At 53.8% G+C, this 112,292-nt stretch carries 118 protein-coding genes (1 of these 118 running past the window's edge); 71 read left to right on the forward strand and 47 right to left on the reverse strand.

Features of this window, described 5'->3' with window-relative positions:
* Positions 1 to 567: 567 nt before the first annotated feature.
* A complete protein-coding gene (locus ACPGUT_RS01065; protein ID WP_423988387.1) occupies positions 568 to 1,029 on the reverse strand; it encodes a hypothetical protein in 462 nt (153 codons plus the stop codon).
* Positions 1,030 to 1,439: 410 nt separating this feature from the next.
* On the opposite strand from ACPGUT_RS01065, the gene ACPGUT_RS01070 reads away from it, so the two are divergent.
* From ACPGUT_RS01070 to ACPGUT_RS01090, 5 genes are all read left to right on the forward strand, one after another.
* On the forward strand, positions 1,440 to 2,021 hold the full coding sequence (locus ACPGUT_RS01070; RefSeq protein ID WP_423988388.1) for a thymidine kinase: 582 nt from the start codon (positions 1,440 to 1,442) through the stop codon (positions 2,019 to 2,021).
* 234 nt (positions 2,022 to 2,255) lie between these two features.
* Positions 2,256 to 3,110 (forward strand): metallophosphoesterase, encoded by an 855-nt coding sequence (locus ACPGUT_RS01075; RefSeq protein WP_423988389.1) that lies wholly within the window; start codon positions 2,256 to 2,258, stop codon positions 3,108 to 3,110.
* 134 nt (positions 3,111 to 3,244) lie between these two features.
* Complete coding sequence (locus tag ACPGUT_RS01080; RefSeq protein WP_423988390.1) at positions 3,245 to 4,411, forward strand: serine hydrolase domain-containing protein; 1,167 nt, start codon at positions 3,245 to 3,247, stop codon at positions 4,409 to 4,411.
* Positions 4,412 to 4,421: 10 nt separating this feature from the next.
* The gene (locus tag ACPGUT_RS01085) at positions 4,422 to 5,612 is read left to right on the forward strand and encodes a CaiB/BaiF CoA transferase family protein (RefSeq protein ID WP_423988391.1); all 1,191 of its coding nucleotides are present in this window, start codon (positions 4,422 to 4,424) and stop codon (positions 5,610 to 5,612) included.
* A gap of 32 nt (positions 5,613 to 5,644) precedes the next feature.
* Positions 5,645 to 6,496: a 3-keto-5-aminohexanoate cleavage protein gene (locus ACPGUT_RS01090; RefSeq protein WP_423988392.1), complete on the forward strand. Its 852-nt coding sequence runs from the start codon at positions 5,645 to 5,647 to the stop codon at positions 6,494 to 6,496.
* Positions 6,497 to 6,595: 99 nt separating this feature from the next.
* On the opposite strand, the gene ACPGUT_RS01095 is transcribed toward ACPGUT_RS01090, so the two are convergent.
* The 6 genes from ACPGUT_RS01095 to ACPGUT_RS01120 all read right to left on the reverse strand — a co-directional run bounded on the left by ACPGUT_RS01095 (position 6,596) and on the right by ACPGUT_RS01120 (position 10,320).
* Positions 6,596 to 6,814, reverse strand: coding sequence for a hypothetical protein (locus tag ACPGUT_RS01095; protein WP_423988393.1), 219 nt, complete (start codon positions 6,812 to 6,814; stop codon positions 6,596 to 6,598).
* A 133-nt stretch (positions 6,815 to 6,947) separates the two neighbouring features.
* On the reverse strand, positions 6,948 to 7,904 hold the full coding sequence (locus tag ACPGUT_RS01100) for a 2-hydroxyacid dehydrogenase (RefSeq protein ID WP_423988394.1): 957 nt from the start codon (positions 7,902 to 7,904) through the stop codon (positions 6,948 to 6,950).
* Positions 7,904 to 8,245, reverse strand: a complete 342-nt coding sequence (locus ACPGUT_RS01105) for a tRNA-binding protein (RefSeq protein WP_423988395.1) — start codon at positions 8,243 to 8,245, stop codon at positions 7,904 to 7,906. Before ACPGUT_RS01105 ends, ACPGUT_RS01100 begins: the two co-directional genes overlap by 1 nt.
* Complete coding sequence (gene proC / locus ACPGUT_RS01110; RefSeq protein ID WP_423988396.1) at positions 8,242 to 9,051, reverse strand: pyrroline-5-carboxylate reductase; 810 nt, start codon at positions 9,049 to 9,051, stop codon at positions 8,242 to 8,244. The genes ACPGUT_RS01105 and proC overlap by 4 nt, the downstream gene beginning before the upstream one ends.
* A gap of 48 nt (positions 9,052 to 9,099) precedes the next feature.
* The gene (locus tag ACPGUT_RS01115) at positions 9,100 to 9,600 is read right to left on the reverse strand and encodes a YbjN domain-containing protein (RefSeq protein WP_423988397.1); all 501 of its coding nucleotides are present in this window, start codon (positions 9,598 to 9,600) and stop codon (positions 9,100 to 9,102) included.
* Between the two features lie 312 nt (positions 9,601 to 9,912).
* Complete coding sequence (locus ACPGUT_RS01120; protein WP_423988398.1) at positions 9,913 to 10,320, reverse strand: universal stress protein; 408 nt, start codon at positions 10,318 to 10,320, stop codon at positions 9,913 to 9,915.
* A gap of 238 nt (positions 10,321 to 10,558) precedes the next feature.
* Here ACPGUT_RS01120 and ACPGUT_RS01125 point away from each other — a divergent pair, with 238 nt between their 5' ends.
* Positions 10,559 to 11,074 (forward strand): hypothetical protein, encoded by a 516-nt coding sequence (locus ACPGUT_RS01125; RefSeq protein WP_423988399.1) that lies wholly within the window; start codon positions 10,559 to 10,561, stop codon positions 11,072 to 11,074.
* Positions 11,075 to 11,669: 595 nt separating this feature from the next.
* Here the strand turns inward: ACPGUT_RS01125 and ACPGUT_RS01130 are convergent.
* Positions 11,670 to 11,909, reverse strand: a complete 240-nt coding sequence (locus ACPGUT_RS01130) for an accessory factor UbiK family protein (RefSeq protein ID WP_423988535.1) — start codon at positions 11,907 to 11,909, stop codon at positions 11,670 to 11,672.
* A gap of 171 nt (positions 11,910 to 12,080) precedes the next feature.
* Between ACPGUT_RS01130 and lgt the strand changes: the two genes are divergently transcribed.
* The 4 genes from lgt to ACPGUT_RS01150 all read left to right on the forward strand — a co-directional run bounded on the left by lgt (position 12,081) and on the right by ACPGUT_RS01150 (position 15,127).
* Positions 12,081 to 12,983, forward strand: a complete 903-nt coding sequence (lgt, locus tag ACPGUT_RS01135) for a prolipoprotein diacylglyceryl transferase (RefSeq protein ID WP_423988400.1) — start codon at positions 12,081 to 12,083, stop codon at positions 12,981 to 12,983.
* Positions 12,983 to 14,074 (forward strand): class I SAM-dependent methyltransferase, encoded by a 1,092-nt coding sequence (locus ACPGUT_RS01140; RefSeq protein ID WP_423988401.1) that lies wholly within the window; start codon positions 12,983 to 12,985, stop codon positions 14,072 to 14,074. Before lgt ends, ACPGUT_RS01140 begins: the two co-directional genes overlap by 1 nt.
* A gap of 23 nt (positions 14,075 to 14,097) precedes the next feature.
* The gene (gene pgeF, locus ACPGUT_RS01145; RefSeq protein ID WP_423988402.1) at positions 14,098 to 14,856 is read left to right on the forward strand and encodes a peptidoglycan editing factor PgeF; all 759 of its coding nucleotides are present in this window, start codon (positions 14,098 to 14,100) and stop codon (positions 14,854 to 14,856) included.
* Between the two features lie 121 nt (positions 14,857 to 14,977).
* The gene (locus ACPGUT_RS01150) at positions 14,978 to 15,127 is read left to right on the forward strand and encodes a hypothetical protein (protein WP_423988403.1); all 150 of its coding nucleotides are present in this window, start codon (positions 14,978 to 14,980) and stop codon (positions 15,125 to 15,127) included.
* Positions 15,128 to 15,164: 37 nt separating this feature from the next.
* Here the strand turns inward: ACPGUT_RS01150 and ACPGUT_RS01155 are convergent, their stop codons facing one another.
* A complete protein-coding gene (locus tag ACPGUT_RS01155; RefSeq protein WP_423988404.1) occupies positions 15,165 to 15,674 on the reverse strand; it encodes an Lrp/AsnC family transcriptional regulator in 510 nt (169 codons plus the stop codon).
* A 260-nt stretch (positions 15,675 to 15,934) separates the two neighbouring features.
* Between ACPGUT_RS01155 and trxB the strand changes: the two genes are divergently transcribed.
* Both trxB and ACPGUT_RS01165 read left to right on the forward strand, forming a co-directional pair.
* A complete protein-coding gene (gene trxB, locus ACPGUT_RS01160) occupies positions 15,935 to 16,888 on the forward strand; it encodes a thioredoxin-disulfide reductase (RefSeq protein ID WP_423988405.1) in 954 nt (317 codons plus the stop codon).
* Positions 16,889 to 17,078: 190 nt separating this feature from the next.
* Positions 17,079 to 19,148, forward strand: a complete 2,070-nt coding sequence (locus ACPGUT_RS01165) for a bifunctional sulfate adenylyltransferase/adenylylsulfate kinase (protein WP_423988406.1) — start codon at positions 17,079 to 17,081, stop codon at positions 19,146 to 19,148.
* Between the two features lie 63 nt (positions 19,149 to 19,211).
* Here the strand turns inward: ACPGUT_RS01165 and ACPGUT_RS01170 are convergent, their stop codons facing one another.
* The 5 genes from ACPGUT_RS01170 to ACPGUT_RS01190 all read right to left on the reverse strand — a co-directional run bounded on the left by ACPGUT_RS01170 (position 19,212) and on the right by ACPGUT_RS01190 (position 24,425).
* A complete protein-coding gene (locus ACPGUT_RS01170; protein ID WP_423988407.1) occupies positions 19,212 to 20,000 on the reverse strand; it encodes a hypothetical protein in 789 nt (262 codons plus the stop codon).
* Positions 20,001 to 20,060: 60 nt separating this feature from the next.
* Positions 20,061 to 20,951, reverse strand: a complete 891-nt coding sequence (locus tag ACPGUT_RS01175) for a PhzF family phenazine biosynthesis protein (RefSeq protein ID WP_423988408.1) — start codon at positions 20,949 to 20,951, stop codon at positions 20,061 to 20,063.
* 16 nt (positions 20,952 to 20,967) lie between these two features.
* Positions 20,968 to 22,557: a peptidoglycan -binding protein gene (locus tag ACPGUT_RS01180; protein ID WP_423988409.1), complete on the reverse strand. Its 1,590-nt coding sequence runs from the start codon at positions 22,555 to 22,557 to the stop codon at positions 20,968 to 20,970.
* 2 nt (positions 22,558 to 22,559) lie between these two features.
* On the reverse strand, positions 22,560 to 23,762 hold the full coding sequence (locus ACPGUT_RS01185; protein ID WP_423988410.1) for a biopolymer transporter ExbB: 1,203 nt from the start codon (positions 23,760 to 23,762) through the stop codon (positions 22,560 to 22,562).
* Positions 23,763 to 23,867: 105 nt separating this feature from the next.
* The gene (locus ACPGUT_RS01190; RefSeq protein WP_423988411.1) at positions 23,868 to 24,425 is read right to left on the reverse strand and encodes a gamma-glutamylcyclotransferase; all 558 of its coding nucleotides are present in this window, start codon (positions 24,423 to 24,425) and stop codon (positions 23,868 to 23,870) included.
* Positions 24,426 to 24,520: 95 nt separating this feature from the next.
* Here ACPGUT_RS01190 and ACPGUT_RS01195 point away from each other — a divergent pair, with 95 nt between their 5' ends.
* On the forward strand, positions 24,521 to 25,501 hold the full coding sequence (locus ACPGUT_RS01195; protein WP_423988412.1) for a DUF2125 domain-containing protein: 981 nt from the start codon (positions 24,521 to 24,523) through the stop codon (positions 25,499 to 25,501).
* Here the strand turns inward: ACPGUT_RS01195 and ACPGUT_RS01200 are convergent.
* The 5 genes from ACPGUT_RS01200 to rpsD all read right to left on the reverse strand — a co-directional run bounded on the left by ACPGUT_RS01200 (position 25,498) and on the right by rpsD (position 30,282).
* Positions 25,498 to 26,454 carry an extensin family protein gene (locus tag ACPGUT_RS01200; protein WP_423988413.1) on the reverse strand — a complete coding sequence of 319 codons (957 nt, stop codon included), beginning with the start codon at positions 26,452 to 26,454 and terminating at the stop codon, positions 25,498 to 25,500. The genes ACPGUT_RS01195 and ACPGUT_RS01200 overlap by 4 nt on opposite strands.
* Positions 26,451 to 27,380, reverse strand: a complete 930-nt coding sequence (locus ACPGUT_RS01205; RefSeq protein ID WP_423988414.1) for a prephenate/arogenate dehydrogenase family protein — start codon at positions 27,378 to 27,380, stop codon at positions 26,451 to 26,453. The genes ACPGUT_RS01200 and ACPGUT_RS01205 overlap by 4 nt, the downstream gene beginning before the upstream one ends.
* A complete protein-coding gene (gene hisC / locus ACPGUT_RS01210) occupies positions 27,377 to 28,495 on the reverse strand; it encodes a histidinol-phosphate transaminase (protein WP_423988415.1) in 1,119 nt (372 codons plus the stop codon). The genes ACPGUT_RS01205 and hisC overlap by 4 nt, the downstream gene beginning before the upstream one ends.
* A gap of 189 nt (positions 28,496 to 28,684) precedes the next feature.
* Positions 28,685 to 29,554, reverse strand: a complete 870-nt coding sequence (locus ACPGUT_RS01215; protein WP_423988416.1) for an alpha/beta fold hydrolase — start codon at positions 29,552 to 29,554, stop codon at positions 28,685 to 28,687.
* Between the two features lie 107 nt (positions 29,555 to 29,661).
* A complete protein-coding gene (gene rpsD / locus ACPGUT_RS01220) occupies positions 29,662 to 30,282 on the reverse strand; it encodes a 30S ribosomal protein S4 (RefSeq protein ID WP_423988417.1) in 621 nt (206 codons plus the stop codon).
* 344 nt (positions 30,283 to 30,626) lie between these two features.
* Between rpsD and ACPGUT_RS01225 the strand changes: the two genes are divergently transcribed.
* The 17 genes from ACPGUT_RS01225 (at position 30,627) to ACPGUT_RS01305 (ending at position 46,309) form a co-directional block, all read left to right on the forward strand.
* A complete protein-coding gene (locus ACPGUT_RS01225; RefSeq protein ID WP_423988418.1) occupies positions 30,627 to 32,921 on the forward strand; it encodes a bifunctional salicylyl-CoA 5-hydroxylase/oxidoreductase in 2,295 nt (764 codons plus the stop codon).
* Positions 32,921 to 33,682 (forward strand): SDR family NAD(P)-dependent oxidoreductase, encoded by a 762-nt coding sequence (locus ACPGUT_RS01230; protein ID WP_423988419.1) that lies wholly within the window; start codon positions 32,921 to 32,923, stop codon positions 33,680 to 33,682. Before ACPGUT_RS01225 ends, ACPGUT_RS01230 begins: the two co-directional genes overlap by 1 nt.
* A 10-nt stretch (positions 33,683 to 33,692) precedes the next feature.
* Entirely contained in the window at positions 33,693 to 34,142 is a 450-nt protein-coding gene (locus ACPGUT_RS01235; RefSeq protein WP_423988420.1) for a MarR family winged helix-turn-helix transcriptional regulator, read from the forward strand.
* Positions 34,135 to 34,944 carry an enoyl-CoA hydratase family protein gene (locus ACPGUT_RS01240; RefSeq protein ID WP_423988421.1) on the forward strand — a complete coding sequence of 270 codons (810 nt, stop codon included), beginning with the start codon at positions 34,135 to 34,137 and terminating at the stop codon, positions 34,942 to 34,944. The genes ACPGUT_RS01235 and ACPGUT_RS01240 overlap by 8 nt, the downstream gene beginning before the upstream one ends.
* Before the next feature lie 85 nt (positions 34,945 to 35,029).
* On the forward strand, positions 35,030 to 36,184 hold the full coding sequence (locus ACPGUT_RS01245; RefSeq protein ID WP_423988422.1) for an acyl-CoA dehydrogenase family protein: 1,155 nt from the start codon (positions 35,030 to 35,032) through the stop codon (positions 36,182 to 36,184).
* Positions 36,185 to 36,226: 42 nt separating this feature from the next.
* Positions 36,227 to 37,852: an AMP-binding protein gene (locus ACPGUT_RS01250; RefSeq protein WP_423988423.1), complete on the forward strand. Its 1,626-nt coding sequence runs from the start codon at positions 36,227 to 36,229 to the stop codon at positions 37,850 to 37,852.
* A 51-nt stretch (positions 37,853 to 37,903) separates the two neighbouring features.
* Positions 37,904 to 39,040: an ABC transporter substrate-binding protein gene (locus ACPGUT_RS01255; protein ID WP_423988424.1), complete on the forward strand. Its 1,137-nt coding sequence runs from the start codon at positions 37,904 to 37,906 to the stop codon at positions 39,038 to 39,040.
* Positions 39,041 to 39,105: 65 nt separating this feature from the next.
* Positions 39,106 to 40,026 (forward strand): branched-chain amino acid ABC transporter permease, encoded by a 921-nt coding sequence (locus tag ACPGUT_RS01260; RefSeq protein WP_423988425.1) that lies wholly within the window; start codon positions 39,106 to 39,108, stop codon positions 40,024 to 40,026.
* Positions 40,023 to 41,006 (forward strand): branched-chain amino acid ABC transporter permease, encoded by a 984-nt coding sequence (locus tag ACPGUT_RS01265; RefSeq protein WP_423988426.1) that lies wholly within the window; start codon positions 40,023 to 40,025, stop codon positions 41,004 to 41,006. The genes ACPGUT_RS01260 and ACPGUT_RS01265 overlap by 4 nt, the downstream gene beginning before the upstream one ends.
* Complete coding sequence (locus ACPGUT_RS01270; RefSeq protein ID WP_423988427.1) at positions 40,999 to 41,754, forward strand: ABC transporter ATP-binding protein; 756 nt, start codon at positions 40,999 to 41,001, stop codon at positions 41,752 to 41,754. Before ACPGUT_RS01265 ends, ACPGUT_RS01270 begins: the two co-directional genes overlap by 8 nt.
* Complete coding sequence (locus tag ACPGUT_RS01275; protein WP_423988428.1) at positions 41,751 to 42,440, forward strand: ABC transporter ATP-binding protein; 690 nt, start codon at positions 41,751 to 41,753, stop codon at positions 42,438 to 42,440. The genes ACPGUT_RS01270 and ACPGUT_RS01275 overlap by 4 nt, the downstream gene beginning before the upstream one ends.
* Position 42,441: 1 nt before the next feature.
* Positions 42,442 to 42,849: an acyl-CoA thioesterase gene (locus ACPGUT_RS01280; RefSeq protein ID WP_423988429.1), complete on the forward strand. Its 408-nt coding sequence runs from the start codon at positions 42,442 to 42,444 to the stop codon at positions 42,847 to 42,849.
* A complete protein-coding gene (locus ACPGUT_RS01285) occupies positions 42,846 to 43,247 on the forward strand; it encodes a RidA family protein (protein WP_423988430.1) in 402 nt (133 codons plus the stop codon). The genes ACPGUT_RS01280 and ACPGUT_RS01285 overlap by 4 nt, the downstream gene beginning before the upstream one ends.
* An 82-nt stretch (positions 43,248 to 43,329) precedes the next feature.
* Entirely contained in the window at positions 43,330 to 44,061 is a 732-nt protein-coding gene (locus tag ACPGUT_RS01290) for a competence/damage-inducible protein A (RefSeq protein ID WP_423988431.1), read from the forward strand.
* Positions 44,058 to 44,786, forward strand: coding sequence for a GNAT family N-acetyltransferase (locus ACPGUT_RS01295; protein WP_423988432.1), 729 nt, complete (start codon positions 44,058 to 44,060; stop codon positions 44,784 to 44,786). The genes ACPGUT_RS01290 and ACPGUT_RS01295 overlap by 4 nt, the downstream gene beginning before the upstream one ends.
* A gap of 9 nt (positions 44,787 to 44,795) precedes the next feature.
* A complete protein-coding gene (locus ACPGUT_RS01300; RefSeq protein WP_423988433.1) occupies positions 44,796 to 45,365 on the forward strand; it encodes a peroxidase-related enzyme in 570 nt (189 codons plus the stop codon).
* Positions 45,362 to 46,309 (forward strand): OmpA family protein, encoded by a 948-nt coding sequence (locus ACPGUT_RS01305; protein WP_423988434.1) that lies wholly within the window; start codon positions 45,362 to 45,364, stop codon positions 46,307 to 46,309. Before ACPGUT_RS01300 ends, ACPGUT_RS01305 begins: the two co-directional genes overlap by 4 nt.
* A gap of 3 nt (positions 46,310 to 46,312) precedes the next feature.
* Here ACPGUT_RS01305 and ACPGUT_RS01310 read toward each other — a convergent pair whose 3' ends face one another.
* From ACPGUT_RS01310 to ACPGUT_RS01325, 4 genes are all read right to left on the reverse strand, one after another.
* Positions 46,313 to 47,218 (reverse strand): LysR family transcriptional regulator, encoded by a 906-nt coding sequence (locus ACPGUT_RS01310; protein WP_423988435.1) that lies wholly within the window; start codon positions 47,216 to 47,218, stop codon positions 46,313 to 46,315.
* A gap of 155 nt (positions 47,219 to 47,373) precedes the next feature.
* Positions 47,374 to 49,398, reverse strand: a complete 2,025-nt coding sequence (locus tag ACPGUT_RS01315; protein WP_423988436.1) for an FAD-dependent oxidoreductase — start codon at positions 49,396 to 49,398, stop codon at positions 47,374 to 47,376.
* Positions 49,399 to 49,531: 133 nt separating this feature from the next.
* Positions 49,532 to 50,182 (reverse strand): DUF6478 family protein, encoded by a 651-nt coding sequence (locus ACPGUT_RS01320; protein WP_423988437.1) that lies wholly within the window; start codon positions 50,180 to 50,182, stop codon positions 49,532 to 49,534.
* A 246-nt stretch (positions 50,183 to 50,428) separates the two neighbouring features.
* A complete protein-coding gene (locus tag ACPGUT_RS01325) occupies positions 50,429 to 50,968 on the reverse strand; it encodes a hypothetical protein (protein ID WP_423988438.1) in 540 nt (179 codons plus the stop codon).
* A 241-nt stretch (positions 50,969 to 51,209) separates the two neighbouring features.
* On the opposite strand from ACPGUT_RS01325, the gene ACPGUT_RS01330 reads away from it, so the two are divergent.
* The 3 genes from ACPGUT_RS01330 (at position 51,210) to accD (ending at position 53,106) form a co-directional block, all read left to right on the forward strand.
* The gene (locus ACPGUT_RS01330) at positions 51,210 to 51,641 is read left to right on the forward strand and encodes a hypothetical protein (protein ID WP_423988439.1); all 432 of its coding nucleotides are present in this window, start codon (positions 51,210 to 51,212) and stop codon (positions 51,639 to 51,641) included.
* Positions 51,642 to 51,644: 3 nt separating this feature from the next.
* The gene (locus ACPGUT_RS01335) at positions 51,645 to 52,100 is read left to right on the forward strand and encodes a lysostaphin resistance A-like protein (RefSeq protein ID WP_423988440.1); all 456 of its coding nucleotides are present in this window, start codon (positions 51,645 to 51,647) and stop codon (positions 52,098 to 52,100) included.
* 76 nt (positions 52,101 to 52,176) lie between these two features.
* A complete protein-coding gene (gene accD, locus ACPGUT_RS01340; protein ID WP_423988441.1) occupies positions 52,177 to 53,106 on the forward strand; it encodes an acetyl-CoA carboxylase, carboxyltransferase subunit beta in 930 nt (309 codons plus the stop codon).
* Between the two features lie 53 nt (positions 53,107 to 53,159).
* Here accD and ACPGUT_RS01345 read toward each other — a convergent pair whose 3' ends face one another.
* Entirely contained in the window at positions 53,160 to 54,035 is an 876-nt protein-coding gene (locus ACPGUT_RS01345) for an MBL fold metallo-hydrolase (RefSeq protein WP_423988442.1), read from the reverse strand.
* 120 nt (positions 54,036 to 54,155) lie between these two features.
* Between ACPGUT_RS01345 and ACPGUT_RS01350 the strand changes: the two genes are divergently transcribed.
* The 4 genes from ACPGUT_RS01350 (at position 54,156) to ACPGUT_RS01365 (ending at position 57,776) form a co-directional block, all read left to right on the forward strand.
* Positions 54,156 to 55,073: a LysR family transcriptional regulator gene (locus ACPGUT_RS01350; protein ID WP_423988443.1), complete on the forward strand. Its 918-nt coding sequence runs from the start codon at positions 54,156 to 54,158 to the stop codon at positions 55,071 to 55,073.
* Between the two features lie 104 nt (positions 55,074 to 55,177).
* Positions 55,178 to 56,449, forward strand: a complete 1,272-nt coding sequence (locus ACPGUT_RS01355) for a bifunctional folylpolyglutamate synthase/dihydrofolate synthase (protein ID WP_423988444.1) — start codon at positions 55,178 to 55,180, stop codon at positions 56,447 to 56,449.
* A complete protein-coding gene (locus ACPGUT_RS01360) occupies positions 56,446 to 57,069 on the forward strand; it encodes a LysE family translocator (RefSeq protein WP_423988445.1) in 624 nt (207 codons plus the stop codon). Before ACPGUT_RS01355 ends, ACPGUT_RS01360 begins: the two co-directional genes overlap by 4 nt.
* A 140-nt stretch (positions 57,070 to 57,209) precedes the next feature.
* Positions 57,210 to 57,776: a hypothetical protein gene (locus ACPGUT_RS01365; protein WP_423988446.1), complete on the forward strand. Its 567-nt coding sequence runs from the start codon at positions 57,210 to 57,212 to the stop codon at positions 57,774 to 57,776.
* Positions 57,777 to 57,801: 25 nt separating this feature from the next.
* On the opposite strand, the gene zapE is transcribed toward ACPGUT_RS01365, so the two are convergent.
* A complete protein-coding gene (gene zapE, locus ACPGUT_RS01370) occupies positions 57,802 to 58,872 on the reverse strand; it encodes a cell division protein ZapE (protein ID WP_423988447.1) in 1,071 nt (356 codons plus the stop codon).
* A gap of 118 nt (positions 58,873 to 58,990) precedes the next feature.
* Between zapE and ACPGUT_RS01375 the strand changes: the two genes are divergently transcribed.
* A complete protein-coding gene (locus ACPGUT_RS01375; protein WP_423988448.1) occupies positions 58,991 to 60,259 on the forward strand; it encodes an MFS transporter in 1,269 nt (422 codons plus the stop codon).
* 12 nt (positions 60,260 to 60,271) lie between these two features.
* Here ACPGUT_RS01375 and ACPGUT_RS01380 read toward each other — a convergent pair whose 3' ends face one another.
* From ACPGUT_RS01380 to ACPGUT_RS01395, 4 genes are read right to left on the reverse strand one after another with little or no spacing between them, the layout of a single operon-like run.
* On the reverse strand, positions 60,272 to 61,204 hold the full coding sequence (locus ACPGUT_RS01380; protein WP_423988449.1) for an alpha/beta fold hydrolase: 933 nt from the start codon (positions 61,202 to 61,204) through the stop codon (positions 60,272 to 60,274).
* 12 nt (positions 61,205 to 61,216) lie between these two features.
* Positions 61,217 to 62,005 (reverse strand): phytanoyl-CoA dioxygenase family protein, encoded by a 789-nt coding sequence (locus tag ACPGUT_RS01385; RefSeq protein WP_423988450.1) that lies wholly within the window; start codon positions 62,003 to 62,005, stop codon positions 61,217 to 61,219.
* Positions 62,002 to 62,649: an HAD family hydrolase gene (locus ACPGUT_RS01390; RefSeq protein WP_423988451.1), complete on the reverse strand. Its 648-nt coding sequence runs from the start codon at positions 62,647 to 62,649 to the stop codon at positions 62,002 to 62,004. Before ACPGUT_RS01390 ends, ACPGUT_RS01385 begins: the two co-directional genes overlap by 4 nt.
* A gap of 57 nt (positions 62,650 to 62,706) precedes the next feature.
* Entirely contained in the window at positions 62,707 to 63,681 is a 975-nt protein-coding gene (locus ACPGUT_RS01395; protein WP_423988452.1) for a DMT family transporter, read from the reverse strand.
* 114 nt (positions 63,682 to 63,795) lie between these two features.
* On the opposite strand from ACPGUT_RS01395, the gene ACPGUT_RS01400 reads away from it, so the two are divergent.
* Positions 63,796 to 64,107: an ArsR/SmtB family transcription factor gene (locus ACPGUT_RS01400; protein WP_423988453.1), complete on the forward strand. Its 312-nt coding sequence runs from the start codon at positions 63,796 to 63,798 to the stop codon at positions 64,105 to 64,107.
* 52 nt (positions 64,108 to 64,159) lie between these two features.
* Positions 64,160 to 65,206: a permease gene (locus ACPGUT_RS01405; protein WP_423988454.1), complete on the forward strand. Its 1,047-nt coding sequence runs from the start codon at positions 64,160 to 64,162 to the stop codon at positions 65,204 to 65,206.
* 91 nt (positions 65,207 to 65,297) lie between these two features.
* Here the strand turns inward: ACPGUT_RS01405 and ACPGUT_RS01410 are convergent, their stop codons facing one another.
* The 6 genes from ACPGUT_RS01410 to mbfA all read right to left on the reverse strand — a co-directional run bounded on the left by ACPGUT_RS01410 (position 65,298) and on the right by mbfA (position 70,890).
* Positions 65,298 to 65,750 carry a YaiI/YqxD family protein gene (locus tag ACPGUT_RS01410; RefSeq protein ID WP_423988455.1) on the reverse strand — a complete coding sequence of 151 codons (453 nt, stop codon included), beginning with the start codon at positions 65,748 to 65,750 and terminating at the stop codon, positions 65,298 to 65,300.
* Positions 65,747 to 67,219, reverse strand: coding sequence for a Si-specific NAD(P)(+) transhydrogenase (gene sthA, locus ACPGUT_RS01415; protein ID WP_423988456.1), 1,473 nt, complete (start codon positions 67,217 to 67,219; stop codon positions 65,747 to 65,749). The genes ACPGUT_RS01410 and sthA overlap by 4 nt, the downstream gene beginning before the upstream one ends.
* Positions 67,220 to 67,241: 22 nt before the next feature.
* A complete protein-coding gene (gene fghA / locus ACPGUT_RS01420) occupies positions 67,242 to 68,072 on the reverse strand; it encodes an S-formylglutathione hydrolase (protein ID WP_423988457.1) in 831 nt (276 codons plus the stop codon).
* A gap of 80 nt (positions 68,073 to 68,152) precedes the next feature.
* Positions 68,153 to 68,872, reverse strand: coding sequence for a nitroreductase family protein (locus tag ACPGUT_RS01425; protein ID WP_423988458.1), 720 nt, complete (start codon positions 68,870 to 68,872; stop codon positions 68,153 to 68,155).
* Between the two features lie 4 nt (positions 68,873 to 68,876).
* On the reverse strand, positions 68,877 to 69,803 hold the full coding sequence (locus ACPGUT_RS01430) for an AEC family transporter (protein ID WP_423988459.1): 927 nt from the start codon (positions 69,801 to 69,803) through the stop codon (positions 68,877 to 68,879).
* Between the two features lie 112 nt (positions 69,804 to 69,915).
* Positions 69,916 to 70,890 carry an iron exporter MbfA gene (mbfA, locus tag ACPGUT_RS01435; RefSeq protein ID WP_423988460.1) on the reverse strand — a complete coding sequence of 325 codons (975 nt, stop codon included), beginning with the start codon at positions 70,888 to 70,890 and terminating at the stop codon, positions 69,916 to 69,918.
* A gap of 145 nt (positions 70,891 to 71,035) precedes the next feature.
* Here mbfA and ACPGUT_RS01440 point away from each other — a divergent pair, with 145 nt between their 5' ends.
* From ACPGUT_RS01440 to ACPGUT_RS01450, 3 genes are all read left to right on the forward strand, one after another.
* Positions 71,036 to 71,182 carry a hypothetical protein gene (locus tag ACPGUT_RS01440; protein ID WP_423988461.1) on the forward strand — a complete coding sequence of 49 codons (147 nt, stop codon included), beginning with the start codon at positions 71,036 to 71,038 and terminating at the stop codon, positions 71,180 to 71,182.
* Positions 71,183 to 71,310: 128 nt separating this feature from the next.
* On the forward strand, positions 71,311 to 71,934 hold the full coding sequence (locus tag ACPGUT_RS01445; protein WP_423988462.1) for a TetR/AcrR family transcriptional regulator: 624 nt from the start codon (positions 71,311 to 71,313) through the stop codon (positions 71,932 to 71,934).
* A gap of 191 nt (positions 71,935 to 72,125) precedes the next feature.
* Positions 72,126 to 72,485, forward strand: coding sequence for a DUF2794 domain-containing protein (locus ACPGUT_RS01450; protein WP_423988463.1), 360 nt, complete (start codon positions 72,126 to 72,128; stop codon positions 72,483 to 72,485).
* Here ACPGUT_RS01450 and ACPGUT_RS01455 read toward each other — a convergent pair.
* From ACPGUT_RS01455 to ACPGUT_RS01465, 3 genes are all read right to left on the reverse strand, one after another.
* Entirely contained in the window at positions 72,482 to 73,306 is an 825-nt protein-coding gene (locus tag ACPGUT_RS01455) for an NlpC/P60 family protein (RefSeq protein ID WP_423988464.1), read from the reverse strand. The genes ACPGUT_RS01450 and ACPGUT_RS01455 overlap by 4 nt on opposite strands.
* Positions 73,306 to 74,691: a leucyl aminopeptidase family protein gene (locus ACPGUT_RS01460; protein WP_423988465.1), complete on the reverse strand. Its 1,386-nt coding sequence runs from the start codon at positions 74,689 to 74,691 to the stop codon at positions 73,306 to 73,308. Before ACPGUT_RS01460 ends, ACPGUT_RS01455 begins: the two co-directional genes overlap by 1 nt.
* A gap of 92 nt (positions 74,692 to 74,783) precedes the next feature.
* A complete protein-coding gene (locus tag ACPGUT_RS01465) occupies positions 74,784 to 75,161 on the reverse strand; it encodes a hypothetical protein (RefSeq protein ID WP_423988466.1) in 378 nt (125 codons plus the stop codon).
* A 160-nt stretch (positions 75,162 to 75,321) separates the two neighbouring features.
* On the opposite strand from ACPGUT_RS01465, the gene ACPGUT_RS01470 reads away from it, so the two are divergent.
* A complete protein-coding gene (locus ACPGUT_RS01470) occupies positions 75,322 to 75,972 on the forward strand; it encodes a carbonic anhydrase (protein ID WP_423988467.1) in 651 nt (216 codons plus the stop codon).
* A 286-nt stretch (positions 75,973 to 76,258) separates the two neighbouring features.
* On the forward strand, positions 76,259 to 76,741 hold the full coding sequence (locus ACPGUT_RS01475) for a hypothetical protein (RefSeq protein ID WP_423988468.1): 483 nt from the start codon (positions 76,259 to 76,261) through the stop codon (positions 76,739 to 76,741).
* A 73-nt stretch (positions 76,742 to 76,814) separates the two neighbouring features.
* On the opposite strand, the gene ACPGUT_RS01480 is transcribed toward ACPGUT_RS01475, so the two are convergent.
* Positions 76,815 to 77,837 (reverse strand): aspartate-semialdehyde dehydrogenase, encoded by a 1,023-nt coding sequence (locus tag ACPGUT_RS01480; protein ID WP_423988469.1) that lies wholly within the window; start codon positions 77,835 to 77,837, stop codon positions 76,815 to 76,817.
* Positions 77,838 to 77,994: 157 nt separating this feature from the next.
* On the opposite strand from ACPGUT_RS01480, the gene ACPGUT_RS01485 reads away from it, so the two are divergent.
* Together ACPGUT_RS01485 and ACPGUT_RS01490 are read left to right on the forward strand one after the other, a co-directional pair.
* Positions 77,995 to 78,849, forward strand: a complete 855-nt coding sequence (locus ACPGUT_RS01485) for a DMT family transporter (protein WP_423988470.1) — start codon at positions 77,995 to 77,997, stop codon at positions 78,847 to 78,849.
* 657 nt (positions 78,850 to 79,506) lie between these two features.
* Positions 79,507 to 80,808: a DEAD/DEAH box helicase gene (locus tag ACPGUT_RS01490; RefSeq protein ID WP_423988536.1), complete on the forward strand. Its 1,302-nt coding sequence runs from the start codon at positions 79,507 to 79,509 to the stop codon at positions 80,806 to 80,808.
* 79 nt (positions 80,809 to 80,887) lie between these two features.
* On the opposite strand, the gene ACPGUT_RS01495 is transcribed toward ACPGUT_RS01490, so the two are convergent.
* Positions 80,888 to 81,781: a LysR family transcriptional regulator gene (locus ACPGUT_RS01495; RefSeq protein WP_423988471.1), complete on the reverse strand. Its 894-nt coding sequence runs from the start codon at positions 81,779 to 81,781 to the stop codon at positions 80,888 to 80,890.
* Positions 81,782 to 81,885: 104 nt separating this feature from the next.
* Between ACPGUT_RS01495 and ACPGUT_RS01500 the strand changes: the two genes are divergently transcribed.
* From ACPGUT_RS01500 to ACPGUT_RS01550, 11 genes are all read left to right on the forward strand, one after another.
* On the forward strand, positions 81,886 to 82,758 hold the full coding sequence (locus tag ACPGUT_RS01500; RefSeq protein ID WP_423988472.1) for a phytanoyl-CoA dioxygenase family protein: 873 nt from the start codon (positions 81,886 to 81,888) through the stop codon (positions 82,756 to 82,758).
* Positions 82,755 to 83,369 carry an HD domain-containing protein gene (locus ACPGUT_RS01505; protein WP_423988473.1) on the forward strand — a complete coding sequence of 205 codons (615 nt, stop codon included), beginning with the start codon at positions 82,755 to 82,757 and terminating at the stop codon, positions 83,367 to 83,369. The genes ACPGUT_RS01500 and ACPGUT_RS01505 overlap by 4 nt, the downstream gene beginning before the upstream one ends.
* Before the next feature lie 307 nt (positions 83,370 to 83,676).
* Entirely contained in the window at positions 83,677 to 85,242 is a 1,566-nt protein-coding gene (locus ACPGUT_RS01510; protein ID WP_423988474.1) for a flagellin, read from the forward strand.
* 97 nt (positions 85,243 to 85,339) lie between these two features.
* Positions 85,340 to 85,720, forward strand: a complete 381-nt coding sequence (gene flaF / locus ACPGUT_RS01515) for a flagellar biosynthesis regulator FlaF (protein WP_423988475.1) — start codon at positions 85,340 to 85,342, stop codon at positions 85,718 to 85,720.
* Positions 85,717 to 86,130, forward strand: a complete 414-nt coding sequence (flbT, locus tag ACPGUT_RS01520) for a flagellar biosynthesis repressor FlbT (protein WP_423988476.1) — start codon at positions 85,717 to 85,719, stop codon at positions 86,128 to 86,130. Before flaF ends, flbT begins: the two co-directional genes overlap by 4 nt.
* Entirely contained in the window at positions 86,127 to 86,927 is an 801-nt protein-coding gene (locus ACPGUT_RS01525; RefSeq protein WP_423988477.1) for a DUF1217 domain-containing protein, read from the forward strand. Before flbT ends, ACPGUT_RS01525 begins: the two co-directional genes overlap by 4 nt.
* 92 nt (positions 86,928 to 87,019) lie before the next feature.
* A complete protein-coding gene (locus ACPGUT_RS01530) occupies positions 87,020 to 87,874 on the forward strand; it encodes a flagellar motor protein MotB (RefSeq protein ID WP_423988478.1) in 855 nt (284 codons plus the stop codon).
* A gap of 103 nt (positions 87,875 to 87,977) precedes the next feature.
* Positions 87,978 to 89,294, forward strand: coding sequence for a flagellar hook protein FlgE (locus tag ACPGUT_RS01535; protein WP_423988479.1), 1,317 nt, complete (start codon positions 87,978 to 87,980; stop codon positions 89,292 to 89,294).
* Positions 89,295 to 89,333: 39 nt separating this feature from the next.
* A complete protein-coding gene (gene flgK / locus ACPGUT_RS01540) occupies positions 89,334 to 90,788 on the forward strand; it encodes a flagellar hook-associated protein FlgK (protein WP_423988480.1) in 1,455 nt (484 codons plus the stop codon).
* Positions 90,789 to 91,796: a flagellin gene (locus tag ACPGUT_RS01545; RefSeq protein WP_423988481.1), complete on the forward strand. Its 1,008-nt coding sequence runs from the start codon at positions 90,789 to 90,791 to the stop codon at positions 91,794 to 91,796. It begins immediately after the preceding gene.
* Positions 91,796 to 92,902, forward strand: coding sequence for a flagellar basal body P-ring protein FlgI (locus ACPGUT_RS01550; protein WP_423988482.1), 1,107 nt, complete (start codon positions 91,796 to 91,798; stop codon positions 92,900 to 92,902). Before ACPGUT_RS01545 ends, ACPGUT_RS01550 begins: the two co-directional genes overlap by 1 nt.
* A gap of 2 nt (positions 92,903 to 92,904) precedes the next feature.
* On the opposite strand, the gene ACPGUT_RS01555 is transcribed toward ACPGUT_RS01550, so the two are convergent.
* Positions 92,905 to 94,419 carry a malonate--CoA ligase gene (locus tag ACPGUT_RS01555; RefSeq protein WP_423988483.1) on the reverse strand — a complete coding sequence of 505 codons (1,515 nt, stop codon included), beginning with the start codon at positions 94,417 to 94,419 and terminating at the stop codon, positions 92,905 to 92,907.
* Positions 94,420 to 94,578: 159 nt separating this feature from the next.
* On the opposite strand from ACPGUT_RS01555, the gene ACPGUT_RS01560 reads away from it, so the two are divergent.
* Positions 94,579 to 95,181 (forward strand): LolA family protein, encoded by a 603-nt coding sequence (locus ACPGUT_RS01560; protein ID WP_423988484.1) that lies wholly within the window; start codon positions 94,579 to 94,581, stop codon positions 95,179 to 95,181.
* Positions 95,182 to 95,203: 22 nt separating this feature from the next.
* Here ACPGUT_RS01560 and ACPGUT_RS01565 read toward each other — a convergent pair whose 3' ends face one another.
* Entirely contained in the window at positions 95,204 to 95,782 is a 579-nt protein-coding gene (locus ACPGUT_RS01565) for a lytic transglycosylase (RefSeq protein ID WP_423988485.1), read from the reverse strand.
* Between the two features lie 202 nt (positions 95,783 to 95,984).
* On the opposite strand from ACPGUT_RS01565, the gene hspQ reads away from it, so the two are divergent.
* Complete coding sequence (gene hspQ / locus ACPGUT_RS01570; RefSeq protein WP_423988486.1) at positions 95,985 to 96,311, forward strand: heat shock protein HspQ; 327 nt, start codon at positions 95,985 to 95,987, stop codon at positions 96,309 to 96,311.
* Here the strand turns inward: hspQ and ACPGUT_RS01575 are convergent.
* The 4 genes from ACPGUT_RS01575 to ACPGUT_RS01590 form a co-directional block, all read right to left on the reverse strand.
* Positions 96,308 to 96,697: a rhodanese-like domain-containing protein gene (locus tag ACPGUT_RS01575; protein WP_423988487.1), complete on the reverse strand. Its 390-nt coding sequence runs from the start codon at positions 96,695 to 96,697 to the stop codon at positions 96,308 to 96,310. The genes hspQ and ACPGUT_RS01575 overlap by 4 nt on opposite strands.
* 9 nt (positions 96,698 to 96,706) lie before the next feature.
* Positions 96,707 to 98,287: a gamma-glutamyltransferase family protein gene (locus tag ACPGUT_RS01580; protein WP_423988488.1), complete on the reverse strand. Its 1,581-nt coding sequence runs from the start codon at positions 98,285 to 98,287 to the stop codon at positions 96,707 to 96,709.
* Positions 98,288 to 98,383: 96 nt separating this feature from the next.
* Positions 98,384 to 98,893 (reverse strand): ATP-binding protein, encoded by a 510-nt coding sequence (locus tag ACPGUT_RS01585; protein ID WP_423988489.1) that lies wholly within the window; start codon positions 98,891 to 98,893, stop codon positions 98,384 to 98,386.
* Positions 98,883 to 99,227, reverse strand: coding sequence for an STAS domain-containing protein (locus ACPGUT_RS01590; protein ID WP_423988490.1), 345 nt, complete (start codon positions 99,225 to 99,227; stop codon positions 98,883 to 98,885). Before ACPGUT_RS01590 ends, ACPGUT_RS01585 begins: the two co-directional genes overlap by 11 nt.
* A 101-nt stretch (positions 99,228 to 99,328) precedes the next feature.
* Here ACPGUT_RS01590 and ACPGUT_RS01595 point away from each other — a divergent pair, with 101 nt between their 5' ends.
* The 11 genes from ACPGUT_RS01595 to ACPGUT_RS01645 all read left to right on the forward strand — a co-directional run bounded on the left by ACPGUT_RS01595 (position 99,329) and on the right by ACPGUT_RS01645 (position 111,739).
* A complete protein-coding gene (locus ACPGUT_RS01595; RefSeq protein WP_423988491.1) occupies positions 99,329 to 100,513 on the forward strand; it encodes an acetyl-CoA C-acyltransferase in 1,185 nt (394 codons plus the stop codon).
* A complete protein-coding gene (locus ACPGUT_RS01600) occupies positions 100,510 to 100,974 on the forward strand; it encodes a GAF domain-containing protein (RefSeq protein ID WP_423988492.1) in 465 nt (154 codons plus the stop codon). Before ACPGUT_RS01595 ends, ACPGUT_RS01600 begins: the two co-directional genes overlap by 4 nt.
* A 142-nt stretch (positions 100,975 to 101,116) precedes the next feature.
* Positions 101,117 to 101,689 (forward strand): helix-turn-helix domain-containing protein, encoded by a 573-nt coding sequence (locus ACPGUT_RS01605; protein ID WP_423988493.1) that lies wholly within the window; start codon positions 101,117 to 101,119, stop codon positions 101,687 to 101,689.
* A 10-nt stretch (positions 101,690 to 101,699) separates the two neighbouring features.
* Positions 101,700 to 102,326 (forward strand): LysE family translocator, encoded by a 627-nt coding sequence (locus tag ACPGUT_RS01610; protein WP_423988494.1) that lies wholly within the window; start codon positions 101,700 to 101,702, stop codon positions 102,324 to 102,326.
* On the forward strand, positions 102,326 to 102,709 hold the full coding sequence (locus ACPGUT_RS01615; protein ID WP_423988495.1) for a GFA family protein: 384 nt from the start codon (positions 102,326 to 102,328) through the stop codon (positions 102,707 to 102,709). Before ACPGUT_RS01610 ends, ACPGUT_RS01615 begins: the two co-directional genes overlap by 1 nt.
* A gap of 14 nt (positions 102,710 to 102,723) precedes the next feature.
* The gene (locus tag ACPGUT_RS01620) at positions 102,724 to 105,174 is read left to right on the forward strand and encodes a GcvT family protein (RefSeq protein ID WP_423988496.1); all 2,451 of its coding nucleotides are present in this window, start codon (positions 102,724 to 102,726) and stop codon (positions 105,172 to 105,174) included.
* A gap of 22 nt (positions 105,175 to 105,196) precedes the next feature.
* On the forward strand, positions 105,197 to 106,189 hold the full coding sequence (locus tag ACPGUT_RS01625) for a GlxA family transcriptional regulator (protein ID WP_423988497.1): 993 nt from the start codon (positions 105,197 to 105,199) through the stop codon (positions 106,187 to 106,189).
* 90 nt (positions 106,190 to 106,279) lie between these two features.
* Positions 106,280 to 108,730, forward strand: coding sequence for a GcvT family protein (locus tag ACPGUT_RS01630; RefSeq protein WP_423988498.1), 2,451 nt, complete (start codon positions 106,280 to 106,282; stop codon positions 108,728 to 108,730).
* Positions 108,731 to 109,006: 276 nt separating this feature from the next.
* Positions 109,007 to 109,903: an EamA family transporter RarD gene (gene rarD / locus ACPGUT_RS01635; protein WP_423988499.1), complete on the forward strand. Its 897-nt coding sequence runs from the start codon at positions 109,007 to 109,009 to the stop codon at positions 109,901 to 109,903.
* The gene (locus ACPGUT_RS01640; RefSeq protein ID WP_423988500.1) at positions 109,900 to 110,547 is read left to right on the forward strand and encodes a pseudouridine synthase; all 648 of its coding nucleotides are present in this window, start codon (positions 109,900 to 109,902) and stop codon (positions 110,545 to 110,547) included. The genes rarD and ACPGUT_RS01640 overlap by 4 nt, the downstream gene beginning before the upstream one ends.
* A gap of 70 nt (positions 110,548 to 110,617) precedes the next feature.
* Positions 110,618 to 111,739, forward strand: coding sequence for a beta-ketoacyl-ACP synthase III (locus tag ACPGUT_RS01645; RefSeq protein ID WP_423988501.1), 1,122 nt, complete (start codon positions 110,618 to 110,620; stop codon positions 111,737 to 111,739).
* Between the two features lie 85 nt (positions 111,740 to 111,824).
* On the opposite strand, the gene ACPGUT_RS01650 is transcribed toward ACPGUT_RS01645, so the two are convergent.
* Positions 111,825 to 112,292, reverse strand: partial view of an aldehyde dehydrogenase family protein gene (locus ACPGUT_RS01650; RefSeq protein WP_423988502.1) — the final stretch only. Its footprint extends 969 nt past the window's final position; 468 of the gene's 1,437 nt are visible here — the last part of the coding sequence; its start codon lies beyond the right edge, outside the window; its stop codon occupies positions 111,825 to 111,827.

Here is a 112,292-nt window from a genome sequence, read left to right on the forward strand (position 1 = left end):
ATACAACGACTCGCATACAATCAAACCTCAAATGGCTAGGAATCAAGCAGAGCGAGGCGGAATCAAAGCGAATCCAAATACACAAAGCATGCACAATCTATGCACATTCTATGCATACAACATGCATACCTACGAAAAACGCGGCCACTGAGGACCGCGATTCTTACGAAAGTGTAAAAGAAGTTACCTGAGGCGCCGTAAAAGCAGCAAACTCAGAATCACCCAAAACGGCGCAATACTAACAATATAAAAATCCCCCCCCCGGCATGCCACCCTATCACGCGGTCAGATATTTGCGGCCCAGAGCTACCGGCAGTTTTGAAAAATCAAGTTCTCAGAAACGCCCACATCCCAATCAGCAACTGCAATAAGAACGTATCTTCCTAAAATGTTCGGTTCGGGGAGAAATTCATGTTCTCTATACACCAGTGCAGTACACCCGTTCTGCCAAGGCCATCCCAGAGTTTCGTTTGAGATTTCGCAGAAGGTTAGGATACCCCCCAAAGAAAACACCCGCCGGATTAACCGACGGGTGTTTTAATCTCTGCAATGCCCAGCTTCAGACGATCAGACTTTCTGACCTTCCTCTTCGAGGTGCAACTTCATATCCATAAGAACGTGTTGCAGCGCCAAGGTTTCACGCAAAAGACGTTTGGCTTCGTTCACTGTGATGATCCCGTCTTCTATAGACTGGTTATATTCACTCATCAGCATGGCGAAACGCTGGGCAAGCGCAACAACATCTGCGTTCACGCCGCCTTCTGCGGAGTTCTTACGACTTTGATCATAAGACATCGTGATGCCGCGCAGTTCAGCCAGCGCGCCGGTGACATGCGGATAGCGTGAAGCTTCTTCAAGTGCTGCAACCGCATCAATGGGCATAAAACGGTCAGCATGTTCGTCGCTGTCAGAATAGTACCGCCCAAGTGTCGCTTTTGATTTACCAGTCAGCGTGCAGGCTGCTTCAATGCCAACATCTTTGACCAGGGCCTCTGTATGCTTCTTCAGGTAATTACCCATCCCGCTCATATTAATACCCTTGTTCGATTTTCACCCTGTCAATTTGCAGGGGGGAATTGCTTCTACTCTTTCCCATTAATACGAAGTCAAACATTTGTCATTCATTAAAGCGTTCAGGAAGTCCTGAAGGTAATGAGTATCCGGCGTCCCCAGCGCCGGTAAATGGGTGGGGATCTGTCGCGCTTTCGCTTGCTGGCACCGGTGCGACGATCCTTTTTTAAGGGAAAGGTGCAAGGGAATCTGTTCATCCCCAGGCACGCTATTTATGTGCTTCTACGGATTCCTGTTTCCAGTGGGCGTCACTTTTATTTCAAAGTGACGCCTGCATCCTTTTGCTGTTCCGGAGTCAGATCCCCACCTATCGTTTCTTCTGTAGAAACAGGCTTGCAACCCTGGCCACGACGTGGATAACAACCTTCATGGCCAAACTATACTTTCACTATTCCACCATGAATGCGGGCAAATCGACTGTACTGTTGCAGGCGTCCCATAACTATATTGAACGCGGAATGCAGACCCATCTGCTGACCTATGGTTTTGATGATCGCGCTGGAAAAGCACGAATTGCATCACGAATCGGCATAGGCGCAAATGCAGATACATTTTTGCCCGGTGACGATATGTATGCGAAGATATCTGATCGCCTGAACAATGGCCCCTGCGCCTGCATTTTTATCGACGAAGCGCAGTTCCTGGAAAAAGAGCAGGTCTGGCAATTGGCCCATGCCGTGGATGATCTAAAAGTACCTGTGATGTGTTATGGCCTGCGGGTGGATTTTCGGGGGGAATTGTTTCCGGGGTCCGCCGCCCTTTTGGCGCTGGCTGATGAAATGCGTGAAGTCCGTACAATCTGCCACTGCGGTAAGAAAGCCAGCATGGTGATGCGCATGGATGCCGACGGCAATGCCCTGAAAGACGGGGCGCAGGTCCAAATCGGCGGCAATGAAACCTATGTCTCTGTGTGTCGACGTCACTGGCGGGAAGCTGTGGAAAACGTCTAGGCAGATGCTTTGCCTTTCTTGATTGCAATTTCACACAACTCAATATTTTGACGCCGCAACTTTCGGCTCGGGACATTCTCGGGCTTTACAAAGAATGCGGAAATCAACACATCCCGTGGTTTGCACACTTGTTTTGGCAATGGGTCAAAGCCACTGTGCCCAAAAGGGAATCACGCGCCACACCAAAATATCTGACGCGGATCATCCAACCGATATGTTAAAAGGCCCGACCCGATGACCACCGTAAACCGTATGCACCACAAAATCCTTGCTTTCACCGATATCCACATCAAATCGGAAGGCGAGAAAATTGTTGGATATGATCCGCTGGAACGTTTCGAAACCGGATTAAAACATGCGTTAAAACATCATCCCGACGCAGATCACCTCATCCTGATGGGAGACCTGACCCACAACGGCCGCCCCGATCAATTTGAACGGCTGAAACCACTGTTAAAGAATCTGCCCCTACCCGTCACGCTGATGCCCGGCAATCATGATCGCCGTGACACTATGCTTGAGGCCTTCCCTGATCTCGAAACAACCGACAGCGGCCACGTCATGCAGGTGATTGATCTGGACGGTCAGGCCCCTTTTGGCCCGAAAGATCGGCTGATCTGTCTTGATACCCTGGATGGCCCGCCTTGGCGTGATTATCATCACGCAGGTGCCCTTTGTGAAGCACGTCTGAACTGGCTGAAAACCCAGCTGGAAACTGCAGGTGATCGTCGCATTTCGATCTTCATGCACCACCCGCCCCTGCATACAGGATTTAATGGGATGGACGCGATCCGCATGATGGATCACGAAGCGTTTTACACCCTGATAAAACAATATCCAAATGTCACCCATATCTTTGCAGGCCATATTCACCGCACCATTTCTGGCACCGCAAATGGTATTGGTTTCACGATATTCAAAAGCCCAACCCATCAAATGCCTATGATGTTGGGCACCGATGGGTATGCGCATTCCGTCCCCGAACCCGGTGCTTACGGCATCATCCTGCTGTCGGATGAAGGCGTTATTGTGCACAGCGAGGATTTTGATGAAGCCACCCGCCACGCGGTTCAAGGATATGATGACTGAGGAGAGGAGAGCAGACCAGCGCTTCGCCAATCCCGCCCTGTTCGACGACACCCCAATGGTATGCGGGCTGACCCGGCGTCAGAATTGCCAGCGGTGCACGGACATGTTCTCATCCGCATCAGGGGAGAGATATTATGAAACGAATTCTGAAGATGATCCTGAAACTGTTCTTCGCACTGGCCATGATCGCCGTCGTTCTTGGCATCTGGAAACGCGAGGAGCTGGCGCGGCTGAATGCAGTGTTAACGCTGTTTAATGAAGACCGGATTGTGCAGAATTTCAGCCATATGGATGCCGCATTTCTGACGCGGGACGTGCCACGTGGCGATGGGCCCGTATCGGAGCTGCCCATGGGGGCACGCATGACATTGCCCGAAAACACCCATTCCTGGATTGAAGACCGAAATGTCACAGCCTTGCTGGTACTGAAAAACGGCGAGATCCGGTATGAAGATTATTTTCTCGGAACCGACCCTACGGATAAGCGAATATCCTGGTCCGTCGCAAAAAGTTTTCTTTCCGCGCTGTTGGGGGTTTTGCATCACGATGGAACCATCCCCGATCTTGATGTTCCTGTAACACAATATGTGCCTGCCCTCACGGGCACTGCCTATGATGGCGCGACCATTCGCAACGTGCTGAACATGGCGTCTGGCGTGCAATTTGATGAGGACTATCTCGCGTTTTTCTCGGACATCAACAAAATGGGTCGCGAAGTCGCCCTTGGCGGATCTCTGGATGATTTCAGTGCCGGACTGGAAGTAAAGGAATTCACCCCCGGCGAAACTTGGCAATATGTGTCGATTGACACCCATATTATCGGTATGGTCATCCGCGGGGCAACCGGGCGCGATATCCCGGATCTGTTAAGCGAAAAAATCATCGCCCCCCTCGGCTTTGAAAGCACACCTTATTATGTGACCGATGGTGATGGCACCAGCTTTGTACTGGGTGGCCTGAACATGCCAACACGGGATTACGCACGTTTTGGTCAGCTTCTTGTCAATGGCGGAGTTTGGAATGGCACACAGATTGTACCTGCCGAATGGATTAAAGCTTCTACTGCGGCAACGGCCCCAACCGCACCAGGCGAGATCGGCTATGGCTTCCAGTGGTGGGTGCCTGTCGGGGCCACGCCGGGCGAATTTATGGCACGGGGCGTTTATGGCCAGTACATTTATATCGACACAGCCCGAGATGTGGTGATTGCAACCAATGCTGCTGACCGTAAATTCCGCCAAGATGGTGTTCCAGAACTGAATATCGCGATTTTTCGTGCACTTGCCACATCGCTGGACTGAGGGTTTAGAAATGACAAAACGACAAGGCCCGCTGACACACCTGAAAATCGTTGAATTCGCAGGCATCGGCCCGGCCCCCTATGGCGCGATGTTGCTGGCGGATCTTGGCGCACAGATCATTCGTATTGACCGCCCCGGTGGGTATCCAGCCCTTGCAGAAGGGCTGGATCTGTCGGCGATGGATGCGGCTTCTGTGCGTAATCGGTCACGCGATCTGATCCGGCTTGATCTGAAATCGGAAGAGGGCCGCGCAACTGTGCTGCGCCTGATATCCGAAGCGGATGCAGTGATCGAAGCATATCGCCCGGGCACCATGGAAAAGCTGGGGCTGGGCCCTGATATCTGCCTGAAAGCCAATCCAAAACTTGCTTATGTGCGCATGACAGGTTGGGGGCAGACCGGCCCGATGGCACAGATGGCGGGGCATGATATGAACTATCTTGGCCTGTCCGGTGCATTGTCTTTGTTCAGTCGCGAAGGCCAGGCCACACAGGGTATTCCCCCCCTGGTTGGCGACATGGGCGGTGGCGCAATGTTCATGGTTCTGGGCCTTCTTGCCGCGGTCATGCAAGCCCGGGCAGGTGGTTCGGGGCAAGTGGTAGATGCAGCAATCGTAGATGGTTCCGCCAGCCTGTTTGCTTTGCTTTCTGGCCTAAACGCCATGGGACAACATGATTACTTTGCAGGGGGAAATCCATTGGATGGTGGGCGGCATTTCTATCGCACTTATATCTGCGCAGATGGAGAATATATTGTGGTCGGCGCCATCGAAGGCGCATTTCGCAAGATCCTGCTAGAGCGGCTGGATATGTTATCTGATCCAGACCTGACCCGCCCAACCCCCGAAAACGAAGCAATTTGTGTCGCAAAGCTTTCCGGGGTTTTTGCCAGCCAGCCCCGGCAACATTGGGTTGATCTGTTTCAGGATACGGATGGCTGTGTGACGCCTCTGCTTTCCGTGTCCGAAGCCGCAAGCGCACCCCATAATCAGGCCCGCACCGTGTTTGAAACCCTTGATGATGTCGTGCAACCCGCCCCAGCACCACGTTTCAGTGCAACGCCAGGCGCTATTTCTTCTCCTCCGGTCACCGCAAATAAGAACGCGCCACATGCCCTGGGCGGATGGGGGTTTTCAGAGAAGGATATTCAGGCATTGATCCTCAGCAAGGTGCTTGAAACCGGCCCTGAAACAACGGTATGACGCTAAGGAAACAAAGTAACTGAGGGGGGCACATGTCAGAGGCCAATCAACACGCAGGCAAACCCTGCATTCTGTGCTGCGCGATCACAGGCTCCGTGCCAACTCAGGCAGACAACCCCGCTGTGCCGATCACCGTCTCTGAACAGGTCGAAAGCAGCCAGGCCGCTGTGGAAGCCGGTGCATCCATCATTCACGCCCATGTGCGCAACGAAGATGGTACCCCAAGTTCCGATCCGGAACGTTTCGCGCGCCTGAAGGAAGGGTTAGAAAAGCACTGCCCCGGCGTTGTGATCCAGTTTTCTACCGGTGGCAGATCCGGTGCAGGTAAAGACCGCGGGGGCATGTTGCCACTCCGCCCAGATATGGCGTCACTGTCGGTTGGATCTAACAACTTTCCGACCCGCGTGTATGAAAATTCGCCGGAATTGATCACCTGGCTGTCATCTGAAATGCAGAAATACGAAATCACACCAGAGATCGAAGCTTTTGATCTGTCCCACATCCTTCAGGCCACCCGACACCACCAAGCAGGCAATCTGTTTGGCACGCTTTATGTGCAATTCGTGATGGGCGTGAAAAACGCCATGCCTGTGGATAAGGAAATCTTTGATTTCTATCGTCACACTATGGAAACCCGCGCCCCTGACGCGCCCTGGTGTGCGGCAGGCGTTGGTCCGGGCCAGATCCTTGTGAATGAATGGGCGATTGCCGCTGGCGGTCACACCCGTGCGGGCCTTGAAGACAACATTCGCCTTGATAAACAAACACTTGCCCCAAGCAACGCCGCGCTGATTAAACGTGCTGCAGACCTGTGCGATAAATACGAACGCCCGATTGCGACACCCGCCCAAACCCGCGAGATACTTGGTCTGCGGCCCGCGTAGGTTCATATACCGCCCGGCATCTAAATTACTAAAAGACCAATAAATACCGCCCCCAGGATCCCCACGGTAATAAACCCCGGGCGTTTAATGTGGGGCGGTTCAAACGCCAAGCAGACACAGATCGCGATGACCGCGGCAACCAGCCAAAACAACGATGCGGTCAAATAATAAGGCGTACGTCAAAAGCGAAGATGTGATTGCTCCGAATTCGTACCCCGGATCACCCGGCGCGATAACCGAGGACCCCGTTAAGTGAGATAGCCTGTTGGCAAAGATCAGGCAGACAACTGCGGCAACCGCGCGACGAAAAACAACCATTTACAAAACCTCTTAATGAACACAAATCGATGCCTCCCCCTCTGATCAAATGAAGGGAATATTTTCACACAACTCTCATACGACGGAAAGCGCAGCTTACCTATAACTGTTGGGCGGAAAGCATCCGTAATAATCACACGAGATTCAGCGGCGCTTCCCCGGCAAAAAATGCCACAAGATTATCCAGTGCCATCATCCCCATATCGGTGCGTACTTCCAGTGCAGCCGTGCCGAGATGCGGCAAAAGCGTGACATTATCCAGCGCACGTAAAGCCGCCGGAATCTCTGGTTCGTTTTCATAAACATCCAGTCCTGCACCACCAATACGCCCTGATTTAAGTGCTGAAATCAGCGCGTCTTCGTCCACAACATCCCCACGCGAAATGTTAATTAGATGCGCATGATCTTGCATTTCCGCCAATGCCTCAGCGTCAATCAGATGATGTGTCGCGGGGCTTCCGGGCACAGCAATCACCACTACATCTGCGGCTTTCATCACCTCGGCAATCGTATCCAGCTGGCCAGCAGCCACCTCGGCATCCGCGACTTGGGAACGGTTATAAAAGATAATATCCATACCAAAGCCATGATGCGCACGTCTCGCAATCGCTTTGCCAATGCGCCCCATGCCGATCACCCCAAGGATCTTACCGGACATGTGCAAACCCAGCATCTGAACCGGATGCCACCCCTGCCAGTTCCCAGAGCGCACAAGACGTTCACCTTCGGCAGCGCGACGCGCAGACATTAGCATCAGGGTCAAAGCGATATCAGCAGTGGCATCCGTCACCGCACCAGGCGTATTGGTGACAGTCAGCCCGACTGACTTCGCGGCGGCTACATCAATATGATTATAACCCACACCAAAATTTGCGAGAATCTTTGCACGGGGATTGGGAACTTGCGCAAAAATATCCGCACTGAAGCGATCACCTAGAGTCGGCAGAATGCCGTCATATGCGACCAGCGCATCCCGCATTTCGGCGTCAGTCATCGGTTGGGTGTCGTCGCGCAGTGTCACGTCAAACCGCCCCCGCGCGGCCTCAATAACCGCGTCTGGCAAGGGGCGGGAAATTAGGATCTTTGTCATCAGTGCAACTTGCCCCCTACAGGCACAGCCTGATCGGGCGCAGCCAAAACAATGCCTCCGTTTTCATCACTGAAACCAACGATCAAGCATTCGGACATAAATTTCCCAATTTGGCGCGGCGGAAAATTCACGACCCCCATGACCTGTTTTCCCAACAACGTGTCCGGCGTGTAATGCGCTGTAATTTGAGCAGAGCTTTTCTTTTCGCCAATCTCCGGACCGAAATCGACCCAAAGCTTGATCGCAGGTTTGCGGGCTTCGGGATAAGGTTCGGCACGTATCACCGTGCCCACCCGGATATCCACTTTCGCAAAATCATCATAGGTGATCTCATCACTCATGCGCCCAACTCCTTCGAACGCTGAGTCGCGGCCTCAATTGCGTCTTTCATCAACACAGGGAACCCCCGGTTTTCATCCATCAGAACCTCTAGGGCGGCCTGTGTTGTACCTTTGGGCGAAGTCACATTGATCCGCAACTGCGTTGGGGTTTCATCGGCATCCTCCGCCAATTGACCTGCCCCGCCAACAGTTGCCTTTGCCAGTGCCATAGACAATTCCGGCGACAGGCCCTGTGCTTCGCCAGCGGCTGCCATCGCTTCGATCAGATGAAAGACATAAGCCGGGCCAGACCCAGACATCGCCGTAACCGCATCCATCTGCCCTTCATTGTCCAGACGCACAGTCTGACCGATGGCCGACAACAGGGTTTCTGCCAGCTGCATTGCATCTTCTGCGATATGATCATTGCCAATCAGGCCGGTAATGCCCCGGCCAATCGCAGCCGGTGTATTGGGGATCGACCGGATCACAGGCGTTTGCGCCCCCAGTGTGGTTTCATAGAAATTAATCGTTGTTCCGGCGGCAACCGACAGGAAGATCGTGTCACCGTTGCCGTAGGTTTTCAGAACCGGCAGAGCTTCTTCCATCATCTGGGGTTTCACCGCGACAAGAACCAGCGCAGGGCTATCGGGCAAGGTCTCATTCACATGCACCCCTTGCTTCAGCAACCAATCCGACGGGCGTGGATCTTTCACCCAGACTGACGCCGCTGGCAATCCCTGCTTCAGCCAGCCTTCCAGCATGGCGGATCCCATCCTCCCACAGCCCAGCAGAACCAGACCACGCGATGTGATTGTATCGAACATTGCAAATTCCCCCTCATGCAGGCGATTCACGCCCGTTTCAAAGGAAGCTTATGCGCGGCCCCAGGCCTCTGCAATGGCACATTTAATTGCTTTTTCTGGTGTGTGATCCGCCCAGGCCACAAGTTGAAACGCAGGATAAAAGCGTTCTGCACTCATCACAGCGGCATCAATCATCGCATTGATCTGATCAATTGAGGCCACCTGGCCACCGGTTAACAGCAGACCATAACGGTAAACCATCATCTGTTGCGCCCCCCACCAGGTAAACGCACCGGCCCAAATCATGTCATTGACGTGATTCAGAACTTCATACAGTTCCCCCATACGATCATGGGGGGGCTCCATCTCAAAGCTGGAAATCAAACGCAGGCATTCTTCTTGATGAGACCAAGCCAGCGTAATAGAGTAGCTGCGCCATTGTCCCTCAACCACCATAGAGATCTGATCATCCCCGACCCGGTCGAAATCCCAGTGATGGTGTTCAGCAAGAGTTTCGACAATGTCGATCGGATGCGGATCATCCGCCAGATAGCTTTCTGTTAATGACATGCCGGGCCTCTTCGTTTGCGCGAGAGAGTGGCAGCTCTTCCCGCGTGAGTTCCGTCGCGCCCGTTCGAACGGACCACTACAAAATGGGAACCAAAAACGGCACCCTACGAAATATGGTGACGCGGGGGCGGGCCTCTGTAAAGTATAAAGTAGTATTTATCCCCAGGAGATGGTGTTTCTTAACCATTTACCCCCAAGATAGGGTAGTTTTCCACAGGATCTCATATTTTGTTAGTGATCTGTTAAGAAACAAACAACAAAAAAGCCCCCGTGAAAATCACGGAGGCCTGTAAACAAAGTGATTTACCCAAATTACACCCGCAGCACATGCACTGCACAGCCAGCATGACGGACAACACGGGCAGCGGTAGACCCCAAGAAGAAATCCTTCATACCCGGCTTGTGAGACGCCATGACGATACAATCTGTTCCATGGCTACGGGCATATTCAGTGATCTCACCACCGGCAGACGGGCTTTTAAGCAGTACCGGCGTCACATCCAGACCTTCGACGCGTTCCTGAAGTTCAGTCATCGCTTTGTCGCGGGCTTTCTTTTCGGCATCATCCTCAAGAAATGCCATAACGGAACTGTTCGGCGGCTCGTAGACATGCACGGCAGTGATCGTACCACCATCCGCCAGTAAAACCCGCGCCGCGGCCAGGGCCATCTCACTGATACCGTGTTCAAGAGAAAGGGCGACGATGATATTCTTATACATATAGCTGTCCTCATTTGCAGGTGTTAACGGAGGATCCGCATGGCAACCTTCAGACAGCTTACAGCCGCTCCTGAACGTACTCAACCACAGCCGTCGTTTTCAGACGTATATCGATTGGCAAAATAGCAACAATCACTCAATCAGAAGCTTCATCCTGGATCCAAATGTTGCGTAATACACATAAGTAAGCAAATTCCCGCCATCACCCCCGTGAATCCTTAACAAGTAAGATTGACCCATGAAAAAAACATCCTTTGCAATCGCCTTTGGCCTGTTGACATCAGCATGTACCGCCCCAGTTCAGACCTTGGAAGTCACCCGAGCCCCAGCCACTGCAAGCCTGCAATCATCGGTATCGCAAGATCGCCTGACAGGCAAAACACAGGAAATATTAATCCGAACCCGCCAGACTCAGGGTGAAACTGTGGCCGAAGTCGGCAACATCGAATGCGAAATCACGTCTGACGAACTGTCCGGGCGTATTGTAACCCCTCAGGCCATTACGGTTCCAACCTTCAAACAGCGCCGTGCTCTTGAAAACAGAGGTCTGCCATCAGCCCTTGTTGTAGATTGTTCTGGCCAGGGCCTCAGCGGCAGATCCTTAATAACACCTGCGGAGAAACAGACCACCACAGTCGGTGGGCTGGGCCTTATCGGAGCTCTTGTATCCACGGCTGCCAGCGCTGCGATTGCCACTGGAACACCTTGGGTCTTCCCTGAGCAAGCGTCTGTAGCGGTAAACGCACCACAATGAAGCATTTCACATACATAGCCCTCGTATTTACGACAATGGGCATCGGAGGTTGCGTTTCAGACATCCCTATAACGCAACCTACGGTGATCGCATCAACGCGTCCGGCCCTGAACCGGGATCAAGCCCTGGGCCAACGTGGTGTAATCATCCGGAGCTACGCAAACATAGAAGGGAAGCGAACAGAGGTGGCTGGGGCACGCTGTTCACTACGTTCAAATGAATTTTCTGCAAACGTCACCACCCCCGGTGGCGTAGCCATTCCGATGTTAATTCAAGGGTCTCGATTTGCGAACCGAGGGAAACCCGCCCCTCTCACGGTTACCTGCGAAGGGAATGAGTTACGGAAAACCATAACCGTGGACGCCGTGCCGTTGCTCGCTTCAGGTGGCAACACCACCACGTCCAGCAGTTCAGGCGCAACGGTATCAGTGTCAACGTCGGTGATCAGCAGCGCTACTGCGGCATCGAAACCTTGGACGTTCCCAAACATCAGCGTTGAGTTGCAATAAAAGAAAAGGCTGCGGCAGGTATATCTGTCGCAGCCTAAATTTCATTGGTTATTGCGAATACAATTCGCAGAACACCAAATTCAGTTTCACTTCGCTTCAAGCGCCTCGATGCGGGCTTTCAGGGCTTCGTTTTCTTCGCGGGCTTTCTGGGCCATGGCGCGCACCGCATCGAATTCTTCACGACTGACGAATTCACGATCCGCCATCCAGCGATCCATAACGCTTTTCATTGCGGTTTCAGCCTCAGATTTTGCGCCCTGGGCCACGCCCATCGCATTGGTCATCAGCTGAGAAATATCATCAAGAACTTTGTTGCGGCTTTGCATGGCGACCCCGGTTTTCTGAAGGCTAGTGTTCCCATCTATATGGGGGGCAAGGGGCAAAAGCACAAGAGAGGAAGCGTCGCAGGCAAAATGTGATGACATCTCGCCGCCGATATCATCCCAAGGCCCGCGCCCCCTGTTGACAGCCCCCGCCCCCGCAGGCAGGAAACCGGCATGGAACATTACATCACCTTCCCGAATGTCAGCCCCGATATTTTCTCGGTCACGCTTTTTGGCTTCACCATCGCGCCGAAATGGTACGCTATGGCGTATATCATGGGGATCATCATTGGTTGGTTCATTGCAGTTCAGGCCGTAAAGCGCGCTCAACTGTGGGATAAATCCGGCCCGGCGATGCAGCGTGAGAATATCGAAGATCTTGTGACTTGGATTGTTCTGGGCGTGGTTCTGGGCGGACGCCTGGGATATGTGCTGTTTTACAAACCAGATGTCTATCTGGCGGACCCGATCGCAGCGCTGAAACTCTGGGAAGGTGGCATGGCTTTCCACGGCGGGCTTGCTGGCGTGCTGGTGGCCGTGATCCTTTATTGCCGTAAGTACAAATTCGATCTCTGGAAAACCGCTGATATGCTGGCAATTGCCACGGCCCCAGGCCTTCTGATGGGACGTATTGCGAATTTCATCAATGCCGAACTCTGGGGGCGCGCAACGCTGTCACCCTGGGGCGTCGCGTTCCCCGGTTATGCTGCACAGGACTGCCCGCCCGCGCTTTATCACGCAGATGGTGTTTGCGCCCGCTACCCCAGCCAGCTGTTTGAAGCCGGGCTGGAAGGGCTGCTTCTGGGCGCATTGGTTTTGATCATGGCATTTGGTTTTGGCGCGTTAAAACGCAAGGGCCTTGTGACCGGTGTCTTCTTTATTGGCTATGGCCTGGCACGGATGTTCGTTGAATATTTTCGCCAAGCAGACGAACAGTTCATCACGTCAGACAATCCACTGGGTCTTGTGATCCGCCTCGGCGATACTGGCCTATCCATGGGGCAATTGCTGTCGCTTCCAATGGTGGTATTTGGCGTGATCGTTCTGACCATGGCCCTGAAACGAAAGCCTGCCTGATGTCACTACAGGCCGAATTGATCGCACGCATTCAGGCACACGGCCCAATCAGCATCGCGGACTACATGCAGGAATGCCTGCTGCACCCAAAATACGGTTATTACGCGACCCGTGATCCGTTTGGTCAACAGGGCGACTTTATCACGGCGCCTGAGATTTCTCAGATGTTTGGAGAGCTTCTGGGTTTATGTCTTGCGCAGGCTTGGCTTGACCGAGGGGCACCTTCGACCTTTACCCTGGCTGAACTTGGCCCCGGACGCGGCACATTGATGGCGGATATTTTACGCGCGACCCGCTCTGTCCCCGGCTTTCACGCCGCGATGGATCTGCATCTTATAGAAGCCTCCCCCACCCTACGTGACATGCAAAGTAAAACTCTGGGCGACTATCAGATTACTTGGCATGACAACCTATCTGAGCTGCCCGAAGCCCCCTTGTTTCTGGTCGCAAATGAATTTCTTGATGCACTGCCCATTCGCCAGTTTATTCGGGACAGTAATGGCTGGCGTGAACGGCGCGTGGGGCTGACTGACACCCAAAATGCGCTGTCTTTTGGGGTAGGTGATATAACAGAAGTCGCCGCACTTGCACATCGTTTGGCAGATACAAATGACGGCGATCTGGTCGAAATCAATGCCCCAGCCCGCGCTGCAAGCGCTGAAATTTCCCGCCGCATTCACACCAATGGCGGGCTTGCCCTGTTGATTGATTACGGCGGATGGCAATCAAAGGGCGATACATTTCAGGCTTTGGCCGATCACGCCTACGCAGACCCTTTGATCACCCCAGGCGACGCAGATCTGACAGCCCACGTCGAATTTGAACCTCTTGTACGGGAAGCGTTGAACGCCGGCATTGAAGCCAGCGGAATGACTGAACAGGGTGTATTCCTTGAACGTTTGGGCATCACCGGCCGGGCCCAGGCCCTTGCACAGAATATGGATGGCATCACCCTCGACAATCACATTGCTGCACATCGACGCTTGACCCATCCCGAAGAAATGGGGAGGCTGTTTAAAACGATTGCCTTGTTTGCGCGCGGCACGCCACCGCCCCCCGGCTTTAATCCCCCGGGCGTAAATTCACTGTAATGATTACCTGCGGAGACAATATCATGGGCCTCGACATCCTGACAGACGACAGCCTTTCCCCCTTCCGGCATGGTTTCTTCGCCCGCAAGGGCGGGGCATCTTCAGGGATATATCAGGGACTGAATTGCGGCCATGGTTCTTCCGATCAGACAGCCTGTGTTGATCTCAACCGCGCCCGCGTGGCAGAGGCCTTGGGGGTAGAGAAGACACATCTTCTGACCGCGCACCAGGTGCATTCCCCAGATGTTATCCACGTGACAGGACCACTTTCCCAGCCTCTTCCCAAAGCGGATGCTCTGGTCACCGCCACCCCTGGGCTTGCCATCGGGGCATTGTCTGCGGATTGCCAGCCTGTGTTATTTGCGGACACAAAGGCGGGCGTTATTGGCGCGGCACATGCAGGCTCCAGAGGCGCTTTGACCGGCGTGCTTGAAGCAACCATCGATGCGATGGAAAATATTGGCGCAGGGCGTGAAAATATCGCGGCCGTCATTGGCCCTTCCATCAGTCAGCCCGCATATGAAGTCGGGCCTGATTTCCAGGAAGAGTTCCTAGATCAGGATCCAGAAAACCAACAATTTTTCAAAAACGGCCAAGGTGACCGGCTGCAGTTTGACTTACCGGGATACGGTTTACATCGCTTGCGCAAAGCGGGTATTGGAACTGCCCGCTGGGTCGGAGAATGCACCTATAGTGATCCCAGCAGATTCTATTCTTGGCGCCGTGCCTGTCATAACAATGAACGCGATTATGGCCGTCTGATTGCCAGCATACGAATCTGAACCGTGTCACAACTGTGGCAATGCGTCTGAAAATTTCCAGGCAGCGTCTCATCCCCGCCCCTTTTGGCTGACAATACAGCCAGAATAATCCGGATTTTCCGGGCAGGTAGCGGGGCATGTTATGGACCAGAACACTAGAAAATCCGACACGCGTTCTGATCAGAACCTCAAAAAGCTTATCCAACACGCCGAAAAAACGACCGTCCAAATGCCTTGGGCACGGGGTGCACGCCGTCAGGAAATGATCAAACGCCGTGAAAACGACGCCTGAAAAGCAAATTCAGAAGTTTCGGAAACGGGCGTGAGCGTTACAGGCCGCTTTCCAACTGGCGCACGCGTTCTTCAAGCACCTCAAACGGCACACCCGGCACATCTTTCGCACAGCGGATTACAAGTGAAGTCTTCACACTTGCAACGTTTTCCGCAGACGTCAGCTGTTCCGTCAGAAAGCTTTGGAAGGTAGAAAGATCCGGCGCCACACATTTCAACAGAAAATCCACTTCCCCGTTCAACATGTGACATTCACGCACAAGCGGCCAGTCCCGGCATTTTCCTTCAAACACGCTCAGATCCGCTTCCGCTTGGCTGACAAGCCCAACCATGGCGAAAACTTGCACCTCAAAGCCAAGATCGCGAGAGTTAACATCCGCATGATACCCCCGAATGTATCCAGCATCTTCAAGGGTCCGCACACGGCGCAGACAAGGCGGGGCTGAAATGCCCACCCGTTTGGCCAGTTCCACGTTGGTCATACGGCCATCAGCCTGCAGTTCCGCCAGAATCTTACGGTCGATTTCGTCAAGTTTAGAGCCAGCCATCCGGTCCGCCTGCGTTTTTGGTTGTTTTCAAAGCCCGATGCACGGGGGATCTTACCAGATAGATATCCTGGTAATTTTCGCGGATCGTACGCGAGGCCGCTGATGCACGCAATAATATTTCAACGATTATCTGAAAACTTTTCACCAGCCAGTCAAAAATCCCGCTTTGATAGTTTTTTCGTGACAGACCACTGCCTGGCCTTCCCAGTTGGGCGCACTGCGCTTATATCCGTTTAAACACTGATTTAACGGAGATCCCCATGGCGGAAACGCGGCACACTAAAGTTCTTATCATTGGTTCCGGCCCTGCGGGCTATACTGCAGGCGTTTATGCCAGCCGCGCCATGCTGGAACCCATTCTTGTTCAAGGCATGGAACCCGGCGGTCAGCTGACCACAACCACCGATGTTGAAAACTGGCCAGGCCATAGCGAAATTCAGGGCCCAGACCTGATGGTCAACATGGAAGCACACGCACGCGCCATGGGCACCGAGATCATTTCAGATCTGATCACCAGCCTTGATATGTCCAAGCGCCCCTTCACAGCCCAAAGCGACAGCGGCACAGTTTACACGGCAGATGCGGTTATTTTGGCGACTGGTGCACGCGCGAAATGGCTAGGTCTGGAATCTGAAGAGAAATTCAAGGGCTTTGGCGTTTCCGCCTGCGCAACCTGTGATGGGTTCTTCTATCGCGGTCAGGAAATTGTGGTCATCGGCGGCGGCAACACAGCCGTGGAAGAAGCCCTGTTCCTGACGAACTTTGCCTCCAAAGTTACCCTGATCCACCGTCGTGATGAATTGCGATCAGAGAAGATCCTTGAAGATCGCCTGATGAAGAACGAGAAGATCGAACCACTGTGGTTCCACGAATTGGTGGAAGTTGTCGGCGACGAGAACCCACTGGGCGTGACGGCTGTACGCGCAAAACACGTCAAGACCGGCGAGATTACCGAGATCCCATGTAAAGGTGTATTTGTGGCAATCGGGCATGCGCCTGCAAATGAACTGGTAAAAGACACATTGGAAACCCATATGGGCGGCTATGTTAAGACTGCACCAGACAGCACAGCCACCTCTATCCCCGGTGTATTTGCCGCAGGCGACCTAACAGACCACAAATATCGCCAGGCTGTAACATCTGCCGGCATGGGTTGTATGGCGGCACTGGAAGCAGAACGTTTTCTGGCAGAACAGGATGATGCGGAAGGATAACCCCTTTCACATTCTGAAATAGAATTTTCTTAAAGGGTGGGCTTGTGTCCGCCCTTTTTTGTTCTTTCGATCACCACCCCGAGTTGTGCCAAAAAGAACACAAAATTTACCATCCCGACATTAAAACCCTTTGCATGACAGCCGCTCCGCCCTATGTGTTCACGCATGAACACTTATTGAGTCGTATGTTATGGCCCCCCCTGTGACAAAATCCAATCTGACAGAGGAAGACCAGATCTTCCTGCTTCTGCGCCAGCTGGACACTGCGCCAGGGGCGTCTCAGCGCGCAACCGCCGCTGCGATTGGTATTTCTCTGGGTCGCCTGAACGCCCTTCTACGCGAAGTGGTCAATACGGGTCTGATCACCATCACTGAACGCACTGGCCCCGATAAACGCCAGCGTTTCGCTTATACTTTAACATCCCGGGGTGGCGCAGAGATGCGGCATCTCACGGACAGCTTTCTTGCCCGCAAGCTGGCCGAATTTGAGGCCCTGCATGCAGAGCTGACCGGTACCACCAGCGGGCTTGTACCGTTTAAAAACAGGAACAGTATTATGGAAAACAACCTTGCCCCGATCCCGGAACTCTACGTTTCGTACGAAAGTGCACAGAAACTGAAAGTGGAAGCTGGCGATCTGACCAGTCACGACCTAACACCACGTCAGATCTGCGACCTGGAACTCTTGATGAACGGCGGCTTTAACCCGCTGAAAGGCTTCCTGTCTGAGGAAGATTACAACGGTGTTGTTGAAAACATGCGCTTGGCCGATGGTTCCCTCTGGCCAATGCCTGTGAACCTTGATGTTTCTGAGGATTTCGCGGCAACCGTCGAAGTTGGACAAGACATCGCCCTGCGCGACCAGGAAGGCGTCATCCTTGCGACCATGACCGTGACCGACAAGTGGGAGCCAAACAAAGCGCGCGAGGCCGAAAAAGTTTTCGGTGCCGATGATGATGCACATCCTGCTGTAAACTACCTACACAACCAAGCTGGCAAGATCTATCTGGGCGGCCCTATTGTTGGTATTCAGCAGCCGGTGCATTACGATTTCCGCGCCCGCCGCGACACCCCGAACGAGCTGCGCGCATACTTCCGTAAGCTGGGCTGGCGTAAAGTTGTTGCGTTTCAAACCCGCAACCCACTGCACCGTGCCCACCAGGAATTGACCTTCCGCGCCGCGCGCGAAGCCCAGGCCAACCTGCTGATCCACCCGGTTGTTGGCATGACCAAGCCTGGTGATGTTGATCACTTCACCCGCGTTCGCTGCTACGAAGCTGTACTGGATAAATACCCTGCAGCAACCACATCCATGTCCTTGTTGAACCTGGCGATGCGTATGGCTGGCCCTCGTGAAGCTGTCTGGCACGGCCTGATCCGCAAAAACCACGGCTGCACCCATTTCATCGTTGGCCGCGACCACGCAGGCCCTGGCAAGAACTCCGCCGGGGATGATTTCTATGGCCCATATGATGCACAGGACCTGTTCCGGGAACATCAGGAAGAAATGGGCATCGAAATGGTCGATTTCAAACACATGGTTTATGTGCAGGAGCGCGCCCAATACGAACCAGCGGATGAAATCAAAGATGCGGATGACGTGACCATCCTGAACATCTCTGGCACAGAGCTGCGTCGCCGTCTGGCAGAAGGCCTTGAGATCCCTGAATGGTTCTCATTCCCGGAAGTTGTGACAGAACTGCGCCGCACCAAACCACCGCGTTCCCAGCAAGGCTTCACCGTTTTCTTCACCGGCTTCTCTGGCTCCGGCAAATCCACCATTGCGAACGCCCTGATGGTCAAGCTGATGGAAATGGGTGGCCGTCCCGTGACCCTGCTAGATGGTGATATCGTGCGGAAAAATCTGTCTTCCGAACTCGGTTTCTCTAAAGAGCACCGTGATCTGAACATCCGCCGTATTGGCTATGTGGCCTCTGAGATCACAAAGAACGGCGGCATCGCGATCTGTGCGCCTATCGCGCCTTACGCAACAACACGTCGCGCCGTGCGTGAAGACATCGAGGGCTTTGGCGCCTTTGTTGAGGTTCACGTGGCAACCAGCATTGAAGAATGTGAACGCCGTGATCGCAAGGGTCTTTATAAGCTGGCGCGTGAAGGCAAGATTAAAGAGTTCACAGGGATTTCTGACCCGTATGATGTGCCGGTTGACCCGGAACTGGCCGTCGAAACAGAAAATGTGGATGTGGACAATTGCGCCCACCAGGTTCTGCTGAAACTGGAAAGCATGGGCCTGATCTAATCGGATCAAGCCAACACGAAAAGCGCCCCAATTTTTGGGGCGCTTTTTTATTGCCAGATTTTACTACTGGCTGTTCAAAACCTCGCCCAATTCCAGCGCTGTCTCATACACCGGCTCCCAGGCTTTCATGCAAGCCTCCATGTCCTCACGGAATTCTGGGTCGTGGCGTTGCTTCGGCCAACGGTACTCAAAGCGTTCATTGTATAAAATCTGCTCTTCCGCCAGCGCCGCACCGGAATGCCGGATTATCTCTGCTGCAAGGGGCGAACGCATGACTCGCGTAAAGGCAATCTCACGATCTTCTTCATACGGAATTTCGGGGAAGCACATCTTTGTGCCTTCCAAAGCAGATGCATTCAGCAAAACAACCCGATGCAAAAGCCCCCAGCCAAACAATCGTGCAAACCGCAAATGTGGAAATATCTGGGCCGTGTGATCGCTCGCCGCCGGACCCAGATCACTCACACCATAGAAATGAGTTCTACCTTCAGTTACAGATGGCTGATAGACAAGATCACAGCCAAAATAACTGATTGTTTTATATCTCGCCTCGTTCACCGCCCAGAAGCCTGCAAAGATTGAAATGGACGCAGATGTCATTATTGGGCCACCTACCTGATCTAGGGTGTTCTTATATTGCCTTTTGCGAATGCGCCGTGCGGGATAAGTTTCCGGCACTTGGGCACCATCAGTATGATCTCTCAGCGCAATCTGATAGTCGAAGTCATCCCTGAGCTGCCACGCCTTATGCAATGCAATTTTCTCAAAGCCTTCCAAATTGGCATCTACCAGCTGTGCGGAACATGGCGCGCTCCCAACAATCATGGCATGTTTATTACGCTTATCGACCATAATCACCCTTTGCCAACGCACACAAAACTTAGAGAGACGTTACATTTCTCAGTTCGATTGTCAAAGCTCCAGGATCCCCCGCATCACAACCTTACCCTGCCCGCCAACACGCACGGAAGTGGGCGCGGCACGTGGACCCACCACTTCTACACGTGCCGTTCCAGGGCGGCCCATCCAATGCCCTTGCTCAGCCAGAAATGCGGGTCTTTCAATAAGATTGTGATGCCAAAGATAGGCCGCCATACATCCCGTCGCCGAGCCAGTAAACGGATCCTCCGGAGGCATAGGTGCAGGCAACAACAGACGCGAAAAAGTTCTAGATACACCGGATTTTTCGTTCAGCGTCACAAGAAAAGGTTCCACTAGATCTGCCCGGGCGGTGCCCTCTGGATTGATCGTGTGCCAAGCTTCCGGTTTCAGTGCCGCACGCCGTAAAGCATCCTGATCCCGTAGAACCGCCACACAAAATGGCGTCCCGGTAGATACAATCTGTGGTGTTCCCAGAAAATCACCTGACGTTAACCCATACATATCCGCGATAAGTTCTACGTCCATTTCACGGCCAAACACAGGCGCTGGCTGCGTCATCGTAATCAAAACCTGATCGTTCTCAACCGTCACTTCAATCGGCAGAACACCTACCCCAACTTCCAAAGAAAGCGTTGCACACCCCTCTGAAAGATCAACATGCCCCCGAGCAACCAACGACGCCACCGTAGCGATCGTCGGGTGCCCCGCCATCAGAATTTCCTTGTCTGCCAGATAATAGCGCGCCCCGAAATCTGCGACTTTAGACGGCACCATAAACGCACACTCAGACAACGAGGTTTCACGTACCAGCGACAGACGGTCAGCCACTGGCAAATCTTTCGCATCGTGGACAACGACACATCCGTTTCCAGAAAAAGCCCGGTTGGTGAATGCGTCAACCCAGTCGAAACTATATGACATCAGGTGTCCTTCGCTCTTATTTTTCCGTAAATTTCAGCTCAATCCGCCGGTTCTGGGCGCGGGCCTCAGATGTATTTTCAGGATTGATCGGGTGATGTTCACCAAAACCTGCCGCAATCAGCCGTTCTGCTGGAATTCCCAGGTCTTCGATCATGTAACGCACCACCGACAAGGCCCGCCCCTGGGACAGCTCCCAGTTATCGCGATAACGGCCTGCACTGGATTGCGGAATATTGTCGGTATGTCCGTCAACCCGGATTACCCAATCGATATCGGGCGGAATGTCATCCACCACTTCACGCAGTATCGCCGCAATTTTTGCAACCTCCCCACGGCCCTGCGCCAGGAGGTCGACCGACCCGCTGGGAAATAGAACCTCGGAACTGAAGACAAATCTGTCGCCCACAATGCGCACACCATCCTGACTTCCAAGGACATCTCGCAGTTTGCCGAAAAACTCCGACCGATATTGCGCTAGATCTTCGTTTTCGCTTTCAAGGCGACGACGTTCTGCTTCCTCAAGGGTGCGACGTCGCCGTTCTTCAGCAGCAACCTGCGCAAGTGCGCTGTTCAATTGTGACCCCAAGGCTTCCAGCTGAACATTGTTTGCGCTGTCACGCTCTGCGGCTTCGTCCAGCAAATTTTGCAACGCGCCCAGTTGCCCACGCAACTGCGCAACCTGCTGATTAAGAAGCTCAAACTCTCTCTGACTTTCTGCAGAAGCCGCCTCAGCCACCTGCAACTTTTCCTGTGCTGCGGCCAAAAGGATCGCGTCACGTTCCGCGTCAGATACAACACCTTCAGCCTCTGCCTGCGCCAGCCGTGCCGCGGCCAACAGCGTCAGTGTTTCTTCGGCTTCACGTCGTTTTTCCTCAAGGGCCAGCGTCATGGCCGTCAATTCAGTATCCGCATTCTGTAAACGTTCGCGCAAGGCCTCTGCAGCAAGGCTTTCCGCCAAGCGCGCGGCCTCTGCGTCGCCCAGTTCGGCTACCGCCACATCTGCCCGAGTCTGCAAGTCGGCGGTCAGAGCTTCCAGCGCCTCTCGCTGCGCGGCAGCCAAACGCGCGGCTTCTTCCGCTGCATCCGTTTCATCCCGCGCCTGAGACAGAGCCAGCTGCGCGGCTTCGGCATCTGAAATCAACCGGGTCTGAGACGCTTCCAGTTCATCAATCCGAGATGACAACGCATCACTTGTTGCAAGCGCGTCATTCCGTTCAGCCAACAACCCGGCCACCTGAGCTTCGAACCCGGTAATCCGATTGCTTGCGGCGCTCAAGGCTGCTTCCTGGCTGGCATTCTGCCCACGCAGGCTGGCAATCAGCGCCTGTTGCTGTCGTGCTTCGGTTTCTGCCTGGGTCAGGTTTTCCGACAACGTCCGCGTACGGTTTTCTTCAAGACCCAAGGCATCCGCAAGATCCATCACCTGGCTTGTTAGCTGATCCAATTCCTTGTCCTGCCCGGTAATCGTTTCGCGCAACACGAATTGCACAATCATAAAGATCGTCAGCACAAACATCAAAACCAGCAAAAGTGCGGTCATTGCGTCAACAAAACCCGGCCAGATGGAAGCCTGGAATTTTTGCCCGGTGCGTCGCGACAGAGCCATCTTCAGCTATCCGTTCTGCGGTTAGATGATGTCCGCGACATAGGTGCTGCAAGGGCCTGTAATCCTTCTGCAACCTGCGCCAGCTCTGCTTTCAGATCCGCAATGCTTTCCTGCCGGCCAGCTGACATTTCTTCGAGAATGCGTAATAATTGAACATCGATAGATCGCAGGCGCATCCGGCTTTCCGCATCTGTATGGGCACCCGTTCCTTCTGCATTTTCATTCATCTGATGCAGAAGGCGTTCAAGCCCTTCTGAGATACGCATCAACAAGGCATCCCGCGTCTGTCCGTCATCCGGTGTGCCACGCTCAACCATTTGCGCCAGCTTATCTTCCAAAGCCAATCGGGTGGCTTCTGCTTTGCTATGGGCTTCATGAGAACGTTCCAGCTGCAATGTCAGCCGTTCCAGCGCATAGGCCAGTTGTCCACCATCCGAACTATTCTCGCTATCACCAGACGCAAAGCCCAGACGGGTTATTGTAGACAGCCATTCTTCCAGGTTGCCATAAAAACGGTTCTGCCCGTGACCTGCGAAAAGTTCTAGAAGCCCGACAACAAGTGACCCGGCAAGCCCCAAAAGAGAGGATGCAAAAGCCGTGCCCATGCCGCCCAATTGTTCTTCAAGGCCACTCATCAGGCGGGTGAAAACATCGACACCCAGTGCTTCTTCGCCCTCCGCAGGCGCAAGAGAACTGATCGTATCCACAAGCGCCGGGATGGTTGTTGCAAGACCGTAGAACGTGCCCAGCAACCCAAGAAAGATCAGCAGGTTCACGATATAGCGCGTAATATCGCGGGCCTCATCAATACGCGTTGCAACCGAATCCTGAATAGATGTCGCCGACGCAGAACTGATCTGCATCGTCACGCCCTGCCCGGCACGGCCCCGCAAAAGTGTGGCCAACGGCACCAAAAGCTTAGGCGCAGCTGTGTTATTGCCATCAGGATCCGCGGCAAAACCTTCGATCCAGCGTACGGCGTAAAACAACTGAATGACCTGCCAGAAACAGGCGAGAACCCCGATAACAAAGACAAAAACGATAAACCCGTTCAGCCAAGGGTTGGCAAGGAAAACGGGACCGATCCTAGGCAAGGCCACATATAGGCCAAATCCTACAAGCCCGATAACGGCCAGCATCGTCAGGATCTGACTTACCGGATGTGAAAAACTTGGATTCGCCTGGTACTGCTGTGCTTGCGCCATTGCGGCCTCATCCTGACTTTGTTGTTCTTTGACCACAGGATAAGCGATCAGGCCCCTTTGGCCAGTAAAATTTCGGGGGCCTGGAAATCATTATGTGTCACAAGATCATGACTGATCCGATACAAGCACCTTCACACGTTTTGCAAGCCAGGACAAATCCGCATCTTGCAGGCCTGTTTCTTCCAGATGTGCTGCCGTATTCCAGAGATATTCCGTGTTCGGCCCACGTCCACCAACTGCGGTCGACATAATCTGCGCCTGTTCCTCAAGCGCAAGGCCACCACAATATTGTTCATGAATGACATCGATTACATAGGTCACTGCTTCCAGCGGGCCTTCATCGGTTTCAAGCATCTGGATCGTTTCCAGATAGGCCGATGAAACCAGTTCCCGTTCCCGCAGTTCAGCCAGGGTTTTCTCTGCATGTTCGGGGGCAACAAAAAATGCAACGCCGTCACAATACGCATCCCCTTGGCGATCCAGCGCCAGCACCAGACCCGGATGCGCTTCTGTCCCGCGATGGTGAATAGAGCGCATGCAAAACGACCGATGCCAGCCATTCAGCCGCGCCTGTTTCTGCTGCGCCACCGGGAACCCCGGGTTCCACAAAAGCGAGCCATAGCCAAACACCCAAAACCCGCCAGAAATATCAATATCTACCATTTCACGCTCATTCCATTCCAGCCCGCAAAGACAATGCTAGCCCTTTTTCCTGCGCCCCTGTAAACACCAGGAAACGCAAAAGGGGAAGAGCAACCATGCGCGGGCTGATTATCTTTATACTATGTGGCTTCATTGGCTGGGGTGGATATTGGGTTGTTGGCTCAACCACGTTGGAAAGCCGTCTGAACACGGCCTTTGATGAAGCTGCCAATCAAGGTATTAATCTGCAATATTCCGAATTTGGCGTACAGGGGTTTCCCAACCGTTTTGACACGGTGATGCACGATGTTGACCTAAAGATCCCCGCAGAAGGTATTGCATGGCAGGCACCCTGGTTCACGACAGCAGCGCTCAGCTATAAGCCTTGGCATCTGATTGCATCATGGCCTGAAACCCAGACCCTGACAGTTGGTGATTTCACAACCGATATTCTGTCCAGCGAAATGCAGGCAAGTGTGGTGTTTGAACCGGATGTCAGCCTGCCCCTTGAACGCAGCCAAATGGTGGCGCGAGATCTGCAGATCAAACCTGTAGCGACACAACAAACCCTTTCCATTTCTGAACTGTTCATCGCCACCCGCCAAAACCCGAACACATCTGAAACGCATGACCTCCTCATCAGTCTCAAACAAATCTTACCCCCTGCAGACCTGATGGCAGCTATTGACCCAGAACAAAAACTGCCCTTGCATCTGTCCGAATTTCGCAGCGATACATCCTTGGAATTCGCTGGCCCAGTTAATCGGATTGCCCCACCGGTGTTAAAGGCTCTTGATCTGCGAGAGGCCAAACTGATCTGGGGCAATGCGATTGTCACAATCGGCGGGCGGCTGACGCCGGATGCATCTGGTCGACCAGATGGCCAGATGGCGCTGAAAATCCAGAACTGGCGCGATATCTTTCAGGTTTTGGTCAGTACTGGCCTTGCACAGCCTGGCTGGGAAGGCGCGTTAAGTGCACTCACGTTATCAGATGGTGATCCCACAACCCTCAACGCCCCGTTGCTCTTTCGCGATGGGCAGATCTGGTTGGGGCCGTTCCCACTAGCTCAGGCGCCTGTTCTGTTCGCGGGTTAACGGCAATAAGGCCCACTGCCGTGGTTGGCGACGTCGAAATGGAAATGATCCTGATGGTATCGGTCTGCATCGGGTCCCAGAACCGTGCCAAAAGGCCCGCAGGCTGATCGATGCATACGCCGCAAAAGTTCACGTTGCGGATTGCTACGCCAACCGGACAGAACCGTAATATCTGCGCCGTTTTTTAGATTGATCCCGGCAATATCAACCGCGTTGCCCTTACCATGTTCACTGACACGCGCACCGGCCCGGTTATTACGTGTGCGACAGGAATAGCTGGCAATCACGCGAATGCTTTCGACACCTCCGCCAAGACGCCCCACAGCAGGACGCACGCCTTCATTGATCCAAGTCTTTAACGCCTGCGCTGTATCGCAGTTAATTGTCGCAGGACTGGTCAATGTCACGCCATCAATTTCAGTAATCCGCACAGGGTTAGACACACCACACCCACGCATCGTGCCCGCAATAGAAGCCACTTGTTCTCCGCGAATTGTGCGATCTCCACAGACAGATCCCCGACGAGGTTGATTGCCGCGCTGACGTGCTGCACGTCGTTCATCCCGTTCACGGCGACGCCGTTCTGCATTGCTTTCCCCCGCAGGTGCAGCAGTGGTTGCGGCCGCCTGTGCGACCCGTCGCTGTGCAAGTCCTGCAGGGCGCAGCTGTGGGATCAGGGATCGGCTAACACCAGGCACCGAAGCCGCGATAAAGCCAACTGTCGCGGCGGGTGCCGATACAACAGTGCGCGCCACGCTGCGCGTGCCCGGGCGCAATTGTGGCCGGATTGATGGATTATAAAAGACAGGCACAGTCGTCTGACGCACGGTGCTTTGAACAACCGTTCCCGGACGCAGTTGCGGGATCAGCGAACGGGATGGCGCATTGGCCAGCGCGGGCTGACCCAAGATCAATGCGGTCATCAGCGCATATGTGAAACCGCGCTTGGTCATTCTGGTGCGGCGGGTTTCGCCCCCCGGCCAAAGTCTGGCGCGTCTGTGTCCTGACCTGCCTCGATAATGCCGCGACGAATGGTGCGGGTGCGGGTAAAATAATCGTGCAGCAGCTCACCATCGCCCGTGCGTATCGCGCGTTGCAGAGCAAAAAGCTCCTCGGTGAAACGACCCAGAATTTCCAATGTGGCTTCTTTGTTATTCAGAAACACATCGCGCCACATGGTCGGATCAGACGCAGCGATACGGGTGAAATCCCGAAAACCAGCAGCGGAATATTTGATCACTTCGCTGTCGGTCACACGGCGCAGATCATCAGCGACACCCACCATTGTATATGCAATCAGGTGCGGCGCATGGCTGGTCACGCCCAGCACAAGATCATGATGTTCCGCATCCATCTGTTCAACATTCGCGCCAAGCCCTTCCCAGAACTTTGTCAGGCGATCGATTTCTTCCGGATTTTCACAGCAATCGGAAATGAGCAAACACCAGCGATTGTCATACAGCTCCGCAAAACCGGCGTCTGGACCAGAATGTTCCGTACCCGCCAGAGGGTGGCCCGGGATAAAACAGGCATGATCAGGTAAATGAGGTGAGACATCTCTGATAACGGCGGCTTTCACGGAGCCAACATCGGTGATCACAGCCCCCTGTTTCAGATGTGGTGCAATTTCAGCGGCAACCGTTCCCATCGCGCCAACAGGCACACAAAGCACGACCAGATCCGCATCCTTCACAGCATCCGTCGCGCTGTCACAGATCATATCACACAGACCGATTTCTCTGGCGCGGGCGCGCGTTTTTTCTGAACGCGCAAAACCCGTCACTTCGCCGGCAAGGCCCGCGCGTTTCATGCCCCAGAACATTGAAGACGCGATCAGCCCCAGGCCAATAAGTGCTACCCGATCATAAATCTGCGTCATTCAGATACATCCGCTTTAACCGTGGGATCAGACGCATCGCCTTCTTTAAATCGCCCGATCACATGGGCCACACGACGGCAGGATGGTTCATCACCAATTGTGATCCGCAAACAGTTGGGAAGGTTATATCCCCCAACTTTACGCACAATCAGGCCTTCTTTGCGCAGTTCTGCATCACAGGCATTTGCTTCTTCTTCAGATGCAAAGCGTGCAAGAATAAAGTTTGCGCAAGACGTATCAGACATTACGCCATGTTCGGCCAAAGCTTCGGCCAACCACGCCCGCAAACGCGCATTTTCATTGCGACATTTCGTGACATAGTCCTGATCTTTCAAGGCGGCTTCGGCTGTGTCCAGTTGCGGACGGGACAGATTAAAGGGTGGACGGATCTTCAATAAAGTTTCGATCACGTTCTTCGGACCATACCCCCAGCCGACCCGTAATCCACCGAGACCATACAGCTTGGAAAAGGTACGTGTCATGACAACATTGTCACGGCTTTCGACCAACCCGGCACCGCCATCAAAGTTTTCGATATAATCCGCATACGCGCCATCCAGAACCAGCAGGCATTGCTCCGGCAGGCCAGCGGCCAGACGGCCAACTTCATTGCCACCAATCATGGTGCCAGTGGGGTTGTTGGGGTTCGCAATAAAGACAAGCTTTGTGCGTTCTGTGCAGGCCTCTAGGATTGCATCCACATCGGTCAGACGACCACGTTCTTTCACCTCAACAGGTGTACCACCCGCCGCAAGCGTAGAAATGCGATACATGGCAAAGCCGTGTTCCGTATGAATGACCTCATCACCTTCGCCAACATAAGCCTGACACAGAAGTGAAATTACTTCGTCAGAACCATTCCCGCAAATGATCCCTTCCTCTTCCAGATCAAACTGCGCCGCGAGAGCACGGATCAGTGTTTTATGATCAGAGGGCGGATAGCGATGCAGTTCATGGCCCGACTTGCGCCACGCTTCGGTCGCCTTTTCAGATGGACCAGCTGGGTTTTCGTTGGATGACAGTTTGATCACGTCGCGTACACCAGCGACTTTTGCTTCGCCACCTTTGTAGGGCGCGATATTCTTCACACTGCTTTTTGGCCGGATGCTTGTCATTGGGGAAACCCATCCTTGCTTACACATTCACGGGCCGTTTTAACCTCAGCATCCGCGCAAGACCATGGGGAAAACACCTCATCCCGCAGATATAAAAAAAGGGGCACCAAAATGCCCCTTTTCGAAATGCACGGCTTCTCCGACAAAAGCTAACTTTCCGCCCCCAATGGCAGGCTATTCAGATCAAAGTCAGAGGCCAGACATCCAACTGCGCAAGTCATCAAAGAACGCGTTTTCTTCCTCAATGAACGGGTAATGACCGGAATTCTCAAAAATCGTCAGTTGCGCATTCGGTGCAAGATCTGCAATTCTGCCGGCCCCTTGCTCTGGCGGAGTGATACCATCCACACGCCCTGCAACGGCATAGACTGGCACACTAATTTTCGGAAGCTCTTCCACCATATTGAACGACCCCAACAGCCCCGCCGCCGCATTCCAAGCCTGGTAAGAATATGTTGTTGCTTCATCCAGCTTTGCGCCCAGTGCCGGGTCATAATCTTTGAAATACATCTGTATGACAAGATTCCAGGTCGCGCGGAAAGTCTCATCATCCGGCATCGGGCCTGCAAACAATGCACCCAACGCCCCCATTTGCGCATCATTCCCGGCAAGCGCAGGTTCATAGTCCAGCGCTGGCGCCGTGTCGATCAGCGCAAGACCTGTCAACTTATCTTGATGGGCCGCAGCATAAGCTTGGGCAATGAATCCTCCGTAGGAATGCCCTATCAAGATCATGTCATCGTGTCCCAGATGTGCACGCAACCCATCGGCATCAGACACAAGACGATCCATTGTCAGGTCAGAAAAATCTGCGGGATGATCTGATTGACCGTTCCCATGGTGATCATAGTAAATCACCGAATGCCCATCAGAAAGCTGATCGAAATAAGGCCGCAGATAGGTGTGATCAAGACCCAGCCCGCCGTGCATCACCATAACCGCAGGGCCATCCCCCACGACAGTGTAGGACAGGGTGCTGCCATTAATTTCCACTGTTTCCGCCTGGGCCGCCCCGATAACCATACTGATAACTCCCGCACTTATTAAAGATTTCTTCATGACATCCTCCCCGATGTACAGACAGGGTGGCACAGGCCCGGGGCCGCAGGCAAATAAAAAAGGCCGCCCCAAGGCGACCTTTAAAATTCTCAGTGGTTCGGCGAAAATTAGTTTTTCGCGTAGAATTCCACGACGAGGTTTGGTTCCATCATCACTGGGTATGGCACATCGCCAAGACCCGGAGTGCGAATGAAAGTCGCCTTCATTTTGGAGTGATCCGCTTCAACATAGTCAGGAACATCACGTTCTGCCAGTTGTGTTGCTTCGATCAGAACAGCCAGCTGGCGGGACTTTTCACGAACTTCGATCACGTCGCCTTCTTTAACACGGTAAGAAGGAATGTTCACTTTCTTGCCGTTCACAGTCACGTGGCCGTGGTTTACGAACTGACGTGCTGCAAAAACAGTTGCAACGAATTTCGCGCGGTACACAACAGCGTCAAGACGACGCTCAAGCAGACCAATGAGGTTTTCACCTGTATCGCCTTTAACACGCTCAGCTTCGCCATAGATGCGACGGAACTGCTTCTCGGTCAGGTCGCCATAGTAGCCTTTCAGCTTTTGCTTGGCGCGCAGCTGGATACCGAAGTCAGACAGTTTGCCTTTACGGCGCTGACCGTGCTGGCCTGGGCCATATTCACGACGGTTTACTGGAGACTTAGGACGGCCCCAGATGTTTTCGCCCATGCGGCGGTCAATTTTGTATTTGGCAGCAGTACGTTTAGTCATTGCTGTTCTCCTTCTGTGCCCGCTTGTCAGCCTATTTAGGCGTCCGCGCTGCGGTTTATTGAAGGGCGTTGTCCTTCTCCCGGAAACCCGGGTGACAGGCATCCTCTTGCGAGGGCCACCAACACCAAAGAATCCCCAGAACAGATTCTGCCCGGGAACAGAGGGCTTTTAGGGGCAGGACCATCAGCTGTCAACGGGATTTCCACCCTGTTTTACAGCGATTGCACCGATAGATAACACGAATACTCGCACCTTAAATATTTTATACTTGAAATAAATTCCACCTGTGGCACAGTTCAGCAAGGGACAGGTGTCAGGACACAGGCCCCGACAAGGAGGAAAACATGAAAATCGCATGTCTGGGCGGCGGCCCTGCCGGGCTTTACTTTGCTATCTCAATGAAACTGCGCCAACCCGAGGCACAGGTCACCGTGATTGAGCGCAACAAAGCCGATGACACATTTGGTTGGGGGGTTGTTCTGTCCGATGATGCGATGGGCAACCTTTCGGAAAACGACCCTGTTTCAGCGCAAATGATCCGTGACAGCTTTTCCTGGTGGGATGACATTGCCGTGGTGCATGACGGGGTGCGCACCGTGTCCGGCGGCCATGGCTTTGCCGGCATTGGCCGGATGCGGATGTTATTGATCCTGCAAGAACGCGCGCGAGAGCTGGGCGTGAACCTTGTGTTTGAGACCGAAGCGAAACCTGTGCAAGACTACCAGGCCGAATATGACGTGGTAGTTGGTTGTGATGGTTTGGGCTCCAAAGTCCGTGACGCCCATTCCGAGCATTTCAAACCCGAAATTGATGTACGTGAATGCAAATTCATCTGGCTCGGCACCCAGCAGAAATTCGACGACGCTTTCACCTTTATCTTTGAGAAAACCGAACATGGTTGGGTTTGGGCCCATGCTTACCAGTTTGATGATGACACTGCCACGGTGATTGTCGAATGCCAGCAAGAGACCTGGGATAAATTTGGCTTTGAAGCGATGAGCAAGGACCAGATCATCGCGAAATGTGAAGAAATCTTTGCGGATCATCTGGGCGGGCATAAGCTGATGTCCAACGCCGATCACCTGCGTGGATCCGCCGTCTGGATGAACTTCCCCCGGGTGCTGTGTGAGAAATGGCATCATGAGAATGTGGTGCTGCTGGGCGATGCGTCTGCCACCGCGCATTTTTCGATCGGGTCAGGGTCACGTCTGGCTTTTGACAGTGCGATTGCCTTGGCGGAGTTCATTCACACCGAAGACACGCTGGAAGGCGCATTTACACGTTACCAAGAGGAACGCCGCCTGGATGTGCTGCGCCTGCAATCCGCGGCGCGCAATTCGCTGGAATGGTTTGAACAGGTGGAACGTTACCTGGATCTGGACCCGGTGCAGTTCAACTATTCCCTGCTGACCCGGTCCCAGCGCATCAGCCACGAAAACCTGCGTGAACGCGACGCAGATTGGCTGGAGAGTGCCGAAAAATGGTTCCAGACCCAAGCAGGCGGCGCAGAAACGCCGGTGCGTGCGCCGATGTTTGCACCTTATAAACTGCGCGACATGGGCCTGAAAAACCGCATCGTGGTGTCCCCCATGGCACAATATAAGGCCGTGGATGGCACACCTACGGATTGGCATTTGATCCATTATGGGGAACGCGCAAAAGGCGGGGCCGCGCTGATCTATACAGAGATGACATGTGTGTCTAACACGGGCAGAATCACGCCAGGTTGCCCAGGTCTATATGCACCGGAACATGAAGCGGGCTGGAAACGCCTAACGGATTTCGTACACGCCGAAACCGACGCAAAGATCTGCTGCCAGATCGGTCATGCCGGGCGCAAGGGGTCTACGCGCATTGGCTGGGAAGGCATGGATCAACCGCTGGAAAGTGGCAATTGGGATCTGATATCAGCCTCGCCTATTGCTTGGTCGGACAACAACGCCACTCCGCGCGAAATCACCCGCGCTGAGATGGATGAGGTGCGGGATCAGTTTGTGGCTGCAACTGAAATGGCGGATCGTGCAGGTTTTGACATGGTCGAATTGCACGCCGCCCATGGCTATCTGATCAGCTCCTTCATTTCCCCTGTCAGCAACCAGCGCACCGATGGTTACGGCGGCAGTCTGGAAAACCGCATGCGTTACCCGCTGGAAGTCTTCAAGGCCATGCGTGCAGTCTGGCCGGAAGGCAAACCCATGTCCGTGCGGATTTCTGCAAATGACTGGGTGGGAGAGGCCGGTGTCACCCCGATCGATGCCGTCGACATCGCAGATATGTTCCATGCGGCGGGGGCCGACATCATCGACGTATCTGCAGGTCAGACGACAACCGACGCCAAACCCATCTATGGCCGTATGTTCCAGACGCCTTTCTCGGATCGCATCCGCAATGACACGGGCATCGCGACCATGGCGGTGGGCAATATCTTTGAACCCGATCACGCCAATTCCATCCTGATGGCCGGGCGTGCCGATCTGGTCGCCGTTGGCCGCCCGCATCTGGCTGATCCATACTGGACCCTGCATAATGGCGCGGCAATCGGGGATCGTTCTGCGACGTGGCCCCTGCCCTATGACGCGGGCCGCGAACAGGCCTGGCGTCTGGCGGATCGCAATGCTGAAATGCTGGGGAAAGTGTGATGAGCGACCTAACAGGTAAACACGCAGTGGTAACAGGCGGCGGCACGGGTGTCGGCGCAGCAATCGCTGAAACACTGGCCCATGCAGGCGCACGGGTGACGGTGATGGGCCGCACGGAAGCCCCTCTGAAACAAGTGGCAAAACAGCATAAAGCGATTGGCTACACCTGCTGTGATGTGACAGATACCGATGCCGTAAAATCCGCATTTCGCGAGGCACGCGGCGTGAATGGTGCCATCGATATGATCATCGCCAATGCGGGTGCGGCCGAAAGCAAGCCTTTCGCGAAAACCTCTGCCGACGAATTTCAGACCATGCTGGATGTGAACCTGACAGGCGTGTTCAACTGCTTCCAGGCCGCTTTGCCCGATATGGAGCTGGCCGGCGAAGGGCGCATGATTTCCATTGCCTCTACCGCCGGACTGAAAGGCTATCCCTATGTCGCGGGCTATGTGGCGGCGAAACACGGGGTTGTCGGCCTGACCCGCGCGCTGGCCCTGGAACTTGCGCAAACCGGTGTGACCGTGAACGCGATCTGCCCAGGCTTTATCGACACCCCGATGCTGGAGCGGTCCATCACAATCATCATGGAAAAAACCGGGATGGCGCGCACAAAGGCCGAACGTGCCCTGCGTGCCCCCAACCCGCAAGACCGTTTCGTCACCCCGCAGGAGGTCGCGGATATGGTACTCTGGCTCTGTTCAGACAGCGCGCGCGGCGTGAATGGTGCGGCCCTGCCGATCTCAGGCGGTGAAATATGAAGGTGAAGACATGCTAAACCCGGAACCCGATTCAAAATCCCGCCTGCGGCTCTGGCTGCGCCTACTGAAGACCAGCCGGGGGATTGAGACAACATTGCGCGAACGCCTGCGCGTGGAATTTAACTCCACCCTGCCGCGTTTTGACGTCATGGCTGCGCTGATGCGCCATGAAGACGGACTGCGGATGAGCGAGCTGGCCGGTGGTCTGAAAGTATCCAATGGCAATGTCACCGGCATTATTGAACGCTTGGTGGAAGATGACATGGTGGAACGGGTGGCGGTAAAGGGCGACCGGCGCGCGACCAAAGTGCGGCTGACCCGTGGGGGTAAAATTCACTTCGAAAAACTCGCCGAGGCGCATGAAGCCTGGATTGACGAATTGCTGGGCGCCTTTGCGCCGGAAGATGCAGATTACCTGTCCGCGCAATTGCAGACGGTGGAGGATCAGACACATGACTAATGCATGCACTGAAGTTCAGCATTTTAAACTGTCGATCACCGATCGCGTGGCGACCGTGCGGCTGAATCGACCAGACCGCAAGAACCCCCTGACCTTTGAAAGTTACGCAGAGCTGCGTGACTGGTTCCGTGACCTACATTACGTCGATGATGTGGATGTGGTGGTCTTTGCCTCAAACGGTGGAAACTTTTCATCCGGGGGTGATGTGCATGACATCATTGGGCCGTTGACGCGGATGAACATGAAAGATCTCATGCGTTTCACCCGGATGACCGGCGACCTGGTCAAGGCAATTATGAATTGCGGCAAGCCTGTGATTGCCGCGGTCGATGGCATCTGTGTCGGGGCGGGCGCAATCATCGCCATGGCGTCCGACATGCGTATTGCAACGCCCGAGACAAAGACAGCCTTTCTGTTCACCCGTGTCGGGCTTGCTGGTTGTGACATGGGCGCTTGCGCAATTTTACCCCGGATCATTGGGCAATCCCGCGCGGCAGAATTGCTCTATACAGGGCGTTCCATGTCTGCTCAGGAAGGTGAGGCATGGGGATTTTATTCCCGTCTGGTTTCAACTGACGCTTTAGAAACAGAAGCGCAGGGAATGGCGGATCGCATCAAATCCGGACCCAATTTCGCCCATATGATGACCAAAACCATGTTGAACCAAGAATGGTCTATGTCGATTGATCAGGCGATTGAAGCCGAGGCCCAGGCCCAAGCGATTTGCATGCAGACGGAAGATTTCAAACGCGCATACAATGCGTTTGTCGCCAAAGAAAAACCGGTATTTGAGGGGGACTAAGAGATGAATTTTCTGACGTTGCCCTGCGGGCCAATGTTCGACGCCTCCGGCGGGAGTATTTTCGGAAAGGTGAAGGGGCAAGTTCATGGTCGATAAATCATACCTTTCCTGGCCATTTTTTGACGAACACCACCGGGCGCTCGCCGAAGACCTGCAAGGCTGGGCCGCACGGGAACTCTCTGATCTAGACCATTCCGACACAGACGTCCTGTGCCAGAATTTAGTCACACGCCTCGGTCGGGATGGCTGGGCCGCGCATTCCGGGGTGGATCCTGCGGACGCGGGGGCAAAGCTCGACGTCCGCACCCTCTGCCTGATCCGCGAAACGCTGGCTTATCATGACGGGCTGGCGGATTTTTCCTTCGCGATGCAGGGGCTCGGCACCGGTGCGATTTCACTGTTTGGAACGGATGCGCAAAAGGCTGAATACCTGCCAAAAACCCGCAGTGGCACGGCGATTTCCGCCTTTGCCCTGACAGAACCGCAATCCGGGTCTGACGTTGCCAATTCCACCATGACCGCCCAGCGCGACGGCGATGAATACGTTCTGAACGGCGAGAAAACCTGGATTTCCAATGGCGGGATCGCCGATATTTATACGCTGTTCGCCCGCACCGGGGAAGCACCGAGCGCACGTGGGCTGTCGGTCTTTATTCTGCCTGCTGGCCTGCCGGGATTTGAGATAGCTGAACGTCAACAAACCATCGCACCGCACCCGCTTGCGACCCTGCGTTTCACCGACTGTCGCATTCCTGCAAGCGCCATGATTGGTGAACCAGGCCAGGGGTTTAAGATCGCCATGTCGGTGCTCGATGTCTTCCGTTCCACCGTGGCCGCCGCTGCCTTGGGCTTTGCTCGACGGGCCCTAGATGAGGCGATCACACGTGTTAAAACACGCCATGTACAAGGTGCCCCGCTGGCAGAACTGCAGATGGTACAGGGGCATATCGCAGATATGGCGCTGAAGATCGATGCCGCAGCCTTGCTGGTCTACAGGGCGGCCTGGACGAAAGACATGGGCGCGCCGCGAGTCACGCGCGAAGCCGCCATGGCAAAACTGTTTTCAACGGACGAAGCGCAGAAGGTCATTGATACCGCGGTGCAGCTATTCGGCGGTGACGGCGTGCGATCCGGCATGATGGTTGAAAAACTGTACCGCGAAATAAGAGCTTTGCGCATCTATGAGGGCGCAAGTGACGTGCAGCGCGTGGTGATTGCCCGGGAGGCGTTGAAAGACTGAACATCTGGCCTGTTGGGAGGCGGGCCAAGGGGAGGAAGCGAGATGAATAAATTGGGCGAAAGCGCGCATGTGGACACGTTCACACGCAACAACCTGCCGCCACAGGATCAATGGCCGGATTTTCTGCTAGACGGGTTTGACTATCCGGAACGGCTGAACGCCGGGCATGAGCTGTGCGATGCCATGGTGGATCGCGGTTTTGGCGATCACACTGCCCTGATCGGCAATGGACGGCGGCGGACATATAAGGAATTGGCTGACTGGACCAATCGCCTGGCCCATGCACTCGTCGATGATCTGGGGATAAAGCCCGGCAATCGCGTGCTGATCCGTTCCGCCAACAACCCGGCCATGGTCGCCTGCTGGCTGGCCGCAACTAAGGCCGGGGCAGTGGTTGTGAACACCATGCCCATGCTACGCGCGGCAGAGCTGACAAAGATCGTTGATAAAGCCGAAATCACCCACGCGCTGTGCGACACGCGGTTGATGGATGAAATGACGACATGTGCAAATGACAGCGCATTTCTGAAAACAGTCACCGGTTTTGACGGCACCTCCAACCATGATGCCGAACTGGATCGTCTGGCTTTGGAAAAGCCCGTGCAATTCACGCCCTGCCCCACGTCGCGCGATGATGTGGCTTTGCTTGGGTTCACCTCTGGCACCACAGGTGAACCCAAGGCGACCATGCATTTTCACCGCGATCTGCTGATCATTGCAGATGGCTACGCGAAAGAAGTTCTGGGCGTCACGCCGGAAGATGTGTTCATTGGCTCGCCCCCGCTGGCCTTTACCTTTGGCCTTGGTGGCCTTGCGATCTTCCCCCTGCGTTTTGGCGCAGCGGCGACATTGCTGGAAAACGCAAGCCCGCCGAATATGATTGAGATCATCGAGAAATACAAAGCCACCGTCTGTTTCACCGCCCCCACCGCTTACCGTGCCATGCTGGCCGCGATGGAAGAAGGCGCGGATCTGTCCAGTCTGCGCGCCGCTGTTTCAGCCGGTGAAACCCTGCCCAAACCCGTCTATGACGACTGGATGCGCAAGACAGGCAAACCGATGCTGGATGGTATCGGTGCGACCGAGCTGCTGCATATCTTTATCTCCAACCGTTTTGACGATCACCGCCCTGCTTGCACCGGCAAACCTGTCACGGGCTATGAAGTGAAGGTGATTGATGACACAGGCGCTGAACTGCCTGCGGGCGAGATCGGACGCCTTGCGGTGCGGGGCCCCACGGGGTGTCGTTACATGACAGATGACCGCCAGGCTGATTATGTGCTGGACGGCTGGAATGTCACCGGCGACAGTTTCATGAAAGATGCCGATGGCTATCTGCATTTTGCCGCCCGCAATGATGATATGATTATCTCGTCCGGTTACAACATCGCCGGACCAGAGGTCGAAGCTGCGCTTCTTGCCCACCCGGATGTGGCCGAATGCGCGGTGATCGGTGCCAAGGATGACGCACGTGGTTCCATCGTGCAGGCCCATGTGGTTCTGAACGCGGCAGCCGTGCCGGGCGAAACATTAACCAAAGCATTGCAGGATCATGTGAAAGCAACCATCGCGCCGTTTAAATACCCACGATCCGTTGTCTTCACCAAAGCTTTGCCAAAAACAGAAACCGGAAAAATACAACGCTTCAGGCTTAAAGAAAGCGGATGACAACAGGAACGCGAAAGCCCAGACTGCGGGCATAAATTAAGGGAGGAAGACATGAAAATTATGAAAACACTGATGGCATCCGCCGCGATGCTGCTGGCGACCCAGGCCACCGCCGAAGTCAAAGTCGGCATGATCACCACGCTTTCGGGCGGCGGTGCAGGCCTTGGCATTGATGTGCGCGATGGCTTCATGCTGGCGGTTGAGATGGCCGGGCGCGATGATCTGGAAGTCGTGATTGAAGACGATCAGCGCAAACCTGACATCGCCGTACAACTGGCCGATAAAATGATCCAGTCGGAAGACGTGGACATCCTGACCGGCATCATCTGGTCAAACCTCGCCATGGCGGTTGTCCCTTCTGCCACCGCACAGGGTAAATTCTACCTGTCACCAAATGCTGGCCCTTCTGCGCTGGCGGGTCGTGGTTGCCATGAAAACTATTTCAATGTGGCCTGGCAGAATGACAACCTGCACGAAGCTGCGGGCGCTTATGCGAACTCTGCCGAATATGCGAATTCCTTCATTCTTGCGCCAAACTATCCTGCGGGCCAGGATGCGCTGACTGGGTACAAACGCATGTATGAAGGTGAGCTGGCAGGCGAGCTTTACACACAACTTGGCCAGACAGATTACGCCGCTGAAATCGCGCAGATCCGGGCGTCTGGTGCAGATAGTGTCTATTTCTTCCTGCCCGGCGGCATGGGCATTGCCTTCCTGAAACAATATGCGGCCTCTGGTGTGGATCTGCCTGTGGTTGGCCCGGCGTTTTCCTTTGATCAGGGCATTCTGCAGGCAGTGGGTGACGCGGCCCTTGGCGTTGTGAACACCAGCCAGTGGAACAAAGACATCGACAACGCCACAAATGCTGCTTTTGTTGAAGCCTTCCAGGCTGAATATGACCGCCTGCCATCGCTTTATGCGTCTCAGGGTTACGACACGGCGAACCTGATTATTTCCGCGATGAATGTTGCCGATGTGGATGATCAGGATGCCTTCCGTGCTGCACTGCAAGCGGCCGATTTCGCATCTGTGCGGGGCGATTTTGAATTCGGATCAAACCACCACCCGATCCAAGACATCTATGTGCGCGAAGTCATCAAAGAAGGTGACGTTTACACAAACCGCATCATCGGCACCGGCCTTGAAAACCATACGGATGCCTATGCAGCGGATTGTTCTCTGAACTAAATAAACCCGGCCGGGCGGCATAGGCTGCCCGGCCATGCGCATACAAACGCGAACAGGAATTCTCTATGTCACTGGCACTTTTTGCCGAACAGCTGCTGAACGGTGTGCAGTTCGGGGTGATGCTTTTTCTCATGTCTGCGGGCCTGACGCTGGTCTTCGGGGTCATGGGGCTGATCAATCTCGCCCATGGGTCGCTTTACATGGTGGGCGGGTTTCTATGTGCGGCGGTTGCGGCTTACACGGGCTCTTTTGTCCTAGGCCTGATGGCGGCGCTTGCGGGCGCAGCGGCAGCAGGTATGCTGGTCGAAATGCTGGTGATCCGGCGGCTGTATCACCGCGATCATCTTGATCAGGTGCTGGCGACATTTGCATTGATCCTAATTTTCTCGGAAGGCACCCGCTGGATCTTCGGGTCTTTCCCGCTGTTCCTTGATGTGCCCGCTGCACTCTCCGGCCCGGTAAGCCTGCCCTTTGGCATTCAGTACCCCGCCTATCGCCTGATGATCATTGTCGCAGGCCTTGCGGTTGCCCTTGGCCTGTACCTTCTGATCACCCGTACGCGCCTGGGCATCCGCATCCGCGCCGGTGAAAGCGACCGCGAAATGATCGCAGCCCTGGGCGTTGATATCGCCTGGCTTTATACTGTGGTCTTCGCCCTGGGCGCAGCACTTGCCGGTTTTGCAGGTGCACTTGTCGGCGCAATTCAATCCGTTCAGATCGGCATGGGAGAACCTGTTCTGATCCTTGCTTTCGTGGTGATTGTGATCGGCGGCATTGGTTCCGTCAAAGGGGCGCTGATCGGCGCACTTCTGGTGGGCCTGACAGACACAATGGGCCGTTTCCTGCTGCCCCAATTCTTCGCAACCTTCATGGAAAACGCCAGCGCAACCACCATCGGTTCGGCCCTTGCCTCTATGCTGATTTACATCCTCATGGCCGGGGTTCTGATCTTCAAACCACAAGGCCTGTTCGGAGGCGCATCATGATCCGCGAGACCCACCTGAACGCCGCAATCTGGCTGTTTCTACTGATCGTGCCCCTTGCCGCCTGGCAGATGGGCGAGATTTACACCATCACCCTTGCCACCAAAATCTGCGTCCTGGCCCTGGCCGGTGTCGGACTGAACATCGCCCTTGGCCTTGGCGGGATGATTTCCCTGGGACACGCCGCGTTTTTCGGCATCGGCGGCTATGCCATGGGTATTCTCGCCAGCCACGCCCAAAGCTATGCCCCGATCCTGGAACACCCCTTCCTGTTAGAGGGCACAAAATCCATGCCGGTGATCTGGCTGCTCGCGATAATCATGTCCGGCCTGGCTGCGCTGGCCATCGGCGCGCTCAGTCTGCGCACGAATGGGGCCTATTTCATCATGATTACGCTTGCCTTCGGTCAGATGCTTTACTTTTTCGCAATCTCCTGGCCTGCTTATGGCGGCGAGGACGGGCTTGCGATCTATGTACGCAATGAATTTCCCGGCTTGAACACACTGGTCCCGATCCAGTTCTTTGCGCTTTGTTTTCTGATCCTGACTGCCGTGATCTTCTTGTCATCCCGTCTGGAAAATTCCCGTTTTGGTATGGCCCTGCAGGCCACCCGCCAGAACGAGACCCGCACACGCACCGTTGGCCTGACGCCCTATAAAATCCGCCTGATCGCCTTTGTGGTATCCGGCATGATCTGCGGTCTGGCAGGGGCATTATCCGCAGATCTGAACCGTTTCGTCAGCCCGGTCATGCTGTCCTGGCACACATCCGGTGAAATCATGATTTTTGTGATCCTCGGCGGCACCGGGCGCCTGTTTGCCCCGCTTGTCGGCGCGGCGATCTATATCCTGCTGGAACATTTCCTGGGCGGCGTTTCTGATTACTGGCAGATCTTCCTGGGGCTGCTTTTGCTGATGGTTGTGCTGTTTGCGCCGGGCGGTGTGATTGGTCTTCTGGCCAAGCGGGAGGCCGCCCATGACTGATATTCTCGATATTCGCGGCATTTCCAAAAGCTTTGGTGCGCTGAAGGCATCAGACGATATATCGCTGACGTTGAAACCCGGTGAAATCCACGCATTGATCGGCCCCAATGGTGCGGGCAAATCGACCCTGATCAACCAGATCGCAGGTGGTCTGAAACCCGACAGCGGATCTGTGCATTTCGCCGGGCAGGACATCACAACCTTCGCCGCCCCTGCGCGGGCGCGACTTGGGCTGGGACGCACTTTCCAGATTTCACAACTCGCCCCGGAGATGACCGTATTGCAAAATGCGGTGTTTGGCGCACTGGGCGCGGATGGGCGTGTGTCACGCTTCTGGCGACCGGTGATGAAAGATAAGGCCCTGCTGGAGGTCGCACGATCTGCCCTTGAACGGGTCGGTCTGAACCATCGCGCGGGCGATCGTGTTAGCGAGATCTCCCATGGAGAACGCCGCCAGCTTGAAGTCGCCATCGCCCTGACACAAAAACCCAAAGCCTTCCTCATGGATGAACCCATGGCGGGCCTGGGACATGGGGGATCGGAACGTCTGACCACCTTCCTGCGTGAGTTGAAACAAGAGGCCCCGATCCTGCTGGTGGAACATGATATGGACGCAGTATTTGCCCTGGCTGATCGGATTTCTGTGCTGGTGTACGGGCGCATTATCGCGACAGGCATCGCCGATGAAATCCGCACAAACCCAATGGTACGCGAAGCCTATCTGGGCGATGAGGAGGAAAGCGCATGACCCTTCTGAAAGCTGCAAACCTGACTACATTCTATGGCGCATCCCAGGCGCTGTTCGGCGTTGACCTGACAATATCTGAGGGCGAGGTCATCGCCCTGATGGGACGCAACGGGATGGGCAAGACAACCACCATTGCAACCATCTGCCGTATGCTGAAACATCGTGACGGGCTGCTTGAATTTGCGGGGCAAGATCTCGGGCAGCTGCCATCGCATAAAGCAGCGCGTCTGGGCATCGGGCTTGTGCCGGAAGGGCGGCGCTGTTTTCCAAACCTCACCGTCGGTGAAAACCTAATTGCAACCGCACGGCCGGGACATTGGACCACGGAAACCGTCGGACAGTTCTTTCCGCGCCTTGCAGAGCGCCACACCCAAACAGCCAGCACCTTATCAGGTGGCGAACAGCAAATGCTGGCGATCGGACGGGCTTTGATGACGAATCCACGCCTTCTGATCCTGGATGAGGCAACCGAAGGCTTGGCCCCGGTTGTACGGCAGGAAATTTGGCAAGCCATTCATAAACTTAAGTCAGAAACTGGCATGGCTATTCTTGTGGTAGACAAAACCCTGAAAGAGCTGCGTCAGGTGGCAGACCGGGCTGTAATCCTTGAAAAAGGGCGCACGGTTTGGGATGGTGTGATGACCGATTTAACCCATGATCTGACCGATCAGTATCTGGGGGTGTGACATGGCATACACTCGGACGCAAAAGGTCAAATTTAAACACTGCGACCCGGCTGGCATCGTGTTTTATCCACGTTACTTTGAGATGATCAATGACACGGTTGAGGCCTGGTTTGAGGATATTCTCGAACATCCATTCGCGGAAATTCATCCGAAAAACGCGGTGCCAACAGGCGATATTCAGACCCGATTTACTGCCCCTTCCAAGCTCGGTGATATATTGAATATCACTCTTGAAATCCAGCGCATTGGCACCGCAAGCCTTGCGTTACAAATCGAAACGGAATGTGAGGGTCAAGCGCGGTTTATCGCCGCTCTGACGCTCATATATGTGAACAACCAGGGAAAATCAGAAGCCTGGCCTGATGCGCTGCGGGCACGCATCCTGACGGAGATGGAGACAAATCAATGACGAACACAATCATACAGCCAGAAGGGTGGGCCCCGGCAAAAGGCTATGCGAATGGGGTTCTGACAGAAAGTGGCACGCTTTATGTCGGTGGGCAAATCGGCTGGAATGCCCAGCAAATCTTTGAAAAACACGACTTCATCGGACAAATGCAGCAGGCCCTAGAAAATATCCTCGCCGTTGTTGAAACCGCCGGTGGCACGGCTGCGGACATCACACGACTAACCTGGTATGTTATTGATAAAAAAGAATACCTAGCACATCAAAGGGAAGTAGGCGAAACCTACCGTAAGGTGCTTGGGCGCAACTTTCCCGCTATGACAATGGTTGTGGTCGCGGGCCTTGTCGAAGATGAAGCGCAGCTGGAAATCGAAGCCACCGCTGAAATTATCGTCACGTAAATTTCCGTTTCCCTGCGCAGAGGACTTTCTCTGCGGCGCTTCAGGACGTATACCGGGGCAAAAGTTTCTTAAGGAATACGCTATGCCCAATCCTACTGCTGCAATGCTTGTTATTGGGGATGAGATTTTGTCAGGGCGCACCCGAGATGCAAACATGCATCATCTGGCGCAAGTTCTGACAGAAAAAGGCGTTGACCTGAAAGAGGCGCGGGTTGTGTCTGATGATGCGCCCGCAATTGTCAGCGCCATTCAGGCGCTGAGTGGAACTTATGACCATTTGTTCACCTCTGGTGGCATCGGTCCGACCCATGACGACATTACGGCGGATTGCGTGGCAGAGGCCTTTGGCCAGAACATTGACGTGCGAGACGACGCCCGCGCGTTGCTGGCTGCGCATTATGAACGCCAGGGATCAGAACTGAACGAAGCCCGCCTGCGCATGGCCCGTATCCCAGAACATGGGGTGCTGATTGATAATCCAGTGTCTATCGCACCGGGGTTTCAAGTGGAAAACTGTTACGTCATGGCAGGTGTGCCATCCGTATTCCGCGCTATGGTCGACAGCGTCATGCCCGGCCTGACCGGCGGTGCACCATTGCTGTCGGAAAGCCAGCGGTTTCTTGTAGGTGAAGGTGATATAGCAGCACCTCTTGGCAAGCTGGCGGAAGACAACCCGGATCTGTCTATCGGGTCTTACCCGTTCCACCATGAAGGGCGCTATGGCACAAACATCGTGATCCGGGGTAACGATGCAGACGCCGCAAAATCCGTGATGGATGTATTGCGCAACACATTTGCGGGGAACCTTCTATGACCACAGTCGACGTATATGCCCTTTATGATGTCTGCGAAGAAACTTGGCCGCCCGCCGCACGGGAATGCACGCCGAAAGGATGGTTTATACGTGACGGCGCGGGTGGCGGGCAGCGGGTCTCTGCAGCAACGGCTGTAAACCCTGGTGAAGTTCCCGATATTTCAGAGGCTGAGGGAAAAATGGAAACCCTAAGCCAAACGCCACTTTTCATGATCCGCGAAGGCGAAGACGCGCTTGATCGGGCACTTGATGCCCGGGGGTATGCGATCAAAGATCCTGTCACTCTCTGGCTAGCTGATATTGATGAAATTGCACAAGAAGATGCCCCGCGCATGTCTGCCTTCACCGTATGGCCACCTGTTGGCATTATGGAAGAGCTTTGGCTTGAGGGCGGAATTGGCCCTGCGCGGATTGATGTGATGCGCCGTGGCTGTGAACCCAAGACCAGTATTTTCGCCCGCACAAATGACAGGCCCGCCGGTGTTGCTTACATCGCGATCCACAACGACATTGCGATGTTGCACGCCCTTGAAATCACGCCTTCCCAACGCCGCAACGGCAGTGCAGGACGTGCCCTGCGCAAAGCGGCCACCTGGGCAAAACATCACGGGGCAAAGTATTTTTCTGTGATTGTGACACAGGAAAACCAGGGGGCAAATGCGCTCTATTCTTCCCTGAACATGCGTTCTGTGGGACAGTACCATTATCGCGTGAAATCCAAGTAAGGCCACATCATGACAGACAAACCCGTAACCGCCCTGGATCTGCCCATGGTCGACCCGTTGCCCGAAGCGACCGCAAAGTATTTCGATATCTGTCAGGATAAACTGGGCCTGATCCCAAATGTGCTGCAGGCCTACGCCTTTGACATCGACAAGCTGAACGCCTTCGCTGCACTGTACAACGATATGATGCTGGCGGATTCCGGGCTGAGCAAACTGGAACGTGAGATGATCGCGGTTTGTGTGTCCTCGATCAACAAATGCCACTACTGCCTTGTTGCCCATGGTGCTGCTGTGCGTGAACTATCCGGCGATCCACAACTGGGCGAAGCGCTGGTAATGAACTGGCGGGTGCTGGATCTACCGGAACGTCAGTGGGCGATGCTGGAGTTTTCCGAGAAACTGACAAAATCCAGTTCTGAAGTGGTTGAAACCGACCGCCAGAAACTACGTGATGTGGGCTTCAGTGAACGGGATATCTGGGATATCGCTTCGGTTGCCGGATTTTACAATATGACCAACCGGATTGCTTCGGGCACCAAAATGCGCCCGAATAAGGAATACCACGCGAGCCATCGATGAAATCAATTCCTAAACGTCTGCTCATATGTGCTGCTGGCCTGTTTCCTATGGCAGGCCATGCATTTACCCCTAAGTTTCCACTACCAGCACAGCTAAGCGCCAGTGAAACATCGGATTTGTCCAGTTTCAACCTGGTGACTGGTGCGTGGGTTGATGGGGGAATACCAGCAATTGCCCTTGAAGGCGGGGTCAGCAAACAGGCTTGGCGATTGCCCAGTTCTGAACTGACCAGCCTTCAGATATTGGACCCTCTGCGACGACAACTCGAAAACGAAGAATTTTCCCTTGTCTATGAATGTGAAACCGATGCCTGTGGTGGCTTTGATTTTCGTTTCGCTGCGGATGTATTTCCGGAACCCGGGATGCATATCGACCTGAATGATTTCCGATTTCTATCTGCCAGACGCACCTCAGACGCAGGCACCAGCGAAGCCCTAACAATCATGATCAGCCGCACCAACGATACAGGTTTCGTTCAGATCAACCAGTTGGGCGCGGCGGGATCAATTGCGATTTCGTCAGGCGAGGCTGGCACAGTCGCCCCGATTATATCGCCTGTCATCTCATCAGATCTTGGCCAGTCGCTGGAAACGGTCGGCCACGCTGTTCTGGAAGCCGTGCAATTTCGCAGCGGCGGTGCAGAACTGGCCCAATCCGGCATTTCAACATTGGGTGCTCTTGCTGACTACCTGAAACAAAACCCCGCACGTCAGGTCACGCTTGTTGGGCATACCGATGCCGTGGGCAGCCTTGACGCCAACATCGCATTGTCAAAACGCCGGGCCCGTTCTGTCATGCAATATTTGACGCAGGAACTTGGCGTCAGTGCCTCTCAGGTCGCGGCGGAAGGGGTCGGATATCTTGCACCGCGTGCCAGCAATTTGACGGATGCAGGTCGGGAAGCAAATCGACGGGTTGAGGTTACTCTGACATCCACCGAATAGCCCTTACCAGTGGTCAGGACCGTTCCGCACAAAAGCCTCTGCCAAGAAATCAATAAAGGCGCGAACCTTGGGTTGGGTGAACCGACCCGGGGGATAGACAACATAGATGCCCTGAGTTTCACAGGGAACAGCTGGGATTGCTTTAACCACCAGCCCCTTTTCCATCGCATCAGCATATAGAAAACTTGGCAACCAAGCGATACCAAGGCCCGAAATCGCCGCATTCAGCAAAGATTGCCCGTCATTCACCGACAGCCAGCCCGACGTCCGGACCTGTCGCTTTTCCCCGGTTGGTGCCGTCAGCTGCCAGACTGCAGCGGAAGAATCGCCAGCATAGTGTAACAGTTTATGGTCATTCAGGTCATCTATCCTGGCCGGCTGCCCATATTGCTTAAAATAGTCCGGCGCGCCCACCATACACAGGTTTGTTTCAGCCAGTTTGCGCACCCGCAGGGAACTATCATCCTGTTCACCGATCCGCACCGCAAGGTCAAACCCTTCGCTGATCAGTTCAACATACCGATTATTCAGTTCCATATTCACGTTGATATCTGGGTACTGGCGAAGAAACTTGCCAATTATTGGGGACAAATGATTCACGCCGAAATCTGTCGCCACTGAAATCTGTAGTTGTCCCGCTGGCGCAGATTGCATCGAAGTCACGATTGAATCCGCTTCACTGGCATCATTCAGAACCCGCCGGGCGCGGTCATAATAGATCAGGCCAATCTCAGTAGGGGACACACGCCTTGTGGTTCGGTTCAAAAGACGCGCGCCCAACCGGGCCTCAAGTGACGAAACATGTTTCGAGACCGCAGATTTGGAAATTCCCATTTTTCGGGCTGCGTCGGTGAAGCCGCCCTGGTCAACGACCATAGCAAAAGCTTCCATTTCAGTTAGTCTGTCCATTTACCTGCCTAAGCTTTACCCCAAGGCATATTCTATGCGATGAATTCGGGCAGGAATGGGTCAAGCGCCGGACATTACCGTGATATTATGTTAACGGTGTCGAAAATTTTCCTTAAAATTCAACACGAGCCCCCACAATAACACCACACATCTCTTCATAATCCGACAGCAAGGCGAACCCCTTGGTTAATTGCCCGCTTCGCATCAAGCTCTGAAGCGACGTCCGCGCCACCAATGACATGGCAGGATTTACCCTTTGCCTCAAGCGCGTCCGCCAGGCTGCGCTCAGGAAGCTGTCCCGCACATAATACGATTGTATCCACTGCAATCAGCCGCGGGTTTTCCCGCGCTTCACCATCAGAAACGTGCAACCCGTCGGCGTCGATACGTTCATAGTTCACACCGCCTACCATTTTCACACCCTTCATCTTCAACGTTGCACGATGAATCCAGCCGGTGGTTTTCCCAAGGCGCCGCCCCGGTTTTTCCGCCTTGCGCTGCAACAGGGTTACCTCTCGCTCTGGCGCATCTGGTTGGGCCCCTTCTGGATGCAAACCACCGCGTGTATCCGAAGGATCCCCCACACCCCACTCCGCTTTCCACGCTTCCAGATCTTCAGCCGGGCTATCCACTGTCACCAAAAATTCGGACACGTCAAACCCTATCCCGCCAGCACCAACAACAGCCACACGTTTGCCCACCGCGGCCCTGTCACGCAGCACATCAATGTAGTTCACAACATTTGGCCCGTCCTGCCCCGGGATCTGAGGATCGCGTGGGGTAACGCCCGTGGCGATAATCACCTCATCCGCCCCATCAAGATCCTGTGCAACAACATCTGTATTCAGACGTAAATCTACGCCAGCTTTTGACAACATGGTTTCAAACCAGGCCACCAGGCCGTGAAACTCTTCCTTGCCCGGAACTTGTTTTGCCATATTCAACTGTCCGCCAACCTGCCCGGCCCGGTCATATAGCGTCACTTGATGTCCGCGTTCAGCCGCTGTGATGGCTGTCATCACACCCGCAGGGCCAGCCCCGACAATCGCGATGTTTTTCGGGTTTTTCGTCGGTGTGATCTCAATCTCGGTTTCATGACAGGCCAACGGGTTCACAAGACAAGTGGTCAGTTTGCCCGCGAAAGTATGATCTAGGCAGGCTTGATTGCAGGCAATACAGGGCGCAATTTCAGCCCCACGCCCCTCAGCCGCTTTATTAACAAAATCTGGATCCGCAAGGAAAGGTCGCGCCATCGAAATCATATCCGCGCACCCATCAGAGAGAACCTCCTCACCCACCTCTGGCGTATTGATCCGGTTCGATGTGATCACCGGGATGGATACTTCACCCATCAGCTTTTTTGTCACCCAGGAAAAAGCGCGGCGCGGCACAGATGTGGCAATTGTTGGAATCCGCGCCTCGTGCCAGCCAATGCCTGTGTTGATGATCGTCGCCCCTGCGGCCTCCACGGCCTTTGCAAGGGTCACCACTTCTTCCCACGTCTGCCCATTCGGGATCAGATCGATCATCGAAAGGCGATAAATCAGAATAAAATCAGTGCCCACAGCTTCGCGCACCCGTTTCACCACCTCAATGGGCAAACGCATGCGTTTTTCAGGGCTTCCCCCCCATTCATCTTCTCGTTTGTTGGTGTGCGTGACCAGAAACTGGTTCAAGAAGTATCCTTCTGAGCCCATGATCTCTACACCATCATAACCCGCATCACGCGCGCGGCAGGCAGAGGTCACGATATCCGCAATCTGTTTCTCGATCCCAACCGCATCTAGTTCCTTTGGAGGGAACGGAGAAATTGGGGATTTAACAGGCGAGGGTGCCACACATTCGGGACTGTATGCATAACGTCCGGCATGCAGAATTTGCATGACAATTTTGCCGCCTTCGCCATGCACGCGGTCCGTGACACCACGATGGTTTGCGATGTCTTTGTCAGAAAACAGCCCACCGGCACCAGGAAATACGCCGCCTTCAGCATTTGGAGCCATGCCACCGGTCACAATCAGCCCGGCACCACCCCGCGCCCGGGCCGCATAGAATTCAGCCACCCTATTCCAGTCACCCCGTTCTTCCAGATTGGTATGCATTGATCCCATCAACACACGATTTTTCAGTGTCGTAAAGCCGAGATCAAGAGGGGCAAGCAGGCGCGGATAGCTGGTCATTGGCGTTTCCTTTGTCGTTCAGGGCAATCTGCGCCGAAACGAACGCCCTGTCACCCCGGACGCGGCGTTAACCTAAACGTTAACGTCACGCCCGCGGGGATGTCAGCAATTGGAATATGCCTAAAACAGGCCCTTACAGTTCAGAACGCGGTCGATGGATCATCCGTGCATTTTGCAGGGTAAACGTCTTACCGGAAGGGTCTTCAAAGATCAGATCAAGCCAAATCTTTTCAACACGCTTCACGTTCAGCTGTGTATAGGCCAGATCAAATTCCGCACTGATCGTGCCGCTGCCTGCTGGCACATGCTGCAGAACCTTTTCGGTGTTCGGGCCATGTTTGATATTCAGACGGGCATAGATTGAGATACCGGCGTCGCATTCAACATCTGCTTCCAGACGGAACAGATGTCGTTTTTGCATATCACGGACCGCAGTATCTGGTAAATCCAAGGCCAAAGACAGGAAGCTGCCAGAAAAATCACCGACTTCAAACTGAACTGCGAAGGGGGACACTGGTTTATTTGACGAATTACCAACCTGCGAAACCTTAAGATCGCGCTGTGCACAATCGTGGAAGACAGATGCGCAGGTTCCGATGCGCTGCCCGGTTTCACATTTGTCAAATACATCAGGTTCTATCGTGCCAGCCCAGAGATCAGGCCGCCACATCCAGTCTGTGCCAAATGGTGTACCGGGGATAATTACGGGTTGCGCCGGGACCGCCAGGACCGGTGCAGGTGGTTTTCGGCGTGATGGCCGAAAAACAGATAACAAAAAGCTCATGATGCTACTCGATGGTTTAGTTGACATGTTCTAAGATCACACCCGCTTTTAAATCTGCCTGTTGCGTATGCGCAGAATTCTGGAACGACCATCTTATGTTTGATTTTCGACCAGAAATCAGCATCGCATTTTTATTTTTGACAAATCAGCCTGTTTATAATTATTCCGGCTGGACCCTGTATCTAGTTTTGCCCAAATTGTCCGTAAAATGCAACCTGGCTTTAGGTGTAATTTTTCGTACAATGTTCACTTTCTGGTGTTACGCCGCATAAACTGGTGAAATACCTGCTCCGACGCGGCCTCATCGCCCTCAAAACCTGATGCCGGGTAGAACTTTAATGCGGCAGTATGCCCGGAAATTGTCGTCATTCCCAACCAAATCCAGGAACTTAAACCCGGATCCGTGTTCTGTGTTTCTTCTGCCAGAAGCCAGTAATATCCTGAACGGGCGCTGCCACTATCATGTATTTCAACCGGGTTACTCATTCGGCGCGCAATCAAACGACCTCCCCGATCTGAACGGAAAAAGTCATCCATTGATGTCAGATCATGTACGCTCTCGGCCTCTTTTGGCATCACAGTCGCCGTCAGAATGCCGCGCACAGCAGGGGACTTTGCAGCATCAAAACCAAGCCCTTGGCAGCTTGCGAATATCAGAACAGGTGTCCGCGCGTCCGTTTGAGAACTTGCCGTATCAAGGCAATACCCGGAAGGGGCGGACAGGCTGATTGCGCCATCAAACAGTGCCACACGCCCGGAACCCTGTTCAACTGACGGCACTGTCATACATGCAGACAACCCGAAAATCAGTCCAAGCACCGGAACCAACCCGGCCTTTTTACCCCATAGCGGAAAAAACAAATTTCAGGCCCCCAACAACCACTGCGTTCCAAATATATCGGCGTGCAAATACGCTTCAGCCCTGCCAGAGACAAGTGCATTAACCTCTGCCAGTCCCAGTCAGGTGATACAGATTGCAACTCACACTGGAACAGGGCACTGTTTGTGCAAAATATACAGGTCCGCAATGCATTACCCATATTATGAAACTCTGCTGGCCCCTGCCCGGCCCAAGGCCCAGATTTGGCGCCTGATTATCGGCCTTATTTTGGGAACCGTGATCTATTATGTCGGGGTTCTTTATACGGTCAGCTCCCTCATGCAGGTCATGCAGATGTCCACGGCAGAACTGACCGCAACCTTTGATGTGGTCGACACTCCTTTCTGGACCGGCGTTATGCTGTTTTCGTTCATTTTCATGGGACTGCCTGTCTTTCTGGTCACTGAAATCTTGCACAAACGCCGGTGGACCACTTTGTTTGCGCATTGGCAGGTTGAAAAGCGTGTATTTCTTGTGGTCACCTTGACGCTTATCCTGCTTGCCATCGCGCTGGAACTTTTGCCCCCTTGGAACCTTGGTCTTTTACAGTCGAACCCACAGTTGAATTTCAGCAACTGATTGATGCTTCTGCCGGTTGCAGCCCTGGCCGTTCTGGTTCAAACCAGTGCCGAAGAACTGGTCTTTCGCGGTTATTTCCAAAGCCAACTTGCCGCCCGGTTTAACAGCCCTCTGGTCTGGATGTTGATCCCCTCCGCTATTTTCGGTCTTTTACATTATGATCCCGACACCTGGGGGAATGGTGCGATTTGGCCTGTTCTTTGGGCGTTTATGTTTGGTCTTTGCGCTGCGGATCTCGTCGCGCGCAGTGGAACCTTATCCGCCGCCATTGCCCTGCATTTTGTGAACAACCTGTATCCGCTGGTTTTCGCGGCCTTCCCCGATAACCTAAGCGGATTTGCGCTGTTTCACCTGCCCTGGACCAGCGAAGAAATGCTGGAACAGAACCCAATGCTGCTGACAGACTTCCTTTTTGTGCTGTGTAACTGGCTTATGGTGCGGCTTGTATTGCGGCGCTGATTGCAATTTCTCTTACGACAGCGTATTTCATGACAAACCGCCGGTATGGCAGAGCAAGATCAGACAGAGAGACCCTATGAACTGGATTTCAAACTACGTTCGTCCAACGATTAACTCGTTGTTTTCCCGTCGTGAAACACCGGACAATCTGTGGATCAAATGCAAAGAATGCGGCACGATGCTGTTTCACCGCGAAATGGCCGAGAATCTGAACGTCTGTTCTGAATGTGACCACCACATGGCGATCACACCACGTGAACGTTTCACGGCACTGTTTGACGGTGGCGTCTTTGCAGAAATCGAAGTGCCTGCCGTCACTGCTGACCCACTGCAGTTTAAAGATCAGCAGAAATACCCTGATCGCATGAAAGCCGCGCGCAAGAAAACCGGCGAACACGAAGCGATGTTGGTGGCAGAAGGTGAAATTGGGCGCACCCCGATTGTTGCCGCCTGTCAGGATTTCTCGTTCATGGGGGGATCCATGGGCATGTATGTCGGCAACGCCATTCTGGCCGGTGCCGAACGTGCTGTGAAACTGAAACGCCCGTTCGTTCTGTTCTCTGCCGCTGGTGGCGCACGCATGCAGGAAGGTATCCTGTCCCTGATGCAGATGCCACGCACAACCATCGCCGTTGAAATGCTGCGCGAAGCAAAGTTGCCTTATATCGTTGTCCTGACCCACCCCACCACCGGTGGTGTTACCGCATCTTACGCGATGCTTGGGGACGTTCAGATCGCAGAACCAAACGCACTGATCGGCTTTGCAGGTGTGCGCGTGATCGAACAAACCATCCGCGAAAAACTGCCCGAGGGTTTCCAGCGTTCAGAATATCTGCTGGATCATGGTATGTTGGACCGCGTGACACACCGCAAAGATATGCGAGATGAGTTGATCACAATCACCCGCATGCTGATGGGTCTTGGCCCGGCAATCAAAGGCGATCTGCCAAAGCCTGCAGCAGAAGAAATCTCTACGGAAACGTCCGAAGAAAAAGCGGCAGAGTAATCCCGCCGCTTTTCCAAAGTTTCAGACCCGGGCCTTCGCTCGGGTCTTTTCGTTTACGGCCAGGACCGTTCGCCCATGATCACTGCCGCGCCGATTTCCAGGGAACTGTTCACCGCGAAATCTGGGTATGACGCCTGCATGGCCGCAACCAGTTCCTCAGAGTTCGCCGCTTCTGCTGCCGCTGCCTCAAACGCCACAACATAGCTGCGGGTGAAATCAACGATGCTGGTGTCTTCCGCGCTGTCGCCAACGGAATGGCCCGCGATGATGCGTTTCGGGTTCAGGGCTTCGATCTGATTCAGCGTCGCGCGCCAGTCATCGCGGCTTTCAGGCGTCTGTGTGTCTGACATCCAGACGTGCTGGTTCTCGTACAGCGGCACACCGCCCAGAACGGTTTCTTCACCCGGCACCCATAGGAATGTGTGCACCGGATCATGGCCATCAAGACCAATGATCTGCACACTCTCGCCATCCACAGTCAGGCTGTCGCCTTCAAAGACTTCCGGCACAATCAGATCCTGCGGGGCATTATCCCCAAGGATCGGCCCCCAAAAATCATTTTTCAACTGAATGGTCGCCTCAATACCCTTAACGGTGGATGGTGTGGCAATGATCCGGGCGTCCGGGAACGCTGCGTGAATGGCATCAACACCGAAATAAAAGTCGGGATCCTTGTGACTGATATAGACCGTGGTCAGGGTTTTGCCAGAGGCACGGATCATCTCGACCAGCTGGTTTGCATCATCACGTTCAAATTGCGCATCCACGAGCATGATTTCCGTGTCGCCTTCGATCAGGCTGGACGCCACCGGAAACAGGCTGCCCTCATTCGGGTAAAATGCCGTGATCGACAGATCAGCAGCGTGGGCCGCACCGGCGAATCCCATGAAGGCAATGATTGAGACCAGATTTTTCGTTGAATTTTTCATTGGATTTTCCCTTTCATTGAACCACAGAAGTGTGGCGTGTTCTTGAACAGAACTTAGGAATGTGTGATTGTCACCTAAAGACACAAGATTAAGACATATCGTCAGTGAAAAGATGACACTATGGACCGGATAAATCTAAATCGTCTCGAATATTTCGTGACCATCGCGGAAGCCGGCACAATCACCGCCGCCGCGGAAAGATTGCGCATCAGCAAAGCCGTGGTCAGCAAACAATTGCAATTGCTAGAAGCCGAATTGGGCGCAACATTGATCATCCGCAATTCGCGCCATCTGAAACTAACGGAAACAGGCGAACAGTTTTTCCAATCCGCCCGTGCCGCCATACAACAAGCAGAAGCGGCCTGCCAAATTGTGCAGCAAGGGCACGATACCCCGTCGGGTACATTACGGATCACAGCCCCCCTTGATCTTGGAAAAGATTACGTAGGCCCGGCGATCGCAGCATTTCGTCAAGCCTATCCAGCCGTGACAATTGACCTGACCATCAGTGATCAAAAATTGGATCCCGTTGACGCCCGCTTTGACATTGCCTATCGCGCGGGCTGGCTTGAGGATTCAGGAAATATCGCGCGCAAGCTGGCAGAGTTCCAACAATACATCGTCGCAGCCCCGGCGCTGTTGGCTGCACATTCGACGCCCACCACCCCCAATTCACTGCATGAACTGCCTTTCATTGAACATCGGGCCTTGGCGACCCCCTGCGATTGGACCCTTGTCAAATCGGCCGAAAGCACCACCAAAGTCTCGCTAAAGGCCAGCATTTCTGCCGACGTAACCCCCGTGATCAAGAACATTGCCGTCTCGGGTGCCGGGTTTGCGATACTGCCAGATTTCTATGTGTTGGACGAGCTTCGCGAAGGCAGCCTCATTCGTCTTCTACCCGACTGGGATCTGCCCCGTGGCGGGGTGTATTCAGTGTTTCCCCCTGCGCCGTATCGATCTGCCGCCACCAAGGCTTTTGCAGAGATGTTTCGTCAAATGTTCCAAGCCAGGCTTGCAGAGTTCCGACAACAGTAACTGTCGCTTCTGACCAGCAAGACGGCTGATACAAACGACATGAACCTTCCCTTTTCTGCCAGTCTGGTGCACAGAGCGACAAATCCGCAAACACAGGTGTGACTATGGCCCAGACATCCGATCTTATCCTTGAGCGCATGATGGCGCTGCACCCGAAAATCATTGACCTGACACTGGATCGTGTCTGGCGTCTGCTAGCGGCGCTCGATAATCCGCAGGAAAAACTGCCCCCGGTCATCCATATCGCGGGCACCAATGGCAAAGGGTCAACCCAGGCCATGATCCGTGCTGGACTGGAAGGCGCTGGCAAATCTGTGCATGCTTATACATCGCCGCATCTTGCCCGGTTTCATGAACGTATCCGCCTAGCGGGCCAGCTGATTTCCGAAGAACATCTGACGGAAATGCTGGATGAATGCTACAATGCCAATGGTGGTGAAAGCATCACCTATTTTGAGATCACCACTGTTGCAGGCCTGTTGTCTTTTGCCCGTAACAAGGCCGATTACACCTTGCTTGAGGTCGGCCTTGGCGGGCGTCTGGATGCAACCAATGTGATCACGCCGGAACTGTCGGTGATCACCCCGATTTCCATCGACCATGAACAATTCCTAGGCGACACGCTGACCAAGATTGCAGGCGAAAAAGCCGGGATCATCAAGCGCGGCGTGCCTGTGGTGGTTGGCCCCCAGCAGGAAGAGGCCATGGATGTGATCGAAGCCACCGCCGCACGCCTTGGCACGCCGATGATCGCCCACGGTCAACATTGGCATGTGTCTGAGGAACGCGGGCGTCTGATTTATCAGGATGAAACCGGTCTGCTGGATCTGCCTCTGCCCGCGTTGCCTGGTGCACATCAGATTGAAAATGCCGGTGCCGCCCTTGCCGCCCTGCGTCATCTGAACGTGGCTGAGGCTGCTTACGAAGCCGCGATGAACAACGTCACCTGGCCCGCCCGTATGCAGCGCCTGAGTGAGGGCACATTTCAGGCCCGTGTACCCAAGGCCGAGCTTTGGCTGGATGGAGGCCACAATCCCGCCGCCGCCGACGCCCTTGCAAAACATCTGGGCAATCTGCCGAAACGCCCGCTGCATCTGATCTGCGGCATGCTAAACACCAAAGATGCCTCTGGTTATATGGGGCCTCTGGCGAAAGTCGCAGACAGCCTGACAGCCGTGTCCATTCCCGGCGAGCCAAACACATTGCCCGCGGAAGAAACCGCTCGTTTCGCAGCCGCGGCCGGAATGAAAACTGACACCGCAGAAGATGTGGACAGCGCGCTGAAAAAGCTTGCAGAAACCGACCCAACTGCGCGTATACTTATCTGTGGTTCGCTTTATCTGGCGGGCGAAGTCCTGCGGAGAAATGAAACATGATCCCCTTTGAAACCCTGACGCTATTTTTCGGCGCATCCGTCATGCTGGCCCTCGCGCCTGGGCCGGACAACGTCTTTGTGCTGACGCAATCCGCGATGAACGGGCGTGTGGCCGGGTTGTTTGTGACCCTGGGCCTCTGCACCGGCCTGCTGTTTCACACAACCGCCGTGGCCCTGGGCGTGGCGGCGATTTTTCAAACATCTGAGATCGCCTTCACCCTGCTGAAATTCGCGGGTGCGGGATATTTGCTATACCTTGCTTACAAAGCCTTCCGCGCGGGCAGCACCGCGATTGAGGGCGAACGGGCAGAGACCAGCCTGAAATCGCTCTATCTGCGCGGGCTGATCATGAACATCACCAACCCGAAAGTCGCGATCTTCTTCCTAGCCTTCCTGCCGCAATTCGCCCGCCCGGAATTCGGCCCGCTGATCCCGCAACTGATGATCCTTGGCGCGGTCATGGCGCTTTCCACGATCTTGGTCTTCGGCAGCGTGGCCATTGGCGCAGGATCGCTTGGAGACTGGCTGAAAGCCCGCCCTTCCGCGCAGATCTGGATCAATCGCGTTGCTGGTCTGGTCTTTGTGGGTCTGGCAGCGAAACTGATCACGGCACAGAGGTAGATTGCCTTGTACTCCAACAGAGCACTGTTCCGCCTGCGAACGCTACCGAGAAGGAAACTGCGTGGACCTGCTGCTGAGAGCGTTACTGATATTTCAACACATGATAGCTATATCCTGAAATCGCAAAGGAATTTGGACCTATGAAGTTTTTTCTGCCCACAGCATTTATGACAATACTTCTTCAGACGGCGACGCCTACGCAGGCACAGCAGATGTCAATGTTTGATGGCTTTCAGACATATTGTATTGAACAGGTTCTACAAGACACGCCAGTGCCTCGCACGGGCCTTTACCGTTTTACAGATGATGAAGTGAAACAATTGGCACAAAATCTTAATTTTTCCGAAATCCCGCAGGCCATCTGGGTACCTTTTGATGGAAAATGGATCATCACAGACATGGACATGAGCGAACATAGGTATTGTTCCGTTCTGGAGCTTTCGAAACCATTGGACCACAATGTATCAGATTGGAACGCGCAGGTTTTCGCGAACTCTCGTTACAGGGGAAGGGGAGAGGCAAGCGTCACTGCAAGAAGAGCCGGAGGTTGGGTTACAACTCCAGTTGAGGATGGCTTTGTTCAACTTAGCTTGAGTAACTTTGAAGTAAGCGCGGATCCCTTTATGAGTATGTCAATGTTGACTGCAATCAGGGTTGGCGACACACCCGCATCCTGTGAGTATTTTCCTGAGGAATGCCAAGAATAAATGTGGGCCAATCAGCCCGCGTTTTCTATTCCTCGCCCCAGCTTTCATCCTGCATTTCACGCAGGCGGGAGGCGGTGCGTTCGAACTCGAAACTGCCTTCACCTTCGACATATAGCATCTCAGGTTCTGCTGCGGCAGAAGCGATCAGGCGAACTTTGGCTTCATAAAGTGCATCCACAAGGGTGACAAATCGCTTTGCCTCATTGAAATTGGTCCGACCAAGCCGTGGGACCTCATCAAGCAGCAGAACACGCGCATTCTGCGCCAATTCCAGATAATCACCCGCGCCCAGAAACTTACCGCAGAGATCAAAGAAGGATGCGCGGGCAACGCCGTTGTGAAAGCCCGGGATCTCGACCTCGCGCCCTTTCACAGTCAGGATCAATTGTTCCGATTTTCCACCCGTCAGATCGTGCCAGATTGTATCCATTGTCACGCGTGTTTCGGCAGTAACCGGCGAAAACCACACCTGTTCGCCCTTCAGACGGTTTTGACGATAGTCATTCTCGGAAATAATCTCGACCACTTCCAGACGGGTTTTGATCAATTCAATAAAAGGCAGAAATAGGTTCCGATTCAGCCCATTTTTATACAAGTCATCCGGCACGCGATTTGACGTTGTGACAATGGCAACGCCCGCCTCATGCAGCTTATCAAATAGGCGGCCGACAATCATTGCATCGGTAATATCTGTGATTTGCATTTCATCAAAAGCCAGCACTTTCAGGCCTTTGGCAATATCCGCAGCCACAGGTGCAATCGCATCATCCACACCGGTTTTACGCGCTTCATGTAGGGCGGCGTGCACCTCTTGCATGAACGCATGGAAATGCACCCGGCGTTTACCAGGGATATCTAGGTGATCGACAAACATATCCATCAACATCGATTTTCCACGCCCGACACCGCCCCACAGATACAGACCTTTCGGCACATCAACAGGGGCCGCCTTACGAAAAAAGCCGCGTTTCGGTTCTGGCGCCATCAGCGCCTGCGAAATCCGTTCAAGGGCAGGCAGGATCGACAGTTGCGCTGCATCAGATGTCAGCTCACCCTTTGCAACTTTCGTACGATAAATATCACTAAGTGTTTCCATGTTCCCCACATAGCGCAGCCCGTGGCATCAGGAAAGGTGATGTAACGTCATCACGATAATCAATTTGACCTCAGCCAGAGGCAAAGGCAGGGTCACCAGACGCAACAGGGGCTTTCCAATGACATCCACACGCAATTCAATGATGACCCCGGTTCTGATCGGTGGCTGTATCTTTATACTGCTCAGCTTTGCGGTGCGGGCATCCTTTGGTGTCTTCCAGATCCCCATTGCGGATGAGTTTGGCTGGGCGCGGGCGGAATTTTCCCTTGCCATTGCGATCCAGAACCTCGCCTGGGGCATTGGTCAGCCAATCTTTGGTGCAATTGCCGAAAAAATCGGTGACCGCAAAGCCATTCTGATGGGGGCTCTGATCTATGCTGCGGGTCTTGTGTTGTCCTCTTTCGCCGTCACACCTTCGCAGCACCAGTTTTTTGAAATTCTCGTCGGCTTTGGGATCGCGGGCACAGGATTTGGCGTGATCCTCGCCGTGGTGGGCCGCGCAAGCTCCGATGAAAACCGATCCATGTCCCTTGCCATCGTCACTGCTGCGGGGTCCGCAGGACAGGTTATCGGTGCACCAACCGCGCAGTATCTTCTGGGGTTCATGACATGGCAGTCGGTATTTTTGGTTTTCGCCGGCGTGATGATCGCGGTCCTGGTCTGTCTGCCGTTGATGCGTTCGCCTGTTGTCGCCAGCAAAACAGAGCTGGAAGAAAGCATGGGCGCGATCCTGATCAAGGCGTTTAAAGATCCCAGCTATACGCTGATCTTTCTTGGCTTCTTTTCCTGCGGCTATCAGCTGGCCTTTATCACCGCGCATTTTCCGGCTTTTGTGCGCGAACTTTGTGGCCCCATCGCACCGGATGGATTGCTGTCATCCGTGGGAATTGGCACCACTTCAGCCCTGGGTGCGGTCGCGATTTCCCTGATTGGCGCAGCCAACATCGCGGGCACATTGCTGGCAGGCTGGGCCGGCAAACGCTGGAGCAAGAAATACCTGCTGGCAGGTATCTACACTGGACGTACAATTGTGGCGGCCCTGTTCATTATGATGCCAATCACCCCCACCAGCGTCATTCTCTTTTCCCTTGCGATGGGATCTCTCTGGCTGGCCACTGTGCCCCTAACTTCTGGCCTTGTCGCCCACATTTATGGGCTGCGCTATATGGGCACGCTGTATGGTATCGTCTTCTTCAGCCATCAATTGGGCAGTTTTCTGGGCGTCTGGCTGGGGGGGCGCATGTATGACGCCTATGGCAGTTATTCCCAGGTCTGGTGGCTTGGGGTGGCTATTGGCGCGTTCTCAGCCATTGTGCACCTGCCTGTGCGGGAAAAACCACTGGAGAGACCTGCGGTCAAAGCGGGTGCCTCCGGCGGGAGTATTTAAGGCAAGATGAAATCAAACAGTCAAAGATTTCAATGCCGCGCCTAGATCACCCGGATGCGTATATGTCAGACCATGGGGCGCATCTGGGATCGTGACTTGGGTGGCATGTGGATTAATTCCGACAAGTGTGTCACGGCATTCAATCGGGATCACCGTATCGCTTTCCCCCCAGATCGCCAAAAGCGGCAGGCCAGCCTCGCGGATGGTTTCATGTTCCGCGCGCAGATCACCACGTAGGAAATATTGCAGGCTTGAGGTGATCGCTGGGATATAGCCTTTGACAGTCAGTTCTTCGGCCTGAAGATCCCAGATGTCTGGCACGGCAGATATAAAGCCGGCCGCCTCAGATCTGATACCTTCGCGCAGTTCGGCCGCTCCGCGGGTCTGCATCAGCCAATTCGCGATGAAACCTGGGTGTTTTGTAACATAGGCGCTGGTTCCGCCAAGATCATGGCCTAGCCCCGCCGGGGCGATGATGACAGCCTGTTTCAGGCGCCCAGGGAAACGGGCGGCAAAACAGGTGACTATCGCGCCCCCCATGGAATAGCCAAGCAGGGTAAACCCATCGGCAACTTTCTGGTCCGTCAAAAGTTCATTGAGCTGGCGTAGATGAAAATCAACGCTTTGTTCGCCCGATGCCCGATCAGACAGGCCCCGCCCATACAGATCATAAGTCAAGACGCGAAAACCCTGATCGGTCAGTGCTTCAACCGCCGCCCCCCAGACAAAAGAAGGGGTGGAAAGGCCATGAACACAAACTGCCACCGGACCGTCAGCCGGGCCATCCCAGTTATACCAAGTCTTACCCGAAGGCAGCGCAGACAATTGTCCAGGACGGTTGGTTTTCGCCCGGACCTGCGCCACATCTGGGCGCAGAGCTTCGCGAACAAACGGGAAAACCGCAACACCCAAAACAGGCAAGATCAAGATCGAAAACCAAAGCATATCAGACCTTTCTTAAAACGAGATAACCGGGAACCAGTCTTCGCGAAGCTTCTGCCCAGGTTTCATCTCATGCCCCGGAAATGGCGGAGACGTACGTCCAGGACGCTGCACAAACCGGGCATCATCACCGACCCAACGCAGGGACAACGCGCGCCGCCCGGTGCCGCCAGGATTGCCGCGCGCGCCATGCACCGTGCGATAATCAAAGATCACCGCATCCCCCGGTTCCATCTTCCATTCGCGGACATCATGTTTGCCGTAATCGGTGCTGTCCGGATCTGGCACTTCGATCCAGTCGGTATCGTCCCCTTCGTAGAAATCGCTGTTATCCGCCCAGCTGACCGGCCGCACAGGTTTGTCCCATTTGTGAGATCCAGCAATCAAACGCAGTGACGCCGTATCCACCGGATCAAGCGGGATCCAGAAACTAACGGTCTGTTCGCCTTCCACAAAATAATACGGCCCATCCTGATGCCATGGGGTTGGGGTTGGGGTGCCACCATCCTTGACCAACACATGGTCATGAAAGAACTGCGCAGTCTTTGATTTCATGGCCTTGGCCGCGATTTCAGCAGCCGGACTTTCGCGCATGATGCGTTCAAATTCAGGGATACGCTGCCAGTTGCAGTAATCATCAAAGAAGCGCCCCTGCTTCACGTTGTTTTCAGACGCATATTCCCCCGGTTCCGCAAGGTTGCGCGCAACACCGTCGCGCATCACTTCGACCCAGTCTTTGAACGCGCCGGGGATGAAGGCGACGCCATCGCGCTGAAATTCTTCGATTTGTTCTGCTGTGATCATGTTTTGTCTTTCTTGTTGTCTGGCCAAGTGGCCTCATCACGGGTCAAAACCCCCTCAGATACCAGGCGGTCCGCCCAGCCCTGCGGGTGTTGAAAATGGTGTGTCTGCCAGCCACGCGCGACGGCGGCATCTAAGTTTTCAATACGATCATCCGCGAACAAAAGGCTGTCCGGTGTATGACCGCAGGCCGTCTCTAGGGCGGCATAAATCGCGGGATCCGGCTTCACGAGCTTCATTTCACCGGACACATAGAACTGATCGAATTCCTGCAAAAACGTATAATGTTTCTGGGCGCGTGAGAAAATCTCATCTCCGAAATTTGTCAGGGCAAAAACCGGAAACCCTTTGGTTCGCAGGGCACGTAAAAGATGTACGGAATGGTCAATTGCCGGAGTTGCCAATTCGAACCATCGATCGTGCCACATACGGATTTCATCGCGCCATTTCGGATATTTATCCGCGGCACCATAGATCGTGTCACGAAAATTCCCACCCAGATCAACATCGTTGTTCATGTCATGCAGATCAATTTCCGCAAACATTTCACGCCGCCGGGTTTCGCCAATTTCTGCGTCGTAGAACCGTTCTGGCTGCCATTCAATCAGCACATTTCCGATGTCAAAGATAACAGCTTTTATCGCCATATGCCCCCGCTTTCACCCCGTATTGATACAGGGCACACGCCCAAGGTAAAGCATGAATCAGCGCCGTATAGAACGTCGTTTCAAACGCACATTGTTTACGGTTTCGCGCCAAAACACATAAAGACCCGCCCCAATGATCAGGGTGATGCCCAACCAAGCCACGGGATCCGGCCATTCATCAAAAATCAGCAGGCCCGCGATCACAGAGACCGGCATGGCCACATATTCCAACGGTGCAACAACCGAAGCTTCAGCCAGGCGATAGCCCTGACTGATAAAGTAACCGCCAAATCCGCTGGCAAGGCCAATAATCCCAAAGATCCACCAGTCAGACAGAGGCGGCATATACCAAGCACGCAGCAGGAAATGCACGATTTCGGGTCCTTGCCCTTCCCAGCGGCCATGCCCCAACGCAAGGCCTATGATCACGCAGGTTACGATGAAACTGATCTGAATGTAGAACGTCATAGTCACCGCGCTTTCGGTCACGCCAATCTTTCGGGTCAGCACATGCAACATCGCATAAGCCGCCGCGGACAACAGCGGTAAGATCATGATCAGATTGAAATTTTCCGTCCCCGGGCGCAGCATAATGACCACGCCGACCAAACCAATACCAACGGCGCTCCAGCGGTGAATGCCGGCTTTCTCACCCAAAAACATGACAGAGAACGCTGTGATCAACAGCGGGCTGACAAAGAAAACCGCGATCGCATCCGCCAAGGGCAGCACTGCCAGCGCGATAAAAAACGTCATATTTGCAAGGACAACGCACATGCCCCGGATCAAATGCAACCCCAGTCGTTTGGTTTTCAACAGGCGCCAGTTGCCTTCCATTGGCATCAAAATCGCAAGGACAATGCCAAGACCAATCACAGAACGGATCAAGACAATCTGATGCAGGGCATAGCCCCCCGACAGAAACTTAATTGACGTGTCATTCATGGAAAAGAACAGCACTGCGATCAGTACAGAAAGCGCGCCATACAGCGTGTTGCGATTGGTCGCCTGGGTGGTGTCAGCATTGGTCATATGAGTATTCAAACAGATTTTTGCACCAGATCTGTGCCATTGCCGACACAAGGTCGTTTTCATGCCTATCGGGCACATATTGACAAAACTAGTTTTATGGTTATTTTGAGTCGCATGAGTACAAGCAGCCCCAACGCACGCGCCCTCGCAGCACTTGGCCATGATGCCCGCCTTACGGTCTTTCGTCTTTTGGTAAAAGCCGGGAACGACGGGCTTCGGGTTGGCGATATTGCTGGCTATGTGAAGATTGCGCCTTCCACCCTGGCACACCACCTTTCAACATTGGTGGATGCAGGCCTTGTTCTGCAGGAAAAACGGGGGCGCGAAGTGTTTAGCATGGTCGACTACAACAAGATGAATGCCCTGCTGGGGTTCCTTGCGGATGAATGTTGCGTTGGTGTCAGAACGCTGGAAACCGTCAGATAAAGGGGCTTCCTTTTTTTTGGCAAAATAAAACTATAAAACCGGATATATAGAAATGTCTAACACCTGCTGCACTGCCCCCTCTAAGGCACCGTTTCTGGTTACGCTCTGGCGTGAACAACGTGTCTGGCTTGCGTCCTTAACGATTTTCACCTTGTTGGTGATTTTTGACATCACTCAGGCAGAAGCCAGCTTTCACAAAGTCATGATCTCTCTTGCGCACACCGGCCCATATCTGCTGTTGTCGATTTCCATCGCCGCCTGGGCAGGGGCCAGCAACGCAGATCGGCTCATCGCAAAAGCCTTTACCGGAACGCCTGCTTTGATGATCGTTCTCGGGGCCGTGGCGGGTGGGCTTTCGCCTTTCTGTTCTTGTGGCGTGATCCCCTTGATCGCGGCCCTTCTGGCGATGCGTGTACCCCTGTCCGCAGTCATGGCTTTCTGGCTTGCCTCTCCCGTGATGGACCCGTCTATGTTCTTTCTGACATCTGGCGTTCTGGGATTTGAATTCGCAATTGCCAAGACATGTGCCGCGATTGGTCTTGGAGTTTTCGGCGGAATCACAGTGCATATTCTTTCCGGCACTTCCGCGCTGAAAGACCCCCTTAAAGAAGGTGTTGCCGGGGGATGTGGCGCAGCGTCGGTGCAGTCCAGCGAACCTGTGGTCTGGGCCTTCTGGAAGGACGCAGAACGCCGCAAAAAATTCATTTCTGAGGCGGTAAAAACGACTCTATTCCTGGGAAAATGGCTGATTTTCGCCTTTCTTCTGGAAAGCCTCATGCTCGCTTGGATCCCGGCTGAGATGGTGACAAAAGCCCTAGGCGGCACAGGTATTGGCCCCATTGCAGTCGCCACCTTTGTCGGGGTGCCGGCTTACCTGAACGGTTACGCCGCCCTGCCCCTGATCGGCGGCTTGATCGAACAGGGCATGGCACCTGGTGCGGGGCTTGCTTTCCTTGTGGCTGGGGGGGTGACATCCCTGCCCGCCGCCATCGCGGTCTGGGCACTGGTAAAGCCAAAGGTCTTTGGACTTTACATCCTGTTGTCTCTGTCCGGTGCCTTCCTGGCAGGGGTTTTGTTCCAGGTCTGGCAGGCGGTCTGAAAACCGGTAAACACCGCATACACAAAGCATGCACAACCTATGCACATATTATGCATATCGGGCGTGCGCCGGATTAACGGGCGGTTCAGGATTAGTCCCGCAGAGCCGCCCGGATTTCGCGTTCCATCACATCCAGAAAACGGGATCGGTCGGCTTTTGAGAAAGGCCGGCCGCCCCCTTGGCGAAACGGGTCAGCTTCGCGCAGATCCGCCATAAGATCACGGGTTGCCAGCTGTTGGCCGATATTGGCCTCGGTGAACATTTCACCATTGTGACGCACAACGCGCGCACCAGACGCCACGCATTTCGCCGCCAAAGGAATATCGCCCGTTACAACAACGTCGCCCTTAACCGCACGATCAGCGATCCACATATCGGCCACATCCGGGCCATCCGGAACGATCACCAGTTCCACCAGTGGATTTAACGAAGGGCGCAGGCCGCCATTGCAGACCACAAACATCTTCACCTTGTGGCGGGTGGCCACGCGCTCTGCCTCGGCTTTCACCGGGCAGGCGTCGGCGTCGATGTAGATCGCAGTCATTTCTCGTTTGTATCCTTCTCAGGCTTTGCATCTGTCTTTGCAGGTTTTGCTTTGACCTTTGATTTTTTCTTAAACTCATCGGGGATTGGCATGCGGTTAAACGCATCCAGGCCCGCAATTTTATAAGCTTCCGCAAGGGTTGGATAATTGAAGGTATTCTCGACGAAATAATCGACCGTGCCCTTCAGGTTCAGCACCGCCTGGGCAATGTGGATCAATTCGGTCGCCCCTTCGCCCACGATCTGCACCCCCAAAAGACGGCGGGTTTTCAGGCTGACCAGCATTTTCAACATGCCATGTTCCAGCCCCATGATATGCCCGCGCGAGGTTTCGCGAAAGCGCGCAACACCCACTTCATAAGGAATTTCCATTTCCTGGGCTTCTTCTTCGGACATGCCACAGGTGGACATTTCCGGCACAGAGTAGATGCCATAGGGAAACCAGGGCGACTGGCGCAGAGTTGGCGTATCAAGCGCATGACAGGCGGCAACCCGGCCCTGTTGCAGGGACGTTGATGCAAGACTTGGGTGCCCAATCACATCCCCGGCAGCGTAGATATGCGGCACGTCTGTCTGATAGGTTTTACGATCTACTTTCAGACGTCCACGGTGATCGGTTTCAAGACCTGCGGCCTTCAGGTTCAGCGCATCTGTCGCGCCCATACGGCCCGCTGCAAACAGCAACATTTCTGTACGCACATGGCGGCCGTTATCCAGGGCAACTTCGATGTGATTGCCACGATCTTCAACCGTTTCCACAGCGGCACCCAAACGCAGATCAACGCCGTTTTCACGGATCTGGTGCGTGAATTCATGAATCAGCTGGCGGTCGATGAAATCAAGGAAACTGTCGCGCGGTTCAATCAGCGTCACCCGGATATCAAGGGCTGCGAACATGGTGGCATATTCCACCCCGATCACGCCTGCACCGATCACAACCAGGCTGCGCGGCAGTTCTTCCATATCCAGGAATTCATCACCATCCAGCACGGTTTTGCCATTAAAAGGCACATAATCCGGACGGAAAGGACGGGTGCCAGTGGCAATCAGGAACTTATCGCCCGTCAGGTTCAGAACCTCGCCAGAAGGCTGTTTTATCTCGACTTCATTCTTCGAAACAAAATGCGCTTCCCCTTGGATCGTTTCCACGTGGTTGCGGTTGAACTGATGTTCCAACACGTCAACTTCGTGATCAATCGTCATGTGCAGACGGGCTTTCAGATCAGATGCACCAATGTCATCGCGTGCCCGGTAGCTGCGTCCGTAAAAGCTGCGTTCGCGCCAACCTGAGAGGTTCAACACCGTTTCACGCAGGGTTTTCGATGGGATCGTGCCGGTATGGGCAGACACACCGCCCAGACGTGGCGCGCGTTCCAACACAACAACGCGGCGGCCCAGTTTCCCGGCCTGGATCGCAGCGGAACGCCCGGCGGGGCCGCTGCCAATAACAATCAGATCATAATGGTTCATAACAGTGCCCTTTACCTTATTCTTACGCCCAAAGGGCCTCTGCGTGGAAATTCACATGGTCTTCCATGAAGCTGGCCACGAAGAAATAACTGTGGTCATAGCCTTTTTGCATGCGGAAAATCCCATCTTGGCGTTTCGCCGCCATGGCCTGGGCCAGGGCTTCGGGTTTCAGCAGTTCCAGGAACTGATCATCCGCGCCCTGATCGATCAGGACCGGGCCGTCAAAGCCCTTGTCCGCCATCAGAAGACTTGCGTCATGTTTCGCCCAGCTGGTTTCATCATCGCCCAGATATGCGCCCAGTTGTTTGCGGCCCCAGTCACTTTGGGTTGGGTTCGCAATCGGGGAAAACGCAGAAACAGAACGATAGCGCCCCGGCAGGTTCATCGCCAATGTCAGCGCGCCATGCCCGCCCATAGAATGGCCGGTGATGCCCTGACGATCCATATCGATGTTGAAGGTTTCACCAAGCAGCGCAGGCAGTTCTTGAGCCACATAATCCCACATTTTGAAATGCGGTGCCCAAGGATCCTGCGTTGCATTCACATAAAACCCCGCGCCCTGGCCCAGATCATAGGCGTCATCATTCGCGACAGTTTCGCCGCGTGGGGATGTGTCAGGGAAACAGATCGCAATGCCCTGTTCCGCCGCCCAGGCCTGCGCGCCGGCTTTGGTCATGGCGTTTTCATGGGTGCAGGTCAGGCCGGACAGATACCAGAGAACGGGCACCGGGCCGTCTTTCGCTTCTTCTGGCAGGAACAGGCCAAAAGTCATCTCAGTGCCGGTGGCGTTGGATTCATGGCTGTATACGCCCTGTGTGCCGCCAAAGCATGCATTCTCGGATACGGTTTTCATTGTGACCTCGCCCATTGTTCTTTGTAATTTATCTCTGCATATCAGGGTGCGCGACTGTCGCAAACCCGGTTTGCGCCGTGTTAGTCCCTGTTTTCGTCGCCTGCAGGTTTCGGGTTTACAGACATGATTTCATCCAAAGGCTTTTTCAGTTTCGCCACCGCAGGCACTGTCGCATCTGTTGACGGATGACCAACGGCAACAATCATCAGGGCTTTTTCAGACGCGGGACGGCCACACATTTCATTCAGAAACTTCATCGGGTTGGGCGTATGGGTCAGGCTGACCAGCCCGGCGTGATGCAAGGCGGCCAATAGGAAACCAGACGCAATCCCCGTGCTTTCCGGTACATAGTAATTCTTATAGCGATGGCCGTCTTTTGTTTCGCCCCAACGCTGGGCAAAGATCACGATCAGCCAAGGGGCCTGTGTCAGGTGAGGCTTATGTTCATTGGTCCCGACCGGTTCCAGCGCCTTCAGCCATTCATCCCCCGCGCCACCGGCGTAAAAGGCTTTTTCCTCTTCTTCTGCGGCCTCACGAATTCGGGCTTTCATGTCGGGATCAGAGATCGCCACAAAATGCCAAGGTTGATGATTGGCACCAGATGGCGCCGTGCCCGCAGCACGAATACATTCTGCGATCACCGCCTCATCCACCGGGCGATCAGAATAGTCACGCACGGTATGGCGTTCGGTCATGAACTGCGCAAACGCCTGTGCAGCGGCCTGCATCTGCGCATCATCCATGTCGGATCGATCCGGAAGATCCAGAGCTTCATATTTGATATCATCGAGAAAAAACATATTCTTATCCCTGTAGCATAGCGATGGTAAGCGTGACGGTCAGCACGCTGATAACGGTTGAGATCAGGATCGAAGCCGATACGCGTTGCGGGGCAACACCATAATGTTGCGCGAGAATATATACGTTTCCGGCCACGGGAAGGGCGCTGGCAGAGACCATGATCATGGCTGCGAATGGGTCCACATCAAAGATATGAAATGCGGCGATATACACGGCCAGCGGATGCACGGCGAGTTTCAGGAAGGACAACCAGATTGCGACAGACACACGTTCCGCCGATTTCCCAGCAAGCGATGCCCCAATTGCAAACAATGCGCCCGGGGTTGCCGCCCCCCCCAGAATGTCCGTGAATTCCCGGACAACCAAGGGCAATTGCCAACCCATCGCAGCAACAGCCAGGCCCGCGGCCATAGACACGATCATCGGATTTTTTAGCAGGCCAAGACACACAGTCCCCATAACGGCCAAACGCATTCTGCCTTCGCGGGCAACGGTAATCAGAATGACGATCAGGCTGGAAAACACCACCAGATCCAGCGCCAGGACCATAATCGCAGGACCTGCCGCCGCGACGCCAAAAAGGGTCACAAACATAGGCACGCCAAGAAAACCCGCATTGCCGATGGTCGCGACCTGCGCCTCGATCGCGGCTTCTTCTATGCCGCGTTTACGGATGAGCGCGATGAGGGTTGCGATGATATATACGAAGAAACATCCCGCAAGATATGCCAGTGCAAACTGCGCATTGAATATTTCGGCCACAGGCAAGCTGGACGCAAAGCCAAACAGCATGGCCGACAGCGCAAAATAGAAGACAAATTTCGTCAGCCAAGCCGAAGCTATCTCTGGAAAAAAACCGCTGCGACATGCGCTATAGCCAAGGCCAATGATGGCGAAAAACGGCAGGGTCTTTAGGAAGATTTCGATCATGTCACAGCGCTAACATGTCATGCGGTGTTTGCATATCCCCCTGAACTACGGTGTCTGGACGCCGATCTTTTGCCGTGAGTATTTATAGGAAGGTGAAAGGGGTAAGAAAATATTACCCTCCACCAATCAGAACCCCCGCCGCAAACACAAGCGCGCCCCCCAGAACCACCTGAAACGCCGCGCGCAGAAACGGGGTATCCATAAATTTGTTTTGGATCCACGCAATCGCCCAAAGTTCGATAAACACCACAAGAATGGCAATGGTTGTCGCGGTGTAAAAATCGGTGATCAAATAGGGCAACGCATGCCCAAGGCCACCAACAGTCGTCATAATGCCCGAGGCAAAACCGCGTTTTACGGGTGACCCGCGCCCGGACAATTCGCCATCATCAGAGGCGGCTTCGGTAAAGCCCATGGAAATCCCCGCCCCGACAGAGGCGGCCAGCCCAACCAGAAAAGTCGTCCATGTGTCCCCGGTCGCAAAAGCCACCGCAAAGATCGGCGCAAGCGTGGACACGGATCCGTCCATCAGCCCCGCAAGGCCGGGTTGCACCCAGGTCAGCACAAATTGACGATGTGCGGCGCGATTTTCTTCTGCGCCCTCCCCTTCAGCAAGATTTTCCTGCATCTCTTCCGCACGGTTTTCATGCCCGGCCTCAGCGGCGGCAAGGTCGTTCAGCAATTGCCGGGTCTCGGCATCCGAACTGTGTTGCGCGGCTTTTGTGTAAAACGTCGCCGCATCATGTTCCATGCGCACGGCCTCGGCCCGCATGCGATCAAGCGACAGGTTTTCCATCAACCAAACCGGGCGGCGCGCATAAAACCCCGATACATGTTCACGTCGGATCAGCGGAATCACATCACCATAGCGTTTCTGATGCATCGCAATCAGCGCCCGGTGGTGATCATCTTCCTCAGCCGCCATTTCATCAAACATAGCAGCACTTTGGGCGAAGTCCGGACGAAGACGTTGGGCATACAGGCGATAAATACGCGCATCATCTTCTTCTGATGAAATCGCCAAAGCAAGAATTTCCTGCTCGGTCAGATCTGTGAAACGTCTGCGGTTCATACGGCCGGAAAACATGCTGCACCCTATCTTTAGAATGATTCTAAGTTATCAATTTTTTTCCGAATTGAAAGTGAAAAATTTGCGGAGCCCCTTGCAATCTGAACTAAACGGTTTAGATCAAGTGTACCAAACAGTTTAGTTCACTGGAAAGGAGTTGAACATGACTTTTATCCGTACCGCCCTTGCCATCGCTCTGGTCGCCGCCCTGTCGGTTCCCGCAACTGCATCCCCAGTCGGATACAGCTTGTTTCCGACATTGACCTGGCCCGATGCATCATCCCCGGCCGAGCCGGGCGACGGCAAATAACAGCATCCTCATCCCTGAGGAACCTGGCGGCGGGGTAATCCTGCCGCCTTTTTTGTCCCTTTAGAAAGCTTGTTGAAAGTGAACTGTTTCGTTTATACTGCTGCGATCTGACACATGAAGGATTGAAAATGGACGGCACCACCGAAGCCACCCGCAAGGGACGCAAATATGATGACGTGCTGACCGGCGCGCAGACTGTGTTCATGCGAGACGGATTTGATGGCGCAAGTGTGGATGACATTGCCCGCGAAGCCGGCGTATCCAAAGCAACGCTTTACAGCTATTTTCCTGACAAACGCATATTGTTCCTGGAAATCGTTCGGGAACAATGCCTGGCCCAGGCCGACGCTGCGTTTTGTGGCAACATTATCAACGCCCCCGCCCGCGAAGCGCTGACACAGGCCGCTGATATTCTGGTGCGCTTCCTGGTTTCCCCTCTGGCCATTTCGATGCACAACCTTATCCATGGCGAAGCCAGACGTTTTCCCGAACTGGCACAAAAGTTTTACGCCATGGGCCCTGAAATGGCCTGCAACCGGATCATCGATCTGTTTGAAGTTCTCGTCGAACGCGGGGAACTGGAAATTGACGACATGCCCCTGGCCGCAGATCAACTGGCCGGGCTGTGTAAGGCTGATCTCTGGGTGAAATGCTGTCTGCATATGGAAAGCAATCCAACCGAAGAAGAAATTCAGCGCGTCGTAATCGGCGCAGTGGAAACCTTCTTGGCCCGCTACGGCACCCGAAACTGAAACCATCAAAAGGTTTCCCGGTGCTGCAACATGGGTGGGGGCAAGATCGTTACAGCACCGGAAATAGCATCACGCTACGAATTATGTCTGTTCGCAAATCCCGGCACGCAAATGACGTCTTCGCGGTATAAATGTGGCCCTTTACGGGCGAATTGCTTGCTTTTGAACCAATCCGGGCGCAGGTTGTATGTATGAGCAAACACACCGTTCCCCCGGCAAATCACCCGTCCCGGGGCCAGCCGGATATCCAGGCACAAATCAGTTTTCACCGGACAGAGTTGGCAGTTATTCTTTCCCTATACGGACGCATGGTCGCGGCCGGGGAATGGCGGGATTACGGGATTTCCATGTTACGCGAGGTGGCCGTATTTTCCATCTATCGCCGTGCCGCGGAAATCCCCATGTATCGCATCGAAAAACGCCCAAAGCTACGTCTGCAACAAGGGCAATACTGCATCATCGCCATGAACGGTCAGGTTCTACGGCGCGGGCATGACCTGAAACAGGTCCTGCGGGTCCTGGAACGCAAATTGATCCGGCCGATAAATTAAAGCCGGATCCGTGCCGTCACTGGCCCATCGCCCTGCTCGGCGATACGGGCAATCGCTTCGGAAATATCTTCCCGGACAACGGCCATCGCACCCGCGTTTGCATGGATCAGCGTGTCTCCATCCAGCACCAGTGCCACATGACCTTTCCAGAACATCAGGTCATTGCGCATCGGCGTGTTGCCCATAGGCTGACCAGGCGCCAGGCCCTTTTCCTGCAAATCGCTGTCACCGGGAATGATCCGCCCGCACGCCTGAAACGCGGCCTGAACAAGCGCGGAACAATCCAGCCCGGAACGACTGTTCCCGCCCCAAAGGTAGTCGGTGCCCAGCAAGGTTTCTGCCACTGAAGCCGGGTCGTCAAAACGAAAATCAAGTGGCGCGATATGTTGCAGCGGCACCCAGAACCCGTCATGGGTTTTGCCGTATTTTTCGACGGTTTCAACAATGGCAAGCTCTGCCCCCAGGGACAAAAGCGCATGATCCGCAGACTTAAAATCGGCTTCTGCATATAGATGGCTTGCCGGGGCAATGACCCAATGGGTGGTCTCGCAATCCGCGCCCAAAGCAATGTCTGCCACATACCCACAATATCCATCGCGCAGGCTTTGCAGATAACTAAACCCATCGTGGCTTTCGAAGACCCGCACCGCCTGACCCATCAGGATCTGGCGTTCGCGTTTGCCATCAGGTGTCGCCAGAATATCGGCCACAGGGACCACAACCCGCATGGGCGTGCCTGAAGAGAAAACTTTTGCCTCGACCTGACCGCGCAATTCTTCAGCTGCGACGCGGGCGTTGGCAGGTGTGATACGGCGATCCATCACGCCAACCCCAACAGATCCGGCAGCGCATCCAACACCGCGCGCGTGGCCTGCCCGACCCCACCTTTCGGGCGTGCGGGTGCTGCGACAGGTTGCCAGCCATACATGTCAAAATGCACGTAAGGTTGATCTTCGCTGACGAAACGGCGCAGGAAAAGCGCCGCAGTGATCGATCCCGCAAAACCACCTTTTGGAGCATTATCAAGATCGGCAATTCCGGGTTCGATCATCGTTTCATATGGGTCATGGAAAGGCATCCGCCAAAGTGGATCGCACACTTTTTCGCCTGATTGGGCAAGACGCCAGGCCGTTTCATTATCGTCCGTATAAAACGGCACCATATCCGGCCCCACCGCAACACGGGCCGCCCCTGTCAGAGTGGCCATAGAAATGATCAGATCCGGTTTTTCTTCATCCGCCAGCGTCAATGCATCCGCCAGTACAAGGCGCCCTTCGGCATCTGTATTATTGATCTCAACCGTCAGCCCTTTACGAGAGGTCAGAATATCCTGAGGCCGATAACTGTTTGAGGAAACTGAATTTTCCACAGCGGGGATCAACACGCGCAGACGCAGTTTTAGATCCAAAGCCATGATCATATGCGCAAGCCCCAACACGGCCGCAGACCCGCCCATATCTTTCTTCATCAAACCCATAGACGAACCCGGTTTCAGGTTCAGCCCCCCGGTATCAAAACACACGCCTTTGCCCACAAGAACAAGGGAAGGGCCGCTGTCGCCCCAATGTAGATCCAAAAGGCGCGGCGCGCGGGAAGACGCCCGCCCGACATCATGCAGCATGGGCAGGTTTTCAGTCAGCAGATCATCACCAGAAATGACTGAAATTTCGGCCTGATGATCCTGTGCAAGGTCACGCGCCGCCTGTTCCAATTCCGCAGGGCCCATGTCGCTTGCCGGTGTGTTGATCAGATCCCGTGTCAGCACCTCGCCCGCAGCAATTGCCTCTATCCGCGCAGCATCAACACCATCTGGTGCGCATAATCTGGCTTTCGCAGCCCCCGCTGATTTGTAACGGTTGAACTGATATCCGGCCAACAACCAGCCCAGTGCAGTTTCTTCCAGCATGTCCTGGCTGTGTTCGGTTGCAATTTTCCATGACGCTGCAGGTAATTTCACAGCCAGCTGGGCAAGATGAAAGCGACCGCGGCGGCGTTTTGATGCATCCCCATAACCGGCAATCGCACCTGCAGGTCGCCCATCTGGGCCTGGCAAAACCAGAAACGTGCCCAACTTCGCTGAAAAACCGGATGCATCAGCCCAGTTTTTCTGCGCTTCGGGCAGTGTATCCAGGAACGACGGCAATGCATCGGATTCAAGAATATACAGGGGGTTTGCGTTTTTTTCTGTGCTGAACTGAAGGGACATGCGGGCCTCTCTGAGTGAATGCAGTCAGATTGGCCGGAGCCGTGCAAAGCCGCAAGGCGAAAGATGTGCCTTTCCGGGGTTTATGAATGGCGTCAGACCGACAGATCACGATAATCCCAAACAGCCGTCAGGGATTTTTCACCGATGCGGATCATACGCGCCATTGTTGCAGCCCGTGCCGCTGGATCATTAAAATTCAGGCAATAATCAACATCAAGCGCCACCCGTGACAGGCCTGTCAGGCCAATTTTCCCAGCAAGTTCTGCAACACTGCGCGCAGAATGCTGCAATACATGTTGATCCGCGATCACCTGAACTTCGTGAATGTCGGCTAGTTTTGTTGCCAGTTCTTCCATCGCACGGCAGATCACATCTTCAGCCCCCGCTTCCCCAAGCTGGACGTAAAGTTCTGTCATCCGGTCCGGATCAAGTCCAGGACTTTCGTTCTGGCGTAAAATTGTAACCACCATTTTCTTCGCCTTTTTCCCAAAGCGCCCCCACGCATCTGATCATTGAACACATAAAACCCTACGAAAAGGTTGATGCATCACGGAATTTTCGCTCGAATTGTGCGCAACTCTCGCGTAAAAGATCGGAACCCTGTGAAATTCAAATCCAGATGAGGTACGAATGAAACACGCCAAGCTTTTGCCAGGTTATCTTGCCCAGCGCTATCACGGCTGGAAAGCAACCGCTTATGAAGATAATAAAGCCTGGTATCGCCGCCTTGCGTCCGAAGGTCAGCATCCACGTGCAATGGTCATTTCCTGCTGCGATTCGCGCGTGCATGTGACCTCTATCTTTGGGGCAGAACAGGGCGAATTTTTCATTCACCGTAACATCGCCAACCTGATCCCGCCCTATGCGCCGGATGGCGATCACCACGGTACATCCGCCGCGATTGAATATGCGGTCAACGCATTGAAAGTTGCCCATGTGATTGTCCTTGGGCATTCCAGCTGTGGTGGTGTGGCGGGCTGTCATGACATGTGTGAAGGCCATGCGCCGGAACTGGAAGAAGCCACCAGCTTTGTGGGTCGTTGGATGGATATTCTGCGCCCCGGTTATGAACGTGTCAAAGATATTCAGGATGAAGCCGAACGCCGCACCGCGCTGGAAAAAGAAGCTGTTCTGGTATCGCTTGAAAACCTGATGGGCTTTCCATTTGTAGCAGAAGCCGTGAAGGCCGGAGATTTGTCGATCCATGGTCTGTGGAATGACATCGGCAATGGCGGGTTGGAATGCTACGATCCCGCGACAAACGAATTTTCAGCTGTCTAGACGAGACGTCAGATCGTTGATCACATTCAATGCCGAGGATCCGTCCTGGGCATTTTGCATTTCCCCTGATCGAAGTGTTTACAGCGGGGATTAGAACTTTTTCCAAAAATATGTTATACACATAAAACAAAGCCAAGACCGATTTGTATATCTGAATGCCCGCCCCATTCCTGTAGGTGGCCGCGAATTGCTGTTCAGATCTCAGTATAGTCGTCAGTAACGGGAACCTTCAGGGATCGTTGCAGACAATGACACTAACGGTATGTTTAGAAGGCAGTACATTTCTATGGCGCCCGCAAAATCAACAAGCAACGATGGCTTTATCCAACTGGTCGGCAAACTAAATCATGAATGGACCCGGGCGGAGGGATTGTTAATTCATCTCATCGCCGGACTATCCAAAACCGACCTGAGAACGGCTGCGATTTTCTTTCAAAACCAATCAGGTGCAAGCAATCGCCTGGAACTGGTCAGGCAGTTGTCAGAGCAAAAAGTGATCCCTCCGGCAGAACGGGAAGACATTCTGACCGTCGTCAAACGCCTGCAGGGCATTCGGAAAAAGCGCAATCAACTGAGCCATTGTCTGTACAGCTTTGATCCGTCAGCCGAGATTAAACCAGACGCAATCAAGAGCTTTGCTCATCGGGAGGAACACAGCATTCCGGAACAGGCAACTGCACGGAAAAATGTGATGGCTGCGACCAAGGATTTACAAAGGATCAACAAAAGCATCTGTTTCCTGATGGGAGAATACGGCTACCCCGCGTGATATGCACACCGCCAGCCAGACATGACAAAGGCCGGGAGATACCCGGCCTTTTCAATTCATGCGAAAAAGCGGTTCAGCCTTTTTTCAGGATCTCGCGACCATAAAGTTCCGCGATTTGCACAGCGTTCAGCGCCGCGCCTTTGCGCAGGTTGTCGGATACGCACCACAGGTTTAGGCCGTTTTCAACGGTGCTGTCCTGGCGAATGCGGCTGATGAAAGTTGCGAAATCGCCAACACATTCGATCGGGGACACATAACCACCATCTTCGCGTTTATCGATGACCATCACGCCAGGTGCTTCGCGCAGGATGTCGCGGGCTTCGTCTTCGTCCAAGAAATCTTCAAATTCGATGTTCACGGCTTCAGAGTGGCCAACAAACACAGGCACGCGCACACAGGTCGCGGTGACTTTGATGTTTGGATCGACGATTTTCTTCGTCTCGACAACCATCTTCCATTCTTCCTTGGTCGACCCATCCTCCATGAAGACGTCGATGTGTGGAATCACGTTGAAAGCGATCTGTTTGGTGAATTTCTTTGGTGGTTTGTTGTCGGTCGGGTTGTAGATGGATTTGGTCTGATCCCAAAGCTCATCAATGGCTTCTTTGCCGCCGCCGGACACGGATTGATAGGTGCTGACCACAACGCGTTTGATGCGGGCGCGATCATGCAAAGGTTTCAACGCCACAACCATCTGCGCTGTGGAACAGTTGGGGTTTGCGATGATCATTTTGTTTTTGTAATCGGCAATCGCTTCTGGGTTTACCTCAGGTACGATCAGAGGGATCTTTGGATCATAGCGATACAAAGATGAGTTATCGATCACAAGACACCCGGCCGCAGCGGCTTTGGGTGCGTAGATTTTGGTGGCTTCGGAACCAACCGCAAACAGGGCCATGTCCCAGCCCGCGAAATCGAAGGTATCAAGGTCCTTGGTCGTGAGTGTGGTATCGCCAAAGCTGACCTCGGATCCGAGGGACCGGCGGCTTGCAAGTGCCACGATCTCATCTACAGGAAACTGGCGTTCAGCCAGAATGTTCAGCATTTCGTGACCCACATTGCCTGTGGCGCCTACGATAGCAATTTTATACCCCATCACGGGACTCCTCTTTGTTTACCCCTAGCGGGCGAGAAGCGTCATAGCGCAAACCCCGCGCGCATGGAAGAGGCGGTTTTATTCGCTTGCTGCGCCCATTGAACACATTAAGGTCGGCGAAAAGTGAACAAACACCTTATGAAACTGGGGCATTGCAATGAACAACACAAAAGGCAGCTTGTTTATGGTGCTGGCAATGGCGTGCTTTGCCATTGAAGACATGTTCCTGAAAAAAGCCACCACGATGATCCCTGTGGGTGAGGCGTTGATTCTGTTTGGGTTGTTCGGCGGGGTGATTTTTGCCGCGATGGGGCGCATGAACGGCGAAGCTTTGATCCATCCGCAATGGCGATCTAAACCGATGTTATGGCGCGCTGGTTTTGAGATCAGTGGACGGTTGTTTTTCACGCTGGCGATCGCTTTGGCATCACTTTCCACAGCCTCGGCGATTTTACAGGCAACCCCGTTGTTTGTGTCCCTAGGTGCGATTGTGATTTTCTCTGAGGTCGTGGGCGCAAGGCGTTGGATCGCAATGTTGGTCGGTTTTCTTGGTGTTCTTCTGATATTGCGCCCTGGGCCGGAAGGGCTTCAGCTGACATCCCTGTTTGCCCTTTTGGGCACCATTGGCTTTGCCGGACGCGATCTGGCGACACGGGCCAGCCCCGCCACGATGACCAACGCGCAACTGGGGGTCAGTGGTTTCACCGTGCTGGTGATCGCGGGCTGTATCGCCGCGCCGTATACAGGTGGATTTGTGATGCCGGATCTGTTGACGCTGATCTATGTCGTTGTCGCGTCCGTGATCGGTGTCATCGCTTATTCCGCCCTGACCAGCGCTATGCGCATGGGGGAAGTGTCCGTCGTGTCCCCGTTCCGCTACACACGGTTGATCTTTGCGATGATCATCGGGATGCTGGTGTTCGGTGAAAACCCCGATGCTTGGACAATTGCCGGCAGTGCCCTGATTGTGGCCAGCGGTCTATATACTGTGCTGCGCAGCCGCCGGGCATAATCAACCACGACCATAATCGACCACGACAAAACCCACAGCAAAACCACCGCGCGGAGTTTTCCCGGCGGTGTGATTTGATGTTTCAACCTGTTCTGCCTGATTTGTATCGTCTGTAACCTGATCAGATCAGTATTCAGATAAAAGAGGCGGCCGCCCGATGCGGATATATACGGAACCTGCACCGGTTCGGGCGCAGGGTTCAAATCAATCGATTTCTCAAGACCTTTGCAGGCCCCATCATCCGACTATGGTTCCCGGCAAATGTTGCCCGGAAGATCGCGATCAGGGGAAGAATGCCCAGAAACATCTTAACACCAACCAGGACCCGCGCACGGTCACATGCTACGGTCTGAGGATTGACAAAAGGCCACGCAGCCCCCATATGCCCCATGTCCCTGCCCGCTGCCGCGTGAGCAGCCGCCGGTCAACTGGCAGAAGCAGGCACAGAATTCCACGACAGTTCCCAAATCACGCGGGGGTCTGGCAGAGCGCATATCGCGCCGCTGCATCCGCAATCCGCGCGCTTTGTGTATGACACATAGCGCTGGCATTTCCGTTTTGGGGATGCCTGTTTCTTTTGGGCTGCTCTGGCCCGACATATGAAAGGGTCATGCTTTGACCGAAGATAACACACCAAAAGGTCCGCAGTTTGCGGATATGGATTTCACCCCAAAGCTGATGGCTGCAATTTCCGCCGCTGGCTATAAATCACCGACCCCAATTCAGCAAAAAGCCATCCCGCTGATCCTAGAAGGTCATGACATGATTGGTCTGGCGCAAACCGGCACCGGGAAAACCGCTGCTTTTGGTCTGCCTTTGATCAACCGCCTGATGCGCGAACACGGCAAACCGGGCCCCAAGCAGATCAAAGCGCTGATCCTTGCGCCAACCCGCGAACTTGTGAACCAGATCGCTGAGAACATCACCACATACACCCAGGGCACGCCCATTCGCGTTGTGACTGTTGTGGGTGGTGTGTCCATCAACAACCAGATCAAGAAGCTCGACAAAGGTACGCATATCCTTGTTGCGACACCTGGCCGTCTGATCGACCTGATGGATCGCCGCGCCTTGTTCCTTGATAGCGCGACTTATCTTGTTTTGGACGAAGCCGACCAAATGCTGGATATGGGGTTCATCCATTCCCTGCGTAAAATTGCGCCAATGCTGGGCACACCACGTCAGACTTTGCTGTTCTCTGCCACCATGCCGAAAACAATGGAAGAAATTTCCAAGGCCTATTTGACCAACCCAAAACGCGTTCAAGTTGCCCCTCCTGGCAAGGCTGCGGATAAAGTTCGCCAGACCCTGCATTACTGTGCCAAGGAAAACAAAACCGAGCTGCTGAAAGAATATCTGCGCAAAGACCCAGATGGGATTTCACTGGTATTCGCCCGTACGAAACACGGTGCTGAGAAACTGAAGAAAAGCCTTGAGGCAGATGGTTTCAAAGCCGCGTCTATCCACGGCAATAAATCCCAGAACCAGCGCGACAAAGCGATCCGTGATTTCAAATCAGGCGAGATCCGCATTCTGGTCGCAACCGATGTTGCGGCGCGCGGGATCGATATTCCCGGCGTGAGCCACGTTTATAACTATGAGCTGCCAGAAGTTGCCGACAACTATGTGCACCGCATTGGTCGGACCGCACGTGCGGGCCGTGATGGCGATGCGATTGCCTTTTGTGCCGGCACTGAAATCGGCTATCTGCGCGCGATTGAAAAGCTGATGAAGATCGAGATCCCTGTGATCGGCGGCGCACGCCCACAGGAAGAAAAGCCAGAACCCCGCGGTGGCCTGGGCAAGCATAAACCACGTCGCCACGGCGGCGGTGGCGGTGGCCGCAATGGTGGCGGTGGCGGCGGTGGTCGGTCCCAGGGTCAGAAACCTGGCGGCGGCAAACCAGGTGGCACAGGTGGCAAACCACGTCGCCCGCGTCGTCGTAAACCAGCGGCATAAATTTCAAAGCCCCATGATAAAGCCCCGTGATGTTATCGCGGGGCTTTTCATTTCTGGGGGACTGAATACATCTGTAATATCAGACAATTGCAGATGTCAGATAGGTCTTTAGCTTTGCGGCGTGCCGCGGCAAGGCCCCGCCTCCCGGAGATAAAAAGAAGTACCTTTGCACACCAGATATCTGCGGAAAGATCTGGCAATATTCCAACCCCAACGCAGCGACCATCTGATCACTGGCGGGCGCACGGGCCAGCGCAAACCCAAGACCCTGTGCTGCAAGTGACAGAGCAAAAGGCGTTGAATCCACCATTCTGAAATCCATCAGCCGAAGATCCACATCTGGGAATAATGTCAGTAGTTGATGCCAACCAGAACGATGTGCTTCCACCTCAAATAGGCTGAATTTCGTCAGATCTGCCGCCGTTTTCACCTGTGCGATCAGTTCGGGGCGCGCGACCACATGCAGTGTTTCGTTCAGAAATGGTTCCGCCGTATCGGCAAAATCTGTCACGGATCCAAAACCGATTTGCAGATCAGGTTCGCGACCCGGCAGAATGGTTCTGAAATCCGCAAGGCTTTCCCCTGTAATAACATTCACACGAATACCGGGATTTTCGGCCTCAAATGCTACAAGATGTGCGGGCAGCCAGCTCATCGCAAGTAAAGTGACCGCCTGGAGCGTTATCCTCGCCTGACTTTGTCCCCCAAACAGTGCAGCAGCGGTTGTTTCAACAGAGGCCAGGGAATGCTGTACCACCGGCAAAAAGGCGGCCCCGGCAGGCGTCAGCCGGACATCGCGTGCGCCCCGTTCAAACAATTTGCGCCCCAGATGGTCTTCTAGGGCACGGATTTGCTGGCTGACGGCAGGGGCGCTCATGTTCAGGCGTTCTGCCGCGCGGGCAAAGCTTTCATTACGCGCAGCCGCTTCAAAAACGCGCAACCAGTTGAGAGAGGGGATCCGGGTATCAGACATGGTGAAGGCTAAGCTTAGCTTATCCTCAGCCGCAAGAACTATTTCTGGAAAACGGACAGCAATCGGTCCCAGATATCAGGGTCGCATATACAAGGACCCGCTTCATGCCTGAAAATCTTTCCCCGGAACAGCAAACCCACTATGAAAACCACGGATATGTCTGCAATGTTCCTGTGTTTTGCGCAGATGAGGTGGCGCATCTGCGCGACAAGATCGAAACGCTGGAAGCCCAGCATCACGCCGGGGCCAATGGCCAATCGCTGAACCAATATTTCCGCGTCAATGGTCACGTTGTCATTCCCCTGCTGGCGGAACTGGCCCGCACCCCCGCTATCCTGGACGCGGTTGAAACCATCCTTGGGGAAAATCTGTTGGTGTGGTCGGTTGAGTTGTTCATCAAAGAAGCAAACACTGAAAAAACCGTATCCTGGCATCAGGACATCACATATTGGGGCATGGGGGAAACCAACGACGAAGTCACCGCTTGGGTCGCCTTAAGTGACGTCACCGAACAAGCCGGGTGTATGCGTTTCATTCCGGGAAGCCATAAAAACGGCATTGTCAGCCATGAAGACACCCAGGATGAGAACAACCTTTTGTCGCGCGGTCAGCAAATTGCGGGGATTGATGAAAACAACGCGGTTGCCGGCCCTTTAAAACCGGGTGAGATGTCTTTGCATCATGGGCGGTGTTTCCATGCATCTGGCCCCAATCGGTCTGATGATCGGCGTATCGGCCTTGCAATTCGTTATGTCACGCCTGAAGTCCGGGATGGACTGCCAGGGCGCGATTACGCCATGTTGGTACGCGGCGCAGATGCGGCCCGGGGATGGGTTAACATTGCGGGCCCCCGCGGCCTGTTCACCCCGGCAGATCTGTCGCTTTATGACAAGATCCTGACAGATCAACAGGCCACTCTGACAGCAGGTGCCCAGCACGACGTATCACTTTATGCAGGAAAGGAAGCCAGCGCATGACGCAAGCGGATCAGGACTACAAAGTCTCATTCACCCAGATGAAAGACGGCACAAAAGAAGAATATCTGAAACTGGCGGAACTTGAGAAACCCTATCATGCTTTAACTGCGAATCGCGTGATGGATGAAATGCGTCGCCAGGGTGAAGTTTCGCTTGAAGGCTATCCAATCACCCGTCTTCAGCATGGGTTACAATCCGCCACCCGTGCCGAAGCAGATGGCGTTGATATCGACTGGGTTGTCGCCGCGCTTTTGCATGATATCGGGGATGGTCTTGCACCTCAGAACCACGACCGGTTTTCCGCCGAAGTGATCCGCCCTTTTGTCCGCTGGGAAGTCTCCTGGTGCATCGAACATCACGGGATTTTCCAGATGCTCTATTATGCCAGACATTATAACTGGGATGAAAACGCACGGGATGAATTCAAAGACCACCCTTGTTTTCAGACCTGCGCCACATTCTGTGAACGCTGGGACCAAAGCGCCTTTGACCCGGATTATCCGATGAAGCCGCTGGAATATTTTGAACCCATGGTGCGCGAAGTTTTTGCGCGCAAGGCCTATGATCCGGCGGTCATTCAGGACGGTGTTTCCATTGGATTGGCGTTCTAGGAGGGTTTCCAACATAAAACCGAAGATCAACAGGCCCGGCGTAAAACCCGGGTCTGTCTTGTTTTAAAGACATATTTTGCACATCCGACGGGATATCCAAATGATTTTGATAAAACTTTCCGTAAGTTCCCGCGCCTAGATCACACAGCTTAGGAATGTCTTAGCACTTCATGCCCAATTTATCCCTACCTCAGAAGGGGCGATCTGTGTTGGCGCACAGGTTCGGTCAAAATGACATCAATGCCGTCACTTGGGGCGGGTTATATAGCTCGGTGCAAAAGCGCCGATTGGAGTAAGGAACAGCATTATGTCAAGTATTCTCACAAATACCAGCGCCATGGTCGCGCTGCAGACACTGAATTCTATCAACGACAACCTGAATAAAACACAATCGGAAATCTCTACCGGTAAGTCCATCGAATCCGCGAAAGATAACGCCGCAATCTGGGCGATTTCTAAAACGATGGAGTCAGACGTGGCAGGGTTTAACGCAATTTCCGACAGTCTCGCCCTTGGCGAAAGTACAATCACCGTGGCCCGATCCGCGACCGAAACCGTGACCGATCTTCTGACCCAGATCAAAGGTAAAGTCGTCGCCGCGCAGGAACAAAACGTCGACCGCGAAAAAATCCAAACCGATATTGAAGCGCTGACCGGCCAGGTCACATCTATTGTTGAAGCGGCTCAGTTCAACGGGCTGAACCTGTTGAAGGGAACAGAAGATGTGAACATCCTGTCGTCTCTTGATCGACAGGGCAACGGCGTTGTGAACGCCAGCAACATCACAGTGAACCGTCAAGATCTCAGCACATCTGCCGGGACCAATGGTGTAGGATCTGGTGGTACAGATCTGTCAGGTCAGATTCTGGATGCAGCGGCTGGCGGAACCTATGGTGGCGCAACCCTTTCGGCAACCGGAAGCACCTCAATTGTGGAACTTGCCGGCGACTGGGATGACGGCGATGCGTCTTCTATCACTGTGGCCGGACAAACAGTTAGCTTTGCCTCCTCAGTGGATGATACAACCGCAGCAGACATCCGCGACGGATTGCTGTCGGGTCTTCAGGCCCTAGACCTGGATGGCCTAACCTTTACCGCAACTGGTACAGCCCAAATCACGATGGTGTCGACACGTTCATTCGAAAGCGTTGATATCGCAGTCGACGACGCAGGCATTGTCGGAACCGGTACAGGGAACAGTTACGTTCACACAGAGAACGGGGTCGCAACGGGTGTAACCACAACTGAAGCCAGCACAATTGACCAACGCGCCGAAGAGGTCTTTTTCAGCACAGCAGCTGCGCCTCAGGAAGGAAACAGCTATCAGGCTTCGGTCGGCGGCACTGCCTATTTCTATACCGCTGGTAAAGGCGAAAACTTTTCGGATGTTGCACGCGGCCTGAAAACAGCTATCGACAGTGCGAATATTGATGGGATTTCCACCCAGGTGTCCATCGATTCCACTACGGGCCAGGCAAGCCTCAAAATTGACAACAGCGGCACGGATAAAACCCTCGCCACGGCTGCCGGTGATGGGGGAACGGCTTCTGGCGGCTTATTTGGCCTAGACAATATTGATGTCAGATCAAATGAATCCGCGAATGCAGCTTTGGCAAATATCGAAACGTTGATCAACACATCCATTGACTCGGCGGCGGCACTTGGTTCTGCTCAGGGCCGGATTGAAACTCAATCCAGTTTCATTAGTAAACTGACCGACTCCCTGAAATCCGGGATCGGGACCATGGTAGATGCCAATATGGAAGAGGCATCTACCAGACTGCAGGCCCTTCAGGTTCAACAACAGCTTGGCGTGCAATCCCTGTCGATTGCCAACCAGGCGCCACAGTCCATTCTGTCCCTGTTCCGTTAATCGGCATGAACACGAAGGGGCCCCTCCCCGGGCCCCTTCATCTGTAGTCACGGAAAAATCCGTGCATTGAATGTTGCTGTCATTGGAAGGAAATGACGTGAACGCATATCACATGGCCAAAACGGCTTACTCCGGCTCAAATGCTTCCACAATCCGCACCCCAAGTGCGAATGAATACGAAGCTTTCGCGGACGTCACACGCAAGTTAATGTTCGCGGCCGCACGCGATCCACAGAACATCCCCGAAATCGCACACGCTATTCACGACAACCGGCAGCTCTGGTCACGACTGGCTTCTGCTGTGGTCGCCGATGACAATGCACTGCCCGTGGATCTGCGCGCCCGGATTTTCAGCCTGGCCGAGTTTACAACGCAGCACAGCAGCAAAGTATTGCGTGGTGATGCCAGCCTGACAGCTCTTATTGATATAAACACCGCAATTATGCGCGGCCTGCGGGCCCAGGATGGTCAGAAATGAGTGGCCTTGTCCTTAAACTTGCCCCGCGCGAACGCGTACTGATCAATGGCGCTGTGATAGAAAATGGGGATCGCAGATCAAAGCTGTCAATCATCACACCCAATGCAAATATTCTGCGCCTTCGGGATGCTATTCACCCCGAGGACGCTAAGACTCCTGTGAAACGTGTCTGCTATATTCTACAGTTGATCCTGTCAGGTGACGCAGAAAAAGACGAAGCAAAACTGCAGTTAATCCGTGGGATTGAACAGCTTAGTCAGGTATTCACCGACGATGACAGTCGCCGGCAGCTCACCCATGCGACGGACGCGATCGTATCAGATCAGTTTTATCAGGGGTTAAAATCCTTGCGCACATTGCTGCCCCGGGAAGACCGGTTGCTGGCCAATCATGCCGCGAAATTTCAATGACCTTCCAACCTGTCCTTCCCTTTTCCGGATATCCCGGCTGGACCTTCCTGTCCCGAACCCTGGAACAGCAACAGGCAAGCTTTGAACAGGGATCTCAGATAACGCGGCAGGTGAAGAATTTCACTGAAAATATCGCCTCGATACAAACAGCCGAGCAACTGGTGAATGACCGCCAGCTGCTTGAGGTGGCCCTTGGTGCGTTTGGTCTGGAAGAGGACATCAACAGCAAAGCTTTCATTCAGCAAATTCTGGAAAGCGACACATTGGATACTTCCAGCCTCGCCAACAGGCTTGCTGACAAACGTTATCTTGATTTCGCACAAGCGTTTGGCTTTGGTGATTTTGATATCCCACGCACACAACTATCCGATTTCCCCACAGAAATTACATCTTCCTTCATGGACAACAAATTTGAAATCGCAGTGGGAGATCAGGACAGCAGCATGCGGCTGGCTCTTGGCATTGAACGCGATCTTGAACAATTAGCTTCGCGCAGTATTTCAGACACCGCCAAATGGTATTCCATGATGGGAAGCGCCCCAATGCGGCAAGTATTTGATACGGCTTTTGGCATGCCCTCTAGTTTCGCGGCACTTGATCTGGACAAACAGCTGGACATTTTTCGGGACCGTGCCTCCCGGGATTTCGGAACCGATACCATTGAACAGTTCGCTGACCCTGAGCTTCGGGAAAAGTTGATCCGAAACTTCCTGATCCGCAGCGAAGCGCAAAATTTCAGTGCCCAGGCCTCTTCAGGACAGACCGCTCTGACCTTACTCCAGTCAACAATTCGGTAAACACCGTCGAACTTTACCCTCAATTTTAACTGTTAATCACCACTTCATCCGAAGCTGCTACACCTTATCTTGGGTAAAAGTGAGGTGGTAAGATGAGTACGGATGGGTTGGCCCCCGTAATTATCAAAAAAGTCAAAAAGGGGGGCGGAGACGGCCACCATGGGGGGGCCTGGAAGGTTGCCTATGCTGACTTTGTTACGGCGATGATGGCGTTTTTCATGCTGATGTGGCTTTTAAATGCGACCACTGAAAAACAACGCAAAGGTATCGCAGATTATTTCAGTCCTACAATACCTGTTCACCGCGTCTCAGGTGGGGGGGATGGAATAGGTGGTGGCGATTCCGTTTTCACAGAAGAAACACTGGCGCAAAATGGCACCGGTGGATCCATCGCGGCGCCGTCATCCGAAGACGCCGCTGCCGGTGCCACTGTTGGTGATGCCCAGGGCGCTGCGGTTGAAGAAGGTGCCGTTGAGGAAGAAGAAATTCAACGTCTTCTGGAGGAACTTTCCGGCAATGGCGGTGAAAGCCTTGCCATGGATAACCCCTTGAAACACGTATTGACCAAGGTAACTGACGAAGGACTAATCGTCGAAATTTTTGACACGCCAGGTGAACCTCTGTTTCAGGGGAACAGCGCTGTGCCAACTGATGTTCTCATTGAAATTGCTGCGATAATGCAACGTGTCTTTGCATTGGTTGAAAACAACCTCGCAATCAACGGCCATATCCGAGCGCATCCGGTGGTGCTGGCGAACAGCCCCGTCTGGGAACTGTCATCTGCACGCGCATCTTCTATGCGTGAATTGATGGAAGATACGGGTTTCGCGCCGGAACGCACCCAGAGAGTTTCGGGTTTCGCCGACAGAAAACTAATCGCCCTTGATCCTATGTCACCGCGAAATAACCGACTGGAACTCATTCTTTTGCGGTCGAACCAGCAATAGTACACAGATAAATCACTCATTTTTGTCGCTGTTAGCCGCTTGTTAAGCTGCGGTCATTATAGATGGATCAAACACAGGGATTGATGCAGCAGAAAGGCGCACCATGACTATATCTTCATCTCTCAACGCAGGCGTGGCCGGGTTATTCGCCAATGCCACGAAACTTGCGACGATTTCAGACAATATCGCGAACTCCAACACCTTTGGGTACAAGCGTGCCATGGCGGATTTTGATTCCTTTGTAATTACACAAAGTTCTTCATCCGGCACATATTCCGCGGGCGGCGTGCGCGCAAGCACCACCCGGTTGGTTGAAGAGCGAGGCCCGATTGTTTCAACATCCAATGCCATGGACATCGCCATTGCCGGACGGGGAATGTTGCCTGTGACAACCACCACATCCGTGGGTGCCACTTCCGGCGATCAGCCCCTGATGATGACAACCACCGGATCATTTCACACTGATGCCGATGGCATTCTACGCACAAAATCCGGTTTGGTTCTTTTGGGGGTTCCCGCAAATGCTGACGGATCAATAGACACATTCCCGCGAGACACTTCCGCCGGGTTGGAGCCGGTAAGAATCAACTCGAATCAGACGGCGGGGGATCCAACAACCCAGATGAATCTCGGGGTAAATCTTCCTGCAACTGAGACCGAGGTTGGAATGCCCGGAACTGCGCTCCCTTTATCGGTCGAATATTTCGGCAATTTGGGGACGTCTGAAACCCTGGACATTACCTTCACCCCGACCATTCCAACACCGCCCACAACGGGCTTTTCCAACACTTGGACCATGGAAATCACCGATTCCGCGCAAGCAGGGGCAAGCATCGGGAATTACACCATCTCATTTGATGACAGCCAGGCAAACGGCGGCACCCTGTCTTCAGTTACCGTGAATTCCGGCGGTGCATATAACCCCGCAACCGGTGCACTGGCCCTGACCGTTGACGGCGGTCCATTGACTGTCACGATCGGTCAACTGGGGGATACAAATGGTCTGACCCAACTGTCTGATAGCTTTGCGCCAACGTCGATTACCAAAGACGGCTCCCCAGTGGGGAACCTGACATCTGTGGAAATTGACGAAAATGGTTTTATCAATGCAACGTATGACACCGGCTTTATCCGACGTCTTTATCAGGTTCCGCTGGTTGATGTACCTAGTCCGAACAATCTGATCGCAATGAACAATCAGGCTTACCAGGTTTCCCCAAACAGTGGCTCTTTTTTCCTGTGGGACGCGGGTGATGGCCCCACTGGCGCAGTTTCTGGATATGCTCGGGAAGGTTCAACCACCGATGTCGCGGGCGAACTGACCGCCCTGATCCAGACCCAGCGCGCATATTCTTCCAACGCAAAAGTAATCCAAACTGTGGATGAGATGTTGCAGGAGACAACCAACATCAAACGATAAACCACAGATCCCGGACCAGAAAGGTAACCAGGATTCCCCATGAGCATCACCGGTTCAATCGCCAATGCCCTATCCGGCCTAAACGCCACATCCCGGCGGGCCGAGATCGTTTCGTCCAACATCGCCAATGCAAACACCGAAGGATACGGCGTTCGGCAGCTGGATGTTTCTGCCGCGACGGTCGCAGGTGGCGGTGCCGGTGTTCGCATCGACGGAGTTACCCGGCTGATTGACAATGGCGTCATTCAGGACAGGCGTCTTGCAGACGCAAGTCTGGGTGAAAGCACTAAACGATCCTCTTTTTTCGCCAGTGTGGAAAATGCGATCGGATCCCCTGAAGAAGCGGGTTCACTTTCTGGACGTATCGCTGATTTGGAAGCCGCATTGATTTCCGCTGCAAGTCGGCCAGATTCCGAACCCCGACTGAACGACGTGCTGAACGAAGCCCAAGGTATCACACAGCATCTGAAATCAGCTTCTGATCAGGTTCAGACATTACGTGAAGAAGCGGATCACGGGATTGCGCGTGATGTAAAACAGCTTAATGAAGGGCTCCAAAATATTCGAGACATCAACATCTCGATTGCAGCAACGCAGGCACGCGGTCTTGATGCGGCGGCGCTTCAGGATCAGCGGCAAAGGCTTATCGATGGATTATCATCGATTGTGCCCATTCGCCAAGTTCCCCGTGATAATGGCACGGTGGCACTGTTTACGACAGCTGGCACTGTTCTTTTGGATGGAAAAGCCACCGAATTTGGCTTCCAAGAAACCAGTACCATCACTCCGGACATGACAACCACTGGTCTGTTGTCTGGGTTAACTGTGAATGGCATCCCTGCGGATACAAGTTCCGGACACAGTCTATTGCGTGGCGGGTCCCTCATTGCAAATTTCGAAGTCCGGGATGAATTGGCGATCGAAGCACAATCACAACTGGATGCTGTTGCACGAAATCTGGTCGAACGTTTTCAGTCGCCATCAACAGACCCAACGTTGAGTCCAGGGGATGCAGGAATTTTTACAGATTCCGGAACAGCTTTTTCTGCTGCAGATGAACTCGGCTTATCCGCACGATTACAGATCAACCCACTGGCCGATCCTCAGAACGGCGGTGAAATCAGACGATTACGTGATGGCCTTGGTGCGATCGTTCCCGGAAATGTTGGCAACGCCTCGCAACTGCAACGCTTGGCCTCTGCACTTCAGGCACCAGAAGTCATGGCTTCCGGATCATTTTCTTCCGGAGCTCGGGGAATGACGACGCTTGTGTCCGATTTACTGTCAGAATTTGGGACCTCCCGCCAAGCTGCAGAAGCGGATGTTACTTATGCCAACGTTCAGTTCGAAACCTTTAAGAACATGGAACTACAGGCCGGTGTCGATACCGACCGAGAAATGCAGGAACTGCTTTTGGTAGAACAGGCCTATGCCGCCAACGCCCGGGTTCTTCAGACGGCTGATGAACTGATTCAAATGCTGATTGGATTATAAATGCCTAACTTTTTATCGGTCGGGGATCTGTCACAAAGTTTTCTGATGAACCGCTATAACTCAAGCCTTAAAACAAAGATGAACCAGTTGTCACTGGAACTTACCAGCGGTCAAGTTCAGGATGTCGCCGGACGCCTAAGGGGCGATTTTTCACCAGTCGCCAGCATCGACAGGTCGCTGACAGCGCTAAATGCGTATAAAACGGCCAATTCCGAAGCCGCTTTGCTGGCAACAACCATGCAGAACGCCCTAGAAACGGTGCAGAGCTATGTATCAGATGCGGCACCGGATTTAATCATGGCAAGTGATTCCGGTCACATCCATATGATTACCCCAGCAGCGGCAGACGCACATCAAAAGTTCGAAGCCGTGTTGTCGGCCTTAAACACCCAGGTCGCGGGGCGCAGTCTGTTTTCAGGAACTGCAACCGATAGGATCGCCATGGCGGACCCAGACATCATCCTTGATGCGCTAAATGTCGCGATCGCAGCCGAAACCACAGCCGCTGGCATCCAGTCTGTTGTCGACACGTGGTTTGCCCCAGGCGGCGGATTCGACACGGTTGCCTATGACGGTGCGGTTAACGACGTTGCGCCTTTGGACATCGGGCCAAACGAAACAACTGACCTTGCCGTCCGGGCCGATCACAACGCAATTCGCGAAAGCCTGAAAGGCCTTGCCACGGCATCTTTGGTTCACCAGGGGGCCCTGTCCAGCAATCTGACAGAACAAGCTGCGCTTATTTCATATTCCGGACAAACCCTGCTTTCAGCAGAAAATGCCGTTTTGAATATTCGCACCGGGATTGGCGTTTCCGAGGCCCAAATCGAACAGGCGTCGGTGCGCAATAATACTGAAACCAACGTGTTGGAAATTTCGCGCGCCGGTCTTCTGGAAGTCGATCCGTACAGCACAGCAACAGAGCTTCAGGCGGCACAAACACAACTGGAAACCCTGTATACCCTAACATCCCGGCTATCGCGCCTGTCACTTGCGGATTACATCTAATGTTTAGGTTTTTTCTTCAGACTTTTATTTTTGCCCTGCTCTGCCTAAGCACCGCGCAGGCAACCCCTATCCGCCTGAAAGATCTGGTGGAATTTGATGGTGTCCGGGAAAATGATCTGGTGGGCTATGGGCTTGTCGTTGGATTAAATGGCACCGGAGATGGCATACGAAATGCACCATTCACCGAAGAAATCATGTCCAATATTCTTGAACGCTTGGGCGTGAACGTAACTGGTGAACAGTTTCGCCCCAAAAATGTTGCTGCTGTTTTTGTCACCGCAACCCTGCCGCCTTTTGCACGTGCGGGCAGTCAGATTGATATTACGGTTTCCGCCATTGGGGATGCGAAAAGCCTGCTGGGGGGTACACTTGTTATGACCCCGCTGAACGCCGCCGACGGGGAAATATACGCCGTGGCGCAGGGCACGATTATTGCAGGTGGTTTCAGCGCGGAAGGCGATGGCGGTAGTGTAACCCAGGGTGTTCCAACCGCCGGATCCATTCCGTCGGGGGCGCGGGTTGAACGTGAAATCGACTTTCAACTGGCGTCTTTGTCCACAATACGTCTTGCTCTGCGATCCCCGGATTTCACGACGGCCACCCGTATCGAAACTGCTATCAACCAAGAATTTGGGCGGGCCGTTTCAGTGATGCTGGATGCGGGCACAGTCCAGATTGATATCGCATCTACCCGCATGGCATCCCCTGCACATGCGTTGGGACGGATTGAAAATATTCTTGTCACGCCGGAAAGGCGGGCACGGGTGATCGTTGATCAGCGATCCGGCACGATTGTCATGGGGGAAGATGTTCGCATTTCCCGCGTCGCTGTCGCGCAAGGCAATCTAACGTTACGCATCCAAGAAAATCCTTTGGTTGTTCAGCCCAACCCTTTTTCGCCAGGAGAAGTCGTTGTGGTGCCCCAGACCACCGCCGGGATCGAAGAGGAGGAAGGAACAGGGCTTGCCGAATTGAATGAAGGGACATCTTTATCCGAAGTCATCGCAGGGCTAAACGCCCTGGGCGTTTCACCCAGGGATATGATCGACATCCTAAAAAGCATCAAAGCAGCAGGTGCATTGCATGCCGAATTTATTGTCCGGTAATGTCACTGCATAAACAGGTTTTTATATTCATCCCGTAGCGCATTCTTTTGCACTTTCCCCATCGTATTGCGCGGCAAGGCATCGATAACCACATATTTTCGCGGGTGTTTAAATTTGGCCAGTTTTGCCGTTACGGCCTCTTTCAACTGTTCTAGATCGACCACATCATCTGAAGTGCGGGCGATAACGGCGACAACCGTTTCACCAAAATCAGGGTGCGGCACGCCAACCACGGCAGTTTCTAAAACGCCGGGCTGATCATCCAAAACCTGTTCCACTTCTTTCGGATAGATGTTGAAGCCACCGGAAATGATCAAATCTTTACCGCGCCCAACAATCTGAATGTAACCGTCTTCATCTTTCTGAACGAGATCACCCGTGATGAAAAAACCGTTTTCACGTAGCTCTTCACGGGTTTTTTCAGGCATATTCCAATACCCGTTAAAAACATTGTCGCCGCGCACTTCCAGCACACCGATTTCACCGTCTGGCAACAGCTCCCCTGTTTCGGGCGCAGTGATCCGTGTTTCGACGCCAGGCAAAGGAAAGCCCACAGTGCCCGCACGCCTTTCACCATCATATGGGTTTGACGTGCTCATGTTTGTTTCAGTCATTCCGTAGCGTTCCAGAATGCGATGCCCGGTGCGATCTTCAAACTGGCGATGTGTTTCTGCCAGTAATGGGGCGGAACCGGAGATAAACAAGCGCATGTTTTTCGTAAGATCTGCCGTAAAACGTGGATCATCCAACAGGCGCGTGTAAAAGGTCGGCACGCCCATCATCGACGTTGCCTGTGGCAGGAATGAACACATCGCATCCAGATTAAATTTGGGCAGAAAGACCATAGATCCACCGGCAGCCAACGTCACAAATGTTGCAACAAACAGCCCATGGGTATGATAGATCGGCAGGGCATGCATCAACACATCCCGATCCTCAAACTGCCAGAGTTCTTTCAAAACCCTTGCATTTGATGTCAGGTTTCGATGGCTCAGCATTGCGCCTTTAGACCGCCCGGTTGTACCTGACGTGTATAGCAACGCCGCCAGATCATCATCGTTCCGAGCAACAACAGGTGCATCGGCGCGCTGTAACGATGCTTGGGCAGGCAGGGAACCAGATCCATCTTCGTTCAACGTCATCAACTGCGCATTACACGCCTGAGCGATTGGCATTAGTCCTTTTTGGCAGGTCGTATCACATACCAAGACACGTGCGCCGCTGTCTTCTACAAAATAGGATACTTCAGCCGGAGTGTAGGCGGTGTTCAACGGTAAAAACACCACGCCCGCCTGAATGCACCCCAAATACAGAGCAAGCGTTTCCGGGGATTTCCCAACCTGCGCGGCCAGCCTATCACCGGGTTCAAGACCCAGTTCAGTTACAAGATTTGCGTATCGTGCAACCCGCCCGAAAAATGTGGAATAGCGGATGGTTTCGCCATCCTGCAAATACAAAAACACATTCTCAGATTTCCGCCAAGGGCGCATAAGGGTATCGAAAATCAGGTTTGCCATCTGCTTATCTCTTTTATTGTTCCCGCTTTTCTTCGCAGATCGGGCATGTCAGGTAAATACTCTCTCATCCGCCGTTTCAGATTGCCCGCGTCAGCAACACCTTGCCGATATATAAAGCAAAGGGATGTATACGAGGCGTTCAATACTTATACTTAAACTATGAAAAAGAGTTTCCTCCTTGCCCCCACCCTGCTGCTGGCGATGGCTTTTCCCGCTGCGGCAGATATTATTTCCCTGAACGACCTGTCGGGTTATCTGAACGATTTGCGGACAGCCAAAGCCGAGTTTACGCAGATCAACAGTGACGGATCCCGGTCAAACGGTACATTTTATATACGACGCCCAGGCCGGGCCCGTTTTGAATATAACTCGCCAGAAGAAACACTGGTGATGGCTGGTGGTGGTCAGGTTGCGATTTTTGATGGAAAATCCAACACAGGCCCTGAACAATACCCGCTGCGCCGCACGCCTTTGTCGGTTATTCTTGCCCGCCGGGTAAATTTGAACAATGCGAATATGGTGACAGGCCATCGTGAAGACGGCGGCAATACGATTGTCACTGCGCGTGATCCTGAACATGCCGAATACGGAAATATTCAGCTGGTCTTCTCTGACAATCCGATAAAATTGCGTCAGTGGATTATTACAGATCAAAGCAACAATCGCACTGTCGTCAATCTGGATGATCTGTCGCCTCAGCGAAACCTGTCATCCCTGTTGTTTTCCATACCACATGAGGTGAACAGGCGTAACGGCGATTAAGCCGGCGCCTGCACCACTGATTTTATAAACAACCTCTGAGCTGGCGCCGATATGTATTGGCGCGGCTCTGCACCCGGGCAGCAACCTGAACAAGCCAGGATTTCGCCCGATAACTGCCGCGGGAATAGCCTCCACGGCCTTCGTGATATGCCAGATACTGATTGCGGGCGTCAGACAGAGGGATATTCAACTGATCCCGGGTTGCTGTCATATACCAACCAATAAAATCAGTCGCATCATCGATATCGTTTCGCTTGGCACCTCGGCTGTTGGTTTCCCGGCGGTATTCATCCCAGGTCGCATCCAACGCCTGACTGTATCCATATGCGGAACTCTGGCGTCCCATAGGGATCACGCCCAGCGCATATCGCAAAGGTGTGCGCGCGTTCGCAATAAACTTACTTTCTTGATAGATAGTCGCCATCTGCACATGCACCGGAACGCCCCAACGTCTTTCCGTACGTTTCATGGCACGTTCAAATGATGGGCGCTGATCAAGGATACTGCACGCATTATCAAGATTTCGAGGAGCCGAGTTATTACTACTGCCACAGGCGGCAACAAAACCAAGCAAGATCAGGGCGCGAAGGCTTTTTTTCATTGGTTACTGCTCATTTATTATTGTTTGGCCCAGCATAACCCATTTTTGTCCTGGCGAAAATGACGGATATCCGTTTTCTCTGCCCAGGCCGGGTTTTCCGGATAAACCACTGCTTTTTTCGCGAAATTCCGCCCAAAACCCAACAGAGATCGTAGACTTATGGCATAGTGAGTTATAAGTTTCTGCGCTCGGGAGTATGATTATGTTAAAAGCGCATGCAAAATTTCAACTGGGCCAGGTGGTGCATCATCGTACCCATCCTTTCCGTGGTGTGGTTTTTGATATCGATCCGAAATTTTCGAACACTGACGCATGGTATGAAGCCATACCCGCAGACAGCCGCCCCGCTAAAGATCAGCCATATTACCATCTTCTCGCTGAGAATGATGAAAGCTATTATATTGCTTACGTTTCCGAACAAAATCTTATTCAGGATACATCGGGGCAACCTATTGGCCACCCCGATTTAGCAGATATTTTCGGTGAGCTCGAAAATGGTATTTATACCGTTGATTTTGCCTTAAATTAGTCAGGTTTCACGACAGCATTTCCCGCAGCGACCCAAGCCTTAAAGCCGCCTTCCAATTCCGCGACATTATCCAGCCCCATATCCTGCAGCGTTTTCGTACTTAAGGCCGAACGCCAGGCCGAGGCACAGAACAGGATTAACCTTCGACCATCTGAAAGCTCGGCCTTGTGATATGGGCTGTCCGGAGCAACCCAGAATTCCAACATCCCCCTGGGCGCGTGAAAGGCGTTATTGATGCGCCCCTCACGCTGTAATTCGCGAATATCCCGGATATCTACAAGCAAAGCCGACCCTGAATCGACCTCGCGCATAGCATCTTCGATCGATAGCGTTGTGATTTCAGCCCGGGCCGTTTCAAGCAATTTCTGAATAGGCGTTACAGTCATGTTCATCCCTTAATATCCTATTGCACACCCATCTTTGCGCGCATCCGATGCACCTTCCAACACGCCGGTTTCGTGATTGATCCGAATGGCCTGACCGCCGCCAAGCGGCCCGTCAGGCACCACCACTTTGTGACCAAGATCCATCAATTCAGCGCGCGTTTTATCGGAATATCCTCTCTCGACCTTCAGAATGCCTTCGTCTGCAAAACTGCGTGGCGCATCCAGTGCGGCCTGAGGATCAAGATCAAAATCTTCCATATTCGAGACAAACCGTGAATGCCCATTCGGTTGATACGCCCCCCCCATAACACCAAATGGCATAATGACCTTATTCGCCTTTTTCAGCATACCCGGAATAATCGTGTGCATCGGTCGTTTGCCGCCTGCGGCTTCATTCGGATGTCCTTTTTCAAGGGTAAATCCTGCACCCCGGTTCTGGAAAATTATCCCAAATTCATCAGAACTTACACCAGCGCCAAAACCGTGGAAAATTGAGTAGATCAGCGAAACTGACATCAGATCTTTGTCCACAACAGTCAGATACACCGTGTCTTTATGAACTTGTTCCGAAACCACCATGGTCTTTTGGATGACTTTGCTGGGGTCAATCAACGCCGCCAGTTTCTGGGCCGTTTCTGGCGAAAGCATGTGTTCGAGACGAGTCGTACAATCCGGATCCGCTATGAAACGATTGCGGGCATCATATGCAAGTTTACAGGCCTCTGCTTCGATATGGGTTCGCGTTGCCCCCCATGGGTCCATTGCAGCAATGTCAAAATGCGCAAGAATATTGTTCATTAATATAGCTGTCGCACCCTGACCGTTTGGTGGATGTTCAACGAGTTCGACAGATTTATATTGCCCCGAAACCGGGATGGTATAATCGCATTGCGTGGCTGCAAAATCATCCAATGTGTGCGTTCCGCCCATCGCTTGCAACGACGCAACCATGTCTTCGGCAAGTTCACCTTCATAAAATGCAGCACGTCCATCCATTGCGATACGACGTAAAGCTTTTGCTTGCTTTGGAGATCGGAACATCTGCCCTGCCACAGGGGCTGCACCGTTCAACAGAAAATCGGAGCGCGCCGTTCCCTTCAGATCATTTGTTAACGTTGCCCAGTCAAACGCAGTACGCGGCGCGACAGGTACACCTGTTTCGGCATAGTGTATTGCGGGCGACAGGCAGGCTTTCATGCCCAACCGCCCCCAATCTTTGGACAACTGACAAAATGCGTCAATCGCACCCGGTATCGTAATGGCCTCGACCCCGCGAATGGGGATATTCTGCATCCCCTTTTCACGCAACTCAGCCGCATTCAAGCCGGCCGGCGCGCGCCCCGAACCATTTAATGCGACGATATCCTGGCCTTCACCAGGGTGGAGCAAAATAAAACAATCCCCCCCAATACCCGTCATTTGGGGTTCGCAGATCCCCAACAAGATCCCAGCAGCAATTGCGGCATCTACCGCATTTCCGCCGGCTTCCAGCATTTGCACGGCAACCTTGGCCGCCAATGGATGGGATGTGGCGCACATTCCATTTGTTGCATAAACTGCAGATCGCCCAGGCAATTGAAAATCACGCATATTATCTCTCCCTAAGAGAAACATGCGCAAAGCGTCCATAAAGAGCAAGAGATCTTACGTCAGAACCAAGCGATCTGTGTTCTTCCGATGGTCTGGTTAACTGGTCAGAATTGCACGATCGACATTCAACAGGAAAGTCAGGCGATTTCTGTCACCATCCCGTTCATACCCCAGTTCCTGAGCAAGTTCGCGTATAAGCGCCCAGCCAAAGCCCCCTTCCGGCAATTCTTCGCGGGTGCAATTAAGGTCATGTTCTTTTCCCATAGGCGGATTGCCATCCGGCATAGGTAGCCCATCATCAATTACCGTACAGAACAAGCCGCGGTCGGTACCGGAAATATGCAGTTCAATCACACCGGACCGGTCCCCCGCATAGGCGTGTTCAACGATATTGTTCATCACTTCCGCCAGAACCAGTTCGACGGTTCCGCAGTCATCCTGACTCATGTTCAGATGACCTAGACCATTGAGAATGCTTTCAAGTGCCCGGCGCACAGCCAAAGGTTCGCTTTGGAAAAACAGCCTCAATTCAGCATGATTATGTCTGGTTTGATCCGTCTCAGTCTCACGTCTGACGGGAACACTGATTTGACGATCACGATGCATTTGTCCGCGCGTCCCCGCCTGTTGCGTTACTGGTGCGAATATCAAAAACCGAATCCATTCGTGTCAGGCGGAAAACCTTTGCCACCGTCGGTGTAAGATCCAGAAGACTCAGCGTTTTGCCTTTTGGCAATTGCTTCATCGATGCGACAACTGCGCCCAGGCCTGAACTGTCAATGAATTCCACCCTGGCAAGGTCCAGTTCAATTTTATCTGGCCCAAATTCCGTCAATTTTCGCATTTTATCTTTAAAATCAATAGCCCCGGCGGCATCAATCCGATTTCCGGAAGCTGTGATAATCAGTGTGTCGCCATTGGTTTCGGTCTGCAGTTCCATAATCCGCTCCGCATAAGGGTCGTTACGTCCAGGCTAGACGACATTCGTTACCATCCGGTATGTAAAACCCATCAAATTGAAACCAACCCGGAGAAAAACCAATGAGCCAGAAGAACGTTGTGATCGCAGGGGCTGCACGCACCCCAATGGGTGGGTTTCAGGGGGATTTCGCGGACAGCCAAGCGGCGGTTCTTGGAGGGGCTGCAATTGCCGGCGCCATGAACGATGCCGGTGCAAAAGCTGAACAAATTGAAGAGCTTCTCATGGGGTGTGTCCTGCCTGCAGGTCAGGGTCAAGCCCCCGCGCGTCAGGCTGGATTTATGGCAGGCCTTGGCGAGGCAGTCCCTGCCAGCACGCTGAACAAGATGTGCGGATCCGGCATGAAAACCGCCATGTCTGCCTTTGATCAGATCATGGGTGGCAGCGCGGATATTATGATCGCAGGTGGCATGGAGAGCATGACAAACGCGCCATATCTGTTGCCCAAAATGCGGGGCGGCGCCAGAATCGGTCATCAGAATGTGCAAGATTCGATGTTCTTGGACGGTCTCGAAGATGCCTATGACAAAGGCCGCCTGATGGGCACATTTGCCGAAGATTGCGCCGAAAAATACCAGTTTACCCGCGAAGCCCAAGATGAATACGCGTTGAAATCTCTGTCGAATGCGCTGGAAGCTGAAAAAACCGGTGCGTTCGAAGGGGAAATCGTACCTGTGACGCTGAAAACCCGCAAAGGCGACGTGGAGATCAACACGGATGAGCAACCTTCAAAAGCCCGCCCTGAGAAAATTCCACAGCTGAAGCCTGCGTTCAAAAAGGACGGCACTGTCACACCTGCGAATGCGTCTTCCATTTCGGATGGGGCCGCCGCTTTGGTTATGGCATCCGAGGATGCCGCGCAAAATGCAGGCCTGAAAATCCGTGCCCGTGTTCTGGGGCACGCAAGCCACGCGCAGGCCCCTGCCTGGTTCTCAACCGCGCCTGTTCCTGCGGCGCAAAAGCTGTTGAAAAAATTGGACTGGTCCGTGGATGACGTGGATCTCTGGGAAGTGAACGAAGCCTTTGCCGTTGTTCCCATGGCGTTCATGCATGAAATGGGCATCACGCGCGACAAGGTCAACGTGAACGGCGGTGCCTGTGCCCTTGGTCATCCGATTGGTGCATCCGGCACGCGTATTATCGTGACCCTGATCAACGCTCTGGAAAAACGTGGGTTGAAACGCGGAGTTGCTGCGATATGTATCGGTGGCGGCGAAGGGACCGCGATTGCGATAGAGCTTCCATGACACATGTGAATTACAAAGAACTGGCGGCGGTTGTCGCCAGTCTGACCGAAGGCGAAACAGATGCGGTGGCCCTGATGGCGACCGTGGCCTGTGAGGTGCATCATTCTGATGACCGCTTTGACTGGACCGGATTTTACCGGAATGTCGGCAATGACACCCTGAAAATCGGCCCTTATCAGGGTGGCCATGGCTGCCTTGTCATTCCATTTACACGTGGCGTTTGCGGGGCGGCGGCGAAGACCGGCGAGGTGCAGCTTGTGCCCGATGTCGAAGCCTTCCCAGGCCATATCGCCTGTGCAAGTTCCACCCGGTCGGAGCTGGTTTTACCTGTTTATAATGGGGACGGGATGCTGCTGGGGGTGTTTGATCTGGATAGCAATCAGCCCAATGCCTTTACCCAAGAAGATGCCGATGCGTTGACATCTATACTGTCCGCCTGCTTTGCGCGGGCGGTGGTTTGAGTATTTTGGGCAAGATGAAGCCATAGAAACACGGCTGTATCGCTGCAGCGCGGCGCAAAAAATCTCTTGCGCCGACTCTCTTTTTCCAGCATTCGTGAAAAAAGCCATGAAATTTTCATGACATTCTTCACGAGGGATACCTGTGCGCCACGAAAACCCGAACACAAGTAAAAGCCTTGGAGCAGATTTACGCACGTTGCGAAAATCGCGTGGGCTGACGCTGCAAGCTCTTGCTGATACACTGGGGAAATCTGTGGGTTGGCTTAGCCAGGTGGAACGCGACAAATCTGAACCATCCGTTTCTGACTTGCGTGAAATCGGGGCGGCCCTTGATGTGCCGATCTCGATGCTGTTTGGCCAAAGCCCGGCCCCCGCTGATGAACAGGGATATATCGTTCGCAAAGGCGCGCGACGCCCGATTGGGTCCCGTGTTGCGGGTCTTGTGGAAGAACTGCTGTCACCCGATCTGACCGATGACTTTGAAATGGTGCATTCAGTATTTGAGCCACATTCCGAAATCACCGAGGTCGTCACCCGTCCGACGCAAGAAGTTGGCTATGTGATTTCTGGCAAGCTGGATCTGTGGATTGGCGGGCGGTATTTCACCATTCACCCGGGCGATAGTTTCCGCATTCGGGGCGAACCACACCGCTGGATGAACCCCCATGATGAACCCTGTGTTGCAATTTGGGTGATCGCACCGCCGGTTTACTGAGGATCCCAGCATGAGCTTTGAAGCTTGGACCATATTCGCGCTGTTCTGGGTCGTTTTCGTAACGACACCCGGGCCCAACGCTGTGAATTGCATCACCAATGGCATGGCCCTCGGATTTACGCGCGCCCTGCCCGGAGTGTTGGCGATCCTGACCCAAGCAACCTTGTTTCTGCTGTTGTCCGCCTTTGGTGTCACGGCCCTGATCGAGGCGTCCCCCACGGTGTTCTTCATCGCGAAAATCATTGGCGCGGGTTTTCTGATTTACCTTGGCATCCGCGGCTGGTTATCCGCAAGAACACCTGTGAAGGCACAGGAACGCCCAGCGAAACACATCTATCTACATGCGCTGGCCATCGCCGTGATCAACCCGAAAAGCGTGGCAGGATATTTGGCGGCGTTTTCACAATTCATCCAGCCCGGCGTTCCCGTTTGGGACCAGATGATCGTCATCATGCCCACGGCACTGACATTGACCGCCCTGTCATATCTCGGCTTCACAGCCCTTGGCGCAGGCATTGGTCGCGCGGCCTTGAAAGCGGTGTTCAACATTTGGATCCGCCGCACCATGGCGATCTGTTTCATCATCTACGGCATGCTTCTGGGCTTTAGCAACATTCCACAACCGGAGGCATCGTAATGAACAAAGGATCCTGCCAATGCGGCGCTGTCACCTATAAAACTGCGGCTGAGTTGCGCCCAGTTGTGGGATGTCACTGCACGCAATGCCGCAAGACATCCGGCCATTTTTGGGCGGCAACACAGGTCGCAACAGATGCGTTGAACATCACCAATGACGCTGGCCTGAAATGGTTTCGTGCATCCGATACGGCACGGCGCGGGTTTTGTCAGGACTGCGGATCAAGCCTGTTCTGGCAAATGGACAGCGAGCCTTTCACATCCATCGGCGCGGGCACCCTTGATGGGGTAACCGGGCTGACAACCGCAAAGCACATCTTTGTCAAAGACAAGGGTGATTACTACGACATCTGCTGCCACGCGCAGCAAATTGATACATACTAAAAGGACGGAAAAACATGTCAGATTTCCCCACAAAAGCACGTGTGGTCATTATTGGTGGCGGTATCGTTGGGACCTCTAGCCTCTATCACCTGGCGAAAAAAGGCTGGACCGATTGTGTGCTGCTCGAAAAGAACGAGCTGACCGCTGGCTCCACTTGGCACGCGGCTGGTAACGTTCCGACGTTTTCGACCTCATGGTCGATCATGAACATGCAACGTTATTCGACTGAGCTGTATTCCGGCCTTGCGGAAGAAGTTGATTACCCGATGAACTATCACCAGACCGGTTCCATCCGTCTGGCGCATACAAAAGAACGTATGCAGGAATTTGAACGTGCTTGTTCCATGGGCCGTTACCAGGGCATCGAGATGGAAATCTGGACACCCGAACAAGCCAAGGAAAACTACCCTTTCCTGGAAACCCATGATCTGGAAGGCGTGCTTTGGGACCCATCCGATGGTGATATCGATCCGGCACAGGTCACCCAGGCGCTGGCCAAAGGCGCACGTGACATGGGCGCGAAAATTCTGCGCTTCACCCCGGCGACCGGCGTGACCCAGAAGGACGACAAGACTTGGATCGTTCACACCGAAAAGGGTGATATTGAATGTGACTACGTCGTGAACGCGGGCGGGTATTACGCCCAGCGTATCGGCGAGATGTTCAAGCCATATGGCGGGCGTACCGTGCCGATGATGGTGATGGAACACCAATACCTGTTGACCGAACAGATCCCTGAGATCGAAGCCCACGTCAAAGAAACCGGCAAAAAACTGCCCCTGATCCGTGACGTGGATGTGTCTTACTATCTGCGCCAGGAAAAGAACGGCTATAACCTTGGCCCGTATGAACCGAACTGTAAAGCCCATTGGGTGGATGCAGATGACGCCATGCCGGAAGATTTCAGTTTCCAGCTGTGGCAGGAAGATCTGGACCGGATTGAAGACATCATGGTTGACGCCATGGCCCGTGTGCCACTGATGGAAACATCTGGTGTCTCCAGCGTCATCAACGGCCCGATCCCTTACGCACCGGATGGTCTGCCGCTGATCGGCCCGATGCCTGGCGTGGAAAATGCGTTTGAAGCCTGTGTCTTTACCTTTGGGATCGCCCAGGGCGGCGGTGCTGGTAAAGTGATGGCGGAATGGATCGTTGACGGTCACACAGAATGGGACATGTGGTCAGTCGATCCGCGTCGTTACACCGACTATACCGATCAGGATTACTGCAACCAGAAAGGCATGGAAGTCTACGGCAATGAATATGCCATGCATTTCCCACGCCACGAATGGCCCGCTGGCCGTGACAAAAAACTGTCACCTGTGCACGAAATGACCAAAGCCAAAGGCGCAGTATTCGGCGTGTATAACGGCTGGGAACGTGCGAACTGGTTTGCGCAGGACGGCGATGACACATCCCTTGAAGCCACACACACTTGGGGGCGTTCCGGCCCCTGGACCCAGCGCATTAAGGAAGAATGTGAAGCTGTACGCGACGGCGTTGGTGTACTGGATCTGCCAGGTTTCTCGCGCTTTAACCTTGAAGGCGAAGGCGCTGCCGAATGGCTGCGTGGCATGGTGACCGGTGGTCTGCCAAAGGCTGGCCGCATGAACCTTGTGTACTTCTCCGATGACCGTGGCCGTATCCTGACAGAGATGTCCTGCATGCGTCACGCGGAAGATCACTTCACCATGATCACCGCCGGGACTGCCCAGTGGCATGACTTTGAACTGCTGAAAAATGACCTGCCTGCAGGTCTGTCCCTGACCGACCACACCACAGAATGGGGCACAATGATCGTGACCGGGCCAAAAACCCGCGAGCTGTTCGAAGGTCTGGGCACCGAAGCTGATCTGACATCAGGTTGGCTGACCCATCAGGATGCTGTTGTGGCAGGTACACCGTGTCGTTTGGTGCGCGTGTCCTTCGCCGGTGAACTTGGCTGGGAAGTGCATTGTCTGAACGAAAACCAGGCCGCTCTTTACACAGCGATCACCGATGCAGGCGCGAAACCCTTTGGCATGTATGCGCTGGACAGTCTGCGTCTGGAAAAAGGCTACCGTGCATGGAAAGGCGATCTGTCCACAGATTATTCCCTGCTGGAAGGTGGCCTAGGGCGTTTTGTTAAACTCGACAAACCACAGGATTTCCGCGGCAAAGCGGCGATACAGGCCGAAAAGCAACAAGGCATTAAGAAAGGTTTTGTTACCCTCATCGTGGACGCGGGCGACACAGATGCACCCTACATGTCCTGCATCTGGAAAGACGGTGAAATTGTTGGTGAAACCACCTCCGGCGGCTGGGGCTATCGTGTGAACGCCTCTATCGCTTTGGGCATGGTGCGCGCCGATCTGGCAACACCGGGCACCGAGCTTGAGGTCGAAATCTACGGCGAGAAATGCCGCGCTGTCGTGCAAGAAGACCAACCGATCTGGGATCCGGCCAACGAACGTCTGCGGGCGTAAGATGGACGGGCGGTTTCAGGATATGACCACCCCGCGTGCCTCTGCCCCATCACAGGCAGAGCACCCGGAGTGGCACGTCGATATTCTGCTGACTGAGGGCTTTGTTCTGACAGAACTTGCGTCGGTTGTTGATGTCTTGCGCATCGCCAACCGCGTCTCGGCGCATCCGTTGTTTCATTGGCACTATCGGTCTCGCCATGGCGGGCCCGTGGGTTGCCTTGCGGGTCTCAGCACCGAAACGACCCCCTTCCCGGAACGTCCAACCGCTGACTATGCCTTTATTCTGGGCAACTCCGATCCGGACTGCCCAGAACTTTCTATGAGATCCGCGATTTCAACCTATAACTACCGTAATATCAAAGTCTTGCTGATGTCCGAGGCCGCCAGCCGTTACATCGCGGAAGCGGGCGAACAACACAGCAACCATACCACCCACTGGGAAAATCGCGCCCTTTTGGATGAACGCGGCACGCCCGGTGAGGGATCCTATGCGCTGGCTGTGGATGACGGCAAACTGATGACCTGTGCGGGGATGGGGTCCACCGTTGATGTGACCCTGTCTTTACTGCGCAATCATATGTCTGCGGCCGCCGTTGCGACGGTGTCTGACATCATGCTGCATGAAAAGATCCGGGGATTTTCAACCCTGCAACCCTTTGGCGGAAAAGCGCTTTCCATCACCGGGGATACGGATCTGGATCAATGCATTGAGTTGATGCAGAACAATATGGAAGAACCGCTGCAGATCAGCGAACTTGTCGCCTTGATCGGGATATCTTCGCGTTCGCTGGAACGAAAGTTCCGCCAGATCTTGGATTCAACTCCCAACACCTATTACCGTGAACTGCGCCTGAACCGGGCCAACACGCTGCTTCTGAATACATCTATGTCGGTGCGTGAAATCAGTCTGGCCTGTGGGTTTCCAAATGGGTTTTCAAGCCTATTCCGCAGCCACTTTAATGTAACGCCCCTTGCCCGTCGCAAAAGCCGATTCAAAGTACAAATCAAGCTATAAATACCTCATATGCGCCAAATACGGCGCATATGAGGTATTTTATTTAGCCATTCCGTGCCACCCCTGAAGAAATTCTACAAGGAGATCGCCATGAGCACCCTACCCGAAAAAGCCCGTGTCGTCATCGTCGGTGGCGGTGTCATTGGCTGTTCCGTTGCCTATCACCTGACCAAACAAGGTTGGAAAGACGTTGTTTTGCTGGAACGTAAACAGCTGACATCCGGCACCACCTGGCATGCTGCGGGACTGATCGCGCAGCTGCGTGCAACTGCGAATATGACCAAATTGGCGAAATACAGCCAAGAACTGTACGGCGCGCTGGAAGAAGAAACCGGTGTTGCAACTGGGTTTAAACGTTGCGGTTCCATTACTGTTGCCCTGACCGAAGAGCGCAAAGAAGAGATTTACCGCCAAGCAGCCATGGCACGGGCCTTTGGGGTTGAGGTTGAAGAAATCTCGAATGAACGCGTTGCGGAAATGTACCCACATTTGAATATCGAAGACGTTAAGGGTGCGGTCTATCTGCCGAAAGATGGGCAGGGTGACCCAGCGAACATCGCACTGGCGCTGGCCAAAGGCGCGCGTCAACGTGGCGGTCTGGTGAAAGAGCGCATCAAAGTCACCGGCATGACCAAAGATGGTCGCAAAGTGACTGGTGTTGATTGGGTCTCTGATGATGGGTCTGAAAGCGGCCACATTGAATGCGATATGGTTGTGAACTGTGCTGGCATGTGGGGCCATGAGGTTGGAAAAATGTCCGGCACCAATGTGCCACTGCACGCCTGCGAACATTTCTATATTGTGACCGAAGCCATTGAAGGGCTTACACAATTGCCGGTTTTGCGTGTGCCGGATGAATGCGCGTATTATAAAGAAGACGCGGGTAAAATGTTGCTGGGCGCGTTTGAACCAGAATCAAAACCTTGGGCGATGGACGGCATCCCGGACACGTTTGAATTTGATCAACTGCCCGAAGATTTCGACCACTTTGAGCCGATCCTTGAGAACGCCTGTAACCGTATGCCGATGCTGGCGGAAGCAGGTATTCACACCTTCTTTAACGGCCCCGAAAGCTTTACCCCGGATGATGCGTATCACCTTGGTCTTGCGCCTGAGATGGATAACGTCTGGGTCGCGGCGGGCTTTAACTCCATCGGTATTCAATCCGCTGGCGGGGCTGGCATGGCCTTGGCACAATGGATGGAAGCGGGCGAAAAACCCTTTGATCTTGGGGATGTAGACATCAGCCGGATGCATCCGTTCCAGGGCAACAAACAGTATTTGTTTGAACGGTCCAAGGAAACTTTGGGCCTGCTTTATGCGGATCACTTCCCCTATCGTCAGAAAGCCACAGCGCGCGGCGTGCGGCGCACACCGTTCCACCACCACCTGCTGGAACAGGGCGCTGTGATGGGCGAACTTGGTGGCTGGGAACGCGCGAACTGGTTTGCGAATGAAGGCCAAAAGGCCGAATATGAATACACTTGGAAGCGTCAGAACTGGTTTGAAAATTCCGCCGCTGAACACAAGGCTGTGCGCGAAAATGTTGGCATGTATGACATGTCGTCCTTCGGTAAAATCCGTGTGGAAGGCCGCGATGCAGAGGCATTTTTGAACTATGTTTGCGGTGCGAACATGTCAGTTCCGGCTGGAAAAATCGTTTATACGCAGTTCCTTAACTCTCGTGCGGGGATCGAAGCAGACGTCACAGTAACCCGGATGTCTGAGACTGCCTACCTGGTCGTGACCCCTGCAATCACCCGTCTGGCGGACCAAACTTGGATGCGCCGTCACGTGGGTGATTTCAACGTGGTGATCACCGATGTGACCGCTGGCGAAGGCGTTCTTGCGATCATGGGGCCGAATGCCCGTGATCTGCTGGCAAAGGTGTCTCCGAATGATTTCTCTAATGATACCAACCCCTTCGGGACCGCCCAGGAGATCGAACTTGGCATGGGTCTGGCGCGTGCGCACCGTGTGACTTATGTCGGCGAACTTGGTTGGGAGCTGTATGTGCCGTCCGAAATGGCCGGTCACGCCTTTGAAACCCTGCATGAAGCGGGCCAGGATATGGGGCTGAAACTGTGCGGCATGCATATGATGGACAGCTGCCGGATCGAAAAAGGCTTCCGTCACTTTGGCCATGATATCACCTGTGAAGACAATGTGATTGATGCGGGACTTGGTTTTGCTGTGAAAGTGGATAAGCCTGATTTCATTGGTAAATCTGCGGTTATCGCGCGCAAAGAAACCGGTCCGAAAATGCGCATGGTTCAGTTCAAACTGTCTGATCCTGAACTGCTGCTGTACCACAATGAGCCAATCATCCGTGACGGTGAAATCGTGGGTTACATCAGTTCTGGCAACTATGGTCACACCCTGGGCGCGGCAATTGGCATGGGCTATGTGCCGTGCGAAGGCGAAAAGCCAACCGATGTTTTGGCGTCCACTTATGAGATCGACGTCATGGGCACACGGGTGAAAGCCGAGGCATCCTTGAAGCCAATGTATGACCCGAAATCAGAGCGCGTGAAGGTCTGATCTTAACGAAGGTTAAGAGTTAAAAATTTATGAAAGCGGGGCGAGGCGACTCATCCCGCTTTTTCTTTGTTAATAAGGGAAATTCGGCGATTTTCAGGATACACAAACCATGCACAACTTATGCACAACCTATGCATACAACATGCAGCCCCTTCCGGATTAACGCGCCGTACGGGGCGAAATGGTTAACATCAGCATCTGTGATCGACAGCCACACGAAACACGCCTTTTCTTCGCGCCCAGACCTGCCATAAAGGCGGTCTGGAGGATTGCGCGATGACGGATCAGGTGAATGAAGATAAGGACACGCCAAAGGGGTTGGCCCTTGCGGTGACGGTCTATCTGCTGTGGGGGTTCCTGCCGCTTTACATGAAACTGTTGTCCCATATTCCAGCGGCCGAAGTTGTTGCGCACCGCGTCATTTGGTCTGTTCCGATTGCCGGGCTTGTGCTGGTGGTCATGCGCCGCACAGGCGATCTGTCTGAAGCCCTGCGCAGCCCGAAAACATTGATGGTGGCCATGATCCCCGCCGCGCTTGTGTCGTTGAACTGGGGAATTTATGTCTGGGCGATTACCTCGGGTAATGCTTTGGACGCCGCGTTGGGATATTACATGAACCCACTGTTCAGCATCTTGTTGGGGGCGATCATTCTGCGCGAAAGACTGTCGCCCTGGCAAAAGGTTTCGGTGGTTATTGCGGGCGTTGCGGTTGCGATTCTGCTGACCACTGCCAGTGCCGTGCCTTGGGCCGCCTTTGGTATGATGCTGACCTGGGGGTTCTATGCGTTTTTCAAAAAATCCCTGCCCATCGGCCCAAACCAGGGCTTCCTGCTTGAGGTTCTATTGCTGACGCCCCCGGCCATTCTTTATCTGATCTGGGTGCATGTCAGCGGCGGTGGTTTTTTCCTGACATCCATGGATAACACATTGTTGTTGTTGGGCTGTGGCGTGGTCACGGCGGTGCCTTTGCTGATTTATGCCAACAGCGCGAAATTGTTGCGCCTGTCGACAATCGGGATTTTGCAGTATATCGCACCGACGATGATATTCCTGTCCGCGATCTTCCTGTTCGGAGAAGAGGTCGACGCGGCGCGGCGCATGGCCTTCCCCCTGATCTGGCTGGCGCTGGTGATTTATTCCGTGCCACTGATCCGGCAGATGAGAGCAAAATGAGCGCAGATTACAATCCGCCAAACGACCCGCTGGTGGTCATCCATGCCGACCATCACCTGTTGTTGGTGGACAAGCCTGCCGGGCTTTTGTCGGTACCCGGGAAAGGCCCCGAACTGGCAGATTGCCTGCTGACGCGGGTGCAAACCGCATTTCCTGAAGCCCTGCTGGTGCATCGGTTGGATCGTGACACATCTGGCGTGATGGTTTTTGCCCTGACGCCCCATGCGCAACGCCACCTTGGCCTGCAATTTGAAAAGCGCCAAACAAAGAAAACATATGTTGCAAGGGTTTACGGAACATTAGAGCCGAAAGAAGGCACGGTTGAGCTGCCCCTGATCGTGGACTGGCCGAACCGCCCATTGCAAATGGTCTGCCATGAAACCGGCAAGGCGGCGCATACAGATTGGCGTGTCGTGCGGCATGAAAATGGCGAAACGCGCGTGCGGCTGTTCCCAAAAACCGGGCGTTCGCATCAGTTGCGCGTGCATATGCTGGCGCTGGGGCATCCTATTCTGGGTGATCCGTTTTACGCCACCGGTGACGCGTTGAATGCGCCCCGACTGATGCTGCACGCCGAAACCCTACAACTGCGTCATCCGGATGGCGGCAAGGGGATGCGGTTCACCGCGAAATGCCCGTTCTAGGCTGACCATGGGTAAAGCTTGAATATACACCGCAATCCCCGCATGTTTATGCAAGGATTGAGAGGGCGATATGAATAAAGCGGTTATCTCTGGCAGTGGTGTCTTCACCCCGGAAAACATCATCACCAACGCGGAACTTGTCACGGCGTTTAACGCATATGCAGATAAGTGGAACGCAGAACATGCGGGCGCGATTGACGCTGGTGACGTTGGGCCCATGGGCCATTCTAGCGAGGAATTTATCGTTGCCGCATCGGGTATTCATCAACGTTTTGTCATGGACAAAGTCGGTATTCTTGATCCTGATGTGATGCACCCGCTGCTGCGCCAGCGCGGGGATGATGAACCTGGGATCATGGCTGAAATGGCCGTGAATGCCTGTCAGAAGGCGATGATACAGGCTGGGAAATCTGCGGAAGATGTGGATGCCGTGATTGTCGCTGCATCAAACATGGAACGCGCCTATCCGGCGATCGCGATTGAGGTCCAGACACTGCTGGGCATTCAGGGGTTTGGCTTTGATATGAATGTCGCCTGTTCCTCTGCCACCTTTGGGATCCAGGCGGCCGCAGACATGGTGCGTGCGGGGACTGCGCGGGCAATCCTGGTGGTCAACCCAGAAATCTGTTCCGGCCATCTGGAATGGCGTGATCGCGATTGTCACTTCATCTTTGGCGACGTGGCGACCGCAACGCTGGTGGAACGCGGTGATCTGGCCCGCGATGGTAGTTTTGAAATCCTATCCACCCGATGCGCAACAGAGTTTTCCAATAACATCCGCAATAACAATGGCTTCCTACGGCGTTCGCGCCCGGATGGCGTGCAGGATCGTCGGGATATGCAGTTCATGCAAAATGGACGAAAAGTGTTTAAGGAAGTCCTGCCCATGGTGTCAAAACACATCCTAGGGCATCTGGATGATGAAGGAATCCAAACCGATCAACTGAACCGCCTGTGGCTGCATCAGGCGAATAAGGCGATGAATGATTTCATTGGAAAGAAAGTTCTGGGCCGCGTGCCCGAGACGGGTGAACAGCCGAATATTTTGCAGGATTACGCCAACACAAGTTCGGCGGGGTCCATCATTGCCTTCAGCAAATTCAGTGACGATCTGAAGGCCGGGGATCATGGGGTAATCTGTTCTTTCGGCGCCGGATATTCCGTGGGTTCTGTGATTGTAAGACGTCTCTAAGCGCTTTCATCTTGCTATAAATACTCAAACAAAAACGCCCGCAAAACTGCGGGCGTTTTCTGGTTTTCCAGTTTGTGAACTATGCTTAGTCCTGCCAGCCGGATACGGATTTGGTTTCAAGGAAATCTTCGATCCCCCAGTGACCACCTTCACGTCCGATACCAGACTGTTTGTAGCCACCAAATGGCGCGCCTTGTGCACGGCCTACACCGTTGATTTCCACCATGCCGGAGCGCATCGCACGGGCAACGCGGATCGCACGATCCTTGTCCTGGGTCTGAACATAGTTGGTCAGGCCATACACCGTGTCATTGGCAATCGCGATGGCATCTTCTTCAGTGTCAAAAGGGATCATCGCCATAACAGGGCCGAAGATTTCTTCGCGTGCGATGGTCATCTCATTGTTTACATCCGCGAAAACGGTCGGGCGAATGAAGTAGCCACGGTTCATCCCTTCGGGGCGACCTGTGCCACCGGCGACCAGACGCGCACCTTCATCGATGCCCTGCTGAATCAGGTCTTGGATCTTGTTGAACTGCACTTCAGACACAAC

Source organism: Halocynthiibacter sp., from assembly GCF_049608145.1.
Lineage (GTDB): Bacteria > Pseudomonadota > Alphaproteobacteria > Rhodobacterales > Rhodobacteraceae > Halocynthiibacter.

Bases quoted from the DNA above. Each gene is read 5' to 3' on its own strand.
- ACPGUT_RS01065 (WP_423988387.1), bottom strand. From the start codon at position 1,029: ATGAGCGGGATGGGTAATTACCTGAAGAAGCATACAGAGGCCCTGGTC.
- ACPGUT_RS01070 (WP_423988388.1), top strand. From the start codon at position 1,440: ATGGCCAAACTATACTTTCACTATTCCACCATGAATGCGGGCAAATCG.
- ACPGUT_RS01075 (WP_423988389.1), top strand. From the start codon at position 2,256: ATGACCACCGTAAACCGTATGCACCACAAAATCCTTGCTTTCACCGAT.
- ACPGUT_RS01080 (WP_423988390.1), top strand. From the start codon at position 3,245: ATGAAACGAATTCTGAAGATGATCCTGAAACTGTTCTTCGCACTGGCC.
- ACPGUT_RS01085 (WP_423988391.1), top strand. From the start codon at position 4,422: ATGACAAAACGACAAGGCCCGCTGACACACCTGAAAATCGTTGAATTC.
- ACPGUT_RS01090 (WP_423988392.1), top strand. From the start codon at position 5,645: ATGTCAGAGGCCAATCAACACGCAGGCAAACCCTGCATTCTGTGCTGC.
- ACPGUT_RS01095 (WP_423988393.1), bottom strand. From the start codon at position 6,814: ATGGTTGTTTTTCGTCGCGCGGTTGCCGCAGTTGTCTGCCTGATCTTT.
- ACPGUT_RS01100 (WP_423988394.1), bottom strand. From the start codon at position 7,904: ATGACAAAGATCCTAATTTCCCGCCCCTTGCCAGACGCGGTTATTGAG.
- ACPGUT_RS01105 (WP_423988395.1), bottom strand. From the start codon at position 8,245: ATGAGTGATGAGATCACCTATGATGATTTTGCGAAAGTGGATATCCGG.
- proC (WP_423988396.1), bottom strand. From the start codon at position 9,051: ATGTTCGATACAATCACATCGCGTGGTCTGGTTCTGCTGGGCTGTGGG.
- ACPGUT_RS01115 (WP_423988397.1), bottom strand. From the start codon at position 9,600: ATGTCATTAACAGAAAGCTATCTGGCGGATGATCCGCATCCGATCGAC.
- ACPGUT_RS01120 (WP_423988398.1), bottom strand. From the start codon at position 10,320: ATGTATAAGAATATCATCGTCGCCCTTTCTCTTGAACACGGTATCAGT.
- ACPGUT_RS01125 (WP_423988399.1), top strand. From the start codon at position 10,559: ATGAAAAAAACATCCTTTGCAATCGCCTTTGGCCTGTTGACATCAGCA.
- ACPGUT_RS01130 (WP_423988535.1), bottom strand. From the start codon at position 11,909: ATGCAAAGCCGCAACAAAGTTCTTGATGATATTTCTCAGCTGATGACC.
- lgt (WP_423988400.1), top strand. From the start codon at position 12,081: ATGGAACATTACATCACCTTCCCGAATGTCAGCCCCGATATTTTCTCG.
- ACPGUT_RS01140 (WP_423988401.1), top strand. From the start codon at position 12,983: ATGTCACTACAGGCCGAATTGATCGCACGCATTCAGGCACACGGCCCA.
- pgeF (WP_423988402.1), top strand. From the start codon at position 14,098: ATGGGCCTCGACATCCTGACAGACGACAGCCTTTCCCCCTTCCGGCAT.
- ACPGUT_RS01150 (WP_423988403.1), top strand. From the start codon at position 14,978: ATGGACCAGAACACTAGAAAATCCGACACGCGTTCTGATCAGAACCTC.
- ACPGUT_RS01155 (WP_423988404.1), bottom strand. From the start codon at position 15,674: ATGGCTGGCTCTAAACTTGACGAAATCGACCGTAAGATTCTGGCGGAA.
- trxB (WP_423988405.1), top strand. From the start codon at position 15,935: ATGGCGGAAACGCGGCACACTAAAGTTCTTATCATTGGTTCCGGCCCT.
- ACPGUT_RS01165 (WP_423988406.1), top strand. From the start codon at position 17,079: ATGGCCCCCCCTGTGACAAAATCCAATCTGACAGAGGAAGACCAGATC.
- ACPGUT_RS01170 (WP_423988407.1), bottom strand. From the start codon at position 20,000: ATGGTCGATAAGCGTAATAAACATGCCATGATTGTTGGGAGCGCGCCA.
- ACPGUT_RS01175 (WP_423988408.1), bottom strand. From the start codon at position 20,951: ATGTCATATAGTTTCGACTGGGTTGACGCATTCACCAACCGGGCTTTT.
- ACPGUT_RS01180 (WP_423988409.1), bottom strand. From the start codon at position 22,557: ATGGCTCTGTCGCGACGCACCGGGCAAAAATTCCAGGCTTCCATCTGG.
- ACPGUT_RS01185 (WP_423988410.1), bottom strand. From the start codon at position 23,762: ATGGCGCAAGCACAGCAGTACCAGGCGAATCCAAGTTTTTCACATCCG.
- ACPGUT_RS01190 (WP_423988411.1), bottom strand. From the start codon at position 24,425: ATGGTAGATATTGATATTTCTGGCGGGTTTTGGGTGTTTGGCTATGGC.
- ACPGUT_RS01195 (WP_423988412.1), top strand. From the start codon at position 24,521: ATGCGCGGGCTGATTATCTTTATACTATGTGGCTTCATTGGCTGGGGT.
- ACPGUT_RS01200 (WP_423988413.1), bottom strand. From the start codon at position 26,454: ATGACCAAGCGCGGTTTCACATATGCGCTGATGACCGCATTGATCTTG.
- ACPGUT_RS01205 (WP_423988414.1), bottom strand. From the start codon at position 27,380: ATGACGCAGATTTATGATCGGGTAGCACTTATTGGCCTGGGGCTGATC.
- hisC (WP_423988415.1), bottom strand. From the start codon at position 28,495: ATGACAAGCATCCGGCCAAAAAGCAGTGTGAAGAATATCGCGCCCTAC.
- ACPGUT_RS01215 (WP_423988416.1), bottom strand. From the start codon at position 29,554: ATGAAGAAATCTTTAATAAGTGCGGGAGTTATCAGTATGGTTATCGGG.
- rpsD (WP_423988417.1), bottom strand. From the start codon at position 30,282: ATGACTAAACGTACTGCTGCCAAATACAAAATTGACCGCCGCATGGGC.
- ACPGUT_RS01225 (WP_423988418.1), top strand. From the start codon at position 30,627: ATGAAAATCGCATGTCTGGGCGGCGGCCCTGCCGGGCTTTACTTTGCT.
- ACPGUT_RS01230 (WP_423988419.1), top strand. From the start codon at position 32,921: ATGAGCGACCTAACAGGTAAACACGCAGTGGTAACAGGCGGCGGCACG.
- ACPGUT_RS01235 (WP_423988420.1), top strand. From the start codon at position 33,693: ATGCTAAACCCGGAACCCGATTCAAAATCCCGCCTGCGGCTCTGGCTG.
- ACPGUT_RS01240 (WP_423988421.1), top strand. From the start codon at position 34,135: ATGACTAATGCATGCACTGAAGTTCAGCATTTTAAACTGTCGATCACC.
- ACPGUT_RS01245 (WP_423988422.1), top strand. From the start codon at position 35,030: ATGGTCGATAAATCATACCTTTCCTGGCCATTTTTTGACGAACACCAC.
- ACPGUT_RS01250 (WP_423988423.1), top strand. From the start codon at position 36,227: ATGAATAAATTGGGCGAAAGCGCGCATGTGGACACGTTCACACGCAAC.
- ACPGUT_RS01255 (WP_423988424.1), top strand. From the start codon at position 37,904: ATGAAAATTATGAAAACACTGATGGCATCCGCCGCGATGCTGCTGGCG.
- ACPGUT_RS01260 (WP_423988425.1), top strand. From the start codon at position 39,106: ATGTCACTGGCACTTTTTGCCGAACAGCTGCTGAACGGTGTGCAGTTC.
- ACPGUT_RS01265 (WP_423988426.1), top strand. From the start codon at position 40,023: ATGATCCGCGAGACCCACCTGAACGCCGCAATCTGGCTGTTTCTACTG.
- ACPGUT_RS01270 (WP_423988427.1), top strand. From the start codon at position 40,999: ATGACTGATATTCTCGATATTCGCGGCATTTCCAAAAGCTTTGGTGCG.
- ACPGUT_RS01275 (WP_423988428.1), top strand. From the start codon at position 41,751: ATGACCCTTCTGAAAGCTGCAAACCTGACTACATTCTATGGCGCATCC.
- ACPGUT_RS01280 (WP_423988429.1), top strand. From the start codon at position 42,442: ATGGCATACACTCGGACGCAAAAGGTCAAATTTAAACACTGCGACCCG.
- ACPGUT_RS01285 (WP_423988430.1), top strand. From the start codon at position 42,846: ATGACGAACACAATCATACAGCCAGAAGGGTGGGCCCCGGCAAAAGGC.
- ACPGUT_RS01290 (WP_423988431.1), top strand. From the start codon at position 43,330: ATGCCCAATCCTACTGCTGCAATGCTTGTTATTGGGGATGAGATTTTG.
- ACPGUT_RS01295 (WP_423988432.1), top strand. From the start codon at position 44,058: ATGACCACAGTCGACGTATATGCCCTTTATGATGTCTGCGAAGAAACT.
- ACPGUT_RS01300 (WP_423988433.1), top strand. From the start codon at position 44,796: ATGACAGACAAACCCGTAACCGCCCTGGATCTGCCCATGGTCGACCCG.
- ACPGUT_RS01305 (WP_423988434.1), top strand. From the start codon at position 45,362: ATGAAATCAATTCCTAAACGTCTGCTCATATGTGCTGCTGGCCTGTTT.
- ACPGUT_RS01310 (WP_423988435.1), bottom strand. From the start codon at position 47,218: ATGGACAGACTAACTGAAATGGAAGCTTTTGCTATGGTCGTTGACCAG.
- ACPGUT_RS01315 (WP_423988436.1), bottom strand. From the start codon at position 49,398: ATGACCAGCTATCCGCGCCTGCTTGCCCCTCTTGATCTCGGCTTTACG.
- ACPGUT_RS01320 (WP_423988437.1), bottom strand. From the start codon at position 50,182: ATGAGCTTTTTGTTATCTGTTTTTCGGCCATCACGCCGAAAACCACCT.
- ACPGUT_RS01325 (WP_423988438.1), bottom strand. From the start codon at position 50,968: ATGACAGTGCCGTCAGTTGAACAGGGTTCCGGGCGTGTGGCACTGTTT.
- ACPGUT_RS01330 (WP_423988439.1), top strand. From the start codon at position 51,210: ATGCATTACCCATATTATGAAACTCTGCTGGCCCCTGCCCGGCCCAAG.
- ACPGUT_RS01335 (WP_423988440.1), top strand. From the start codon at position 51,645: ATGCTTCTGCCGGTTGCAGCCCTGGCCGTTCTGGTTCAAACCAGTGCC.
- accD (WP_423988441.1), top strand. From the start codon at position 52,177: ATGAACTGGATTTCAAACTACGTTCGTCCAACGATTAACTCGTTGTTT.
- ACPGUT_RS01345 (WP_423988442.1), bottom strand. From the start codon at position 54,035: ATGAAAAATTCAACGAAAAATCTGGTCTCAATCATTGCCTTCATGGGA.
- ACPGUT_RS01350 (WP_423988443.1), top strand. From the start codon at position 54,156: ATGGACCGGATAAATCTAAATCGTCTCGAATATTTCGTGACCATCGCG.
- ACPGUT_RS01355 (WP_423988444.1), top strand. From the start codon at position 55,178: ATGGCCCAGACATCCGATCTTATCCTTGAGCGCATGATGGCGCTGCAC.
- ACPGUT_RS01360 (WP_423988445.1), top strand. From the start codon at position 56,446: ATGATCCCCTTTGAAACCCTGACGCTATTTTTCGGCGCATCCGTCATG.
- ACPGUT_RS01365 (WP_423988446.1), top strand. From the start codon at position 57,210: ATGAAGTTTTTTCTGCCCACAGCATTTATGACAATACTTCTTCAGACG.
- zapE (WP_423988447.1), bottom strand. From the start codon at position 58,872: ATGGAAACACTTAGTGATATTTATCGTACGAAAGTTGCAAAGGGTGAG.
- ACPGUT_RS01375 (WP_423988448.1), top strand. From the start codon at position 58,991: ATGACATCCACACGCAATTCAATGATGACCCCGGTTCTGATCGGTGGC.
- ACPGUT_RS01380 (WP_423988449.1), bottom strand. From the start codon at position 61,204: ATGCTTTGGTTTTCGATCTTGATCTTGCCTGTTTTGGGTGTTGCGGTT.
- ACPGUT_RS01385 (WP_423988450.1), bottom strand. From the start codon at position 62,005: ATGATCACAGCAGAACAAATCGAAGAATTTCAGCGCGATGGCGTCGCC.
- ACPGUT_RS01390 (WP_423988451.1), bottom strand. From the start codon at position 62,649: ATGGCGATAAAAGCTGTTATCTTTGACATCGGAAATGTGCTGATTGAA.
- ACPGUT_RS01395 (WP_423988452.1), bottom strand. From the start codon at position 63,681: ATGACCAATGCTGACACCACCCAGGCGACCAATCGCAACACGCTGTAT.
- ACPGUT_RS01400 (WP_423988453.1), top strand. From the start codon at position 63,796: ATGAGTACAAGCAGCCCCAACGCACGCGCCCTCGCAGCACTTGGCCAT.
- ACPGUT_RS01405 (WP_423988454.1), top strand. From the start codon at position 64,160: ATGTCTAACACCTGCTGCACTGCCCCCTCTAAGGCACCGTTTCTGGTT.
- ACPGUT_RS01410 (WP_423988455.1), bottom strand. From the start codon at position 65,750: ATGACTGCGATCTACATCGACGCCGACGCCTGCCCGGTGAAAGCCGAG.
- sthA (WP_423988456.1), bottom strand. From the start codon at position 67,219: ATGAACCATTATGATCTGATTGTTATTGGCAGCGGCCCCGCCGGGCGT.
- fghA (WP_423988457.1), bottom strand. From the start codon at position 68,072: ATGAAAACCGTATCCGAGAATGCATGCTTTGGCGGCACACAGGGCGTA.
- ACPGUT_RS01425 (WP_423988458.1), bottom strand. From the start codon at position 68,872: ATGTTTTTTCTCGATGATATCAAATATGAAGCTCTGGATCTTCCGGAT.
- ACPGUT_RS01430 (WP_423988459.1), bottom strand. From the start codon at position 69,803: ATGATCGAAATCTTCCTAAAGACCCTGCCGTTTTTCGCCATCATTGGC.
- mbfA (WP_423988460.1), bottom strand. From the start codon at position 70,890: ATGTTTTCCGGCCGTATGAACCGCAGACGTTTCACAGATCTGACCGAG.
- ACPGUT_RS01440 (WP_423988461.1), top strand. From the start codon at position 71,036: ATGACTTTTATCCGTACCGCCCTTGCCATCGCTCTGGTCGCCGCCCTG.
- ACPGUT_RS01445 (WP_423988462.1), top strand. From the start codon at position 71,311: ATGGACGGCACCACCGAAGCCACCCGCAAGGGACGCAAATATGATGAC.
- ACPGUT_RS01450 (WP_423988463.1), top strand. From the start codon at position 72,126: ATGAGCAAACACACCGTTCCCCCGGCAAATCACCCGTCCCGGGGCCAG.
- ACPGUT_RS01455 (WP_423988464.1), bottom strand. From the start codon at position 73,306: ATGGATCGCCGTATCACACCTGCCAACGCCCGCGTCGCAGCTGAAGAA.
- ACPGUT_RS01460 (WP_423988465.1), bottom strand. From the start codon at position 74,691: ATGTCCCTTCAGTTCAGCACAGAAAAAAACGCAAACCCCCTGTATATT.
- ACPGUT_RS01465 (WP_423988466.1), bottom strand. From the start codon at position 75,161: ATGGTGGTTACAATTTTACGCCAGAACGAAAGTCCTGGACTTGATCCG.
- ACPGUT_RS01470 (WP_423988467.1), top strand. From the start codon at position 75,322: ATGAAACACGCCAAGCTTTTGCCAGGTTATCTTGCCCAGCGCTATCAC.
- ACPGUT_RS01475 (WP_423988468.1), top strand. From the start codon at position 76,259: ATGGCGCCCGCAAAATCAACAAGCAACGATGGCTTTATCCAACTGGTC.
- ACPGUT_RS01480 (WP_423988469.1), bottom strand. From the start codon at position 77,837: ATGGGGTATAAAATTGCTATCGTAGGCGCCACAGGCAATGTGGGTCAC.
- ACPGUT_RS01485 (WP_423988470.1), top strand. From the start codon at position 77,995: ATGAACAACACAAAAGGCAGCTTGTTTATGGTGCTGGCAATGGCGTGC.
- ACPGUT_RS01490 (WP_423988536.1), top strand. From the start codon at position 79,507: ATGGATTTCACCCCAAAGCTGATGGCTGCAATTTCCGCCGCTGGCTAT.
- ACPGUT_RS01495 (WP_423988471.1), bottom strand. From the start codon at position 81,781: ATGTCTGATACCCGGATCCCCTCTCTCAACTGGTTGCGCGTTTTTGAA.
- ACPGUT_RS01500 (WP_423988472.1), top strand. From the start codon at position 81,886: ATGCCTGAAAATCTTTCCCCGGAACAGCAAACCCACTATGAAAACCAC.
- ACPGUT_RS01505 (WP_423988473.1), top strand. From the start codon at position 82,755: ATGACGCAAGCGGATCAGGACTACAAAGTCTCATTCACCCAGATGAAA.
- ACPGUT_RS01510 (WP_423988474.1), top strand. From the start codon at position 83,677: ATGTCAAGTATTCTCACAAATACCAGCGCCATGGTCGCGCTGCAGACA.
- flbT (WP_423988476.1), top strand. From the start codon at position 85,717: ATGAGTGGCCTTGTCCTTAAACTTGCCCCGCGCGAACGCGTACTGATC.
- ACPGUT_RS01525 (WP_423988477.1), top strand. From the start codon at position 86,127: ATGACCTTCCAACCTGTCCTTCCCTTTTCCGGATATCCCGGCTGGACC.
- ACPGUT_RS01530 (WP_423988478.1), top strand. From the start codon at position 87,020: ATGAGTACGGATGGGTTGGCCCCCGTAATTATCAAAAAAGTCAAAAAG.
- ACPGUT_RS01535 (WP_423988479.1), top strand. From the start codon at position 87,978: ATGACTATATCTTCATCTCTCAACGCAGGCGTGGCCGGGTTATTCGCC.
- flgK (WP_423988480.1), top strand. From the start codon at position 89,334: ATGAGCATCACCGGTTCAATCGCCAATGCCCTATCCGGCCTAAACGCC.
- ACPGUT_RS01545 (WP_423988481.1), top strand. From the start codon at position 90,789: ATGCCTAACTTTTTATCGGTCGGGGATCTGTCACAAAGTTTTCTGATG.
- ACPGUT_RS01550 (WP_423988482.1), top strand. From the start codon at position 91,796: ATGTTTAGGTTTTTTCTTCAGACTTTTATTTTTGCCCTGCTCTGCCTA.
- ACPGUT_RS01555 (WP_423988483.1), bottom strand. From the start codon at position 94,419: ATGGCAAACCTGATTTTCGATACCCTTATGCGCCCTTGGCGGAAATCT.
- ACPGUT_RS01560 (WP_423988484.1), top strand. From the start codon at position 94,579: ATGAAAAAGAGTTTCCTCCTTGCCCCCACCCTGCTGCTGGCGATGGCT.
- ACPGUT_RS01565 (WP_423988485.1), bottom strand. From the start codon at position 95,782: ATGAAAAAAAGCCTTCGCGCCCTGATCTTGCTTGGTTTTGTTGCCGCC.
- hspQ (WP_423988486.1), top strand. From the start codon at position 95,985: ATGTTAAAAGCGCATGCAAAATTTCAACTGGGCCAGGTGGTGCATCAT.
- ACPGUT_RS01575 (WP_423988487.1), bottom strand. From the start codon at position 96,697: ATGACTGTAACGCCTATTCAGAAATTGCTTGAAACGGCCCGGGCTGAA.
- ACPGUT_RS01580 (WP_423988488.1), bottom strand. From the start codon at position 98,287: ATGCGTGATTTTCAATTGCCTGGGCGATCTGCAGTTTATGCAACAAAT.
- ACPGUT_RS01585 (WP_423988489.1), bottom strand. From the start codon at position 98,893: ATGCATCGTGATCGTCAAATCAGTGTTCCCGTCAGACGTGAGACTGAG.
- ACPGUT_RS01590 (WP_423988490.1), bottom strand. From the start codon at position 99,227: ATGGAACTGCAGACCGAAACCAATGGCGACACACTGATTATCACAGCT.
- ACPGUT_RS01595 (WP_423988491.1), top strand. From the start codon at position 99,329: ATGAGCCAGAAGAACGTTGTGATCGCAGGGGCTGCACGCACCCCAATG.
- ACPGUT_RS01600 (WP_423988492.1), top strand. From the start codon at position 100,510: ATGACACATGTGAATTACAAAGAACTGGCGGCGGTTGTCGCCAGTCTG.
- ACPGUT_RS01610 (WP_423988494.1), top strand. From the start codon at position 101,700: ATGAGCTTTGAAGCTTGGACCATATTCGCGCTGTTCTGGGTCGTTTTC.
- ACPGUT_RS01615 (WP_423988495.1), top strand. From the start codon at position 102,326: ATGAACAAAGGATCCTGCCAATGCGGCGCTGTCACCTATAAAACTGCG.
- ACPGUT_RS01620 (WP_423988496.1), top strand. From the start codon at position 102,724: ATGTCAGATTTCCCCACAAAAGCACGTGTGGTCATTATTGGTGGCGGT.
- ACPGUT_RS01625 (WP_423988497.1), top strand. From the start codon at position 105,197: ATGACCACCCCGCGTGCCTCTGCCCCATCACAGGCAGAGCACCCGGAG.
- ACPGUT_RS01630 (WP_423988498.1), top strand. From the start codon at position 106,280: ATGAGCACCCTACCCGAAAAAGCCCGTGTCGTCATCGTCGGTGGCGGT.
- rarD (WP_423988499.1), top strand. From the start codon at position 109,007: ATGACGGATCAGGTGAATGAAGATAAGGACACGCCAAAGGGGTTGGCC.
- ACPGUT_RS01640 (WP_423988500.1), top strand. From the start codon at position 109,900: ATGAGCGCAGATTACAATCCGCCAAACGACCCGCTGGTGGTCATCCAT.
- ACPGUT_RS01645 (WP_423988501.1), top strand. From the start codon at position 110,618: ATGAATAAAGCGGTTATCTCTGGCAGTGGTGTCTTCACCCCGGAAAAC.